General features: G+C 62.6%; 101 protein-coding genes, 2 tRNA genes and 2 pseudogenes. 40 read left to right on the top strand and 65 right to left on the bottom strand.

Annotated elements, in window-relative coordinates; translation table 11 throughout:
- Positions 1–2,214: PQQ-dependent sugar dehydrogenase (locus MAXJ12_RS34545; protein ID WP_008838136.1), on the bottom strand; the 2,214-nt coding region annotated here is incomplete at its 3' end.
- A 556-nt stretch (positions 2,215–2,770) separates the two neighbouring features.
- On the opposite strand from MAXJ12_RS34545, the gene MAXJ12_RS37715 reads away from it, so the two are divergent.
- Both MAXJ12_RS37715 and omp10 read left to right on the top strand, forming a co-directional pair.
- A complete protein-coding gene (locus tag MAXJ12_RS37715; RefSeq protein WP_008838134.1) occupies positions 2,771–2,944 on the top strand; it encodes a hypothetical protein in 174 nt (57 codons plus the stop codon).
- 51 nt (positions 2,945–2,995) lie between these two features.
- Positions 2,996–3,409, top strand: coding sequence for an outer membrane lipoprotein Omp10 (gene omp10 / locus MAXJ12_RS21685; RefSeq protein WP_008838133.1), 414 nt, complete (start codon positions 2,996–2,998; stop codon positions 3,407–3,409).
- Between the two features lie 108 nt (positions 3,410–3,517).
- On the opposite strand, the gene MAXJ12_RS21680 is transcribed toward omp10, so the two are convergent.
- The 3 genes from MAXJ12_RS21680 to MAXJ12_RS39695 all read right to left on the bottom strand — a co-directional run bounded on the left by MAXJ12_RS21680 (position 3,518) and on the right by MAXJ12_RS39695 (position 4,460).
- Positions 3,518–3,781, bottom strand: a complete 264-nt coding sequence (locus MAXJ12_RS21680) for a hypothetical protein (protein WP_008838132.1) — start codon at positions 3,779–3,781, stop codon at positions 3,518–3,520.
- 184 nt (positions 3,782–3,965) lie between these two features.
- Entirely contained in the window at positions 3,966–4,151 is a 186-nt protein-coding gene (locus MAXJ12_RS37710) for a hypothetical protein (RefSeq protein ID WP_008838131.1), read from the bottom strand.
- Between the two features lie 174 nt (positions 4,152–4,325).
- The gene (locus MAXJ12_RS39695; RefSeq protein WP_008838130.1) at positions 4,326–4,460 is read right to left on the bottom strand and encodes a hypothetical protein; all 135 of its coding nucleotides are present in this window, start codon (positions 4,458–4,460) and stop codon (positions 4,326–4,328) included.
- Between the two features lie 222 nt (positions 4,461–4,682).
- Here MAXJ12_RS39695 and MAXJ12_RS21665 point away from each other — a divergent pair, with 222 nt between their 5' ends.
- On the top strand, positions 4,683–4,913 hold the full coding sequence (locus MAXJ12_RS21665) for a hypothetical protein (RefSeq protein ID WP_008838129.1): 231 nt from the start codon (positions 4,683–4,685) through the stop codon (positions 4,911–4,913).
- Positions 4,914–5,242: 329 nt separating this feature from the next.
- On the opposite strand, the gene MAXJ12_RS21660 is transcribed toward MAXJ12_RS21665, so the two are convergent.
- The 3 genes from MAXJ12_RS21660 to phaC form a co-directional block, all read right to left on the bottom strand.
- Positions 5,243–5,317: transfer RNA gene (locus MAXJ12_RS21660), tRNA-Glu, on the bottom strand.
- A gap of 77 nt (positions 5,318–5,394) precedes the next feature.
- The gene (locus MAXJ12_RS21655; protein WP_008838128.1) at positions 5,395–6,843 is read right to left on the bottom strand and encodes a YcbK family protein; all 1,449 of its coding nucleotides are present in this window, start codon (positions 6,841–6,843) and stop codon (positions 5,395–5,397) included.
- A gap of 224 nt (positions 6,844–7,067) precedes the next feature.
- On the bottom strand, positions 7,068–8,900 hold the full coding sequence (phaC, locus tag MAXJ12_RS21650) for a class I poly(R)-hydroxyalkanoic acid synthase (RefSeq protein ID WP_008838127.1): 1,833 nt from the start codon (positions 8,898–8,900) through the stop codon (positions 7,068–7,070).
- 164 nt (positions 8,901–9,064) lie between these two features.
- Here phaC and MAXJ12_RS21645 point away from each other — a divergent pair, with 164 nt between their 5' ends.
- The 6 genes from MAXJ12_RS21645 (at position 9,065) to recJ (ending at position 15,353) form a co-directional block, all read left to right on the top strand.
- Positions 9,065–9,421, top strand: coding sequence for a hypothetical protein (locus MAXJ12_RS21645; RefSeq protein WP_139043974.1), 357 nt, complete (start codon positions 9,065–9,067; stop codon positions 9,419–9,421).
- A gap of 83 nt (positions 9,422–9,504) precedes the next feature.
- Positions 9,505–10,722, top strand: a complete 1,218-nt coding sequence (locus MAXJ12_RS21640) for an LL-diaminopimelate aminotransferase (RefSeq protein ID WP_008838125.1) — start codon at positions 9,505–9,507, stop codon at positions 10,720–10,722.
- 38 nt (positions 10,723–10,760) lie between these two features.
- Positions 10,761–12,074: a homoserine dehydrogenase gene (locus tag MAXJ12_RS21635; RefSeq protein ID WP_008838124.1), complete on the top strand. Its 1,314-nt coding sequence runs from the start codon at positions 10,761–10,763 to the stop codon at positions 12,072–12,074.
- A gap of 140 nt (positions 12,075–12,214) precedes the next feature.
- Positions 12,215–13,195 (top strand): class II fructose-bisphosphatase, encoded by a 981-nt coding sequence (glpX, locus tag MAXJ12_RS21630; protein WP_008838123.1) that lies wholly within the window; start codon positions 12,215–12,217, stop codon positions 13,193–13,195.
- Between the two features lie 55 nt (positions 13,196–13,250).
- Entirely contained in the window at positions 13,251–13,475 is a 225-nt protein-coding gene (locus MAXJ12_RS21625) for a DUF6434 domain-containing protein (RefSeq protein WP_008838122.1), read from the top strand.
- Positions 13,476–13,544: 69 nt separating this feature from the next.
- Positions 13,545–15,353 carry a single-stranded-DNA-specific exonuclease RecJ gene (gene recJ, locus MAXJ12_RS21620; protein WP_040587250.1) on the top strand — a complete coding sequence of 603 codons (1,809 nt, stop codon included), beginning with the start codon at positions 13,545–13,547 and terminating at the stop codon, positions 15,351–15,353.
- A gap of 141 nt (positions 15,354–15,494) precedes the next feature.
- On the opposite strand, the gene MAXJ12_RS21615 is transcribed toward recJ, so the two are convergent.
- From MAXJ12_RS21615 to folE, 3 genes are all read right to left on the bottom strand, one after another.
- Positions 15,495–16,463, bottom strand: a complete 969-nt coding sequence (locus MAXJ12_RS21615; protein WP_008838120.1) for a patatin family protein — start codon at positions 16,461–16,463, stop codon at positions 15,495–15,497.
- A gap of 84 nt (positions 16,464–16,547) precedes the next feature.
- Positions 16,548–17,006: a phosphoribosyl-AMP cyclohydrolase gene (gene hisI, locus MAXJ12_RS21610; RefSeq protein ID WP_008838119.1), complete on the bottom strand. Its 459-nt coding sequence runs from the start codon at positions 17,004–17,006 to the stop codon at positions 16,548–16,550.
- Between the two features lie 20 nt (positions 17,007–17,026).
- A complete protein-coding gene (gene folE, locus MAXJ12_RS21605) occupies positions 17,027–17,665 on the bottom strand; it encodes a GTP cyclohydrolase I FolE (RefSeq protein ID WP_008838118.1) in 639 nt (212 codons plus the stop codon).
- Positions 17,666–17,896: 231 nt separating this feature from the next.
- On the opposite strand from folE, the gene MAXJ12_RS21600 reads away from it, so the two are divergent.
- From MAXJ12_RS21600 to thrS, 5 genes are all read left to right on the top strand, one after another.
- A complete protein-coding gene (locus MAXJ12_RS21600; protein WP_008838117.1) occupies positions 17,897–18,343 on the top strand; it encodes an iron-sulfur cluster assembly scaffold protein in 447 nt (148 codons plus the stop codon).
- Between the two features lie 31 nt (positions 18,344–18,374).
- On the top strand, positions 18,375–18,644 hold the full coding sequence (locus MAXJ12_RS21595; protein WP_341872542.1) for a nucleotidyltransferase family protein: 270 nt from the start codon (positions 18,375–18,377) through the stop codon (positions 18,642–18,644).
- Positions 18,644–19,009: a HepT-like ribonuclease domain-containing protein gene (locus MAXJ12_RS21590; protein WP_008838115.1), complete on the top strand. Its 366-nt coding sequence runs from the start codon at positions 18,644–18,646 to the stop codon at positions 19,007–19,009. Before MAXJ12_RS21595 ends, MAXJ12_RS21590 begins: the two co-directional genes overlap by 1 nt.
- Entirely contained in the window at positions 18,987–19,337 is a 351-nt protein-coding gene (gene yidD / locus MAXJ12_RS21585; RefSeq protein WP_008838114.1) for a membrane protein insertion efficiency factor YidD, read from the top strand. The genes MAXJ12_RS21590 and yidD overlap by 23 nt, the downstream gene beginning before the upstream one ends.
- Before the next feature lie 122 nt (positions 19,338–19,459).
- Positions 19,460–21,418, top strand: coding sequence for a threonine--tRNA ligase (thrS, locus tag MAXJ12_RS21580; protein ID WP_008838113.1), 1,959 nt, complete (start codon positions 19,460–19,462; stop codon positions 21,416–21,418).
- Positions 21,419–21,480: 62 nt separating this feature from the next.
- Here the strand turns inward: thrS and MAXJ12_RS21575 are convergent, their stop codons facing one another.
- The 3 genes from MAXJ12_RS21575 to MAXJ12_RS21565 all read right to left on the bottom strand — a co-directional run bounded on the left by MAXJ12_RS21575 (position 21,481) and on the right by MAXJ12_RS21565 (position 24,133).
- Positions 21,481–22,452 (bottom strand): hypothetical protein, encoded by a 972-nt coding sequence (locus tag MAXJ12_RS21575; RefSeq protein WP_420492384.1) that lies wholly within the window; start codon positions 22,450–22,452, stop codon positions 21,481–21,483.
- A gap of 299 nt (positions 22,453–22,751) precedes the next feature.
- A complete protein-coding gene (locus MAXJ12_RS21570; RefSeq protein ID WP_008838110.1) occupies positions 22,752–23,111 on the bottom strand; it encodes a PRC-barrel domain-containing protein in 360 nt (119 codons plus the stop codon).
- A 653-nt stretch (positions 23,112–23,764) separates the two neighbouring features.
- On the bottom strand, positions 23,765–24,133 hold the full coding sequence (locus tag MAXJ12_RS21565; RefSeq protein WP_008838109.1) for a nuclear transport factor 2 family protein: 369 nt from the start codon (positions 24,131–24,133) through the stop codon (positions 23,765–23,767).
- Positions 24,134–24,247: 114 nt separating this feature from the next.
- Here MAXJ12_RS21565 and MAXJ12_RS21560 point away from each other — a divergent pair, with 114 nt between their 5' ends.
- Positions 24,248–24,706, top strand: a complete 459-nt coding sequence (locus tag MAXJ12_RS21560; protein ID WP_008838108.1) for a MarR family winged helix-turn-helix transcriptional regulator — start codon at positions 24,248–24,250, stop codon at positions 24,704–24,706.
- Between the two features lie 165 nt (positions 24,707–24,871).
- Here MAXJ12_RS21560 and MAXJ12_RS21555 read toward each other — a convergent pair whose 3' ends face one another.
- Positions 24,872–26,401 (bottom strand): winged helix-turn-helix domain-containing tetratricopeptide repeat protein, encoded by a 1,530-nt coding sequence (locus MAXJ12_RS21555; RefSeq protein ID WP_193364366.1) that lies wholly within the window; start codon positions 26,399–26,401, stop codon positions 24,872–24,874.
- Between the two features lie 2 nt (positions 26,402–26,403).
- A pseudogene (locus tag MAXJ12_RS38965) lies at positions 26,404–26,660 on the bottom strand (hypothetical protein); the annotation flags it as partial.
- 899 nt (positions 26,661–27,559) lie between these two features.
- Between MAXJ12_RS38965 and MAXJ12_RS40050 the strand changes: the two are divergent.
- From MAXJ12_RS40050 to mazG, 3 genes and pseudogenes are all read left to right on the top strand, one after another.
- A pseudogene (locus MAXJ12_RS40050) lies at positions 27,560–27,709 on the top strand (DUF1127 domain-containing protein); the annotation flags it as partial.
- Between the two features lie 13 nt (positions 27,710–27,722).
- Positions 27,723–28,883, top strand: a complete 1,161-nt coding sequence (locus MAXJ12_RS21535) for an MFS transporter (protein ID WP_008838104.1) — start codon at positions 27,723–27,725, stop codon at positions 28,881–28,883.
- Between the two features lie 77 nt (positions 28,884–28,960).
- Complete coding sequence (mazG, locus tag MAXJ12_RS21530; RefSeq protein WP_040587245.1) at positions 28,961–29,785, top strand: nucleoside triphosphate pyrophosphohydrolase; 825 nt, start codon at positions 28,961–28,963, stop codon at positions 29,783–29,785.
- Between the two features lie 6 nt (positions 29,786–29,791).
- Here mazG and hflX read toward each other — a convergent pair whose 3' ends face one another.
- The 10 genes from hflX to dusB form a co-directional block, all read right to left on the bottom strand.
- The gene (hflX, locus tag MAXJ12_RS21525; protein WP_008838102.1) at positions 29,792–31,183 is read right to left on the bottom strand and encodes a GTPase HflX; all 1,392 of its coding nucleotides are present in this window, start codon (positions 31,181–31,183) and stop codon (positions 29,792–29,794) included.
- Complete coding sequence (gene hfq / locus MAXJ12_RS21520; protein ID WP_008838101.1) at positions 31,184–31,432, bottom strand: RNA chaperone Hfq; 249 nt, start codon at positions 31,430–31,432, stop codon at positions 31,184–31,186.
- A gap of 136 nt (positions 31,433–31,568) precedes the next feature.
- Complete coding sequence (locus MAXJ12_RS21515) at positions 31,569–32,429, bottom strand: D-amino-acid transaminase (protein ID WP_008838100.1); 861 nt, start codon at positions 32,427–32,429, stop codon at positions 31,569–31,571.
- Between the two features lie 43 nt (positions 32,430–32,472).
- Positions 32,473–33,231 carry an MBL fold metallo-hydrolase gene (locus MAXJ12_RS21510; protein WP_008838099.1) on the bottom strand — a complete coding sequence of 253 codons (759 nt, stop codon included), beginning with the start codon at positions 33,229–33,231 and terminating at the stop codon, positions 32,473–32,475.
- A gap of 26 nt (positions 33,232–33,257) precedes the next feature.
- The gene (gene trkA, locus MAXJ12_RS21505) at positions 33,258–34,634 is read right to left on the bottom strand and encodes a Trk system potassium transporter TrkA (protein ID WP_008838098.1); all 1,377 of its coding nucleotides are present in this window, start codon (positions 34,632–34,634) and stop codon (positions 33,258–33,260) included.
- 34 nt (positions 34,635–34,668) lie between these two features.
- Positions 34,669–36,030, bottom strand: coding sequence for a nitrogen assimilation response regulator NtrX (ntrX, locus tag MAXJ12_RS21500; RefSeq protein WP_008838097.1), 1,362 nt, complete (start codon positions 36,028–36,030; stop codon positions 34,669–34,671).
- A complete protein-coding gene (locus MAXJ12_RS21495) occupies positions 36,020–38,308 on the bottom strand; it encodes a sensor histidine kinase NtrY-like (RefSeq protein ID WP_008838096.1) in 2,289 nt (762 codons plus the stop codon). The genes ntrX and MAXJ12_RS21495 overlap by 11 nt, the downstream gene beginning before the upstream one ends.
- A 212-nt stretch (positions 38,309–38,520) precedes the next feature.
- Positions 38,521–39,978, bottom strand: coding sequence for a nitrogen regulation protein NR(I) (gene ntrC / locus MAXJ12_RS21490; protein ID WP_040587243.1), 1,458 nt, complete (start codon positions 39,976–39,978; stop codon positions 38,521–38,523).
- Complete coding sequence (locus MAXJ12_RS21485) at positions 39,975–41,108, bottom strand: two-component system sensor histidine kinase NtrB (protein ID WP_008838094.1); 1,134 nt, start codon at positions 41,106–41,108, stop codon at positions 39,975–39,977. The genes ntrC and MAXJ12_RS21485 overlap by 4 nt, the downstream gene beginning before the upstream one ends.
- Positions 41,105–42,133 carry a tRNA dihydrouridine synthase DusB gene (dusB, locus tag MAXJ12_RS21480; protein WP_008838093.1) on the bottom strand — a complete coding sequence of 343 codons (1,029 nt, stop codon included), beginning with the start codon at positions 42,131–42,133 and terminating at the stop codon, positions 41,105–41,107. The genes MAXJ12_RS21485 and dusB overlap by 4 nt, the downstream gene beginning before the upstream one ends.
- Positions 42,134–42,273: 140 nt before the next feature.
- On the opposite strand from dusB, the gene MAXJ12_RS21475 reads away from it, so the two are divergent.
- Both MAXJ12_RS21475 and MAXJ12_RS21470 read left to right on the top strand, forming a co-directional pair.
- The gene (locus MAXJ12_RS21475) at positions 42,274–43,503 is read left to right on the top strand and encodes a bifunctional 2-C-methyl-D-erythritol 4-phosphate cytidylyltransferase/2-C-methyl-D-erythritol 2,4-cyclodiphosphate synthase (RefSeq protein WP_040587267.1); all 1,230 of its coding nucleotides are present in this window, start codon (positions 42,274–42,276) and stop codon (positions 43,501–43,503) included.
- Entirely contained in the window at positions 43,500–43,988 is a 489-nt protein-coding gene (locus MAXJ12_RS21470) for a CinA family protein (RefSeq protein ID WP_008838091.1), read from the top strand. The genes MAXJ12_RS21475 and MAXJ12_RS21470 overlap by 4 nt, the downstream gene beginning before the upstream one ends.
- A 5-nt stretch (positions 43,989–43,993) precedes the next feature.
- Here the strand turns inward: MAXJ12_RS21470 and MAXJ12_RS21465 are convergent, their stop codons facing one another.
- From MAXJ12_RS21465 to MAXJ12_RS21420, 10 genes are all read right to left on the bottom strand, one after another.
- Positions 43,994–44,452, bottom strand: coding sequence for a type II toxin-antitoxin system RatA family toxin (locus tag MAXJ12_RS21465; RefSeq protein WP_008838090.1), 459 nt, complete (start codon positions 44,450–44,452; stop codon positions 43,994–43,996).
- An 11-nt stretch (positions 44,453–44,463) separates the two neighbouring features.
- Positions 44,464–45,429 (bottom strand): lipoyl synthase, encoded by a 966-nt coding sequence (gene lipA, locus MAXJ12_RS21460; protein ID WP_008838089.1) that lies wholly within the window; start codon positions 45,427–45,429, stop codon positions 44,464–44,466.
- A 5-nt stretch (positions 45,430–45,434) separates the two neighbouring features.
- Positions 45,435–45,719 carry a GlsB/YeaQ/YmgE family stress response membrane protein gene (locus MAXJ12_RS21455; RefSeq protein ID WP_008838088.1) on the bottom strand — a complete coding sequence of 95 codons (285 nt, stop codon included), beginning with the start codon at positions 45,717–45,719 and terminating at the stop codon, positions 45,435–45,437.
- Positions 45,720–45,800: 81 nt separating this feature from the next.
- Positions 45,801–47,264 (bottom strand): dihydrolipoyl dehydrogenase, encoded by a 1,464-nt coding sequence (lpdA, locus tag MAXJ12_RS21450; RefSeq protein WP_008838087.1) that lies wholly within the window; start codon positions 47,262–47,264, stop codon positions 45,801–45,803.
- 18 nt (positions 47,265–47,282) lie between these two features.
- On the bottom strand, positions 47,283–47,861 hold the full coding sequence (locus tag MAXJ12_RS21445) for a GNAT family N-acetyltransferase (RefSeq protein WP_008838086.1): 579 nt from the start codon (positions 47,859–47,861) through the stop codon (positions 47,283–47,285).
- A complete protein-coding gene (locus tag MAXJ12_RS21440) occupies positions 47,858–48,499 on the bottom strand; it encodes an SGNH/GDSL hydrolase family protein (RefSeq protein ID WP_008838085.1) in 642 nt (213 codons plus the stop codon). The genes MAXJ12_RS21445 and MAXJ12_RS21440 overlap by 4 nt, the downstream gene beginning before the upstream one ends.
- A 10-nt stretch (positions 48,500–48,509) precedes the next feature.
- Positions 48,510–49,889, bottom strand: coding sequence for a pyruvate dehydrogenase complex dihydrolipoamide acetyltransferase (locus tag MAXJ12_RS21435; RefSeq protein ID WP_008838084.1), 1,380 nt, complete (start codon positions 49,887–49,889; stop codon positions 48,510–48,512).
- A 12-nt stretch (positions 49,890–49,901) separates the two neighbouring features.
- Complete coding sequence (locus MAXJ12_RS21430; protein WP_008838082.1) at positions 49,902–51,335, bottom strand: pyruvate dehydrogenase complex E1 component subunit beta; 1,434 nt, start codon at positions 51,333–51,335, stop codon at positions 49,902–49,904.
- A gap of 14 nt (positions 51,336–51,349) precedes the next feature.
- The gene (pdhA, locus tag MAXJ12_RS21425) at positions 51,350–52,393 is read right to left on the bottom strand and encodes a pyruvate dehydrogenase (acetyl-transferring) E1 component subunit alpha (RefSeq protein ID WP_008838081.1); all 1,044 of its coding nucleotides are present in this window, start codon (positions 52,391–52,393) and stop codon (positions 51,350–51,352) included.
- 173 nt (positions 52,394–52,566) lie between these two features.
- Entirely contained in the window at positions 52,567–52,893 is a 327-nt protein-coding gene (locus MAXJ12_RS21420; RefSeq protein WP_008838080.1) for an FtsB family cell division protein, read from the bottom strand.
- Between the two features lie 124 nt (positions 52,894–53,017).
- Between MAXJ12_RS21420 and MAXJ12_RS21415 the strand changes: the two genes are divergently transcribed.
- Positions 53,018–53,275 carry a type II toxin-antitoxin system Phd/YefM family antitoxin gene (locus MAXJ12_RS21415; RefSeq protein ID WP_008838079.1) on the top strand — a complete coding sequence of 86 codons (258 nt, stop codon included), beginning with the start codon at positions 53,018–53,020 and terminating at the stop codon, positions 53,273–53,275.
- A complete protein-coding gene (locus MAXJ12_RS21410) occupies positions 53,272–53,661 on the top strand; it encodes a type II toxin-antitoxin system VapC family toxin (RefSeq protein ID WP_008838078.1) in 390 nt (129 codons plus the stop codon). Before MAXJ12_RS21415 ends, MAXJ12_RS21410 begins: the two co-directional genes overlap by 4 nt.
- Positions 53,662–53,670: 9 nt before the next feature.
- On the opposite strand, the gene eno is transcribed toward MAXJ12_RS21410, so the two are convergent.
- The gene (eno, locus tag MAXJ12_RS21405; RefSeq protein WP_008838077.1) at positions 53,671–54,945 is read right to left on the bottom strand and encodes a phosphopyruvate hydratase; all 1,275 of its coding nucleotides are present in this window, start codon (positions 54,943–54,945) and stop codon (positions 53,671–53,673) included.
- 492 nt (positions 54,946–55,437) lie between these two features.
- On the opposite strand from eno, the gene MAXJ12_RS21400 reads away from it, so the two are divergent.
- Both MAXJ12_RS21400 and MAXJ12_RS21395 read left to right on the top strand, forming a co-directional pair.
- The gene (locus tag MAXJ12_RS21400; RefSeq protein ID WP_008838075.1) at positions 55,438–57,237 is read left to right on the top strand and encodes an ATP-binding protein; all 1,800 of its coding nucleotides are present in this window, start codon (positions 55,438–55,440) and stop codon (positions 57,235–57,237) included.
- A 9-nt stretch (positions 57,238–57,246) separates the two neighbouring features.
- Positions 57,247–58,863: a putative bifunctional diguanylate cyclase/phosphodiesterase gene (locus tag MAXJ12_RS21395; RefSeq protein ID WP_008838074.1), complete on the top strand. Its 1,617-nt coding sequence runs from the start codon at positions 57,247–57,249 to the stop codon at positions 58,861–58,863.
- 184 nt (positions 58,864–59,047) lie between these two features.
- Here MAXJ12_RS21395 and MAXJ12_RS21390 read toward each other — a convergent pair whose 3' ends face one another.
- From MAXJ12_RS21390 to gcl, 11 genes are all read right to left on the bottom strand, one after another.
- The gene (locus MAXJ12_RS21390) at positions 59,048–59,290 is read right to left on the bottom strand and encodes a hypothetical protein (RefSeq protein ID WP_008838073.1); all 243 of its coding nucleotides are present in this window, start codon (positions 59,288–59,290) and stop codon (positions 59,048–59,050) included.
- 90 nt (positions 59,291–59,380) lie between these two features.
- Positions 59,381–59,848: a hypothetical protein gene (locus MAXJ12_RS21385; protein ID WP_139043973.1), complete on the bottom strand. Its 468-nt coding sequence runs from the start codon at positions 59,846–59,848 to the stop codon at positions 59,381–59,383.
- Positions 59,849–60,005: 157 nt separating this feature from the next.
- On the bottom strand, positions 60,006–60,785 hold the full coding sequence (locus tag MAXJ12_RS21380) for a hypothetical protein (protein ID WP_139043972.1): 780 nt from the start codon (positions 60,783–60,785) through the stop codon (positions 60,006–60,008).
- 61 nt (positions 60,786–60,846) lie between these two features.
- A complete protein-coding gene (locus MAXJ12_RS21375) occupies positions 60,847–61,848 on the bottom strand; it encodes an SH3 domain-containing protein (RefSeq protein WP_008838070.1) in 1,002 nt (333 codons plus the stop codon).
- Positions 61,849–62,082: 234 nt separating this feature from the next.
- Positions 62,083–62,511 carry a YybH family protein gene (locus tag MAXJ12_RS21370; RefSeq protein ID WP_008838069.1) on the bottom strand — a complete coding sequence of 143 codons (429 nt, stop codon included), beginning with the start codon at positions 62,509–62,511 and terminating at the stop codon, positions 62,083–62,085.
- Between the two features lie 418 nt (positions 62,512–62,929).
- Complete coding sequence (locus tag MAXJ12_RS21365) at positions 62,930–63,295, bottom strand: PRC-barrel domain-containing protein (protein WP_008838068.1); 366 nt, start codon at positions 63,293–63,295, stop codon at positions 62,930–62,932.
- 89 nt (positions 63,296–63,384) lie between these two features.
- Positions 63,385–64,218 (bottom strand): 3-deoxy-8-phosphooctulonate synthase, encoded by an 834-nt coding sequence (gene kdsA, locus MAXJ12_RS21360; protein ID WP_008838067.1) that lies wholly within the window; start codon positions 64,216–64,218, stop codon positions 63,385–63,387.
- Complete coding sequence (locus MAXJ12_RS21355) at positions 64,215–65,093, bottom strand: VOC family protein (RefSeq protein ID WP_008838066.1); 879 nt, start codon at positions 65,091–65,093, stop codon at positions 64,215–64,217. Before MAXJ12_RS21355 ends, kdsA begins: the two co-directional genes overlap by 4 nt.
- 272 nt (positions 65,094–65,365) lie before the next feature.
- Positions 65,366–66,253, bottom strand: a complete 888-nt coding sequence (locus MAXJ12_RS21350) for a 2-hydroxy-3-oxopropionate reductase (protein ID WP_008838065.1) — start codon at positions 66,251–66,253, stop codon at positions 65,366–65,368.
- Between the two features lie 20 nt (positions 66,254–66,273).
- Positions 66,274–67,074 (bottom strand): hydroxypyruvate isomerase, encoded by an 801-nt coding sequence (gene hyi, locus MAXJ12_RS21345; RefSeq protein WP_040587239.1) that lies wholly within the window; start codon positions 67,072–67,074, stop codon positions 66,274–66,276.
- Positions 67,075–67,099: 25 nt separating this feature from the next.
- Positions 67,100–68,872 (bottom strand): glyoxylate carboligase, encoded by a 1,773-nt coding sequence (gcl, locus tag MAXJ12_RS21340; RefSeq protein WP_008838063.1) that lies wholly within the window; start codon positions 68,870–68,872, stop codon positions 67,100–67,102.
- Between the two features lie 184 nt (positions 68,873–69,056).
- On the opposite strand from gcl, the gene bhcR reads away from it, so the two are divergent.
- A complete protein-coding gene (gene bhcR / locus MAXJ12_RS21335; protein ID WP_040587237.1) occupies positions 69,057–69,893 on the top strand; it encodes an HTH-type transcriptional regulator BhcR in 837 nt (278 codons plus the stop codon).
- Positions 69,894–69,953: 60 nt separating this feature from the next.
- On the opposite strand, the gene MAXJ12_RS21330 is transcribed toward bhcR, so the two are convergent.
- Complete coding sequence (locus MAXJ12_RS21330) at positions 69,954–70,277, bottom strand: BA14K family protein (protein WP_008838061.1); 324 nt, start codon at positions 70,275–70,277, stop codon at positions 69,954–69,956.
- Between the two features lie 127 nt (positions 70,278–70,404).
- Positions 70,405–70,566, bottom strand: coding sequence for a hypothetical protein (locus tag MAXJ12_RS38265; RefSeq protein WP_085984015.1), 162 nt, complete (start codon positions 70,564–70,566; stop codon positions 70,405–70,407).
- A gap of 165 nt (positions 70,567–70,731) precedes the next feature.
- Here MAXJ12_RS38265 and MAXJ12_RS21325 point away from each other — a divergent pair.
- The 3 genes from MAXJ12_RS21325 to MAXJ12_RS39685 all read left to right on the top strand — a co-directional run bounded on the left by MAXJ12_RS21325 (position 70,732) and on the right by MAXJ12_RS39685 (position 71,752).
- Positions 70,732–70,807, top strand: a tRNA-Thr gene (locus MAXJ12_RS21325).
- Positions 70,808–71,028: 221 nt separating this feature from the next.
- The gene (locus tag MAXJ12_RS39690; protein WP_139043971.1) at positions 71,029–71,433 is read left to right on the top strand and encodes a TylF/MycF/NovP-related O-methyltransferase; all 405 of its coding nucleotides are present in this window, start codon (positions 71,029–71,031) and stop codon (positions 71,431–71,433) included.
- On the top strand, positions 71,414–71,752 hold the full coding sequence (locus MAXJ12_RS39685) for a TylF/MycF/NovP-related O-methyltransferase (protein ID WP_008838058.1): 339 nt from the start codon (positions 71,414–71,416) through the stop codon (positions 71,750–71,752). Before MAXJ12_RS39690 ends, MAXJ12_RS39685 begins: the two co-directional genes overlap by 20 nt.
- A 31-nt stretch (positions 71,753–71,783) precedes the next feature.
- On the opposite strand, the gene MAXJ12_RS21315 is transcribed toward MAXJ12_RS39685, so the two are convergent.
- The gene (locus tag MAXJ12_RS21315; protein ID WP_008838057.1) at positions 71,784–72,191 is read right to left on the bottom strand and encodes a GFA family protein; all 408 of its coding nucleotides are present in this window, start codon (positions 72,189–72,191) and stop codon (positions 71,784–71,786) included.
- Here MAXJ12_RS21315 and MAXJ12_RS21310 point away from each other — a divergent pair.
- Both MAXJ12_RS21310 and MAXJ12_RS21305 read left to right on the top strand, forming a co-directional pair.
- Positions 72,190–73,098 carry an NAD kinase gene (locus tag MAXJ12_RS21310; protein ID WP_085984011.1) on the top strand — a complete coding sequence of 303 codons (909 nt, stop codon included), beginning with the start codon at positions 72,190–72,192 and terminating at the stop codon, positions 73,096–73,098. The genes MAXJ12_RS21315 and MAXJ12_RS21310 overlap by 2 nt on opposite strands.
- Before the next feature lie 256 nt (positions 73,099–73,354).
- Positions 73,355–74,932 (top strand): DEAD/DEAH box helicase, encoded by a 1,578-nt coding sequence (locus tag MAXJ12_RS21305; RefSeq protein WP_008838055.1) that lies wholly within the window; start codon positions 73,355–73,357, stop codon positions 74,930–74,932.
- An 82-nt stretch (positions 74,933–75,014) separates the two neighbouring features.
- On the opposite strand, the gene MAXJ12_RS21300 is transcribed toward MAXJ12_RS21305, so the two are convergent.
- The 6 genes from MAXJ12_RS21300 to MAXJ12_RS21275 form a co-directional block, all read right to left on the bottom strand.
- Positions 75,015–75,671, bottom strand: a complete 657-nt coding sequence (locus tag MAXJ12_RS21300; RefSeq protein WP_008838054.1) for a YiaD family glycine zipper/OmpA-like lipoprotein — start codon at positions 75,669–75,671, stop codon at positions 75,015–75,017.
- Between the two features lie 131 nt (positions 75,672–75,802).
- On the bottom strand, positions 75,803–76,171 hold the full coding sequence (locus MAXJ12_RS21295) for a GFA family protein (protein ID WP_008838053.1): 369 nt from the start codon (positions 76,169–76,171) through the stop codon (positions 75,803–75,805).
- 88 nt (positions 76,172–76,259) lie between these two features.
- A complete protein-coding gene (locus tag MAXJ12_RS21290; protein ID WP_008838052.1) occupies positions 76,260–76,613 on the bottom strand; it encodes a hypothetical protein in 354 nt (117 codons plus the stop codon).
- Between the two features lie 253 nt (positions 76,614–76,866).
- Positions 76,867–77,998, bottom strand: a protein-coding gene (prfB, locus tag MAXJ12_RS21285) for a peptide chain release factor 2 (RefSeq protein WP_139043970.1) whose coding sequence is annotated in 2 segments (ribosomal slippage) — positions 76,867–77,931 and positions 77,933–77,998 — 1,131 coding nt in all. Because the reading frame shifts where the segments join, the coding sequence is not laid out codon by codon here.
- 126 nt (positions 77,999–78,124) lie between these two features.
- Complete coding sequence (locus MAXJ12_RS21280; RefSeq protein WP_008838050.1) at positions 78,125–80,566, bottom strand: penicillin-binding protein 1A; 2,442 nt, start codon at positions 80,564–80,566, stop codon at positions 78,125–78,127.
- Positions 80,567–80,783: 217 nt separating this feature from the next.
- Positions 80,784–82,037: an N-acetylmuramoyl-L-alanine amidase gene (locus MAXJ12_RS21275; RefSeq protein WP_008838049.1), complete on the bottom strand. Its 1,254-nt coding sequence runs from the start codon at positions 82,035–82,037 to the stop codon at positions 80,784–80,786.
- A gap of 646 nt (positions 82,038–82,683) precedes the next feature.
- On the opposite strand from MAXJ12_RS21275, the gene MAXJ12_RS21270 reads away from it, so the two are divergent.
- Positions 82,684–85,527: an Rne/Rng family ribonuclease gene (locus MAXJ12_RS21270; RefSeq protein ID WP_008838047.1), complete on the top strand. Its 2,844-nt coding sequence runs from the start codon at positions 82,684–82,686 to the stop codon at positions 85,525–85,527.
- Positions 85,528–85,606: 79 nt separating this feature from the next.
- Here the strand turns inward: MAXJ12_RS21270 and MAXJ12_RS21265 are convergent, their stop codons facing one another.
- Both MAXJ12_RS21265 and MAXJ12_RS21260 read right to left on the bottom strand, forming a co-directional pair.
- Positions 85,607–86,536 (bottom strand): glutaminase, encoded by a 930-nt coding sequence (locus tag MAXJ12_RS21265; protein WP_008838046.1) that lies wholly within the window; start codon positions 86,534–86,536, stop codon positions 85,607–85,609.
- Positions 86,537–86,547: 11 nt separating this feature from the next.
- Entirely contained in the window at positions 86,548–87,696 is a 1,149-nt protein-coding gene (locus MAXJ12_RS21260; RefSeq protein ID WP_008838045.1) for a pyridoxal phosphate-dependent aminotransferase, read from the bottom strand.
- 135 nt (positions 87,697–87,831) lie between these two features.
- Between MAXJ12_RS21260 and MAXJ12_RS21255 the strand changes: the two genes are divergently transcribed.
- From MAXJ12_RS21255 to aat, 6 genes are all read left to right on the top strand, one after another.
- Positions 87,832–89,235 carry a M48 family metalloprotease gene (locus tag MAXJ12_RS21255; protein ID WP_050898867.1) on the top strand — a complete coding sequence of 468 codons (1,404 nt, stop codon included), beginning with the start codon at positions 87,832–87,834 and terminating at the stop codon, positions 89,233–89,235.
- A gap of 50 nt (positions 89,236–89,285) precedes the next feature.
- On the top strand, positions 89,286–90,107 hold the full coding sequence (locus MAXJ12_RS21250; protein ID WP_008838043.1) for a DsbA family protein: 822 nt from the start codon (positions 89,286–89,288) through the stop codon (positions 90,105–90,107).
- A gap of 130 nt (positions 90,108–90,237) precedes the next feature.
- Positions 90,238–90,672 carry a type II 3-dehydroquinate dehydratase gene (gene aroQ / locus MAXJ12_RS21245; protein ID WP_008838042.1) on the top strand — a complete coding sequence of 145 codons (435 nt, stop codon included), beginning with the start codon at positions 90,238–90,240 and terminating at the stop codon, positions 90,670–90,672.
- A 26-nt stretch (positions 90,673–90,698) separates the two neighbouring features.
- Entirely contained in the window at positions 90,699–91,166 is a 468-nt protein-coding gene (accB, locus tag MAXJ12_RS21240) for an acetyl-CoA carboxylase biotin carboxyl carrier protein (protein ID WP_008838041.1), read from the top strand.
- Between the two features lie 19 nt (positions 91,167–91,185).
- Positions 91,186–92,529 carry an acetyl-CoA carboxylase biotin carboxylase subunit gene (gene accC, locus MAXJ12_RS21235; RefSeq protein WP_008838040.1) on the top strand — a complete coding sequence of 448 codons (1,344 nt, stop codon included), beginning with the start codon at positions 91,186–91,188 and terminating at the stop codon, positions 92,527–92,529.
- Between the two features lie 9 nt (positions 92,530–92,538).
- Positions 92,539–93,156, top strand: a complete 618-nt coding sequence (aat, locus tag MAXJ12_RS21230) for a leucyl/phenylalanyl-tRNA--protein transferase (protein ID WP_008838039.1) — start codon at positions 92,539–92,541, stop codon at positions 93,154–93,156.
- A gap of 27 nt (positions 93,157–93,183) precedes the next feature.
- On the opposite strand, the gene MAXJ12_RS21225 is transcribed toward aat, so the two are convergent.
- Positions 93,184–93,540 (bottom strand): hypothetical protein, encoded by a 357-nt coding sequence (locus tag MAXJ12_RS21225; RefSeq protein WP_008838038.1) that lies wholly within the window; start codon positions 93,538–93,540, stop codon positions 93,184–93,186.
- On the opposite strand from MAXJ12_RS21225, the gene MAXJ12_RS39865 reads away from it, so the two are divergent.
- Positions 93,539–94,192, top strand: a complete 654-nt coding sequence (locus tag MAXJ12_RS39865) for an SgcJ/EcaC family oxidoreductase (protein WP_085984009.1) — start codon at positions 93,539–93,541, stop codon at positions 94,190–94,192. The two genes, MAXJ12_RS21225 and MAXJ12_RS39865, sit on opposite strands and share 2 nt — an antisense overlap.
- A 76-nt stretch (positions 94,193–94,268) precedes the next feature.
- Here the strand turns inward: MAXJ12_RS39865 and MAXJ12_RS21215 are convergent, their stop codons facing one another.
- The 4 genes from MAXJ12_RS21215 to gatB form a co-directional block, all read right to left on the bottom strand.
- Entirely contained in the window at positions 94,269–94,667 is a 399-nt protein-coding gene (locus tag MAXJ12_RS21215) for a DUF2155 domain-containing protein (RefSeq protein ID WP_244421541.1), read from the bottom strand.
- Between the two features lie 154 nt (positions 94,668–94,821).
- Entirely contained in the window at positions 94,822–95,220 is a 399-nt protein-coding gene (locus tag MAXJ12_RS21210; protein WP_008838035.1) for an NADH:ubiquinone oxidoreductase subunit NDUFA12, read from the bottom strand.
- Positions 95,221–95,308: 88 nt separating this feature from the next.
- Positions 95,309–95,800, bottom strand: coding sequence for a GNAT family N-acetyltransferase (locus MAXJ12_RS21205; RefSeq protein ID WP_008838034.1), 492 nt, complete (start codon positions 95,798–95,800; stop codon positions 95,309–95,311).
- A 2-nt stretch (positions 95,801–95,802) separates the two neighbouring features.
- The gene (gatB, locus tag MAXJ12_RS21200) at positions 95,803–97,305 is read right to left on the bottom strand and encodes an Asp-tRNA(Asn)/Glu-tRNA(Gln) amidotransferase subunit GatB (protein WP_008838033.1); all 1,503 of its coding nucleotides are present in this window, start codon (positions 97,303–97,305) and stop codon (positions 95,803–95,805) included.
- A gap of 293 nt (positions 97,306–97,598) precedes the next feature.
- On the opposite strand from gatB, the gene MAXJ12_RS21195 reads away from it, so the two are divergent.
- Positions 97,599–97,856 (top strand): YjhX family toxin, encoded by a 258-nt coding sequence (locus MAXJ12_RS21195; protein ID WP_040587254.1) that lies wholly within the window; start codon positions 97,599–97,601, stop codon positions 97,854–97,856.
- 45 nt (positions 97,857–97,901) lie between these two features.
- Here the strand turns inward: MAXJ12_RS21195 and MAXJ12_RS21190 are convergent, their stop codons facing one another.
- Both MAXJ12_RS21190 and MAXJ12_RS21185 read right to left on the bottom strand, forming a co-directional pair.
- A complete protein-coding gene (locus tag MAXJ12_RS21190) occupies positions 97,902–98,333 on the bottom strand; it encodes a CBS domain-containing protein (protein ID WP_008838031.1) in 432 nt (143 codons plus the stop codon).
- Between the two features lie 120 nt (positions 98,334–98,453).
- On the bottom strand, positions 98,454–99,185 hold the full coding sequence (locus tag MAXJ12_RS21185; RefSeq protein WP_008838030.1) for a rhomboid family intramembrane serine protease: 732 nt from the start codon (positions 99,183–99,185) through the stop codon (positions 98,454–98,456).
- A 358-nt stretch (positions 99,186–99,543) separates the two neighbouring features.
- Here MAXJ12_RS21185 and MAXJ12_RS35375 point away from each other — a divergent pair.
- The coding region (locus MAXJ12_RS35375; RefSeq protein ID WP_008838029.1) for a PAS domain-containing protein at positions 99,544–99,624 on the top strand (81 nt) is incomplete at its 3' end.

Genomic DNA, 99,624 nt, shown 5'->3' with positions numbered 1-99,624 from the left:
GTTGCCGCTGTAGTTGGTATAGCGAAGCTGGCCGGCGACGCCGGAAAATGCGGCGCTGCCGATGAAGGAGAACGCCTGGTTGCCGCCGACCAGTGTGTTCGCGTCGATGGTCGCGAGATCGATCAGGTCGAAGCCGTGGCTGAAGCCGCCGACGATCGAGTCGCGAAGCGCCGGTCCGGTCGGACTGTCGGAAACAAGGTCGAAATCGAACCGGTCGTTCCCGGCGCCGCCGTTGAGAATATCGCTGCCCGCGCCGCCGATCAGCGTGTCGTTGCCGACGCCTCCGGTAAGTGTATCGTTGCCGGCTCCACCGACGATCCAGTCATTCCCGTCACCGCCGCTCAGGCTGTTATTCCCGAAATTGCCGACCAGCGTGTTGTTCAAGCTGTTGCCGGCGCCGTTGAGATTGCCTGAACCTCGCAGTTCCAGTCGCTCGATATTGGCGCCGAGCATCCAGTTTATATAGGAGCGCACGGTATCGATGCCGCCATTGGCGGCCTCTATCGTCCAGTCGGCAGCGGCCACGACGAATATGTCGTTGCCCGCGCCGCCGACCATGTAGTCTCTGCCGGCGCCGCCGTTGAGCACGTTATTGCCCGAATTGCCGACCAGCGTATTGTTGAGCGCATTGCCGGCGCCGTTCAGGGCCGAGCCTCGCATCTCCAGTCGTTCGACATTGTCAGCAAGCGTCCAGTTTATATAGGAGCGCACCGTATCGGTGCCGCCACCGGCATTCTCGATGGTGCTATCCACTGCTGCGGCGACCACGAATATATCGTTGCCGCTGCCGCCATGCATTTCATCGGCGCCGGCGCCGCCGTTCAGAAGGTCGCCGCCAAGGCCGCCGAAAATCGTGTCATTCCCTTCGCCGCCGTCGATCACATCCGCGCCATCGCCCGCCGCAGCGCCCGGGTCGAGCCTGTAGATGGCCCCGGACACGCTCACAACATAGAGATTGCCGGCGTTGTCAGTGCCGAAAGACGATATCTGCCGAATGTCGGCGCCAACCAGTTGAGCCGTGCGCTCAATCGCATCTTCCGGCTCGCCATTGACCATGCGCAGCGTCATGAGCCGCCCACTGACGAAATCGGCGAAGAAGTAGGCACCATCGAGGCCGGGCGCCGGTCCGCGGTAGACATAGCCGCCGGTGATGCTTTGGCCGAATTCGCGGGGATACTCGAAAACCGGATCGGTGAAGACAATCGGGGGGTTCGGTGGCGTGCTTGGACCCTGCAGCGTCCCCTCACGGTAATCCCAGCCATAATTGAATCCGCCAGGCCCGCCCGCCGGCTCGAAATTCACCTCTTCCCGCGCCGCTTGGCCAACGTCCGCGATATAGAGATCGCCGGTCTGCGGGTCGAAGCTGATGCGCCAGGGATTGCGCAGACCGTAGTCCCAGATCTCGTCGGCGCCCGACGTAGCGCCTGCAAACGGATTGTCCTGGGGGATCGCATAGTTGCGTGCCGGATCGCTCGGAAAATCATCGCCGTCCACATCGATCCTGAGGATCTTGCCCAGCAGGACGTCGAGATCCTGGGCATTGCCGGCGGGATCGTTGGCGCCGCCGCCGTCACCGGTTGAGATATAGAGGTACCCGTCCGGGCCGAAGGCGAGCGAGCCGCCATTGTGATTGCCGAAGGTCGGGTGCGGGATGGTGATCAGCGTTTTGACGGGCGTAGGGTTGGCCACGGCCGGGTTGGCCGACCGGGCATATTCCCGCACTTCGATATCGCCAGCCGCATTGGTGAGGAAGGCAAAGAAGCGGCCGTTGGCCTCGTAATCGGGATGGAACGCGAGACCGAGGACACCTTGCTCGCCGCCGCTGGTGAATTGCGAAGCGGGAATGTCGAGGAAGACCGACTGCGCCCCGGTCGCCGCGTTGATCCGGACGATGTCGCCGACATCCTTCCTGAGAGCGTAGACAAAGTTGCTATCGCCCGGCGCGCCGGTCGCGAACACCGCGCCCGAACCGATATTGGCGAGCAGCGTTGCGGTGATATCGCCTGAATTCGCGTTCAGGTCGGCGACGCTGTGACCGTAAATGGTGTCATTGCCGCTGCCTCCCCGAAGCGTGTCTGTCCCGTCGCCGCCCGAAATCGTGTCGGCGCCGCCCAGGCCATCTATTCGATCGCTTCCGCCCAATCCCTGGATCGTATCGAGACTGCTGGTTCCGTTGAGGGTTTCGCTGGCATGCGTGCCGGTGATGTCGGACATGATCGAGCCTCCTCAATTCCGAGTGCCCTGACACGCCCATCCGGTGCGATTGTAGCATAAATCAATCGATCGCGCCTGCGCGCGCTCGGTGCCGATCGTAAAGGATCAGTGACGGCCGCGCGAAAAGCCTAACGGCCGGACGAGCAGGAAGAACCTACCATCGCGCAATTTGCCGGCGTGTAAGCCCCGGACGTCGATGTCGATTGACAGCCCATCAGCGCGCATATCGCGGTACCGGCAATAAGCGCCGTCATCCTTCGGTGAATTCGAAGCATTCTGGACCTCCTCGATTTTCCCGCCGCTTGCATCCGACAGCAACTCAATAACGACCCATCGCGCCTTGCAAGGGCGAACGTGATCGAAAGCAACTGGATTTTGAATGTCGAGCAACGCTGGCCGGAGCCCTGACGCTGGTCCCCGGGGAGGGCAGCCATGTGACGGAGGTCACCAAACACATGTGACGGAAGTCACTGACAGCATTTTCCATCGCGTACTAAGAAATCTGACGGACCGATTAAGCGAACAGATTCTCTGTCTGGCACACAGGAGATGGTCAATGCTGGCTACAACGATTCAGACGCGAAACAAAATGCAGATGAATGGAGAAAGCAAAGGCCAAGTCTACCTATCGTCGGAAGTGCAGCAAAACAGCGTCTATGAGGCTCGTTGGATCATTGGCCCTGTTTTTCTGCTCGCTTTCGTCTTGGCTGTTGCCGGGGCTTTGGCGTGAGCCTTTAGGAACTCGTCGGCAAAAAAGGTCCAAGGGGAGGGCTTCTCATTTATGGAAATTGCGCGGGCATTTCTTGCTGTTGCGGCGGTTTTAACGGCTGCCCCCGGACTGATCGGCTGCATGATCATCGATACTCGCCCCCCGATTGCCGTTACACCGCTGGCTCCGCAGGCCGCCGCTGCTGCACCGCAGGGCATAGAGGGCGAGTGGGTCAGTACGGATGGCGTCGCCGTCACGCAGTTCTCGGAAGGCGCCTTCCAGACCGTTGCCCTCGACACGGGCAAAAAGCTGGCCGACGGCAGCTATCGCATGGTCGGCGCCCAGGCAGCAGAAATAAGGATGCGTTCGCTGATCAGGCAAACCAGGAGCAACATCAATTGCGCGCTGGTCTCGGTCGAGCAGCTCAACTGCACGGCTTCCGGTGGTCGGCAATTCGTGCTGATGCGCCGTCCGATGGTCAGTTGATCCCTCGCCAGCAGGCGAGGGGTAATAGTTTGGGCGCCGGGGCAATGCCCGTCACCGGAAACGGTGGCGGGCATTTCTTGCAACGGATTCGTTTCCTGCAAAGGCTGCTTAGCGGTTGTCGATATGCCGCGGGGCCATGTTCAATGTGTCGGCGCCTGCGCGTTCATCGAACACGACCGTACAGCCCAAGGCGATGGCGGCCTCCGATATTGCTTCTGCCATCTCCTCGTCGGGCGTGATGAAATCTCCTGATATTATCCGGAGTTCTTCGATGGCTTTCGAAGTCGAGAGCAGCGATCCCGCGCACCGGCTGTGAGCACAGGCCTTGACGACCGAAATCAGATCGGCTGCAACGAATTTTTTGTTGTCCACGACGGCTCTCCGTCAGTCGAGCCCCTTCGGCCCCCTCAACCCGTGACTGCCGAAAGGGTTGCATTAGAACAAGCTGATGGAATTCTGCGTCCGCGAACGCGGTAGCCTCGTCTTCCGCCCCATCTCCTCTATTTTCCCGAATGAAGGGCTGCTCAGTGATTGGAGCACGAAAATGGAGCGACGATTATTCCTGACCGGACTGCTTGGCCTGGCGGGTGCGGCGGCCGTTGCCGGCGTGGCGCGGCCGGCGCATGCCCTTGTACCCCGAGGCGACGGGATACTCGACGAAATTGATACGCCCGAACCGGCTGTCATCGAGGGCGATGAGCCTCCGGCCGAAGTAGATGACGTAAGGCACCGACGCGGCCATTGGCGTCGCCGCCGCAGGCGCCGCCGTCGCCGTCGGCGGGTTTGGAGACGTTACTGTCGTCGAGTTCGCCGGTATGGCCGCTGGCGCCGCCGCTGCCGTCGTCGGCGTGTCTGGATTACGATCTACCTCTAGACTGAACTCCCCGGCTCAGGCCGGGGATTCGTTCTTGGCCGGTCAGAAGTACCAGGTGGTTGCCAGCCAGGCGACTAGTGCGGCCGCGCCGGCTGCGATCAATCCGCTGCGCAGGCGTCGGAACCGGTTGCGGCGGCGAGTTATATCGCCGTTCCAGTCGTACTTGGAACCGTACATCGTTGTCCTGCGGGAAAAATGGCCGGCGTCTGGGGGGTAAGCTTGGGGTAGACGCCGGCCATGCAGCGCTGATTTGCTGCACTGTCATGAGTAGGGCATTTCGAGATGCGCGTACTGTGCCGAAAGTCATGATCGATGGTGACGGAAGTCACTGGCTGCATTCTCGCCTGCGGCGGTAAGAAAGGCTGACAGGCGGGACCGGACCGAACAGGAGGCCTTGTCATGCAGCAGTTCACCGGCATCACCGACATGGCGCAGCTTGCCATCGCGGCACGGGCGCTTGACGAACACTGCCGGGAGACCGGCGTCCGCAAAGGCAGCCTGAAGCACGAGTTGCTTGCAAAGCGCACCATGGTGCTTTTCACCCGCGGCATCAAAACCGTTGACGAACTGAAGCGAGGCCTGCGGGCTTTGGACAATCCCCGGCAGGATCACCCCGGCCGCGCTCACTAGGCGCCAGCAGCTTCAAACATGTTCACACCGCTCCATTTGCTTATGTGCGTTTTGCGGGCTGGAGTTCTCCTGTCTCCAGCCGCATTCGCGGTGCTGACGCTTTTTTGGCTCCTCCATCGATAAGGCCGACGCTTGTAGGTGGGACGATCCATGATCGACGTCGACCACATCTCCCGTAGATGAAAGGCCCGTCAGCCACATGGTGTTCGACCAGATAGTTGATGTGGCCGCACGGCATTGAGAAGGCTCTCGGTGAATGCGATTCGAGCTCGCTCTGGGCCAGATATTGCACGGAACGGGGAGGGGAGGCGCCAAGTGCTTGAAAGTGTTGGTACGCCCAAGGGGAATCGAACCCCTGTTACCGCCGTGAAAGGGCGGTGTCCTAACCGCTAGACGATGGGCGCGGAAGACAACGAACCGGCTTATAGCCAGCTTGCGTGCGGCGGGCAACCCCCCAGAATGCAAGCTGGAGCAAAGATTTTCAGCCCTTGCGGCGGCGGCAGCGCCAGTTCCAGTCGCGTTCGGGGCCGACGTCGATATGCACGGATTCGGTGTGGCAATAGGTGCCGACACCGCCGCGGCCGGGCATGGAGCGCGCGAATTTGGCGAGTTCCCATTTGCTGACGCCGGGGATCTGCACGTCGACTGCGGCGCAATACATATGCAGTGAATTCTTGGCGCCGCGCGCGCGGCGGTTGTGCGCAGGGCTGCGATAGCCCGAAGTGATGATCATCTTCTTGCCATAGTAGCGCTCGACGGTTTTCAGCACCCGGACCAGCGAGGGTTTCAGGCACGCGACGTCGACGCGGTCGGTCTGCTTCAGGAGCCCGTTGGGGGCAAGTCGCGCCAGGCCGGCGGCGGAGGCCAGAACCGGCCCGCTATCCTCATCCTCATGCAGGTCGACGTCGCTGTCGTCGTCAATGCCGGATTTGCGCTTGATTTCGAACAGGGCGGTCTGACGGACGCCCGGCAGGGCGTTGTCGTTCCCAAGCGAAGCCATCCTGACCGGCTTCTCGGCCGGCTTCGCGGAAGCCAGCGTGATGATCGGCTTCGATTCGGCCTTGGTCTCGATGAGCGGTTTCGCCTCGCTTGCTTCTCGCTGCTTGATGGGCGAGGGCGCGGCCGAAGCCGGGGCGGCTCCGAAGAAGGCCGACAGGAAGCCCTTTTTCTTGGGAGCGATCGGCTGGGCGGCGGGCATTTCGCCCGCGGTCACATAGACGGCGCCTTCCGCAGCGGGCTTTGCAGCCTCAGCGGCAGTGGCCTCCGTAGCCTTGGCTTCCTCAGCGGCTTTGACCGGCTTTGGAGTCGGGATCGCAGAGGCCGGCGTTGCTTCCGCGTCGGCAGCAGCTTCGGCCGGCGCAGGCTTTGCGGCTTCGGCAGAAGCGGCAGGTTTGGCGGGAGCCGGGGCGAAGAGTGCCGACAGGAACCCTTTTTTCTTGGGGGCGATCGGCTGGGCAGTGCGTGTTGCGCCTGCGGTCGCATTCTCTGCGGCAGCTTCGACGCCTGAAGCAGTTGTGTCTTCTGCCGGTTTTGCCTCTGTGGCCGCATCGGCCTCAGCGGTCACCTCGGCTTGTTTTGGCTTCGCGGTTTCCGCCACCGCGGCCGGCACGGCCTCAGTCGCGGCGCCAGCTTCCGCGGTTGCCGTCGCGGCGGTTTCGCCGGCCGACTTCAATGCGGGGACGGACGCCACCTGCGTGGGCAAGGGGGTGTCGGCTTCGGCGTTCATCACCGGCTGCGGCGTGACGTCGACGCCGGCAGACTGCAGATCGCCCGACGAAACGTCGCTTGCGGCCGCGGTCGCGTTATAGCCGGGCATGCCGATTTCGAGATTGGGGTCGGTGGAGGATGTGCAGGACGCCAGCAGAACGGAAACCAGCAAGGCCGTGGCAGCGCAGCCCTTCCGTTTCGCAAAGCGCGAGCCCGCTCTCAAACCGGATCCCCTCCCTAATATTCGCGCCGATACGTTTTGTTGTTCCGGCAATCAAAAATCAAAAGCTGTGCAGCCGTGTGACCGAAGCGGAAACAGGACCCACGAATCTATAAAGCAGTTCGTCAATTGTCCGGCTACGGTCCGAATAAGGCAACATCAAGGTTGTAAGAACACCATTTCGCCTGCTTTTACGCGCGCGTCAACTCACGGCTGGTTTCGGCGATTCACACGCGAACCTTCACGTATGTTCCTGGCGCGTCGCCGAGCACTTCGATTCGCTTGCCGGGACCCCTCGCCGGGACGCGCGTGGCATCCTTTTTCTCGATCCATTTCTGCCAGTGCGGCCACCAGGAACCCGGGTTTTCCTTGGCCTTGGCGATCCAATCCTCGAAATCGCCCACCGGCTTTCCGCCGGTCCAGTATTGATACTTGTTCATCGAAGGCGGGTTGACGACGCCGGCGATATGGCCGGAACCCGCCATCACATATTCCACGTCGCCGCCGAAATACTTGCAGCCCAGAAAGACCGAGCGGGCAGGGGCGATGTGATCCTCGCGCGCGGCGAGGTTGTAGACCGGGATGGTGATATCGGCGAGTGAAAGCTTGCAGCCGGCCAGTTCCATACTGCCCTTCGCCAGATTGTTCTCGAGATAGCAGTTGCGCAGGTAAAAGGAGTGGTTGGCGGCCGCCATGCGAGTCGAATCTGCATTCCAGTAGAGCAGGTCGAACGGCGTCGGATCCTTGCCGCGCATGTAGTTGTTGACCACGTAGGGCCAGATCAGGTCGCCCGAGCGCAGCATGTTGAACGCGGTTGCCATCTTGGTGCCTTCGAGATAGCCCTTTTCGCCCATCGCCCGTTCGACGGCGGCAACCTGGTCCTCGTCGACGAACACCTTCAAATCGCCGGCATAGGTGAAATCGACCTGCGTGGTGAAGAACGTCGCCGATTTGATGCGGTCGTCGCCTTCCTTCGCCAGAAGCGACAGGGCAGCGGCCAGAAGAGTGCCGCCGACGCAGTAGCCGATAACGTTGACGTCCTTTTCACCGGTCGCCCTGTCTACAATGTCGAGCCCATATTGAAGGCCTTCGCGGACATAGGCTTCCCACCCCTTCATGCCGTGGCGCGAATCCGGGTTCACCCACGAAATGACGAACACCGTGTGCCCCTGCTCGACTGCCCAGCGGATGAAGGATTTCTGCGGATTGAGATCGAGAATGTAGAACTTGTTTATCCATGGCGGGCAGATCAGCAGCGGCCGCTTGAGCACCGTCTCGGTTGACGGCTCGTATTGCAGGATTTCAGCGACATCGCTGCGGCCCACGACCTTGCCCGGCGTCACCGCCACGTTCTTGCCAAGCTCGAAGGGGGAGTAGTCGGCCTGCCTGAGCTTCAGGTCGCCCTTGCCGGCGGCTATGTCCTCCGCCAGCATCTTCATGCCGCGCACAAGGTTTTCGCCATTGCTGGCGACCGTCTCGCGAAACAACTCCGGATTGGTCAGGATGAAATTCGAGGGCGAGATCGCATTGGTGACCTGCTTCATATAGAAGCTGGCCTTGTGGCGTGTGTGCTCGTCCAGCCCATCCGCATGCTCGACCAGGTCGCCGGCCCAGCGCGAGGTCACCAGATATGCCTGCTTCAGGAAATCGAAGAAGGCGTTGCGGCCCCATTCCGGATCCTGGAAGCGCTTGTCGCTCCGGTCCGGTTTGGCGGTATCCTCAACGTCTTCGCCTGCCGTGACGCGATGGAGAGATTTCGACCAGACGTCCAGATAGCCCGAAAACAGCCGCGTCTGTGCCTCCAGCGCCCGCGAAGGATCGGAGAGCCAGTATTCGGTGAGCTTGGAGAATGTCTTGACCATGTCGGCCATCGGCTCGGCGACGCCGTCGCGCACCTCGCCCTTTTCGCGCGGCTCCGCCCAGGCTGCGGCAGCCTTGCCGGCCTGCTCGATCGTGCGCGCAACGTTCAACGCGAAGCGTTCCGGGTCCTTGACCAGATATTGCTCGACCGATGAAGCGGCGTCGGCGTCTGTCTTGCCCGAATCGGCTGTCTTCGACATGGTTCGCGCTGTTCTCCCAAGCGTGTTATTGACACAATACCATGACACGGCGAATAGGGTCTAAATAGCAACTGACCGGGATTTATTGGAGCCCGCCGGGGAAAAATATGACACAGCGCCTTGCAAGGAAGAATTTTTGGGATTTGCGGTGGCGTCTCGCGGCCGTGATCGCCGCCGTCTGCCTTGCACCCGGCTGCGCCACCTCGACCGCCGGGGACGCTGCTCCAACTCCCGCGATCGCAGCGACCGAACCAACACCGGCCACAGTCACCGAGGTTCAGCTGTCGTCGGGCGAGCCAAGGAACACCGGCACGTTCCCCAATCTCAACATCCCGCCGCAATCGGCGGCCGCGCAGATCAGCGCGCAGCAAAAGGCGGCGAGGCTCGCGGAACTCAACGCCGCGCGGTCGGGGCAAAAGGCGCCTCCCGGCGCCGCCGGCACGAGCGCGTCGAAGGCCAGATTGAAGAAGCTTGCTTCTACCCACGCCACCGAGGCGCTCAAGGAAATCGAGAACAACTGACGTGCTCGACTGACGCACTCGACCGTCAATCCGATTGGGTATATATCGCGGCGCGACAAAGCCCTCCTGTTCCTGGGACTGACATGGAAGAATTTCACAAGGTTCGCCGGCTTCCGCCTTACGTCTTCGAACAGGTCAACCGGCTGAAGGCCAGCGCCCGCTCGCGCGGCGCCGACATCATCGATCTCGGCATGGGCAATCCCGACCTGCCGACGCCGAAATCCATCGTCGACAAGCTCTGCGAAGTGGTGCGCGATCCGCGCACCCACCGCTATTCGTCGTCGCGCGGCATTCCCGGCCTGCGCCGGGCCCAGGCAAGCTACTACGCCCGCCGTTTCGGCGTGAAACTCGATCCCGAGACGCAAATCGTTGCTACGCTGGGCTCCAAGGAAGGCTTCGCCAATATGGCGCAGGCCATCACCGCGCCGGGCGACGTCATCCTGTGCCCGAACCCGACCTATCCCATCCACGCCTTCGGCTTCATCATGTCGGGCGGCGTCATCCGCTCCCTGCAGGCCGAACCCGACGCCGGCTTCATCCCGGCGCTGGAGCGCGGGGTACGCCATTCGATCCCGAAGCCGCTGGCGCTGATCCTCAACTATCCGTCCAATCCGACGGCTCATGTGGCGACGCTGGACTTCTACAAGGACGTCGTCGCCTACGCGAAGAAGAACGACATCATCATCCTGTCCGATCTCGCCTATTCCGAAATATATTTCGACGGCAATCCACCCCCGTCGGTGCTGCAGGTTCCGGGCGCCATCGACATCACGGTGGAATTCACCTCGATGTCGAAGACCTTTTCGATGCCCGGCTGGCGCATGGGTTTTGCGGTCGGCAACGAGCGCCTGATCGCGGCGCTCACGCGCGTGAAATCCTACCTCGATTACGGCGCGTTCACGCCAATACAGGTGGCGGCGACCGCCGCTCTCAACGGCGACGGCGCCGACATCGCGGAAGTGCGCGACATCTACCACAAGCGGCGCGACGTGATGGTCGATTCCTTCGGGCGCGCCGGCTGGACAATCCCGGCGCCGGCCGCTTCCATGTTCGCCTGGGCGCCGATACCCGAGCCGTTCAAGCATCTTGGCTCGCTCGAATTCTCCAAGCTGCTGATCGAGCATGCCGATGTCGCGGTGGCGCCAGGCGTTGGCTTCGGCGAGCACGGCGACGATTTTGTGCGCATCGCTCTGGTGGAAAACGAGCATCGCATCCGGCAGGCCGCCCGCAACATCAAGCGCTTTTTCACGTCGTCGGCCAAGCAACCCAACAACGTGGTTCCGCTCGCCGCGCACCGCTGAGCGATCATATTTCAGAAGTCTGAGGGACATTGCCGCACATGGCCGAAGCTTTGCGTATTGGAATTGCCGGCCTCGGCACGGTCGGCGCGTCGGTGGCGCGTGTGCTCTCGGAAAAGGCTGCCGAACTGACCCGGCAATGCGGCCGTGAAATCGTGGTGGCAGCCGTCTCGGCGCGTGACAGGAGCCGCAACCGCGGCGTCGATCTCGGCGGCGCCAAGTGGTTCGACGATCCGGCAGAGCTGGCAAGGAATGCCGACATCGACGTATTTGTCGAATTGATCGGCGGCGATGACGGGCCTGCCCACAACTGCGTTAAGGCCGCGCTCGAAGCCGGCCGCCATGTCGTGACCGCCAACAAGGCTCTGCTTGCCAGGCATGGCATCGCGCTGGCCGAGATCGCCGAAAGGAAGGGCGTCCTCCTCAACTACGAGGCTGCGGTCGCCGGCGGCATTCCCGTCATCAAGACCATGCGCGAGGCCATGGCCGGCAACAGCGTTTCGCGCGTGTTCGGCATTCTCAACGGCACCTGCAATTACATCCTGACCCGCATGGAGGCGGAAGGCCTGTCCTTCGACGCCTGTCTGAAGGACGCCCAGCGCCTTGGCTACGCCGAAGCCGATCCGACCTTCGACATCGAGGGCCACGACACAGCGCACAAGCTGGCGATCCTCACAAGCCTCGCTTTCGGCTGCAAAATCTCGGCCGACGACATCTACATGGAAGGCATTTCAAACATCAGCCAGGCCGATGTTCGCGCGGCGGGCGAGCTCGGCTATCGCATAAAACTGCTGGGCGTCGCCCAAGCCACCGAGAGCGGCATCGAGCAGCGCGTCCACCCGACCATGGTTCCGACGGCCAGCGTCATCGCGCAGGTACACGGCGTCACCAATGCCGTCGCCATCGAAACCGATATTCTGGGCGAACTCCTGCTTTCGGGACCGGGGGCAGGGGGCAATGCCACGGCGTCGGCCGTCGTCGGCGACATCGCCGACATCGCCAAGAGCCGCCCCGGCTTCCAGCACGGGCCGGTTTTCGGCCGGCCGGCCAGGGAGCTGAAGCCCTACAAACGCGCGCGCATGCGTTCGCATGAGGGCGGCTATTTCATCCGGCTCACCGTGCATGATCGCGTCGGTGTCTTCGCTGCGGTCGCCAAACGCATGGCGGACAACGAAATATCGCTGGAGTCGATCGTCCAGCACGCCGCCGAGCCCGAGGCAGGCACAGCAAAAACCGTTATTCTGGTGACACACGAAACCACCGAGGCGGCGGTGCGCAAGGCGGTGGACGGCATCACCAAGGACGGCCATCTGACCGACAAGCCGCAGGTGATCCGCATCGAACGCGCCGACTGAGCGACAGCGTCGTTCTTCAATCGATTGATGTCTGTTGGCGGTCAAATACCGCTCAACAGGTCTTGCTGTTGTCACAGCGCTTTGACAGAAGGAGCCCGCCGCCCGGTTCCGGGCCGTTCAATTTCCACAGGGACATTCACATGGCGAAAAATAGCGTCGTCGCCGGCCTTGACCGGATCCTCACCATGGAACTCGTTCGCGTCACCGAGCGGGCGGCAGTCGCCGCCGCCAGGCTGCGCGGCCGCGGCGACGAAAAGGCAGCCGACCAGGTCGCAGTCGACGCAATGCGCGCCGAACTGAACCGGCTCGACATCAAGGGAACCGTCGTGATCGGCGAGGGCGAGCGCGACGAGGCGCCGATGCTCTATATCGGCGAGGAGGTCGGCTCCGGCGACGGTCCGGAAGTCGACATTGCGCTCGACCCGCTGGAAGGCACGACGATCTGCGCCAAGAACCTGCCCAACGCATTGGCGGTCATCGCCATCGCCGAGAAGGGCAGCCTGCTCTTCGCGCCCGACGTCTATATGGACAAGATCGCCATCGGCCCCGGCTATCCCGACGGCGTGATCGACATCGACGCCTCGCCTTATGAAAACATCCGCAACCTCGCGGACGCGAAGCGCGTGCCGATCTCGGAGATCACCGCCTGCATCCTCGACCGGCCGCGCCACGCCAAGCTGATCGAGGCGGTGCGCAACACCGGCGCGGCGATCCGCCTGATCGGCGACGGCGACGTTGCCGGCGTCATCCATACGACCGATCCCGACGAGACCGGCATCGACATCTATCTCGGCACCGGCGGCGCGCCAGAAGGCGTGCTTGCGGCCGCGGCTCTTCGCTGCACCGGCGGCCAGATGCAGGGCAGGCTGCAGCTCGACACTCCCGAAAAGGTGGCGCGCGCCGCGAAGATGGGCATCACCGATCCGAAAAAAATCTATCGCATCGAGGAAATGGCGCGCGGCGACGTGCTGTTTGCCGCAACCGGCGTCACCGACGGCAACATGCTCGCCGGCGTGAAGTTCGGCCGCAACTCCATCACCACCGACACGATCGTGCTGCGCTCCTCGTCGCGGACGGTGCGCGAAATCAAGGCAAGGCACCAGGATCTGGACAAATTCTAGCCGCCGGGTTCGAATGGACGCGAGGCGGCCGGAGGCTCTGGCCAGGAGGGTTCAAATGGCAACGTTCGATTGGCACGCGGATCGAATATCGCGCGCCACGCCGATCACGAAATCCTACCGCAACACCCAGAACGTGCGGCGCTTTTTCCTGGATCAATGCGGCCCGGCGTTCAAGTTCGACCGGCCTTTCATGGCGTGGCTTAAAGATGGGGCGGACAAGAGCATGGGCGAGGCGGCCGATGAATGGGGTCGACGCAACGCGGAAAAGCGACAAACCTGATTTTGTTTCAGCTGACAGCCATCATCTTGCGTGATTGGGCATTGCTTGGCTTTGCCCTATCCTGCGCCCATGGATAACCCGCCGAATCGAGGTCTCGTTGTCGAGAAGCGCCATTTTCTGGGCGTCAGGCGGTCGGTGACCGGGCTTGCCTGGGAACACCGCCTGAACGAGCGCCAGGAGATGGCGGCGCTCGCCATGGCACAGGGGCATGGCGTGCCGGATATCGTCGCGCGGGTGCTTGCCGGGCGCGGCGTAAGCGTCGATGAAGTGACGACCTTCCTCGATCCGACGATCCGGCAATTGCTACCCGATCCGGCCACGCTGACCGATATGGAAGCGGCGGCAGCCCGCATCGCCGACGCGGTTCTCCGGCGCGAGAAGGTAGCGATCTTCGGCGACTACGATGTCGACGGGGCCACGTCTTCCGCGCTGCTGAAGCGGTTTCTGGCGCATTACGGCATCGAAGCCGAAATCTACATTCCCGACAGGATTTTCGAGGGTTACGGCCCCAATCCTGAGGCGATGCGTGAACTTGTCTCGCGCGGCGCCAGGCTGATCGCCACCGTTGATTGCGGCACGAACAGCGCAGCCTCGATCCAGGCGGCGCGGGAGGTCGGGGCCGATGTCGTTGTGCTCGACCACCATCAGGTCGGCGGTCCGCTGCCTGCCGGCGTTCCGGTGGTCAATCCCAATCGCGAGGACGATCTTTCGGGGCAGGGCCATCTTTGCGCCGCCGGCGTGGTCTTCCTGACGCTGGTCCAGACGGCCAGGGTGCTTCGCGCGGCGCTGCCCGACGCGCCGCAACCGGATCTCCTGTTGCTGCTGGATCTCGTCGCGCTCGGGACGGTCTGCGACGTGGTGCCGCTGACGGGCGTCAACAGGGCGTTCGTGGTCAAGGGTCTGCTCGCCATCCGCCAGCAGAAGAACGCGGGCATTTCGGCGCTGGCGCGGGTCTCGCGCATCGGCGAGCCCATCAACACCTTCCATCTCGCCTTCCTGATCGGCCCGCGCATCAATGCCGGCGGGCGCATTGGCGACGCCGCACTCGGCAGCCGGCTGCTCGCCACCGACGATCCGGTAGAGGCCGGCAAGATCGCCGAGACGCTCGACCGCCTCAACCAGGAGCGTCAGGCGATGGAGCAGGACATGCTGGCGGAGGCGCGCGCCGAAGCCGATGCCGAACTCGCGGGCGGGGCAGGGCCGGCCGTCATCGTAACCGCCAACCAGAAATGGCACCCCGGCATTGTCGGCCTGATCGCCTCGCGATTGAAGGAACATGCGCGCCGTCCTGCCTTCGCGATCGCCTTCAACGCGAACGGTGTCGGCACCGGTTCCGGGCGCTCCGTCTCGGGCTTTGACCTGGGCAAACTGGTGCGTGAAGCGGCCGAGCGCGGGCTGATCGTCAAGGGCGGCGGTCACGCAATGGCCGCCGGCATCACCGTTCAGCGCGAAAAGCTCGGGGAATTACGGGCGTTTTTCGAGGAGCGCGCCTCTGCCGACGTGTTCCGCCTGCAGGATGAAGAGAGCCTTGGCATTGACGCGGCGCTTGCCGCAGATGGCGCCACGCCGTCGCTGCTCGAGGCGCTGGAGCGCGCCGGGCCGTTCGGAGCGGGGCATCTGCCGCCTGTCTTCGTGCTGCCCCGCCACCGCGTCGCCGATGTGCGCTTCGTCGGCGCCAACCACATCCGCGCGGATCTGCAGTCGGACGCCGGTGGGCGCGTCCAGTCGATTGCGTTTCGGGCGGTGGATACGCCGCTGGGCGACTTCCTGATCAAGAGCAGGGGGGCGCACATCCATGTAGCCGGCTCGCTGTCGGCGAATTACTGGAACGGCAACAAGACCGTCCAGTTTCGCCTGATCGACGCTGCGATGGCTTAAGGTGTGTTGAGATTCGGGTCAGGCCGAGCCGAAAATGGTGGAATTTCGAGAACCGGAACGGAGCGTACATTCAGGTACGCGAGTACCGGAAGCGCAGAAAACCGCCATTGCAGGCCGGCATCACCCGAATCTCAACACACATTAAGCCAATACCGTCTGCAGCCGGGTCAGGTCGGCCATCTGCGCCATGGTTGCCTCATAGCCGAGGCGGATCGCTTCGTCAGCGCGGTGGAATTCGGTGAGGCCGATATGGCCGAGCTTCGGCTGCAGCGAAAGGTCCGGCGGATCGCCGGCCAGCCGCGCGCGCGAAATGCGGTCCTGGATGATGTTGAAGGCTTCGACCATGACGCCGGTGATGCCGATGCGCGCCTCGCGCGTGTCGGCATTGTACCGTCCGGGGGCCGGAGCATCCTGTTCAACGGTCAGCTCGCCGGCGCTGTGCTTGATCACGGCCGCGCGGCCGAACAGATCGTAGTGCAGGTTCACGGCCACGACCAGCCGCTGCTCATAGGCGCGGCAGACCGAGACCGGCACCGGATTGACCAGTGCGCCGTCGACCAGCACGCGCTTGTTGACCAGGACCGGTTCGAACACGCCGGGCAGGGCGTAGGAAGCGCGCATCGCCGTGATCAGCGAGCCGTCAGACAGCCAGATTTCGTGGCCGGTGCGGATTTCGGCGGCGACACAGACGAATGGCTTCGACAAATCGGCAAAGGACGTGCCGTTCATGTGCTCCTGCATGCGGGCGTTGAGCTTCATGCCGCCGAACAGGCCGCTGCCGCCGATATGCAGGTCCAGCAGCCCGAACAGCCGGCGCTTGGTGAGGCTGCGGGCGAATTCCTCGAGTTCGTCGAGCTTGCCGGCCAGATAACAGCCGCCGACAAGCGCGCCGATGGAGGTTCCGGCGATCATGTCGATCTCGATGCCGGCCTCGTCGAGCGCGCGCAGAACGCCGATATGGGCCCAGCCGCGCGCCGCGCCGCCGCCGAGCGCCAGGGAAATTCCCGATTTTGGAAGCTGCGTTTCGGTTATGCCGCCGGAGGATGAGGGGCCGTTCGCCTCCCGTACATCCGCCCCCGCCTTGTTGCGCAAAGACGCCCATTCGAGCATCAAAATCTCCTTTTGTCCCCGGTCAATTGTATCCAGGGTCAGTATCGAAAGAATGAATCTGTGTGACTTTCAAGACCGAACGGTTCACTCTGCATTACGATATGTTTTCTTCGCATCGAACAATGGCTTGCTGCCGTCGTCGCGAAGCATCGCGATGCCGTCTTCAAGCCCCACCGTTCGATAAAAGCAAGAACGCCGGCCAGTGTGACAGGTTGCGTCTTGGCCCAACACATTTACGCGAAGCCATACCGCATCCTGATCGCAATCGGTGCGCAGTTCTGTGACCTGCTGCACATTCCCTGATGTTTCGCCCTTTTTCCAGATCTTGCCGCGCGAGCGCGACCAGTAATGGGCGATGCCGGTTTCGAGGGTCAGCGCCAGCGCCTCGGCGTTCATGTGCGCGACCATAAGGAGCATGCCGTCGCGCGCATCCGTGACGACGGCGGTCACCAGACCTGCGGCGTCGAAGCGCGGCGCAAAGACGCCGCCTTCCTCGATCGCTTTCTTGTCCGTCGGGGGTTCTGGAAATTCGACTGCCGACACCGGGGCTCCTTGCGGGCGGCTCAAGCCGAGAGGCCGTTCCGCACCATGGTTATGAAGCGGACCTGCTCTTCGGGACTGTCCTTGAAGGCGCCGGTGAAGGTCGAGGTAAGGGTAGTCGAACCCTGCTTGCGAATGCCGCGCATGGCCATGCACATATGCTCGGCGTCGATCATGACGGCCACGCCGCGCGGATTAAGCACCTCCTGAATGACGGCCGCGATCTGCGCCGTCATCGCCTCCTGCGTCTGCAAGCGATGCGCGAATATGTCGACGACGCGGGCGATCTTGGAAAGGCCGACAACCTTGCGGTCGGGCAGGTAGCCGACATGCGCGCGACCGATGATCGGCACCATGTGGTGCTCGCAATGCGAGTGGAAGTGTATGTCCTTGACGATGACCATGTCGTCGTAGCCGGCGACCTCCTCGAAGGTGCGGCCGAGTTCTTCGGCCGGGCACATGTCATAGCCGTTGAACATTTCGAGAAATGCCTTGGCGACGCGCTTGGGCGTGTCCTTCAGGCCCTCGCGGTCCGGATCGTCGCCGGTCCAGCGCAGCAGGGTCAGCACGGCAGCCTCGGCCTCGGCCTGGCTCGGCCGGTGGGTAACCGGCTTTTCCATATATTCCGAGCGGGGCATGATTTTCTTGATAACGGCGTCCATGAAAGGCGTCTCCCGTAGTTCCTCTCTCAGGAGGAACGAGTTGAACGGACCACTTCCTTTCGCGGGCCGCTCAAGGCCCGAAAGCGGGGTGGAATGCGCCGGCTGGCTTAGTCGCCGAAGTGGCTGCCTTGCTGTCGCCGGGGCACGAGCATTATATAAGGCCTTGCGCCGCGATTGAAAGATGCGGACGCGCTACGGGCTGTTCTCGAAACGGCGACGGATTGGAACAAAATGATCGACGACGTCTATAATGCGAAAATTCTGGCTTTCGCCGGAAATATCGCGCGGATCGGCCGCCTGGAAAATCCCGACGCAAGCGCAATGGCGCATTCCAAGCTCTGTGGCTCGACTGTCACCGTCGATCTCAACATGCGGGACGGTGTCGTCACCGATTTCGCACACGACGTGAAGGCCTGCGCGCTCGGCCAGGCTTCATCCTCGATCATGGCGGCGAATATCGTCGGCGCGACCGCAGAAGAGCTGCGCGCGGTGCGCGAAGCCATGCGTAAAATGCTCAAGGAAAACGGCGCGCCGCCGCAAGGCCGCTTCGCCGACCTCAAATATCTCGAGCCGGTGCGCGACTACAAGGCCCGCCACGCCTCGACCATGCTGACATTCGACGCGGTGGCCGACGCGATCGGCCAGGTGGAACGCAAGCTGGCCGAAGCGGCGGCCTGAAACGGAGGAAGATATGCGTCCTTCGGAAGCCTTGGCCAAGCACCGCGATGAGGTCCTGCGGATTATCGCCCGCTACCCGGTGAGCAATCCGCGCATCTTCGGCTCGACGGCCAGGGGCGAAGATACGGAGGGAAGCGACCTGGATATCCTCGTGGATGATTATCACGCATCCACCTTCGATCTTGCCGGGCTCGAGCTGGAACTGGAAGCGCTGTTGCGCTCCCATGTCGATGTCCGCACGCCGGGCGACCTTGCGACAGATGTTGCCGGTCGCGTGTCATGCGATCTGAAGCCGCTGTGATGAATCAGCCACGGTCGCTCGACGAACTCCTCGAAAATATCGTGCAATGGGCAGGCCGGATCGAATCCTATATCACGCGCATGGATTTCGATGCCTTCATGCGCAACCAAATGGCGCAAGACGCCGTCATCCGTTGTCTGGAGGTGATCGGCGAGGCGTCTCAACAAATCCTGAAGCTGGCTCCCGATTTTCAGGCGGAACATCCCGAGCTTGAACTACGGCAGGCTTACCGGGCAAGAAACCGTACGGCTCACGGCTATGGTTCCGTCAACCTGGAGACGGTGTGGCGGTCGGCAACAGAAGCCGCGCCTCGAATGGCTGCGGCTGCACTGAAAATCTGCAATGAGCGACGCGAAGGCTCATAGGCTGGCCGGCTCCCGCAATTGGCCCGGACCCTGGCGCAAGACGCCGGGCCGCGTGCTCGGCACGTCGCTGGTCCGGCTCTACCAGCTGACCCTGTCCGGTTTCGTCGGCAATTCATGCCGCCATCTTCCGACCTGCTCGGAATATGCCCATGAGGCGATTGCGCGCCACGGCCTGTGGGCGGGTGGCTGGATGGGGCTGTTCCGCGTCCTCCGCTGCGGGCCGGGCGGCACGCACGGCATCGACCGCGTGCCGGAAACGCTGTCGGATCGCTATCGTTGGTTCACGCCATGGCGCTATTGGCGCATCGGAAAGCCGCACGGCCATTGAGCTTTCTCGACGCCGCAATCTTTACGCCGAAAAAAACTCACACTAGAAACACCGCTCGCCGGGTTTGATCCGGCAATCACCACCCGCGCTCGTTTGCGGGACTGGATAGATGGAGAACTACCTTGTCGAATTCCGTTTCCCTTACATTTCCCGATGGCTCCGTCCGCGAATACGACGCGGCGATGACCGGCGCCGCTCTAGCCGAATCGATTTCCAGGTCGCTGGCGAAAAAGGCGGTCGCCTATGCCGTCGACGGCGTGATCCGCGATCTTTCCGATCCGCTGGCGCGTTCCGGCAACGTCGAGATCGTCACACGCGATGACCCGCGGGCGCTGGAACTCATTCGCCACGACGCTGCGCATGTACTGGCCGAAGCCGTGCAGGAATTGTGGCCCGGTACTCAGGTGACGATCGGCCCGGTGATCGAGAACGGATTCTACTACGATTTCGCTCGCAACGAGCCGTTCACGCCGGAGGATTTTCCCGCCATCGAAAAGAAGATGCGCGAGATCATCGGCCGCAACAAGCCGTTCACCAAGGAAGTCTGGTCGCGCGAAAAGGCGAAAAAGATCTTTCGCGACAAGGGCGAAGCCTACAAGGTCGAGCTCATCGACGCGATCCCCGAGGATCAGGACCTCAAGATCTATGCGCAGGGCGACTGGTTCGATCTTTGCCGCGGCCCGCACATGGCCTCCACCGGCCAGATCGGCAACGCCTTCAAGCTGATGAAGGTTGCCGGCGCCTATTGGCGCGGCGATTCCAACAACCCGATGCTGACGCGCATCTACGGCACGGCGTGGGCCGACCAGGCGCAGCTCGACGCCTACCTGACCATGCTGGAAGAGGCGGAAAAGCGCGACCACCGCAGGCTCGGCCGCGAGATGGACCTGTTCCATTTCCAGGAGGAGGGCCCGGGCGTCGTCTTCTGGCACGCCAAGGGCTGGAAGATGTTCCAGAACTTGATCACATATATGCGCCGCCGCCTCGGCGACGACTACCAGGAGGTCAATGCCCCGCAGGTGCTTGACCACAGCCTGTGGGAGACCTCCGGCCATTGGGGCTGGTACAAGGAGAATATGTTCGCGGTGCAATCCGCCGGCGACGATGCCGACGACAAACGGATCTTCGCTCTCAAGCCGATGAACTGTCCGGGGCACGTCCAGATCTTCAAGCATGGCCTGAAGTCCTACCGCGAACTGCCTATTCGCCTTGCCGAATTCGGTGCCGTCCACCGCTACGAACCTTCAGGCGCGTTGCATGGCCTGATGCGTGTGCGCGGTTTCACCCAGGACGACGCGCACATCTTCTGCACCGAGGAGCAACTCGAGGCGGAAATCCTCAAGATCAACGATCTCATGATGTCGGTCTACAAGGATTTCGGTTTCGACGAAGTGGTGGTGAAACTCGCCACGCGGCCGGAAAAGCGCGTCGGAACGGACGCGATGTGGGATCACGCCGAGGATATCCTCAAGCGTGCGCTCGCCCGCATGACGCGTGAGGACAACCGCATCAAGACCGGGATCAACGAAGGCGAGGGGACCTTCTACGGACCAAAATTCGAGTACACGCTGAGGGACGCGATCGGCCGCGAATGGCAGTGCGGCACGACGCAAGTCGACTTCAACCTGCCGGAGCGCTTCGGGGCCTTCTATATCGATCGCGATTCGGAAAAAAAGCAGCCGGTCATGATCCACCGCGCCATCGTCGGCTCGCTGGAGCGCTTCCTCGGCATCCTGATCGAGAGCCATGCGGGGCATTTCCCGCTCTGGTTCGCGCCGCAGCAGGTCGTCGTGGCGACGATCACCTCGGATGCAGACGAATACGCAGCTTCAGTCGTCAAGCGCCTGAAGCAGGCCGGGCTTTCGGCCGAGGCCGATCTGCGCAACGAGAAGATCAACTACAAGGTTCGCGAACACTCGCTGGCCAAGGTTCCGGTCATCCTCGTCTGCGGCAAGCGCGAAGCTGAGGAAAACACCGTCAACATCAGACGACTCGGCTCGCGCGACCAGCATTCGCTGTCGCTCGACGAGGCGGTTGCGAGCCTCGCCGAGGAAGCGGTTCCGCCCGATCTCAGGCGCTAGCCGAGTGCTTGATCTGAGACAGTGAAGGCGAGGGCAGGCGGGTCGCCTGTCCTCTCCAGTCTTCAGTCGACGACGTCGTCGACCGTACCGTCGACGGCCGCTTCGGTGGTAACGACCTCGACCTCCTGATTGCGCCCTCCGACGACTGTGAAATCGCGCTGGTAGATGCGGTCGCGGTTCTTTGCGACGATCGAATAGTCGCCCTCGGCGAGAACCATCGAGGCGTAGGCGCCGACGCTTTCACGCACAGGATCGCCTGATTCGGTCAGCACCGACCATGACGTGTCGGCGATCGCTTCGCCGCCCGGTTCGCGCACCAGCTTCATGGTCAGTTCGGCCGCATGGTGTTCGACCGTCGCTTCGGTCAGCTTGCCGGCCTCCACGCGAATGTCGGAGCGGATGACGGCGTTGACCGAGCCGTAGGTCGAGACGACGTGATAGATGCCGGAATTGAGGCGAATCACGGTGTTCGGGCTCACATCGGGAAGGATCAGCGCCCGGTCGCCATCGGCGTCGGCCTCCGCATCGTAGATAGAAAAGCGCAGCTTTTCCGGCGGGATGCGCACGCCGCCAGCAAGCACGGCGTCGAGCTGCAGCCCGCCGGCGTCAAGAACGAAATCCTCGCGCTTTGCCTCGCGTCCGACCGTGATCCGCTTCGTCGCGCCCGCGCGTCCGAAGGCAGCGTGCACGAGATAGCTGCCCGGATCGAGCTGGAATATTCCGGTTCCGCCTCGCGACGAGGCGACCAGCGGCAGCTTGCCGTCCTGTCCTGGGTCGGGCTTGAAAACCCGCCAGACCAGCCCGCGCGTGATTTCGGCTCCGCCTTCGGTCATCTGCGCGGCGAGCGTGACCGCACCGCCGCTGCCTTGCGCCAGCGGCGTTTCACCCTGGGGCGGAGCAAAATTCGTGATGGCGGGAAGCTCGAGCTCCATAAGCTGGCCCCCGAACTCCTGTGCGGAAACCAGAGCCGGCGCGGCCGTCAGCACGGCAACGCTCGCGGCAAGCGCAAGAAACCGGAAAATCCCCTCGATCATGACCGCTTTTAGAGCCCAGCCGCGCGGCAATTTCAAGGCCGGTTCTTGCGCGCGTGACGGCGTTGCGCAGCATAGTGTGCCGCTGCAATCTGAGACTGCTTGGGTGCGCTCCGGTCATTATTCGCTGAACCGCGACAGTCCGGTCTCGTCGAACCGGATCGATTCCGGATCGACAGCCAACCCGCTGGCGGCCGCCAGGTCTGCTACTGATCGCGCGTCTCGATCGGAACCGGCCATGGAACGGCTCTCCGGACTGCGGGGCAACAGTTCCATCGACATGAAGACGATGCTTGCGGGCCCTAATCCTCCCACACCTCCATCGAGGACATCGCTTCCGCATCGGCAGACAGGATGAGACGCTCACCATCGAGCTGGAACATCTCCAGCGGCACGATGACGTTGTCGCGGCCGCCATATCCGGCATCGTCGTCGAAATCGACCGTGAGCGCCGAAGCGGTGTCGGCATCCTGGCCAAGCACTTCCTCTATCTCGCCGATCTTCTTGCCGGAGGCGTCGTACACGTCCATGTCGTCGACCCGGTCGACCGAGCGCGACAGAGGCGCAACGGTCGCCTGGTCGGCGATCTCCACCCAAGTCGTCTGTGCGGCAGCCGTGGCGGGAAGCGCGACGGCAATCGCAAATGCGGCGGGAACTCTCATCTGACCTCCTCGTCGTTTCTGTAGCGGCGGCATATAGGCCGCCGGTCGCAAGCATCAATGAGATCTCATGCGCGAAAATACGCCATTTGGTAGCAACCGCGCCCCATACTATCGGGCAGAGGCGGCGCTCTCGGTATCTGGTGCGATCAAGGTCAGCTGCGAGCCAAATCGGAAAACGCGTCCCCAGCCAATCGTGCATCTCACAGGGGTTGGTGATCCGCAATTCATATGGAAAAGGAAAAGATTCAGATTGAATTGGATGCATTCTGACTCATAAGTCTGCACGCTCCTCCCGATACAAATCAAAGATTTAGCGGCCCGAAGAGATTCATAACTTCAGCCGAACTTTGACCCATAAGTCTGCAAAATGAGGAAAATGGAGGCATAAGTCGGACAGCCGTCCGGCTAGCGTGCTGGCGGGATGCGGCCGAAGCGTTCTACAGACCTCTGGCGTACGTCGTCCAGCCGTTTCCGGGAGTACTGGTAGCTCAGGTTGCGGCGCTGGAATTCCTTCGGTCGACCACGAGGTCCTCCAGCAAAAAGGAGCCGTTCGCCGTAGCCGTTCACGATCTCGCAGGTCATGCTGGCCCCGTCAGTACCGCTCACGATCCAGACGCCGGGGTCGTTAAGTCTCCATATCAAGCGGCTGATTTTCAGTCGCGGATGTCGAAGCGCGCGACCCTGCCGTCCTGTAAGCGGAAGATGTGTGTGACCGTCTTGTCCTTCAGCCCGTGCGTTTGATCTTCGAGGGGCTTGCCTTCGACATCTCGCACGGACTGTTGAACCTCTGCGAGAATCGCGCCGTCCGCTGCCTTGCTAAAAATCACCGGCTCGACATGCGGGCTGACGATCGTCCACTGACGCGTCCAGTACTCCCTGACTGCCTCGCAGCCATGAACATGGCCGCCATCCATGCCGTTTGCCCAAGCCACGTCATCGGCGAGAACGGCCAGAACGCCGTCAATATCCCGCGCGTTAAAGCAGTCATACATGCGCTTCACGAGAGCGATTTCGCTATCCATCACAGTCCGTCCTTTAGCATTTTTAGGAACGCGGCTCGCTGCCGTTGCCAGGCCGCGGTCCCACATTGTATTGTTACCTATGTATCAACATAGGCACCTATGCAAGAGGATGGAATGAAATCGGACGTGTTGGCGACGCCGGGTCACCTGATCAGCTTGGCCGCGCGAGGTTTTGCGCGCCTGAGCGGAGCGAGGCTCAAACCGTTGGGCTTCGGTGTCGGCTATCTGCCGGCTCTGGTGGCGCTGAAGAATGGACGGGCGGAGACGCAACGGGACTTGGCCCGGTTCGTCAGGATCGAGCAGCCCTCCATGGCGCAGATGTTGGTTCGGATGGAGAAAGATGGGCTGATCCGGCGATCCCCCGATCCGGCGGATGGCCGCAGCAGCCGCATAGCCTTGACGGACGTCGCGCTTGCCCGTCTGCCCGATGCCTGCGCCGCCTTGTTCCAAGGCAACCGTGAAGCACTCGACGGCTTCTCGGACGAGGAGGCCGCGCAGTTTGTCGCCTTGCTCGATCGCTTGATTGCAAACCTTGATCGGCTCGGAGGCGTAGGACAACGCGCCAGCCGTTGAGGCTTGTTGCGGGTCCATGGGTGGCATGCGGACTTTGAGTCGAAATACGGGACTTATGAATCAAGATGCAAAACCGGCGCAAACGAGGCGGTCTGCCTATCGGTAAAGTTCCATAATATATCTTATGCGACTTTTGTCTGTAGCGGTCATTTGGTAGCCGGTGCGTCACTCAGGCAGGCCCGCCCTGCGAAAACCATCGACGAAATGATCGAGCGTCGCAGCGTCGCGGAACGGCTCCGTCGCGGCCCAGTGGCCGATGGTGAAATGCGGGTTGCCGACAAGGAACAGTTCGACTTCCGCGCGCGCCTCGTCGAGCCGGCCGAGTTGCGCAAGGCTTGCCGCCAAGAAACGGCGTGAGCTTGTGCGATAGGTCTCGTCCCTGCGCAGTGTCTCGACAGCGGCTTCGTACTCGCCGGCCGCATATTGCGCCTGGCCGAGCGTCAGATAGTACCAACTCGCCGGATAAGGGTTCAGCCGGAACGCCTTGCGAATGTGATCGAGGCCCTCCCCGATCCTCCCGGCCAGGACCGCGATGTCGGATAATGCCGCCCAGGCGTCGGCCTCATTGGGGTCGAGTTCGATCGCCCTGGCGAATTGCGCATCCGCCTCGGCGAAACTGCGGTCATAGGCAAGCAGGTAGGCCAGAACCCAGCGACAGCCGGCGTCGTTGGGATCGATCGCTACGGCTTTGTGCGCTAGTTCCAAAGCAACGCTACGGTCAGCGTCAGTCGGTCCACCCGCATGCACCCATCCCATCCAGTGGTTCATGGCCAGCCAGCGATATGCCTCGGCGTATTCCGGATCGAGCGAAACCGCGCGCGTGAGCATCAGATGCGCTTCCCGCGCCGACTGCGGCTGGTCATCCATCAGCTTGCGAGCCCGCACGCACAGATCGTAGGCCTTGAGATTTTTGGGCCTATTGCGCGGCGGTGGCGCCCGCAGCCGGCCGAGCAACGCCTCGACGATCTTGGCCGTCACCTCGTCCTGAACGGCAAAGATATCCTGCAGGCCGCGATCGAAACGTTCCGCCCATAGATGATCGCCGCTCACCGCATCGACCAGCTTGGCGTTGATCCGCACGCTTCCTGCGGCGCGTCTTGCGCTACCCTCCAGCACGTAGCGCACGCCAAGATCCCGTGCGATCGCGCGCACGTCCATCGCCTTTCCCTTGTAGGCAAAGGCCGAGTTGCGCGCGATGACGAACAGGCCGGAGTTCCTCGACAGGTCGGTGATCAGGTCCTCGGTTAGCCCGTCCGCGAAGGATTCCTGCTCGGGATCGTTGCTGATATTGACAAAAGGCAGCACGGCTATCGATGGTTGGTCGGTCAGCGGCAAAGGTTTTTGCTTCGCGCCGCCGAGATGTTCGACTGCGCCTAAGAAGCGGTAGCCGACGCGCGGAACCGTGGCGATCCATTCACCGCCCCCATCACTGCCATCGCCGGCCGGACCAAGCAGCTTCCTGAGCTGCGCGATCTGGACGGTGAGGTTGCCTTCCTCGACGGCCCTGCCCGGCCATGCCGCATCCATCAACTCGGCCTTGCTCAGGATTTCGCCGGGCCGCGCGACGAGCGCCGCAAGCAGCTTCAGCCCGCGATAGCCAACGGCAACGGGGACATCGTCGCGAAGGAGCGTTCCCGCACTCGGATCAAGCACGAACGGACCAAAGGCAAAGCGCGATCCCTGCATGCGGCGCATCCTTAAAGCCTTTCAAACTTGGATGGAACCGTTCTGCCGGAGGGAAGCCGGGTTTCAAACCTGCCGAGCGATGCGCCGATCACATTGACGAGAAGGCGTGCGGCGGTCAGTGCCCACAGGCCGCCAAGGTCGGCGGGAGGATAAAGCTCGACAAGGTCGAATCCCGTGATCCTGGCCCGCCTGCTGAGGCCTGCGATCAGATCACCTGCGTATAGGTGAGCCGCCGGGCGTACGCGCCCGCCACGCCCGGGATCGTGCCGCCGCCATTGCGCTAAAGCGCCTTGTCCCACATGATTGTTGTGCCAATGGGACCTGTGCTCATCGGGCGGTTAGAGCAGAAATCGTGCCTTATACTATTCGCATGGTTCGTGGCTTTGGCTCGCCTTGTCGAATACTGTACACGGAAATTTATCCTTGACGACAGTCTGCAGCTTCTTCTTGACTGGGCATGGTTCGTGGCTCTGGCTCGCCTTGTCGAATACTGTACACGGAAATTTATCCTTGACGGCTATCGGCTGCTTCTTCTTGACTGGGCATGGTTCGTGGCTTTGGCTCGCTTTGTCGAATACTGTGCACGGAAATTTATCCTTGATGGCGATCTGCGGCTTCTTTTTGACGGGATCTTGGCATGGTATTGTCGTGCAATCGGCGAGCGCCTGAGTTGACACGACGATCGGTAAGAGGAGCCCGACCAGTGTTGCGAACAAGAACGACTTCATAAAAATTACTCTTCAGTTTGCTGTTTGGATTGTTGATCGGCTTAGATAGTGATTCAACTAAAGCCCAGTTTTGGTCTGCCGCCAATCTCTTGCTGTTAGCTTCCACGGCTTTTTGGGATGGTCGTAAGTCCCGGCATGGAAGCGGCTGCCGTATGGTCTGATGATGGTTTAGCCGATGGGGCCGTTTAGCCCGTTTGGAAATTTTTGGAACTATTTGGACGCGCTTAATTACGACGCTGTTCGTATCTTGCAAAATTCAACCTCGTCAGGTCGTGGGCCCTGCCCCTCGAAGCATGGGAGGTTGCCATGAACGATATTCACCCCGTTGGGCGGGTAATCCCATATGGCGGTGGAGGTTGGGCCGAGCGTTGAACAAATCACCACCGCAGTGCGATTGCTCTGCCCCGTTGGGCGTCGGCACTCCAGCTCGCCGACCTAGCGAAGCATCATAGCGGCCTGGGAGGAGCGGAAGCGCTTTCGCTGGGAACTCGAACAGATGTCGAAGGACAATCCCCATTTGATCGACGATATCGGCCTGACGAAACGGCAGGTCGAGGCAGAGATCGCCAAGCGCTTCTGGCAAGTATAAGGCGAATGCTGTGATGACTGCCCAAAGCACGATGCGCGAGGATCGAATTCCGTGGGCTGCGATGGCCGGCATCATCGCGACCGTCACGGTGTTCGCTCTGGCCCAGGGGCTGACCTATCCGCTGCTCAGCTTCATCCTGGAGCGGCAGGGCACGGCGCCCGGCCTGATCGGCTTGTCGGCGGCGATGACGCCGCTGGGTTTCATTATCTCCGCGCCCTTCATTCCCGCGCTGGCGCGGAGCGTGGGCGCGGCGCGGCTTGCGATCCTGTGTTCGATCCTGGCCGCCCTCACCCTGGTTGCGATTGCCTGGACGCAGGAAGTCCGGGCCTGGATGCCGCTGCGCTTCCTGCTCGGCTTTGTCGCCAATCCGCTTTACGTGATCAGCGAAACCTGGCTGATCACGATCACCCCCGCCCCACGCCGGGGCCGCATCATGGGCCTCTATTCATCGGTCGTTTCGGGTGGCTTCGCCATCGGCCCGCTGTCGCTCGGCCTGGTCGGCACTGAGGGTTGGCCGCCCTTCATGATCGGCATTGTGGCCTTCCCTCTCTGCGGCCTGATCGTGCTTGCGGTTGTGCCGCGCCTGCCGAAGATGCCGCACGAGGGCGCGGCGATATCGCTCAGTGGCTTCTTCGCACTCGCGCCGCTCCTGTTGTTCGCGGTTTTCACGGCTGCCGCCTTCGAGCAGGTCGTGATCTCCTTGTTCGCGGTCTATGGCGTCGCGCTCGGCAGCGCCGAGGCGCGCATCGCCTCGCTCATCGCCTGTTTCGCCGCTGGCAATGCCGTGCTGCAGATTTTGCTCGGGCGCATGGCCGAACAGTTCGGCTCGACGCGGACCATGCTGTTCTGTGTCCTGGCTTGCCTGGCCGGTGGCCTGCTGCTGCTGCCGGTCTTCAACTCGTGGCTCATATGGCCCCTCTTTTTCGTCTGGGGCGGGGTCTCGTTCGGGATCTACACCATGGCGCTGATCCAGCTCGGCGAGCGTTTCACCGGTCAAGCCTTGATCGCCGGTAACGCGGCCTTCGCGTTCGTATGGGGCATCGGCGGGATGGTGGGCTCGCCCGCAACGGGCCTCGCGATGCAACTGATCGGACATCAGGGACTGCCATTGTCCCTCGGCCTGCTGTGCTGTGTACTGGCGGTGTTTCTGATGGCCGAGAGACGGCGGGTCTGAGCGCAAGCTGTGTGGAAAACCAAGCGGCCTGGGCAATGCCATTGTGCGCCTGCCCCGCATCGCGCTAGCGTCGCGCCATGCGACCATCCAGAGACATTTCGCGGCTGATCGAAATCATGGCGGCGCTGCGCGCGCCGGTCACCGGCTGTCCGTGGGACGTCGAGCAGTCCTTCGAGACCATCGCGCCATACACGATCGAGGAAGCTTACGAGGTGGCCGACGCCATCCAGCGCGGCGACATGGACGATCTTCGCGACGAACTCGGCGATCTCCTGCTGCAAGTCGTCTATCACGCCCGCATGGCCGAGGAAGCCGGCGCCTTCTCCTTCGGCGACGTGGTGAACGCCGTCACGACCAAGATGATACGGCGCCATCCGCATGTATTCGGCGACGAGGACGCGCGAAGCGCGGGCATGGCCAAGGGCATGTGGGAAAAGATCAAGGCCGAGGAAAAGGCCGGCAAACGTACCGCGCGATTGGCCCGCGGGCTCCACGCCGAAGACCACGGCCAGGGCTTTCTCGACAGCGTTCCGGTGGCGTTCCCGGCGCTGACCCGGGCGCTGAAACTCCAGGAGAAGGCCGCCCGCGTCGGCTTCGACTGGAGCGAGGCCCGGCCGATCCTCGACAAGATCGAAGAGGAAATCGGCGAGTTGCGCGAGGCCATGGAGAATGCCGACGAGGCCGAGATCAAGGATGAGTTCGGCGACGTCCTGTTTGCCCTGGTCAATTTCGGCAGGCACCTCGGGATCGATTCGGAGGCTGCGCTGGCCGGCACCAATGAGAAGTTCAGGGCTCGGTTTCACCATGTCGAGCGCGCCCTGAAAGCCTCGGACCGCACGCTGGAAGAGGCCAGCCTGGACGAGATGGAAACGCTCTGGCAGCAGGCGAAACACGCTAAGTAACGCGCCCTACCCTTTGTTATTGCGTCTCAATCTGTTTTCGATTTCTTCCCGTGCGGCAGCCGTGGCCTTCATCGAGATCGAGACGCTGCCGTCCTCATTGTCGGTCCTGGCGACCACGTCGCCATTGCGGTAGAGCCAGTCGGTCAGGCCAAGCTGGTCCGCCGCAAGCGTCACCGTCACCGGCTCCAATTCGCCCGAGAGCCGCTCTTCGATGATCGCAGCAAGCTTGTCGATCCCCTCGCCCGTGATTGCCGAAATCGCGACCGGCGGCGAGGCCTTTCCGCCGGCGCCCTCTGCAAGCAGCCGCTCGCGATTGCCCTCGTCGAGGCGGTCGATCTTGTTCCAGACCTCGATGATCCGTTTTTCGTCCGAGGCGTCGACGCCGAGATCGACCAGGATGCGCTCGACATCCTCGGCCTGGGCTGCCGTATCCGGGTCGGAAATGTCGCGCAGATGGATGATAAGGTCGGCCTCGACCACTTCCTCCAGCGTTGCGCGGAAAGCCGCGATCAGATGCGTGGGCAGGTCGGAGATGAAGCCGACCGTGTCCGACAGGATCACCGGCGTGCCGTGCGGCAGCCGCACCCGGCGCAGCGTCGGGTCGAGCGTTGCGAACAGCATGTCTTCGGCCAGCACCCCTGCTCCGGTCAGCCGGTTGAACAGCGTCGACTTTCCGGCATTGGTGTAGCCGACGATGGCGACGACCGGGAATGGCACCTTCTTGCGCTTGGCGCGGTGCAGGTCGCGGGTGCGCCGCACCGTCTCCAGTTCGCGCTTCAGCTTGGTGATCTTTTCCTGCAATGCGCGACGGTCGGATTCGATCTGGGTTTCGCCGGGACCGCCGAGGAAGCCGGCGCCGCCGCGCTGGCGTTCAAGGTGGGTCCAGCTCCGCACCAGGCGGCCCTTCTGGTAGTTCAGATGCGCCAGGTCGACCTGCAGCGTGCCTTCCTTGGTGCGGGCGCGCTCGCCGAAAATCTCGAGGATCAGCCCGGTGCGGTCCAGCACCTTGGCCTCTGTCGCCTTTTCGAGGTTGCGCTGCTGCACCGGCGTCAGCGGATGGTCGACGATCAGCAGCTCGGCGTGGCCGTCCTTGATGACCTGCGCGATCTCCTCGACCTTGCCGCTGCCGAACAGTGTCGAGGGACGCGGATCGTTGAGCGTGACGATCGCCTTGTGGACGATATCGAGATCGATCGCCTGGGCCAGACCGACGGCCTCGTCGAGGCGCGCTTCGGGCGAACGGTTGAGCCGCGGCCGTCCTGTATCCTCGTCGGTGCGCGGGCTGCGGCTGAGCAGGGGCACTATGACCACGGCGCGCGTAAGCTCACCGCGGCCGGCATTAGCTTCGCCGCCCCTGCCCTTGCGTGCCCCGTCGCCCGCGCGTCCGTTTTGAGCCAATCAGGCGCCCTGGCCGTTTTCCTCACCATCGAACATCTGAACCGGCTGGCTCGGCATGATGGTGGAAATCGCGTGCTTGTAGACGAGCTGTGAATGTCCGTCCCGGCGCAACAATACGCAGAAATTGTCGAACGAAGTCACGACGCCCGTCAGTTTCACGCCGTTGATAAGAAAGATTGTAAGTGGATTTTTGCTCTTGCGAACTGAATTCAGGAAAAGGTCCTGAAGATTTTGCGTACGTTCCGCCATTGTTTTTATCTTTCGCCGATCCCCTCGATTGCGAACCAATGCGCCAAATTTATCGGCTCATGTCAAGCGCGCAAACCACACCCCCGCCACAAGATGCGACGAGCGAAACGGGATACCTATTTCCACAATGCGGTTATCAGGCCGGCCTTTTTTCCGCAATGTCAAAAAATGCCTGCCGCAAGGAAAGCGCCACCGATCCGGGATGCCCGTTTGCGACCGGATCGCCGTCTATGGCCACGACCGGCATTGCGAGCGTGGTCGCCGAGCTGATGAAGGCTTCGCGCGCCGCCTTGGCCTCGGCCACGGTAAAGCCGCGCTCCTCGACCCGCAGGCCGAGCTTTGCCGCCACGTCGAGCAAGGTCGTCCGGGTGATGCCTCGCAGAATGCCGTGCTCGGCGGGACGGGTGACGAGTGCGCCATCCCCGGTGACGATCCACGCATTGGAAGATCCGCCTTCCTTGACGGTTCCGTCTGCATCGACGAACCAGGCCTCATGCGCGCCCGCCTCGTTGGCCTTCTGTTTCGCCAAAACGTTTGGCAGCAGCCCGACGGACTTGATGTCGACGCGGTCCCAGCGATTCTCGGGCACAGTGATGACCTTGATGCCGTTTTCGGCGCGTTTTGCCAACGCGGCCGGATCGACTTTCTTGGCCGTAATCACCACCGACGGCCTGGTGTCGGCCGGAAAAAGGAAGTCGCGGCTCGCGACGCCGCGCGTCACCTGCAGATAGACCAGCCCGTTCTTCACGCGGTTGCGGCGTATCACCTCCACTATGACGATTTCCATCGCGGCGCGGTTCATCGGCCAGGCGATCGACAGTTCGCGCAGCGAGCGATCGAGCCTGTCGAGATGCCGCTTCATGTCGACGATGTAGCCGCGCGCGACCTCGCACACCTCATAGACGCCATCTGCGAACTGGTATCCCCGATCTTCTATATGCACGCTGGCTTCGGCGTGGGCGACGTAGCGTCCGTTGACATAGGCAATGCGCGGCATCTTTTGATCCTGTCCCCGATAATGTTTCCTGGTGGCGCGCCGCTTAGCGGGCGGCCGGCAATGTCAGAAGCTCGCCGTCTGCTGGCACGAGCAATCGTTCGGGCGACAGCCGACGCGAGGCTGCATGAGCCCGCAGCGCATCACGGCTCACCGTGGCGTGGTCGAGCGCTTCCATATGGGTGGCGATCACCGTGGCCCGCGGCGCGACCTCGGCCGTCTCGACCGTCTGCTCCGCGTCCATGACGATCAGCGTATCGTCCCACATCGCGCCGCAGGAGTGGGTCACGATCACATCCGGTTCGAATGCCTTGATGGTTTCGAGCACCGGCGGGTAGAGCACCGTGTCGCCGGCCCAGTAGACCGACGGTTCTCCCTCCGCCTCCAGCGTGAAGCCCATCACCGGCCCCATCTTGTCGAGTACGGCGCCTGTGCCGTGATTGCCCTCGCGTCGGGTGATCCTGATACCGCGCCAGCTTATTTCCCCAGCGAGCGGCGTAACGTCGGTAAACCCAGCCTGGCGAATGGTGGATTCGTCGCCCTGCTGGCAGATCAGCGGCCAGTGCTTGGGCATTGTTTCCTTCGCGACGCTGTCGAAATGATCCGTGTGAAGATGCGAGACGATAACCAGTTCCACGCCGTCGAGGATGTCCTCGACCGCCACCGGCAACTCCACCATCGGGTTTTGCGAACGGCCCGTAAAGGACGGCAGGCTGTGCTTCGGCGCGAAATACGGATCGACGAGGATGGTCGCCCCGCCATAGGCAAGCTTGAGCGTCGCATTCCGGATGAGCTGGAGTTGCATGGGTGTCCTGATTTTTGAGGGGCCGCTCAAAAGAATTCGAGGCTGACGCGGAACATCTGCTCGACCTGCTTGACGGCATGGGCAAGTGCGAAGATGACCACCCGGTCCTTCGGCTTGATGCGCAGCGAGCCGCTCGGCTTTATTACCTCGCCGTCGCGGTAGACCGCGCCGATGCGCATGCCGTCCGGCAGATCCAGCTCGCGAAGGAACGGACCGACAAGCGGCGAGGTCTCCAGCGCCTCCGCCTCGATGATCTCGGCCGCGCCGCGCTGGATGGAGTGGACGGCGCGTATGCGCCCTCGCCTCACATGCTGCAGGATGCGCGAGACGGTCACTGTGCCGGGATTGACGGTCGCGTCGATGCCGACGGATTTTGTGATGTCGAGATAGGACGAATTGTTGATCAGCGCCAGATTGGACTTGCAGCCGAGCCGCTTGGCCATGACGCTGGACAGGATGTTGACTTGGTCGTTGTTGGTCAGCGCGATCATCAGGTCGGCTTCCTGGATGTCGGCTTCAAGCAGCAGCTTCTGGTCGAGGGCGCTACCGTTGAGCACCACCGTCCGGCGCAGCTCGTCGGCGATCGCCACGGCGCGTTCGCGCCCGTGCTCTATCATCTTGACCTTGGTGCGGTTCTGGCGCTTTTCGATGGTCTTGGCCACGAACAGGCCGATATTGCCGCCGCCGGCAATAACGATGCGCGTGGCTTCCTGCTCCTCATGCCCGAAAAGGCCGAGCGTGCGCCGCACCTGGTCCTTGGTGGTGACGACATAGGCGAGGTCTCCGGCGACCAGCTGGTCGGCCGAACGCGGGATGAACAGCTTGCCGTTGCGGGTGACGCCGACAACCGTCGCCGGCAAATCCGGAAAAAGCTCGCTCAGTTGGGCAAGCGGCGTATTTATGACCGGGCAGTCCTCCAGGCACTCGATCGCCACCATGGCTATCTTGTTCTCGGCAAAGCGCACCACGTCGGTCGCGCCGGGCAGCGCGATGCGGCGCAGCACCATCTCGCCCACTTCCAGCTCCGGCGAGATGATCACGTCGATGGGCAAATGGTCGCGGGAGAACAGGTCCTGATAGTGCGGCTGCAGATAGGATTGCGAGCGGATGCGCGCGACCTTCATCGGCACGTTGAACAGCGCATGCGCCACTTCGCAGGCGACGATGTTGACCTCGTCGTAGAGCGTCACGGCGATGATCATGTCGGCCTGCTGGGCGCCGGCCTTTTCCAGGACGTCCGGATGCGCGCCGTGCCCGACGAAGCCGCGGACGTCGAGCGAATCACGCACGGCCTGGATGAGCTCGGGCGAAGTGTCGATGATCGATATGTCGTTCTTCTCGGCCGCCAGCCTTTCGGCGATGCCGTAGCCAACCTGTCCCGCGCCGCAGATTATGATGCGCATCTAAGGCTCGGCCAAATGCTGGAATGGGACACGGTCAGACTCCGAGGGATTTCAGTTTGCGGTGCAGTGCCGACCGTTCCATACCAATGAACTCGGCCGTGCGCGAGATGTTGCCGCCAAACCTGTTGATCTGTGCGATCAGATATTCCTTCTCGAACATTTCGCGCGCCTCGCGCAGCGGCAGCGCCATGATGTGCTGGTCCGACTGGTTGGGCGCGCGCGGCATGACATCGCCGATTTCGGCGGGCAAAAGGTCGGCGGTTATCGGCGCCTCGACGTCGTTGCCGCGCACGAGAATCATCAGCCGCTCGATATTGTTGCGCAGCTGCCGCACATTGCCCGGCCAGTTATGCGCCTGCAGCACCGCCATGGCGTCCTCGCCTATGCGGCGCGGCTTGATGCCTGCATGCCTGGCCACCTGCTTGATAAAGCCGTCGACGAGATAGGGAATGTCCTCGCGCCGCTCCGCCAGGCCCGGCACCATGACCGGCACCACCGCCAGGCGATGATAGAGGTCCTCGCGGAAGCGGCCTTCGGCGATCATCGCTTCGAGATTCTGGGCTGTCGACGAAATGATGCGCACATCGACCTTGACCCGCTTGGTGCCCCCTACCCGCTCGAATTGCTGGTCGACCAGCACGCGCAGGATCTTGCTCTGGGTCTCGCGCGGCATGTCCGCGACCTCGTCGAGATAGAGGATGCCGCGATGCGCCTCCTCGAGCGCGCCGACCTTGCGCTCGCCGCCGTTCGATTCGGTGCCGAAAAGCTCGATCTCCATGCGCTCAGGCGTGATCGTCGCGGCATTCAGCGAAACGAACGGTCCGGTCTTGCGCGCCGACAGCGCATGAATGGCGCGGGCGACCTGCTCCTTGCCCGAGCCGGACGGGCCAATGATCATGATGCGGCTGTTGGTCGGCGCCACGCGCTCGATCGTCTGGCGCAATTGCGTCATGGCCGACGACATGCCGATCAGGTCGTAGGTCTCGCCGCTGCGCATCTTCAGGTCCGAAACCTCGCGTTTGAGCTTGGAGGTTTCGAGCGCGCGCTCGGCGATCAGGATCAGGCGATCGGCCTTGAACGGCTTCTCGATGAAATCATAGGCGCCGCGCCGGATCGCCGAAACCGCGGTTTCGATGTTGCCGTGGCCCGAGATCATCACCACCGGAAGATGCGGGTGCATGGTCTTGATCTCGTCCAGCAGCGCCAGCCCGTCGAGGCGCGATCCCTGCAGCCATATATCCAGGAACACCAGCCGCGGCACGCGGTCGGCAATCGCCGCCAGTGCGCTGTCGGCGCCATGCGCCGTACGGGTTTCGTGACCTTCGTCGCTCAGGATTCCGGCGACGAGTTCGCGGATGTCTTCCTCGTCGTCGACGATGAGAATATCAGACGCCATTATCGACCTTTTCAGTTTCTCGTTCGGCTGCGCCGCCGTCTGGCGACAGCGCTGCGCTTTCAGGTGCGGCGGGCAGAAGCATGGTGATCATCGCGCCGCGTCCATCATGGAAGTCGGGCGGCGCATCGTGCAGTTCCAGCCGGCCGCCATGGTCCTCCACGATCTTTTTGACGATGGCGAGGCCGAGCCCGGTCCCCTTCTCGCGCGTCGTCATGTAAGGCTCCAGCAGGCGCTGGCGATTTTCGCGCGGCAATCCCTTGCCGTTGTCGATGACATCGACGCGGATCATCCTGCCTTCACGAGCAGCCTTGATCCTTATCGCCCCCACCTTCCCGTTCTCGCGTTCGACTGCCTCGATCGCCTCGGCCGCATTCTTGATGACATTGCCGAAAGCCTGCGACATCAGCCGGCTGTCGAACTTGCCCCTGAGCGGCTCGTTGCCGAAATCGCGCTCGAAGGCGATGTCGGAGCGGCTGACCTCGATGAGGAACGACGCCTCTCGCAAAGGTTCGCGCAGGTCCATGATCGTCATTTCAGGCTTTGGCATGCGGGCAAAGGCCGAGAACTCGTCGACCATGCGGCCGATATCGCCCACCTGGCGAATGATCGTGTCGGTGCACTGATCGAAAACCTCGCGGTCCTCGGTAATGACCTTGCCGTAGCGGCGCTTGATGCGCTCGGCCGAAAGCTGGATCGGGGTCAGCGGGTTCTTGATCTCGTGGGCGATGCGCCGCGCCACATCCGCCCAGGCGGAGGTGCGCTGCGCCTGCACCAGATCAGTGATGTCGTCGATCGTCACCACATAGGATTTTTCGTCGTCGGCGGTCTCGCCGGCCTCGACCGTAACCTGGACGTTGAAAGTCCGCTCGGCGCCGGCGCGATAGAAGGTAACCTGCTCGCGGTGGACGGGCCTGCCCGATTTGCGCCCGATCTCGAAGACGCGCCCGACCTGCGGCAGTAGCGTCGACAGGTTCTGGCCGACCGAGGTTTTCCCCGAAAGCGCCAGCATGGTTTCGGCCGAGCGGTTGACGATGGTGACGATGCCGTAGGGATCGACGCCGATAACGCCGGCGGTGACGCCGGCAAGCACCGCCTCGGAAAAGCGTCGGCGCTCGTCGACTAGGTCCTTGGCGGCGAGGATCTCGTTGCGCTGTGATTTCAGTTGCAGCAGCATCTTGTTGAAGGTGTCACCGAGCGAGGCGACGTCGCCGTCCGAAGGCCGGACCGGCACTGCAACGTCGAGATTGCCGGTCGCGACCTCATCGGCCGCGCCAATGAGTTGGCGGATAGGCCTGACCAGCCGGTCGGCGACCGCAATACCGGTCCATATAGCCGACAGCACGATGACCAGCGTCAGCCCGAGATAAAGCAGCGCGAAGGCCACTTGAGTGGTGGTGCGGTTGGCTTCCAGCCCGCGATAGGCGTCGGTATTGGCCGTGACGATCTGGCGGGCCCGGATCACCTCCGGGTCGACCAGCCGGATCGTGTAGAGGTAGACGTCCGGTATTTCCCGCAGCTTTACGACCGCGCCGACGATGTTGCGGGTGCGCGGCTCGATCAGCACTACCTGCCCGTTCTGGGCATCCTGCACCGCGCCCGCCGGCGTCTCCGGCATGGTGAAGTCGGCCGCTGTCTCCGCGCTCATGATGAACGAGCCATCGTCACGGATGAGCGCCGCATGCGCCAGCGCCCGGCCGACCGCCTGCTGGCTCATGAAATTGCGAAAGCCGGTGCGGTCTAGGTTGTAGAGGGTGCGGGCATTGTCCAGGTCGTAGGCCATGGACAGCGTCGTCCCTTGCAGGTTGCGGGCGTTCTCCTGCACGTAGGCTTCGGCGATCGACAGCGACGAATTTACGATCGTCTTGGTGCGGATCTCGAACCAGCGGTCGAGCCCGATATCGAGCGTGATCGACGCGATCACAGCGACCAGAATGGCCGGCAGCGCCGCCACAAGCGAGAACATTGCGACGATGCGCACATGCAGCCGCGACGCCGCCTTGCCGCGCCGGCGCGCCGCCAGCACGCGGTGCACTTCGCGGCCGATCAGCGCGATCAGAAAAAGAATGAAAGCGGCGTTGATGCCGATGATCAGCGCCAGCGTGGTGGCATCGTCGGGCTCGATCGGCGTCGCGCCGACCAGGATCGCGAACGAGATCGCAGCCGTGGCAAGCGAACCCACGACAGCCACGATGCCCGGCAGCGCCAGCAGACGGCGACCGTCGAGTGAGCCGGCTTGCGAGAAAAGCCGTGTGGTTGCAGGTGATGCCGGAATCGCCATGTCTGCTGTGGAGCCTCGTTTGCGTTGGATGTATGCAACGCATTGTGGCGATTATGCAACAAAATGGCCGTGAACGGAAATGTTTGACGTTATGCCGCGGAGAACATGATTCCGAGCCGAAGGTCCGCGTGGCGTGAGGTTGCGGACCTTTTGAACAAGTTCATTCGGCTAAATAAATTGGAGTCATTGGCATCCACCGGGACGGTCCCGGCTCAGGCCTGTTTCGATGCCCGGTAGACGTTGACGCCGAGTTCGCGGATCTTCTTGCGCAGCGTGTTGCGGTTGAGGCCGAGCAGTTCGGCCGCCTTGATCTGGTTGCCGCGCGTCGCCGTCATCGAGGCGAGCACCAGCGGGAACTCGACCTCGGAGAGGATGCGCTGGTAGAGTCCGGCCGGCGGCAGATCGCCGCCGAAGGCCGAGAAATAGCGCTGCAGATAATGCTCTACCGCCTGCCCGATCGACAGATCGTCGGGGATGAGGCTGCCGCCCGGCACGACCGGCTGCACGCCGGTCTTGAGCTCGATCTCGATGATCTCGGCCGAAATCTCATCCTGGGCGTAGAGCGCGGCGAGCCGCCGGACCAGATTTTCCAGTTCGCGCACATTGCCCGGCCAGGGATAGCGCTTCATCAGCTCGATGCCGCCGCTCGAAATCCGCTTCGTCTGCAGACCCTCGCTCTCGCCCTGCTTGAAGAAATGCCGGACAAGGTCCGGAATATCCTCCGAACGCTCGCGAAGTGCTGGAAGCCGCAGCGGCACCACATTGATTCGATAGAACAAATCCTCGCGGAAAAGCCCTTGGTTGATGAGCGTCCGCAAATCCTTGTTGGTGGCCGCGACGATGCGCACATCGGTCTTGATCGGGGTGCGGCCGCCGACCGTGGTGTATTCGCCCTGCTGCAGAACCCGCAGCAATCTCGTCTGCGCCTCCATCGGCATGTCGCCGATCTCATCCAGGAACAGCGTGCCGCCTTCGGCCTGCTCGAAGCGGCCGGTGGAGCGGTTCTGCGCGCCGGTGAAAGCGCCCTTCTCGTGTCCGAACAACTCCGATTCGATCAGGTCGCGCGGAATTGCCGCCATGTTGATCGCCACGAACGGGCCGTTGCGCCTCCGGCCGTATTCGTGGAGCGCCCGCGCCACGAGTTCCTTGCCGGTGCCGGATTCGCCCGTGATCATCACCGTCAGGTCGGTCTGCATCATGCGGGCGAGCATGCGGTAGATGTCCTGCATGGCCGCCGACCGCCCGACCAGCGGCATCGATTCGGGCTGCTCGTCCGGCTGGGCGTCGCCTTTGGGCCGCCGCGGTTCGGACAGCGCGCGGTTGACGATATTCAGCAGTTCGTTCAGGTCGAACGGCTTCGGCAGATATTCGTAGGCGCCCGTCTCCGAGGCGCGTATCGCCGTCATGAACGTGTTCTGCGCGCTCATCACCACGACCGGCAGTTCGGGCCTGGCCTTCTTGATGCGCGGCAGCATGTCGAACGCGTTCTCGTCGGGCATCACCACATCGGTGATGACCAGGTCGCCCTCGCCTGCCGCCACCCAGCGCCAGAGCGTCGCCGCATTCGAGGTCACGCGCACCTCATGGCCGACCCGCGACAGCGCCTGGTTCAGCACCGTGCGAATGGCGGCGTCGTCGTCGGCGACCAGAATATTGCCTTTGACCATCACTGGGCTCCCTCGCCGTCATGCGAAACGGGCATTTCCTTCCATGCCGGCATCAGGATGCGAAAAGTCGTGCCGCGCGACGTGGAATCGCATTCGATGATGCCGCCATGCTCGCCGACGATCTTTGCCACCAGGGCCAGGCCGAGGCCGGAGCCGTTCGGCTTTGTGGTGATGAACGGATCGAACAGGATCGGCAGTATGTCTTCCGGAACGCCCGGCCCGTTGTCGTGCACGCAAAATTCGAGCGGCAGCGAGACCCGGTCCTGCGAACCCGGAGCCGAGACGCGGATGCCGGGCCGGAACGCCGTCGACAGCGAGATCTCGCTGGTCGGCTGGTTCCCGGCCGCCTCGGCTGCGTTCTTCACCAGGTTCAGGAATATCTGTACGAGTTGATCCCGGTTCGCGAACACCGAAGGCAATGATGGATCATAATCCTCGAAAATCTTGATCCGGCTTGCAAAACCGTTCTTCGCGATCGCCTTCACATGATCCAGCACCACATGGATGTTGACGGGATAGCGATCGATTGGCCGTTCGTCGGAAAACACTTCCATGCGGTCGACCAGCGAGACGATGCGGTCGGTCTCGTCGGTGATCAGCCGCGTCAAGGCGCGATCCTCGTCCGGAACCACCGTCTCCAGAAGCTGGGCCGCGCCGCGAATGCCCGACAGCGGGTTCTTGATCTCGTGCGCCAGCATGGCCGCCAGCCCGGTCACGGAACGCGCCGCGCCGCGATGCGTCATCTGGCGGTCGATCTTGTCGGCCATCGAGCGTTCCTGGAACATCACCACGACCGAGCCGGGCAGTTCGGGAACCGGCGCAACGTAGAGATCGACGATCCTTTCGACGCCGAGACGGGGCGAGGAGATGTCGACGCGGTACTCGTTGACCGGCGCCCCGCGCTCACGGACCTGCTCGACCAGGGCCAGGATCGGGCTGCCGAATGGTACGAAGCGCGCCAGCGTGTTGCGTGCAAGCACGGCCGCACTCGACCGGAAAAAATCCTCGGCGTCGGCATTGGCATAGCTGATCAGGCCGTCGGCATTGATCATGATGACCGGACGGCGGATCGTGTTCAGCACGATCTCGGCCGCCGAAGGCTCGTCCACGACCGAGGCTGCTGGCAGGTTCATGCGGCGCTCCTTGCGGCTTCGGTTTGCCACGGCGTTGTAAGGGCTTGCCGCAGCGCGGCGATTACCTGCGCCGGCTCGAAAGAGGATAGAATGGTCCGGCGGAGCTCCGCCGGCGCGTCGTCGGCATGACGATCGAGATACCAGCCCAAATGCTTTCGCGCCTGGCGCAGCCCGCTCTCGACGCCGTACAGCGCCAGCATGTCCTCATAATGCGCGACGGCATAGCCGGCGACGTCGCCGCCCGTCAGCGGCACGCCCGGCGCATCCGAATCTGCAGCGCGGTGCGCGATCGAGCCCGCCATCCACGGCGCACCATAGCTTGCGCGGCCGACCATCACCGCATCCGCGCCCGAGAGGCTCAGGATTTCCTGTGCGTCGGCCGGCGAACCGACATCGCCATTGGCGACGACGGGTATCGAAACCGCTTCCTTGACGCGCGCTATCGCCCGCCAGTCGGCCTTGCCCTGATAGAACTGGCAGCGCGTGCGGCCATGCACCGTCACCATTTTCACGCCCGCCTGCTCTGCGCGGCGCGCCAAAAGCGGCGCGTTGAGCGCGCTTTCGTCCCAGCCGAGCCGCATCTTGACCGTCACTGGTACTTCGACCGCACCGATCACCGCCTCTATCAGCGCCAGCGCGTGGTCGAGATCGCGCATCAGCGCCGATCCGGCATAGCCGCCCGTCACCTTCTTGGCCGGGCAGCCCATATTGATGTCGATGATGTCGGCGCCCTCGCCTGCCGCGATCCTCGCCCCTTCCGCCATATGCGCGGCTTCGCGCCCGGCAAGCTGGACCATGTGCACGGGCAGGCCGGAGTGGCGTGCCCGCCGCGCGGATGCGGCATGGCCCTTGGCCAGTTCTCCGCTGGCGACCATTTCCGAGACCACCAGCCCGGCGCCATGCGCATAAGCACGCGTGCGGAACGCTTCGTCGGTGATGCCCGACATCGGCGCCAGGAACACCCGGTTGCGGATGGTCGCGCCGCCGATCTCAAGCGGCCTGGCCAGATTGCTCACCTCAGGCATGCACAAAAACGAAGCACCTTTTCACGCTGCTTAATCCCTAGACATTTTGAACGTCGCGCGCAACCGCCCCATGCGCCGAAATCGTCGCAGAACCGGGAAATTGCTGGTCATCGCGACAGCCTGCGACTATGCGTCTCGTCATGGAGAAGAGTTCCGACAGCCCGGCCGAGCACATTGACGGCCCCGTCGCCGTGGTCATCGTGGCGGCGGGCCGGGGCGAGCGTGCCGGCCAGTCCGACGGTCCCAAGCAGTACCGGAGCATCGGCGGGCGCACCGTCATCGCGCGCACGCTCGACGCATTTCTCACGCATCCGGACATCGGCCCGATCGTGGTGGCGGTCCATGCCGACGACGAGGCATTGTTTCGCGCCGCCGCCGGCGAAGCCGGCGAACGGGTCATGGTGGTGCATGGCGGCGCCACGCGGCAGGATTCGACGCGCCTTGGCCTGCTCGCCCTGCAGGAAAAATCGCCCGGCGCGGTGCTGATCCATGACGGCGCGCGGCCCTTCGTCGACACCGAGACCATCGACCGCATCATCCTGGCCATCGACGCCGAGCACGGAGCGGTGCCGGCTTTGCCGGTCTCGGACACGCTGAAGAAGGAAGCGCCCGACGGCACGGTGTCCGAAACCGTGCCGCGCGCCGGCCTCCACGCTGCGCAGACGCCGCAAGGCTTCCCCTTCGGCCCTATCTTCGCGGCGCACCAGAAGGCGTTCGAGGCGGGCGTCGCCGATTTCACCGATGATGCGGCGATCGCAGAATCGGCCGGCATTCCGGTGCGCATCGTTCCCGGCTCCCCCGACAATCTGAAGCTCACCTGGGCCAGGGACATTGCCATGGCCGATCAGCGCCTCACCGAATCCAGAAGCGCCTTTCCCGACGTCCGCACCGGCAATGGCTATGACGTGCATTCCTTCGAGCCTGGAAATAGCGTGATGCTGTGCGGGGTCGCCATTCCGCATCACCAAAAGCTTTCCGGACATTCCGACGCCGATGTCGGCCTGCATGCGCTGACCGACGCGCTTCTGGCCACCTGCGGCGCCGGTGACATCGGCACGCATTTTCCGCCCTCCGATCCGCAATGGAAGGGTGCGGCCTCGCGTATCTTCGTCGAGCACGCGGCAACGATCGTGCGCGCCAAGGGTGGACGCATCGCCAATGCCGACATCACGCTGATCTGCGAGGCGCCGCGCATCGGACCGCATCGCGACGCCATGACCGAGGCGCTGGTAAATATGCTCGGCATCGACCGGTCGCGCATTTCGGTGAAGGCGACCACCAACGAAAAGCTCGGCTTCATCGGCCGCGAGGAAGGCATCGCGGCGATCGCGACGGCAACCGTCGTCTATCCCGGGGAATTGCCGGAATGAGCGACACGGAGCCCCTCGCCCGCGCCGTGCTCGAGGCCTGCACGCAGCGGGGCATCATGCTCGCCACTGCCGAAAGCTGCACCGGCGGCATGATCGTCGCCGCGCTCACCGATATCGCCGGATCCTCGGCCGTGGTCGACCGCGGCTTCGTCACCTATTCCAATGCGGCGAAGATGGAGATGCTCGGCGTCTCGGCCGCCACGCTCGACGCGCATGGCGCGGTGTCTGCCAAGACCGCCCTCGAAATGGCCGCCGGCGCCCTCGCCCGTTCCCATGCGGGCCTGGCGCTTTCGGTCACCGGCATCGCCGGCCCCGACGGCGGTTCGGCGGAAAAGCCCGTCGGCCTGGTCTGGTTCGGCCTTGCCCGGCAGGGTTCTCAGCCGATCGCCGAGCAGCGCACCTTCGAAAATCGCGGCCGCGATTTCATCCGCCGCGAATCCGTACGGACGGCTCTCGAGATGGCGCTGAAGGCTTTGCAAGCTTAGCTGGGCTAAATTACCTGTTCGCCATAGATGGCGTCGGCGCGCTTTTCGAAGGCTTCGGAGAACGCGTGGAACGCGCGGTCGAACATCGCGCCCATCATTGCGCCTAAAATCCGGCTCTTGAACTCGTAGTCTATCGAGAACACGACGTTGGAGTGGCCGCTGCCGGCCGGCTCGAAGCGCCAGATATTGGTGAGGTAGCGGAACGGCCCGTCGACATATTTCACCTCGATGACGTTCTCGTCCGGCTTCAGATGCACCTGGCTGGTGAAAGTCTCGCGGATCGCCTTGTAGCCCACCGTCATGTCGGCGAGCAGCATGGTGCGGCCGTCGCGCTCCCGGCGCGAGCGGACCGTGAGCGCTTCGCAAAGCGGCAGGAACTCCGGATATTTTTCCACGTCGGCAACCAGCGCGAACATCTCGTCCGGAGTATGGTCCACCCGTCTCGTTGTTTCGAATTTCGGCATGAATCTGGGAGTTACGCGGATTTGCTCAGAAACGCTTCGCGCGCGGCGCGAAGCTTTGCGAAATCGTCACCGGCGTGATGTGACGAGCGGGTCAGCGGGCTCGATGCGACCAGCAGGAAGCCCTTCGACTTGCCGATCGTCTCGTAGGATTTGAACTCCTCCGGCGTGACGAACTTCTTCACCGGATGGTGCTTTTTGGTCGGCTGCAGATACTGGCCGATCGTCATGAAGTCGACATCGGCCGAGCGCAGGTCGTCCATCAGTTGCAGGATCTCGTTCCGCTCCTCGCCCAGCCCCACCATGATGCCGGACTTGGTGAAGATCGAGGGATCGAGCTCCTTGACCCGTTGCAGTAGCCTTATCGAATGGAAATAGCGCGCGCCGGGCCGCACCGTCAGGTAGTTCGACGCCACCGTTTCGAGATTGTGGTTGAAGACGTCGGGCTTGGCCGCCACGACGATCTCCAGCGCCCCGTCCTTGCGCAAAAAGTCCGGCGTCAGGATCTCGACCGTCGTCTGCGGCGTCGCCGCGCGGATCGCGTGGATGACATCGGCGAAATGCTGCGCGCCGCCATCGTCGAGGTCGTCGCGGTCGACCGAGGTGATGACGACGTGGCTGAGCCCCATCTGCTTCACCGCCTTGGCGACGCTGTCCGGCTCGTTCGGGTCGAGTGCCGTCGGCCGCCCCGTCGAGACGTTGCAGAACGCGCAGGCGCGGGTGCAGATCTCGCCCATGATCATGAAGGTCGCGTGCTTCTTTTCCCAGCACTCGCCGATGTTGGGGCAGCCGGCCTCCTCGCAGACCGTGACGAGCTTGTGCGACTTCACGATCTCGCGCGTTTCCGCATAACCCTTGGAGGTCGGCGCCTTGACCCGGATCCAGTCGGGCTTGCGCAGCACCTCCTGGTCCGGCCGGTGCGCCTTTTCGGGGTGCCTCAGCCGCGGCGCGTTCGAAATCGTGTCGAGTATCGTGACCATAATGTTCAGTTCACTCCGCTCGCCTTGGCCCGTCCGAAAATCCAGAGCAGCAGAACCGCGCCGGCGACCGCCACGATCAGGTTTCCGAGGAAGCCCTGATACTGGAAGTTGAGCAGCCCGGCGAGCGTGCCGCCGACAAACGAGCCGGCGATGCCGACCAGTATGTTGGTGAACAGCCCGTGATTGCGGTTCATCGCCTTCTCGGCGACGTAACCGGCGAGAAATCCGATCAGGAGCATGCCGAAAAAGCCGACGCCCGGCATGCCCATTATACCGACGCTCTGTTCCATCACCTGCTCCTGTTCCGCTCAGCCAGAACCCGCATATATGTCAGATCACCCTGCCGAAACAGCCCTGCCCGTGGCAGGCTGTCATGCGTTCAGCGCGCGGCCATAGGCGTCGAGCACGCTTTCCTTCATCATTTCCGACAGCGTCGGATGCGGGAAGATAGAGTGCATCAGCTCTTCCTCGGTGGTTTCCAAGTTCATTGCGACGACGAAACCCTGGATGAGTTCGGTGACTTCCGCACCCACCATATGCGCGCCGAGCAGTTGCCCGGTCTTCTTGTCGAATATGGTCTTCACCAGCCCTTGGTCCTCGCCGAGCGCGATCGCCTTGCCGTTGGCCACGAAGGGAAAGCGGCCGACGCGGATGTCGCGGCCCTCGGCCTTGGCCTTGGCTTCGGTCAGGCCGACCGACGCCACCTGCGGGCTGCAGTAGGTGCATCCCGGTATCTTCAGCTTGTCCATCGGATGGACGTTCGGCAGGCCGGCGATCTGTTCGACGCAGATCACCGCCTCGTGCTCTGCCTTGTGGGCAAGCATGGGCGGGCCGGCGACGTCGCCGATCGCGTAGATGCCCGGCACATTGGTCTTGCAGTAGCCGTCGATCACCACCGTGCCGCGGTCGGTTTTGACGCCCAGCGCCTCCAGCCCGAGATTTTCGACATTGCCCTGCACGCCGACCGCCGAGATCAGCCGGTCGGCCGTTATCTTCTCGACCTTGCCGTCCTTCATCTCGACATGGGCGGTGATCGAATTCGCCGCCTTCTCGACCTTGGTCACCTTGGCTTCGAGGATGATCTTCATGCCCTGCTTTTCGAACTGCTTCTTGGCGAAGGCGGAAATTTCCGCGTCCTCGACCGGCATCACCGCCGGCAGCAGTTCCACGACCGTCACGTCCACGCCCATCGTGCGGTAGAACGAGGCGAACTCGATGCCGATCGCGCCCGAACCCATCACCAGCAGCGATTTCGGCATTTCCGGCGGCACCATCGCCTCGAAATAGGTCCAGATCAGCTTGCCGTCCGGCTCGATGCCGGGCAGGGCGCGCGGCCGGGCACCCGTCGCAACAATGATGTGCTTGGCGGTATAGGTACCCTCGCCCTTGGTGTTCTTGGGCAGCGGCGCCTGCGGCTCCATCGGCTTCTTGGACGATTTCGACACGACGATCTCGGCCGGTTTGTCGCCGGAAGCAGCCTTGGTCAGCTTGGCCTCGCCCCAGATCACGTCGACCTTGTTCTTCTTCATCAGGAAGCCGACACCGCCATTCATGCGCTGCGCAATCCCGCGCGAGCGCTCGACGATCGCCTTCAGATCCGGCGTCACCTTGCCCTCGACCTTGAGGCCGTAATTCTTCGCATGCTCGGCATAGTGAAAAATCTCGGCCGAGCGCAGCAGCGCCTTGGTCGGGATGCAGCCCCAGTTGGAGCAGATGCCGGCCAGATGCTCGCGCTCGACGATCGCCGTCTTGAGGCCAAGCTGCGCCGCCCGGATCGCCGCAACATAACCGCCCGGGCCCGAACCGATGATGATGACGTCGTAAGCTTCGGCCATGTGTTTTCTGCCTCGTCTCTATGACACGTTTCGGGTGAGTAGCACCCAATCGTGTCTCTTGCTGTTTTCGGACAACGGCACGGCGTCGACGCGCTCGACTTCCGCGAAGCCGTTCCTGCGGTAAAGGCTGAGCGCCGTCTCATTGTAGCTCTCGGTGATCAGGCTCACCGGCCTGCCGTTTGCCGCGGCGAACTCCCACTCAAGCAAGGCGCGCCCTATGCCTTTGCCGCGATGGTGCTTGTAGACGCCGAGGCTGTCGATGAACCGGTCGCCGACAACTTTGCGCTGCAAGACCAGAAGCGGTTCGATCACCGGATGCTGCGCAACGCTGTCGCGCACGCTCTCATCGAGATCGTAGGCAATCGACATCCCGGCAACCTCGCCGTCCCATTCGGCAAGGATGGCGCTGCGCCATGCGCCCGGTTCATCCCCCCGCATCTTGGCGCGACCGCGTTCAAAAGCTGTATCGACAGTTCCTTTCATGACAGCGCCGTACCACAGCCAGCTTGCGAAGCCGTGTGACGCGACGTCGATCAGCACCGCGAGTTCCGCAGCGTCGCGCCGTTCGGCCGGGCGGATGGAAAGCTGCCCGGTCATCTGAGGCCTAGCATCACGCGCACCACGGGCGCGAGTGCTTCGCCAATCCGGCGCGTGTTCTCGGCGTCGAGATGCACGCCGTCAAGCGGTGTGGTTTCGGCAACCGAACCCGCATCGAAAAAGCCGCAGCCGACTTCGTCCGCCAGTTCGGAATACATGCCCGCCAGTTCGCGGGAGGCAGCGTCGCCGCCTGCGAACATGCCGGCAAACTCGGCATTTTCGGTGCGGCTGACCGGCGGCGGCGAAACAAGCAGTATCTCCGGCGCCTCCGCATCGAGCGGGTAAGCATGACCGCGCACGATCTTCACCAGCCGTGCCATACCCTGCTTGGCCGCCAGCGGGTTGCCATGGATCCACGGCTTCATGTCGTTCGAGCCGAGCATGATGACGATCAGATCCAGCGGCGAATGCGTGCCGAGCAGCGTCGGCAGCGTCCGCGCGCCGTTGCGGTCCTCGCCGGCAAGATCATCGTCGAAGGCGGTCGTCCTGCCGTTCAGCCCCTCGGCAATGACCTGTACGCCCTCCCCGAGCGCCGCCTGCAGCACGCTCGGCCAACGGTCTGCCAACGCATGCCGGCTGGGGCCGACGGCATTGTACCCCCAGGTCAGCGAATCGCCGTAGCAGAGGACGGTTTTCATGACTTCCGTCCTAAACCAGCATCCCCATCGGGTTCTCGACATGGCGCTTGAAGGCGACCAGCAGCTCGGCCCCGAGCGCCCCGTCCACCGCGCGGTGGTCGGTCGACAGCGTCACCGACATCATCGTGGCGATCTTCACTTCGCCATTCTTCACCACCGCCCGCTCCTCGCCCGCGCCGACCGCCAAAATGGTCGCATGCGGCGGGTTGATGACCGCGGAAAAATCCTTGATGCCGAACATGCCGAGGTTCGACACCGCCGTGGTGCCGCCCTGGTATTCCTCCGGCTTCAGCTTTTTGTTGCGCGCCCTTGCCGCCATGTCCTTCATCTCGTTGGAGATCACCGACAGCGTCTTTTCGTCCGCCTTGCGCACGATCGGCGTGATCAGGCCGCCGGGGATCGACACCGCCACCCCGACATCGGCGTGTTTGTGCTGCACCATGGCCGTCTCGGTCCAGGAGACGTTCGCCGTCGGCACGTCGCGCAGCGCCAGCGCCATCGCCTTGATGATCAGGTCGTTGACCGAAAGCTTGTAGGCTGGAACCTCGCCCTTGTCGGTCTTCTTCACCGGAGCGGCGGCATTCAGCTGCGCCCGAAGCGCAAGCAGCGCGTCTAGCTCGCAGTCGAGGGTGAGATAGAAATGCGGGATGGTCGACTTCGCCTCGACCAGCCGCCGGGCGATGGTCTTGCGCATACTGTCGTGCGGGATGAGCTCATAGGAGCCTTCGGCGAACAACTTCAGCACCTGCTCGTCGGACATCGGCTTAACCGCAGCAGCGGGCGCTGCGCCCGGAGCCGCTTTCTCCGCAGGCGCCGCCTTGGCCTCGCCGCCGGCGATCGCGGATTCGACATCCGCCTTCACCACGCGTCCATGCGGGCCGGATCCGGTCACCGCCGCGATATCAATGCCGGCATCTTTTGCGATACGGCGGGCGAGAGGGGAGGCGAACGTGCGCTCGCCGGCCGCATGTCCATTGGCCGCAGGAGTCGCCTGAGGCTTCTCGGCCTTGGCTGGTTCGGGTTTCGCCGCCTCTGCCTTGGCTGGCTCCTGCTTCGGCGTCTCGGTCGGCTCCTGTTTCAGAGTTTCGGCAGCCTTCGGCGCTTCCGCCGCGCCGTTGCCGCCCTTTGCCGCCGCGCCGGCATCCTCGCCTTCGGCCGCGAGCACCGCGATCAGCGCATTGACCTTTACGCCCTCGGTCCCCTCCGGCACCACGATCTTCGCCACCGTGCCCTCGTCGACCGCCTCGACCTCCATCGTCGCCTTGTCGGTCTCTATCTCGGCAATGACATCGCCTGGAGCGACCTTATCGCCCTCCTTGACCAGCCATTTGGCGAGATTGCCCTCCTCCATCGTGGGCGAGAGGGCAGGCATGGTGATGTTGATGGGCATCTCGCACCCTCCCTACGATCTGTACGTGACGGCTTTCACCGCCGCGACCACTTCGCCCACATTCGGCAGCGCCAGCTTTTCGAGATTGGCCGCGTAGGGCATAGGCACATCCTTGCCTGCGATCGTGATCACCGGCGCGTCGAGATGGTCGAAGGCGCGCTGCGACACCTGGTTGGCGATGAAATCGCCGACCGAGGATTGCGGGAATCCCTCCTCCACCACCACCAGCCGGTTGGTCTTCTTCACCGAGGCAATGACGGTGTCGAGGTCCATCGGCCTGATGGTCCTCAGATCGATGATCTCGACGTCGATGTCCATGCCGCGCAGTTCGGCCTCGGCCTTGACGGCATAGGTCATGCCGATGCCCCACGAGACGAGCGTCACGTCCCTGCCCTCTCTGTGGATGCGCGCCTTGCCGATCGGCAGGACAAAATCGTCCAGCTTCGGCACGTCGAAGGACTGGCCGTAGAGGATCTCGTTCTCGAGGAAGATCACTGGATTAGGGTCGCGGATCGCTGCCTTGAGCAGCCCTTTCGCGTCGGCCGCCGTATAGGGCATCACCACTTTCAGGCCCGGCACATGGCTGTACCAGGCGGCATAATCCTGGCTGTGCTGCGCGGCGACCCGCGCCGCAGCCCCGTTCGGACCGCGAAACACGATCGGCGCACCCATCTGGCCGCCCGACATATAGAGCGTCTTGGCCGCCGAATTGATGATCTGGTCCATCGCCTGCATGGCGAAGTTGAAGGTCATGAATTCGACGATCGGCTTCAGCCCGGCCATCGCCGCGCCGACACCGACGCCGGCGAAGCCGTGCTCGGTGATCGGCGTGTCGACCACGCGTCTTTCGCCGAATTCCTGCAGCAGGCCCTGCGTGATCTTGTAGGCGCCCTGGTACTCGGCGACCTCCTCGCCCATGATGAACACGTCGGGGTCGCGCCGCATCTCTTCGGCCATGGCGTCGCGAAGCGCCTCTCGCACGGTGGTCGAAACCATCTCGGTCCCGGCCGGGATGTCCGGATCGGCGGCGATCTCGGCCTTGGGCGCAGCGGGAATTTTGGCTGCGTCCTTGTCCGCGCTCGGCTCCTGCGAAGGCTCGCGCGCCTTGCCGCCCGCGTCGTCTTCGGCCTGCTTCGGCGTGTCCGAATCGGCCGCCTTCGCCTTCGGCGCGCTCGGCGCCTCGCCGGCCTGGCCGACATCCTCGCCATCGGCCGTCAGCACGGCGATCGGCGTGTTGACCTTGACGCCCTCGGTGCCCGCCGCGATCAAGATCTTCGCCAGCGTGCCTTCATCGACAGCCTCGACTTCCATAGTCGCCTTGTCGGTCTCGATCTCGGCGATGACATCGCCGGCGACGACCTTGTCGCCCTCCTGCTTCAGCCATTTCGAGACATTGCCCTCCTCCATCGTCGGCGAGAGCGCGGGCATGAGAATTTCGATCGGCATTCTCGCGCCCTCCCTCAGAGTACGATGTCGGTCCAGAGCTCGGAAACGTCCGGCTCGGGATCGGTCTGCGCGAATTCGGCGGCGTCTGCGACGATGTCGCGAACCTCCTTGTCGATGGCCTTCAATTCGTCCTCGCTCGCCCATTTCTTGTCGATGAGCCGCGCCTTCACCTGCTCGATCGGGTCCTGCTCGGCGCGGATTTTCTGCACCTCCTCCTTGGAGCGGTACTTGGCGGGATCGGACATGGAATGGCCGCGATAGCGGTAGGTCTGCATTTCCAGGATGATCGGCCCGTTGCCGGCGCGGCACCATTCGGTCGCCATTTCGCCGGCCGATTTGACCGCGCGCACATCCATGCCGTTCACCTGGATGCCGGGAATGCGGAACGACAGGCCGCGATGCGAAAAATCGGTCTCGGCGGAAGAGCGGACGACCGACGTGCCCATGGCGTAGCGGTTGTTCTCGATGACATAGATCACCGGCAGCTTCCACAGCGAGGCCATGTTGAAGCTCTCATAGACCTGGCCCTGATTGGCGGCGCCGTCGCCGAAATAGGTCACCGAGACGTTGTTGTTGCCGCGATAGCGGTTGGCGAAAGCGAGCCCGGTCCCGAGCGACACCTGCGCGCCGACGATGCCGTGGCCGCCGTAAAAGTGCTTTTCCTTGGAAAACATATGCATCGACCCGCCCTTGCCCTTGGACAGGCCCCCGCGGCGTCCGGTCAGCTCGGCCATGACGCCGCGCGGCGACAGCTCCATCGCCAACATGTGGCCGTGGTCGCGATAGGCGGTGATCATCTGGTCGCCGTCGATCATCGCCATCTTCAGGCCGGTGACGACCGCTTCCTGGCCGATATAGAGATGACAAAAGCCGCCAATGAAGCCCATGCCGTAGAGCTGGCCTGCCTTCTCCTCGAAGCGCCGGATCAGGAGCATGCCACGATAGGCGGAAAGTTCCTGTTCCTTGCTGAATTCGGCGGGTTTGGGCGCGACTGGCGCGGATGAGGACTTTGCGTCCGCTTTCGATTTAGCAGACGCTTTTCTGGCGGCTACGGCCATGCATCACTCCCTGTTTATGTCTCTTGGCGGACATCAAGGGAGATGCTCACCTCCCTGTGCAGGAGAAAAAGCTAGCATGCGACAATCAATTCGGCCATGCGGAAAAATGCATGGCTGTCATGCGCCTAAAGGCTTCATTTTGTTGAGGATATCGGAGATTAACCGGTGATCGGTTAATTATACTGGCGCGAAGGCCTCATAATGGTGATTTCGTCCTCATGCGACAGGTTGAGCGCCTTGCGCGCCTGTTCGTCGAGCATGTCCTTCTCCAGCGTGCCGTCATGCAGCAGTTGGACCCGCCTTTCCAGTTCGATGCGCTGCGCGCGGATTTCGCCGAGCCTTCCCTCGAGCTCCGCCACACGGGTCTCGAGCTGGTATTTGGAATAGATGCCGTATTCGCCATGATAGGCGTGGAAGCCGAAATAGGACAGAAATACCGCCGAAATCGCGGGCACGATCAGGCGGCCGGTGTTTCTCTGTCGGTGCTGGCGTGTCCACATGGGCGGGTTCCTTTCGTCAGCCACAATGGCGCAGCCATGCTTAATGGCTGGTTACGGCCCGCGCCATTGCGCCAGCAGTTTGGCAAGCCTATACTTGGTCAAGCTTAGCCAAGCGAGGTCAGTCATGAACCGCCATGTGAACATGCTGGAAGCGAAGACCAACCTGTCACGGCTGGTCGAGGCGGTCGAAAGCGGCGCCGAATCCGAGATCATCATCGCCCGCAACGGCAAGCCGGCCGCGCGTCTGGTGCCTGTTGAGGACAAACCTAAAAAGCGGCGCTTGGGATTGTTAGAGGGTCAGTTCCCGATAATGACGCAAGAGGAGTTTGACGCCGACAACGACGTCATCGCCAGAATGTTTTACGGTGAGCAGAGCGAGTGAGGCTCCTTCTCGATACGCACACCGCAATCTGGACGTTGGTCTCGGCGAGTACAATCCCGGCCGAAATCCACGGGATCATCAGCGATCCTGAAAATGACGTTTTTGTTTCGACGGTCAGCCTTTGGGAAATTGCGATCAAGTTTCGATTGCGCGGCCGACGGCGGATGCCGCTATCGGCGATCGAGGCATTGAACCATTTTCGCCGGACCGGATACGGAATCCTTGAAATCAGTGCCGAGCATGCGATCGCAGTGGAATCACTGGATCTCCAGCACACGGATCCCTTCGACATGCTTATTCTGGCTCAGGCGGTGACGGAGCCGCTCCGCCTCGTCACCAAGGACCGCAAGCTCGCCCGCTACAGCGATGCGGTCATAAGCTGGTAGAACCCAGCCTCACCCCTTCAAGATCGACCGTCCGGCATAGCGGGCCTGCTTGCCGAGTTCTTCCTCGATGCGCATCAGCTGGTTGTACTTCGCCGTGCGGTCGGAGCGGGCGAGCGAGCCGGTTTTGATCTGTCCGCAATTGGTCGCCACGGCGAGATCGGCGATGGTCGAATCCTCCGTCTCGCCCGAGCGGTGCGACATGACGGCGGTGTAGCTCGCCTTGTGCGCGGTCTCGACCGCGTCGAGCGTCTCGGTCAGCGAGCCGATCTGGTTGACCTTGACCAGGATCGAATTGGCGACGCCCATGCGGATGCCGTCGCGCAGCCGCGCCGTGTTGGTGACGAAGAGATCGTCGCCAACCAGCTGCACCTTATCGCCGCACAGATCGGTCAAATGCTTCCAGCCTTCCCAATCGTCCTCGGCCATGCCGTCCTCGATCGAGATAATGGGATAGTCGGCGGCGAGCTTCGCTAGATATTTCGCCTGGGCCTTGGGGTCGCGCGTCTTCCTCTCGCCTTCATAGACGTAATTGCCGTCCTTGAAGAATTCGGTCGCGGCGCAATCGAGCCCGATCGCCACCTCGTCGCCGGGCCTGTAGCCGGCCTTCTCGATCGACTGGACGACGAAATCGAGGGCTGCCTGGGCGCTCTTCAGGTTCGGGGCGAAGCCGCCCTCGTCGCCGACATTGGTGTTGTGGCCGGCGTCCTTCAGGCTTTTCTTCAGCGTGTGGAAGATTTCCGACCCCCAGCGCACGGCGTCGCGCAGGCTCGGAGCGCCGACCGGGATGACCATGAATTCCTGGAAGTCGATCGGGTTGTCGGCATGCGCGCCGCCATTGACGATGTTCATCATCGGGACCGGCAGCACGCGGGCATTGGGGCCGCCGAGATAGCGGTAGAGCGGCAGGCCGGAGGCCTCCGCCGCCGCCTTGGCGACGGCCAGCGACACGCCGAGGATTGCATTGGCGCCGAGACGGCTCTTGTTGGCGGTGCCGTCGAGGTCGATCATCGCCTGGTCGATATGCGCCTGGCTCTCGGCCTCCATGCCGCCGATCGCCTCGAATATCTCGCCATTGACCGCTTCCACGGCGCGCTCGACGCCCTTGCCGAGATAGCGCGGGCCGCCATCGCGAAGCTCGACCGCTTCATGCGCGCCGGTCGATGCGCCCGAAGGCACCGCCGCGCGGCCCATGGAGCCGTCCTCCAGCACGACGTCGACCTCGACGGTCGGGTTGCCGCGGCTGTCGAGAATTTCACGGCCGATAATGTCGACGATGGCGGTCATGCGGAAGTCCCCTCGGTATCTCAAAAAAGGTCGCGCCCGTCTTAGCGAAAGACGCCGAAAAGGCAATGCGGATGAATTGCGGGCCGCTGGGTAACGCGCCGATAGATTGCGTTACGAATTGTCATCCGCATCTGAGCGCAGCCGGGCTGCAAATCAGTTAAGGCTGTCTTTGCGCGGGGCGAAACGGAGGAGGTTTCGCCATGTCGGAATTCGGTGGTCTGCTCAGCGTGCTCGTCATTCTGGCGGCGTTGTTTACGTCATGCCAGTACCAGACGCCCCAGGAGAAAACCACATTGCCCATGCTGGTCGTCGCCGATTAGTCGCGGCGATCATGCCGCAGTCTTCTTCACTTCCGCCGCCCGGTCGAAGATCGCATTAGCCGTTCCCTCTTAAACAGTCGTTCACCATGCAAGAACGACGATCAAAAGCTTTAACCGGGGCTCCGTGAGTCAAGGGGTATGTAGGGGCGGATTTTTCTCGGGGGAAAGCAAGATGAACCTCTTGGGCGAGGAAGGAACCACTGCGGACAGGCCGATCGGGCGGGTGCTTTCCTGCCGCGGCTCCGAAGCGAAGGTCGGCCTAACCGATACCGGACCGCTGGGGGAACGGCTCGCGACCGTCGGAAAATTCATCGCCATCCGCTCCGGCGAGAACATGCTGCTCGGCATCATCGTGGAAGTTTCGAAGGCCACTCATGATGATCTGGCCGGGCCGGCCACGCGCGCCCTCGCCCGCGTTGACCTGATGGGCGAGATCACCCGCGAGGCGGGCATCCCCCGCTTCCGTCGCGGCGTTCGCGACTATCCGGCGATTGGCGACGAGGCTTTCGTGGTCAGCCGAGAGTATCTGAAGCTCGTATATTCATCGACGGGCGAGCATTCTATTTCGATCGGCCATCTCCAGCAGGACGCCACGATTCCCGCCTTTGTCGACGTTGACAGCTTGCTGTCCAAACATTTCGCGGTTCTCGGCACCACGGGCGTCGGCAAATCGAGCGGCGTTGCCGTCATCCTCGGCGAGGTGCTGCGCGCGCGCCCTGGCGTGCGGATCCTGCTCCTCGACGTCCACAATGAGTATGGCCATTCCTTTGGCGATAAAGGCCGCGTCGTCGGCTCCGACAATCTGAAGCTTCCCTTCTGGCTCTTCAATTTCGAGGAGATCATCGACGTCATTTATTCCGGCCGGCCGGCCGTGCCTGAAGAAGTGGAGATTCTGGCCGAGCTGATCCCCATCGCCAAGGCGGCCTATATGTCGCTCAAGAATTCAGGCGATCGCTCGCTGATCGCGCGCAAAGGGCCTCGGCACATGGGTTTTACCGCCGACACGCCCTCGCCCTACCTCATCCAGGACCTGCTTACTCTCATCGACGAGCGAATGGGCAAGCTGGAAAACCGCTCGACGCGCATGGTGCATCACCGCCTGATGATGCGCATCGAAGGGCTGAAGAACGACCCGCGCTACGCATTCACGTTCGAAAATGCCAATGTCGGCGGCGACACAATGGCTGCCGTGCTGGAGCAGCTTTTCCAGCTCGAATCGAATACCGCCGGCATCACGGTGCTGAAGCTCGCCAGCCTGCCGGGCGACGTACTCGATGCGGTGGTGTGCGTCGTGTGCCGGCTCGCCTTCGAGTTCGGCATGTGGAGCGACGGGGCCGCACCGGTGCTGATTGCCTGCGAGGAAGCTCATCGCTACGCCGCCGCCGATCACTCGCTGGGGTTTGCACCGGCGCGTCGCGCTTTGTCGCGTATTGCCAAGGAAGGCCGCAAATACGGGGTGTATCTCGGGCTCGTCACGCAGAGGCCGGCCGAGCTCGACCCAACTATAATTTCCCAATGCAGCACCCTGTTCGTTATGCGCTTGGCCAATGAAAAAGATCAGGCGCTGCTGAGGTCGGCCGTATCGGACGCTGTCGTGAACCTGCTTTCCTTCGTGCCCTCGCTGGGCACGGGCGAGGTGGTCGGCCTCGGCGAGGGCATGCCTCTTCCCGCCCGGCTCACCTTCAGCAAACTGCCGGCGAACCTTGTGCCTGCCAGCGAAACGGCTGGGAAGAAGACCGACCACAACATGTCGCGCAGTGAGCTCGTACGGCACGCGATCGAGCGCTGGCGCAAAGCAACGACAAGCCAGACGACCGACGAAGAGGACCCTCCGCGCGACCAGGCGACAAACGTTGCGGTGGCGCAGGATGCGATCGCGCGCGGGCTGCAGGCCATCGCGGGCGATCGTCCAGCCGCGGAACCGCGGCGCGTGCCGCTCGACCCCAGCCGCTACTCGATTCTCAAGCGCTGACCCTGCCTCATGGAAACGCTGCGGAAGATCGTGTCGGAGCCGAACGGCGCGGCGGCGGGCGCCTCGGATCGGGCGCCGAAGCTGGCGAGCATCCTTGCCGCGGCGCCATTTGGCGTCGAGATCGCCGGCCCGGACGGGATAAAGGTTTTTTCTTCAAGCGTTGCGGAAGGGGCCACCGACGCGCGCACCCGCCGCTTCGAAATAGAACTTGACGGCGAAGCCTATTCGCTCGCGCTGACCCTCGATGAGAGCGAGCGGCAGGCACGCGAGCACGGGTTGATTCAACGCGCCTATTTCGATGAGTTGACTGGCTTGCCGAACCGCAGCCTGTTCGAGCGCAGCGTTGTCGCGCTGATCGAAACAGGCGCTATCGACTTCGCCTTGGCGCTGATCGACATAGACGGCTTCAAGCATGTCAACGACTACTACGGCCATGCGACAGGCGACCAGCTGCTTGCCAGGATCGCGGAGAGGCTGAGCGCGGGCCTGCGACCGTCCGACATGCTGGCAAGACTAAGTGGCGACGAGTTCGTGCTTTTGATTTCGCCAATCACCAACCGGGAGGAACTGGAGCGCGACCTCGGCTGGATCGGCGAGAGGCTGAAGGAGCCGTTTTGGGTCGACGGCTACGAAATCTGCACCTCCGCCTCTATCGGCATCAGCCTTTATCCGCGCGATGGCCGGTCATACGAGGAACTGCGCGGCAATGCCGACCGGGCCATGTATGATGGCAAGACGCGAGCCAAGGGCACGCTCCGCTTCTTCGAGGGCGCGATCCGGAACGCGGCAGACGACAAGAGCCGGCTCGAGCAAAGGCTCAGGCTCGCTGTGCGCGACAAGCGTGTTTGCTGCGCCTATCAGCCCAAAGTCGCGCTGCGCTCCGGGGAGGTGGTCGGCATCGAGGTTCTGATGCGCTGGCGCGACGAGGACGGGGTCATCCAGGCGCCCGGTGATTTTATCGGGCTGGCGGTCGAGCTCGGGCTGATCGATGAGCTCACCCACTTCATTCTGGCCGAGACGGTGACCTCGATCGACCGGATCAACGAGACCTTCGGCCCGAAATCGACGATCAGCATCAACGTCGCCGCCCGGCAAGCGGGCGATGACCGCTTCATGCGCTCCTTCGTCGACGCGCTCTCCGCCACGGGTTTTGCAAGCCGCTTCACCGTGGAGATCACCGAGGAAGCGTTCCTGTCGCGAAGCGAATTCCAGGACCGCATCCTGCCGATGCTGCGCGAGGTCGGCGCGAAAGTCTCGATCGATGACTTCGGCATCGGTTTCTCCTCGCTCTCCGCACTGGCCGAGATCACCGCGGACGAACTCAAGATCGACCGCTCCTTCATCACCAATGTCCACCGCCGGCCGCGCAGCCAGAGCGTACTTAGGGCCATCGAAGCGCTCGGGCATTCGCTCGGCATGAGCATCGTGGTCGAGGGTGTGGAGAGTTTCGAGGAGGCGGCCTACCTCCAGGCCGCCACTCGGATCGACATTGCCCAAGGCTACTATTTTGCGAGGCCGATTGTCTTCGATCGACTCGCCGTCGACACCCCTTCCCTTGATTTCCTGCGCCCGGTTCTGCCCATCCGCAGTGGCGAGCCCGCGCGCCGGCTTTCCATTCGCGGGTAAAATCGGGCGCTCCTGATCCTCTGCGCTTGCTTGCGATCGCGCCATACACAAGGACTGCTTCGAGGTGGATGGCAGCCCAAATGTCGCCCCGCAAGCCAGGAAGCGACGCCGCAGCGTTTAGTCAGTTGCCCGAAGAGGCCACGTCCTCGCCTTTTGCAATGAGGATGCCCGAGCCGCTAGAGGATCAGCCACATCGTTGATAGTCGGCCCGACCCGCGTCCGGATCGGGCAGTTTGGTCGCCGCCTCCAGCAACTGACCGTGATCATCCATGCCACGTTGGTATAGCAGCATGATTTTCAAAGCTAGGTTTTCAGCCTCGGGCGTATCTCGGCTGATTTTTGATACGCGACAGGCTTCGTTGAAAACAGATTCCAGGATCTTAAGCCCGTCGGGATGAATGACCCCGACCGCCCTGCTAAATGGCATCTATATCTTGCCCCATTGCCCAAATTGAACCGGACAAATAGCGAACGGGTCGCTGGGGTACAAGTCCTGATAGGAAAATTATCAGTGGGATTAGCAAGGGGCCGTATTGGGAGACTGGGCGGCTTGTGCGCCCTCCAGTGAAGACCGATTGTCATTAGCTTCTGCTTCCTGAGTTGGCCGCCAGTGTTTTTGGCACATGGTCCGGATACCAGCGCGTAGACGATCGTCTTTGAAGACCTCGAATGCTTCAGCATAGCCCTCAACGGCCAAGGCGCTCTCCACCGTCAGGCAATCAATGTGCTGCCCACTTTCGGCAAGCTGCATTGCGCGCATGAGAAGGCTGGCGGTGGCCATAGTTAAATGTCCCTTCACGTGAGCCGTGAACCCACCGCGGAGCATTCCGTTCCTTAATTGGCTAAAGTTTTTGTCGGAATCGTACAAATAGGCGGGAACGCCCGCGGGCCCGCATTGCGCCGGCGCTTCCCGCCGACTGTTGCTGATCGCTTCGCAGAACTCCCGAATGCCGGGAATGGCGCAGGCCACGTCGTTCGTGATCATGTATCTGAGCTCAAACGCGACCTTTTGGTTCATTCCGCCCGTTGGCAGTTACCCCATCCCAAGAAGGCGTGGGCAGTCCTCGGTCGGTAAGGGCGGACATGCGAAAGCGCATCGTCACTAAAGGCTCTCGTCAGACGAACCCTTTGCTGAATCGTCGTCAGAAACGTCCCTCGCTCTCACGCGCCAGCGCGTCGAAGGCATCGGAATCTGGAATGTAACGGTGCTCGCCCGCATCCCAACGATAGGTCACGGTAATCGTGCGCGTCCCAGCTTCAGGAACGGGCGCTTTGCCGCAGTCGTGCCCCGAGGGCGTCGTCAATTCGGTCACGGTCGCCACGATGTCCGAAAAGGGCTCCTGCGCGCTTTGCTGGAGATCAAGCCGCTGCGTCCTCTCGTAGGCACAGGTCCGTTCGTCGAACGCGAAAATCATATCGACCAGTTCGAGCCGGTCGTTGCGCAGGAGCACCAGCGGCACCGTCGTATAGCCCTGACTGGAGTTCGCGTGCTTGCTGCCGATCGCCAGCAGATCGTCGCCGATTCCGACTGTCAGACGGGTGGGGTCGAGGAAATACGTGTGGTCGCCGCTGGCGACATTCGCGGCGTCGAGAAGCCGGGGCTCACCCGCCACGTCGAAAAGCGCGAGAATGGCCAGTCCGACGACATCCCTGCCGCGGCCGAAATCCAGCAGCAAGGCCATCCGGTCCTGTCCGCCCGAGCGAACCGGCACGGCCGTAAGCCGCAGCGTCGCCATTGACGCCGGTTCGAGATCCTCAGCGGTCTCGCTGCCGATCTCCCTGACGTCCATCGTCTCATTGCCCGCGGTCCCCGGCACGACGAGCCGAACAAGATCGGCAAAGGTCACGTCCTCTCTGCCGCCAACCCGATCCGCGAGATCGGGACGCACGACCGGCTCGGCAAAAGCGCGCTCGACGAGCATCGAGACGATGGCCAATCCGACCAGCGCCGCACGCAATAGAGCGGTGGTCATGACGGCTCTTTTATGGGCATGTCGTGACCTGGCTTGCGCAGATGTCCATGATCCATCCGCGCGGCCGTTCATCGTCGCGGCGCCCCTCCACCTCGATCCACGAACCTTCGCAGGCATGCAGGGTGTCGAGCCGGAAATCGTCGGTGGTGCTGCTCGATGTGCTCACGGTGAAGGCAACCGGGGAATCGACGGATGGCCGCGACAAGAGGTAGGGCGATTCCAGCCAGACTTGGAGCATGTTGCCGGGTAGCCATCCTTCACCGGAGAAGGTGATTACCGGGTCCGTGGGCCAGCCGCCATAGAGATCGGTGATGACCTCAGAAATCCGAAACCATCCATCGCGGGAGCCGGTGATCGTTACCTGCGGGAAGTAAATCTCCTCTCCATCGGTATAGGGTCGGGGTATGGTGGCGAGCGCGGGGTAGTCCGGTCCGGGTCCGGCACGCACGGCGAGGTCGGCCGATGCGCCCTTCATGACCCAGGCGGCGAGATCGCATTGCGTGGTCTCAGGCGCAGGCAGGCTGGCCGCTTTGCCGGTGCAGGTTTCGAGCAGCGCCGCCGCGGCTTCCCGCGCGCCGTCGAGCGGATATTCCTCGGCCCCATCCTCGACAAAGACGCTCAACGTGCCGTGCGAAGTAATGAGATCGGCAAGACGGGCATCGAGCACCGTGCGGCCTTCGAGGATGAAGCTGTCGTCCATCTCGATCCGCGCTCCGGTGGTGGCGATTGGCACCGAAATATCGCCAGCCTGAAGAAGAACCTCGACCTTGACGCCATCGACCGTATTGATCGGCGCGAACGCGAAGACGAAAGCGAGCTCGTCGCTGCCCTGCGTGCAGGAGAAGGATAGCGGCGCATGGTCCGTCTGCGGGATGCCGTAGAACAGCGCAGCGCCATCCTCGCCCTTCTGGCCGTGCCATCCAAGGTTCTCTTCGGCCGTGGCCGTTGCCGGGAGGCAGCAAGAGAGAGCGGCAAGCCGCAGCACGACGTTCAATCGGCCCTGAATCCCCATTCTCGCTGCCCCTCCCTGTCAAGCCTGCGCACGGTTTCCACGCGCCACTATAGCGCGGTTCTCCGGCTGGGACTAACTGTGGAGCCGTGACGTCTGCCTCGCTGATGCGGACGGCAGCCAGCGTGCGTCATGCGCCACCAGTGACTGAATTGCGCCCGCAAATTGACCGTTCACCTAAGAACCTTTGCCGCGTGAAAGCCGACATCCTTGTTGAGGACGTCAGGCGTTCCGAAACTATGGCGAGAGATCCGTCACAGCGCGCCCACTTCCGTCCATTGCCATAGGGAAGCTGGCATGTTCGTGGATGATTTTCCAAGAACCGGCGACGCGCCTTAGCACGATGGTTCGTCTGCTCCAGGAGTCGACCTTTGTGCCATCGGTCTTAGTGCCAGTCATGCGCGATAGCCCGAAGGCCACTGCAAGATCGCCGTCAATCATGAGCTGCGGGTCAGCCATGTGAACGGTGACGCCGTTGCGCCAAGTTGCAAACCAAGCATTTATCCCTTCGATGTCGCGTGCCTGTTCGCCTCGATAGGCAAGCGGCGGCGACAGATCGAAAACCACGACATCCGGGTCCATGGCATCGACGTTGGAGCGGGCGTCCCCCTTGGCAGTTGCATCTTCCTGGCCCCGGATGACAGACAAGACTTCCTTTTCAGACATATCCTTGCTCCTTCATTTTCTGGAAGGACGAGGCCGGGGCGATAAATCCGACATCGATACGCCACCCTAGCTGCTGTTGCATCGTCGTATCACCTCATCTGCCGGACATCGCATCATCGGGGCTCTAGTGGCCCACCGCGAGTGCCATCCGCCGTGTGATGTTGGCCGATCCGACGCATATGGCGCTTTCCAGTTCAATTTCCGCTATTCGCTCCATGTGTTCAACAGTCGACAGTCCGTTCCCGGCCCCAGCTCTGCCGTTTTGCGGAACCGAACGGATGGCAAGTTTCGGGCGGCGAAGGCAGCACTCCGAACGGCGACAATTGGGTCGATCTTTCCGGTTCCGATCTGTCGCACTAGGGCCCAATCCCGCCATCGCCTCGCGGGGACCAGGTGTCGGGGTTTCGCCCTGGATGGATCAATACCAGTAGGGATCGACCTTATAGTAGTCGAACGACGCGTCGCGCGCGGCTTTGCCGTCGCTGCCGCTGAGTTCGTCGATGGAATAGGACGGCGCTGCCTCAAGCTGTTCCCTGGTGAAGGGCACGACATAACCGCCGCGGCTTTCCTCATAGTCGAGGACCGACCACGGAATTGCGTGGTATTTCTCGCCGATGCCGAGGAATCCGCCGAACCCTATGACGGCGAACATGATGCCGTTCGACATCTTGTCGAGCATCACATCCTCGATCGTTCCGATATTTTCGCCGGCCGTGTTGTAGACTGCCGTGCCGATGACGCGCGAGGCCGCAATGGCGTCGGTATGGCCGCTGGGGGTCGTCATTTCCTTGGCTCCACGTTTGCTCGAGTTGATGAGCAGACAACGGAGCGCGCTTTGCGAAGGTTCCGCAGTTCCGCAGTGATGCCGCAGGGTTAGGCCTTGGCGATCCTGTCGAATGCCATCAGGCGTTCCACAAGCGCCGGCAGATCCTTGAGCGGCACCATGTTGGGACCGTCCGAGGAGGTCGAGTTGTCCGGGTCCTGATGGGTCTCGATGAACACGCCGGCGACGCCGACCGCGACCGCCGCGCGCGCCAGCGTCTCGACGAAACGCCGCTCTCCACCCGACGAGCCGCCCTGCCCGCCCGGCTGCTGCACCGAATGGGTGGCGTCGAAGATCACCGGCGCACCGATATCGGCCATGATCGGCAAAGCGCGCATATCTGAAACCAGCGTGTTGTAGCCGAAGGAGGCGCCGCGCTCGGTGACCAGCACGTTGGGATTGCCCGAACCGGTGATCTTGCCCACGACATTCTTCATGTCCCAGGGCGCCAGGAACTGGCCCTTTTTCACATTGATCACCTTGCCGGTCTGGGCTGCTGCGACCAGAAGGTCGGTCTGGCGCGAGAGAAAGGCCGGGATCTGCAATATGTCGACATGGGGTGCGACGATGCGGCACTGCTCTTCCGAGTGCACGTCGGTCAGCACCGGCAGCGAGAATTCCTTGCGCAGATCGTCAAAGACCGGCAGCGCCGCATCCAGCCCAGCGCCGCGCGTCGCCGAGAGCGAGGTGCGGTTGGCCTTGTCGTAGCTGGTCTTGTAGACGAGGCCGATGCCGAGCCTTGCCGCCATCTCCTTCAGCGCGCCGGCCATGTCGAAGGCGTGGTCGCGCGATTCCAGTTGACACGGCCCGGCTATCAGCGTCAGCGGCTTGTCGTTGGCGAAGACGGCATTGCCGGCCTTAACTGTCCAATTCGGTACGTTCATGAGTTTTCCTCGAAAGCGAAAGCGGCGCCCTGCCCAGGCGCCGGCGGGACGACCAGGCGGTCGCCGATACGGTGATGAAGGATAGCGGCTTCCCGCAGCATCGCCTCGGCGGCGGCCAGGCTTTCGACGCCGAAGGTAATTGCCGCGAGGCGGAACGGGCCATCTGGCGCCGCCAGATCGAAACGATCGGCGAAAACCGAACCGTCGAGCACTTCGACGGTCGCATTCGCGGTGCGGATGCTATGCTCCGCGACCCTGGCTTCGACGCCGGCTATCGGCGCAATGAGTTCAAGCCATTCGCCGGGCCCGGTTCCCGTCGCGGTTACCGCAACCAGCCGCGTCGCGCCATTCGCGTGCGCCTGGAGCGCGGAGCGATCGAGTTCGGGCACGTTGATGCGCTCGCAGGTGAAGGAGAACGCATCGCCGGTATGTCCGGCCGTGGCGAAGGCCAGCCGGAAGGAGGCGGTGTCGCTCTTGCCGTCGGGGCCGACGAAATCGCGCGAGAAGGACAGCATGTCGCCCGCCGAGACGCCTCGCGCGCGGAAATCCGCGTGATCGGATGCGGCGTCGGCTGTGCCGAACACTAGGGCGGAAAATCCCTCGTCGCCGTGGCTGAGCCGGAACAGGCGATCGCGTGCGATGAAGACGTTGCCGGCCGACACGGCCGCGTCGGCACCCTGCGCATCGCCGACCGCCAACGGTTCGAGAAACGTGCCGTCGGCGAAATAGACGCAAGCGTTTTCGGTACCGAAAGGATGCACGCCGGTCGGCGCCACGGTAAAGCCGAGCGCGCCCAGCCGCGCCCGCGCGACCTCGAGGCTCGCAGCAGGCAAGACCAGATGGTCGATCGGCCGGATTGGGTTGGTGTGGATCATCGGCCCGCCATGTGCCTGAAAACGGCTGTTCGTTCAAGGCAGACGTAGGGCGCTAAAATTTCGGAGGAAGGGCGCTGAGCGCGGACAAATCGGACCCGACGAAGTTCGGAGTGAAAATGGCATTCGACGCGCCGGTTTTCACGCCAATCTGCCTCGGGTCGAAGGGGCTGCAGGCATTGTGAACAAAAACCGCGCCTGGCAGGCTCACGATTCCGCCAAGTGGTTATATTCGATGTGTTATTTGCGTGTCACCTTCCCTCGTCCGTCGAATTTTATCCACAAACGTCATGTCCCGCGAGGCGCTCCAGGGCACGCACCAGCGCCGAATGATCCTCCTTGGCCCCGCCATTCGCCGCGCAGGAATTGAACAATTGCTGGGTGGTCGAGGTGTTCGGCAACGCTACACCTAGTGTTTTCGCGCCTTCCAGCGCCAAGTTCAGATCCTTCTGGTGAAGTTCGATACGGAAGCCGGGCGCGAAGGTGCGCTTGATCATGCGCTCGCCATGCACTTCGAGGATGCGGGATGCGGCCAGGCCGCCCATCAGCGCCTGCCTGACCTTTGCCGGGTCGGCGCCTGCTTTCGAAGCAAAAACAAGGGCTTCCGCCACCGCTTCGATGGTCAGCGCCACCACGATCTGGTTGGCGACCTTGGTTGTCTGCCCGGCGCCGTTCGGCCCCACCAGCGTGGTGTTTTTACCCATCTTTTCAAAGACTTGCTTGGCCCGTTCGAACGCATGCTCCTCGCCGCCGACCATAATGGTCAGCGACGCCGCCTTGGCACCGACCTCCCCACCCGACACCGGCGCATCGAGGTAGTCGCAGCCTAGCGCATTGATTTTGCTAGCGAATTCCTTTGTCTCGATCGGCGAGATCGAGCTCATGTCGATGACCAGCTTGCCCGGCGACAGCCCCTCCGCGACCCCTTTCTCGCCGAACAGAACCTCGGCGACCTGCGGCGTGTCGGGAACCATTGTGATAATGATATCAGCGGCTTGCGCGACCGCATCGTGGCCGGAAACGGTCTTCAGCCCCTTTGCGAGGAGCTCCGCCGGCGGCTTGCGGCGATGATCGCTTGCAACCACGTCATAGCCGGCGTCGAGCAGATGCCCCGCCATCGGCGCACCCATAATGCCGAGCCCGATGAAGCCGATCTTTTCCATTCCTGAATTCCCTAAGTCATTCACGCGGCTGCGTTTTCAGCGGTCCTGGACGCCTCGCGAAACCACCCCAATCCAGCCTCGGTGCCGCCTTTCGGCTTGTATTCCGCGCCCACCCAGCCGGTATAGCCGATGCGGTCGAGATGTTCGTAGAGGAACGGATAGTTGATCTCGCCCGTGCCCGGTTCGTGACGGCCGGGATTGTCGGCAAGCTGGATGTGCGCGATGCGGCCGAGGTTTGCCTCGATGGTGCGGGCGAGATCCCCCTCCATGATTTGCATGTGATAGATATCATACTGCAGGAAAATATTCCCTGAGCCGACGCGATCCATGATTGCCAGCGCCTGGCTCGAATTGTTGAGGAAAAAGCCCGGAATATCGCGTGTGTTGATCGGTTCGACCAGCAATTTTACTCCTGCTTTTTCAAGCTTTTCTGCGGCAAACTTCAAGTTCTCAACGAAGACATTCTCCAGAACGGGGCGGTCGGCGCCCTCTGGCGCGATGCCGGCCAGGCAATTGACCTGCCCGCAGCCGAGCGCCTTCGCGTATGTGATCGCCGTGTCCACGCCCCTGCGGAACTCGTCGATGCGGTCGGGCAGCACGGCAATGCCGCGCTCGCCCTTTCCCCAGTCGCCGGGCGGCAGGTTGAACAGCACCTGCGCGAGCCCGTTCTTCGCCAGCCGCGCGGCGACTGCGTCCGGCTCGTGATCGTATGGCCCGACATATTCGACACCCTTGAAGCCGGCGCGTGCGGCGGCGTCGAAGCGGTCAAGGAAATCATGCTCGCCAAAGAGCATTGAGAGGTTGGCGGAAAATCTAGGCATTTTCGTTCCCCGAAAGTTCGATCAGCTAGGCGATGGCTGTCGGCGCATCTTCATTGCACTCCGCAAGCTCTTCGAATTCAACGATATTGTCGATTTCCATGCCCATGGAAATGTTGGTAATGCGTTCGAGGATGAATTCGACCACGACCGGAACGTGGTGCACCTTCATCAGCCTTTCCGCCTCGGCGAGAGCCGCCGCGCAATCTTCCGGCTTCTTCACGCGGATCGCCTTGCAGCCCATGGCTTCAGCGACGGCGACATGATCGACGCCGTAGCCAGCCTCCGCGTCACCCGCTCGATTGATGTTCTCGAAGGCCAGGCTGACCTCGAAATCCATCGAGAAGTTGCGCTGCGCCTGGCGTATCAGCCCGAGATAGGCGTTGTTCACGACGATATGGATGTAAGGCAGCCTGTGCTGCGCGCCGACCGCCAGTTCCTCGATCATGAACTGGAAATCATAGTCGCCCGACAGCGCAACGATCGTGCGGTCCGGATCGGCGGCGCGCACGCCGAGCGCTGCCGGCAAGGTCCAGCCAAGCGGGCCGGCCTGGCCGCAATTGATCCAGTTGCGCGGCTTGAACACGTGCAGGAACTGCGCACCGGCGATCTGGCTAAGGCCGATCGTGGTGACGTAGCAGGTGTCGCGCCCGAAGGCCTTGTTCATCTCCTCGTAGACACGCTGCGGCTTCATCGGGATCTGGTCGAAATGCGTCTTGCGATTCATGGTTTTCTTGCGCTGCTGGCACTCCCTGGCCCAGCCGCTCCAGTCGCGCAGTTTACCCGCGGTTTTCCATTCGGTGGCGACGTCGAGCAGCATCTTCAGCGCTGCCCCCGCATCGGAGACGACGCCGAGATCCGGCGCGAAGACGCGGCCGATCTGCGTCGGCTCGATATCGACGTGAACGAATTTGCGGCCGGCGGTGTAGGTCTCGACCGAGCCGGTGTGGCGGTTGGCCCAGCGATTGCCGATGCCGAGCACGAAATCGGAGGCCAGCATGGTGGCGTTGCCATAGCGGTGCGAGGTCTGCAGCCCGCACATGCCAGCCATCAAACGGTGATCGTCGGGAATCGAGCCCCAGCCCATGAGTGTCGGGATGACCGGAACACCGGTTATCTCGGCAAACTCGATCAGCAGATCCGATGCGTCGGCATTGATGACGCCGCCGCCGGCGACGATCAGCGGCTTCTCCGCCGCGTTCAGCATCGCAAGCGTCTTTTCCGCCTGCAGCCGCGACATTGCAGGCTTGTGGACGGCCAGCGGTTCATAGGCGTCGATGTCGAATTCGATCTCGGCAAGCTGGACATCGACCGGCAGGTCGATCAGCACCGGCCCCGGCCGTCCGGAACGCATGAGGTAAAACGCCTTTTGTAGCGCCATCGGCACCAGATAAGGCTCCATCACAGTCACCGCCCATTTGGTGACGGGCGCCGCGATCGCAGCGATGTCGACGGCCTGGAAATCTTCCTTGTTCAGCCGAGCACGGGGCGCCTGGCCGGTGATGCAGAATATGGGTATGGAATCGGCGGCGGCCGAATAGAGGCCTGTGATCATGTCGGTGCCCGCCGGCCCGGAGGTGCCGATGCAAAGGCCGATATTGCCGGCCTTGGCTCGGGTGTAGCCTTCGGCCATGTGCGAAGCGCCCTCGACATGGCGCGCCAGGATGTGGCGGACCGTGCCCCGCGCCTTCAGCGCCGAATAGAACGGGTTGATCGCCGCGCCCGGCACGCCGAACGCGCAATCGATGCCTTCCTTTTCGAGAACGAGAACCGCCGCATCGACGGCGCGCATTCTGGCCATTTTCCGGCTCCTCACCTGAAATCCGATTCTGTCCAGAATGCCTGCAACGTGACGAGCATTCAATTTTTTCAGAATATTTTTCCATTTTTGGAACAATGCGCTTTGCTGCTGATTTTTCAGCCTTTTCGGTTTTTCAGACTTTCCCCTGTTCCAAACAGTGAAATATTTTTTTAAGGTCGAAGCCATGGACGCTATCGAAAAACGCCAGCGCGGCCGCCCGCGCGCCTTCAGCCCCTCTCCGGAGACCGGCCCGGTCCAGTCACTCGACCGCGCGCTGCGCATATTGGCCATCGTTGCGGAAGGCAGCGGCCTTTCGCTGAGTGAGATCGCGGCCAGGTCCGGTCTCGCCGCCTCGACCGCCTACCGCATGCTGACCACGCTGGAGGCGCATGGCATGGTCGAGTTCGACCGCACTGACCAGCTCTGGTCGATCGGGGTCGAGACCTACCGCATGGGAGCGGCGTTCCTGCGCCGGCGCAAGCTCGTCGACCGCGCACGCGTGGTCATGCAGGAGCTTATGGAAAAGACAGGGGAAACCGCCAATCTCGGCGTGGCGGAAGACGATTGCGTGGTCTTCGTCAGCCAGGTCGAGACGCACCAGGCTATTCGCGCCTTCTTCCGGCCGGGCACGCGCAGTTCGTTCCATGCCTCGGGCATCGGCAAGGCGGTCCTGGCGCATCTGGCGCCGGAGCGCGTCGCCGCGATTATCCGCAAGACAGGGCTCGAGGGCTTTACCCAAAAGACGCTTTCGAGCCCGGCGGCGCTGGCGCGCGATCTTTCCGAAATCAGGGCGCGCGGCTGGTCGGTCGACGACGAGGAGCGCCATCCCGGCATGCGCTGCATCGCCGCGGCGATCTTCAACGAGTTCGGCGAGCCGATCGGCGGCGTATCGGTATCGGGACCGACGGTGCGCATCACGCCGGAGCGCCTTGGCGCGGTCGGTCCGCTGGTGCGCGACGCGGCGGCCGAAATCACCGGGATGATCGGCGGCTTCGCTCTGAAGAATTCACCCTCCCCCTGAATGCCGAGAAGGGCGGCTGACGCCGCCCTTCGGCTTGTCTGGTTCGATCGTGTCCTCCTCTTACAGTCGACAATAATGGTAGTGACCGTCGAAGCCGCGATAGGTGTCGCTGCGGTGGTCATAGGTCCGATAACGGGCGTAGCAGCGGGCGACATGAGCCTGCCAGGAACTGGCCGCCGGGTGATATCCGCCGTAGTAATGGCCATGATAAGCCGGCCGCGGGTTGGCGATCGTCGCTCCGATGATAAAGCCGCCTATGCCGGCGATCGCTGCGGCTTCGCCGGGCGAAAGGCTTCCGGCCGATGACTGCTGGGTGGCGCCGAGAACGGCACTGATGGCGATGACGGCGGCGACGCCGGAAACGAGAATGCGCTTGAACGACATGATGGTCTCCTTGATCCAATGGCCGAGGCGTCCATCCGCCTCATGCCAGTCAGTCGCGGCGACCGGGAAAAAGGTTCAGCGCTTTTTTCAATTTTCTACAAAAGGGGCAGATTGGCATTCGATTTTGCTAGCCCATGCCGGTGATGTGGCGCAGGTAGAAGGCGAGCGCGATGAAGCCGAGCGCGAAGGCGATACCGTTCCAGTCCAAAGGGCGCTTCCTGTCGAAAAGCCTCAGAAGCAGAACCCAGATCACGACCACGAACAGCGCGATGACGACCAATCTCAGCATGGCTGGCTCCATGGAACCGGTGTTCACTCGCATTTGATATGGTGGATATCGGCCGGATTTGTAGTCGGGCACGCCGCTTTCAACGGCTGACCGGCAGTCTGTGCCGGATGCCGGCCGCGACTTTGGTCTTTACTGGCGCAGCAGATATGATAACCGAAGCCCCGCGCCCTTGTAGCTCAGCTGGTAGAGCAGCGGTTTTGTAAACCGAAGGTCGGCGGTTCGATTCCGTCCGGGGGCACCATCCAAATACCTGATTCGATAGGAGCGCCTCACGGGGGCCTTTTTGGTGCGCAGGTTGCGTTCCGCATCCACCGGCCACCTGGCTGGCATGGATCGCTGTCGCAGCCGCCACATGCGGGATTTTTTCGCCGTATTTGGGTGACTTGCGAGGCGTTTCGTTTGCATTCAACCGCGGCAGCGCATAGCTCCTGCCCAGGACGCCCCCAATCTCAGAGGTTTGTTTTGAAGCTTAAAGACTTGGCTGTACTGGCATTTGGCTCGCCGGAGAAGAAGGGCCGTTTTTGGCACTCGGTCGCAAAGCGCAAGGCCAAGCGGTACGGGGGATTCCACCTTTACACTCAGCACATGGTCTGGAAGAAACAACCTTTCTTCCGCGAGGCGTTCGAAAAGGCTCGAGCCGTCGCCGGCATTCCAGACCCGCGGTGCTTCGTTTTGCAGAGCTGCCTGCGATCAGTCGCACGCGTGGAGGGCGATGTAGCGGAATGCGGCGTTCGCCAGGGGCGCTCGACAATTTTCATGCTGACTGCCGATCTTCGCGATCGCCAATACCATCTCTTCGATTCGTTCGAAGGTCTTTCCGAGCCGTCATCGGAAGATCGGATGCACAATGGGGCGCACGGCAACTGAAGAATCCGTCGCACGCGCCAATCTACAAGACTTCAAAAACGTCAACTTTCATGTCGGATGGATCCCGGAGACGCTGGAGCAAGTGAGCAATCGGAAGTTTGCGTTCGTGCATATCGACGTCGATCTGTACGAACCGACCGCATCTTCACTGGCTTTCTTCCATGAGCGTTTGCTTCCCGGCGGCATGATAGTATGCGACGATTACGGCTCAGCTCGATGCCCCGGAGCTCGCAAAGCTTTTGACGAGTTCTTTGCCGGGCGGCCCGAAGGAATAATAGAATTGCCTACCGGACAGGCTTTGGTGACCAAGTCAGCTTGACGCCCTGGCCCACCAAGCCCATCGGCCTGCGTCAGCCGCCCTTCTCGATAGCCTCGATCTCGTTCAGGTCGGGCAGCCAGTGCAGCGCGGATCTGTGCCAGACCTGGCGCGACGGCACCAGATGGTCGCGTTGCCTCGCCGTGCCGACGCGCACGCCATAAACCTTTGGCCCCTCGCCTACCGACGTCGCATAGATCGGCGAGCCGCATTCGGGACAAAATGCCTGGGCGCGCTTTGCGCCGCTTTCGGCCGTCTTTATATAGCTTTTCGGCTCCGCGGCAGTCAGCCTGAACTGGTCTTCAGGCACGGGGACGGTGACGCGGAATGCCGTTCCGGTGAGCACCTGGCAATCGGTGCAGTGGCAGATGGTGACTTTTTCCGGGTCGACGGTCGCCTCGTAGCGCACGTGACCGCAATGACATGAACCGTCTATCCTCATGCGCGGGATCTCCTCTCGAAGCAACTTCTCGTATGTTAACCGCGAATGCCGCTTCGAAGAAGGGGCTCCCTTTGCAGATGGCGGGCCGCATGCTACCCCGCTTGCGGCGGAGCGAAGGCAAGAGGCCGGATCGATGAACAAGGCCAGGAAGACATTTGCTTTCACCTCCTCGGATGCATCCGACGCCGAGCAGGCCGCCGCGCGGCTGTCCGCACGCTACGGGCACACTCCGGTCGAACAAGCCGACGTGATCGTGGCGCTCGGTGGCGACGGTTTTCTGCTTCAGACGCTGCGCGAGACGATGGGCACGGGCAAGCAGGTCTACGGCATGAACCGTGGAACCATCGGGTTCCTGATGAATGAATATCACGAGGACGAACTGCCCGAGCGCATCGCGGCGGCGGCGGCAGAAACTATCCGGCCGCTGGAGATGGACACGATCGGCGCCGACGGCACGACCGCACAGGCGCTCGCGATCAATGAGGTGTCGCTGTTTCGCCAGTCTTACCAGGCCGCCAAGGTCCGCATCACCATCGACGGCAACATCCGGCTGGAAGAACTTGTCTGCGACGGCGTAATGGTGGCGACGCCGGCGGGCTCGACCGCCTACAATCTCTCCGCCCACGGCCCGATCCTGCCGCTGGATGCGCCGTTGCTCGCCCTCACCCCGGTCAGCCCGTTTCGGCCCCGCCGCTGGCGCGGTGCGCTGGTATCGAAGAACTCCGTCGTTCGTTTCGACCTGCTGGAGCACGGCAAACGTCCGGTAAATGCTGTGGCCGACCACACCGAAGTGAAATCGGTCGTCACCGTCACGGTGCGGGAATCGCGGGATGCCACCGCCACGCTTCTGTTCGACGCCGGCCACTCCTGGAATGAGCGCATCCTGACCGAGCAATTCCGCTACTGAGCGACGATCTCCGTCAATGCCAAAAGCGCGGAAGAAAACGGGTGACGTAGCGGAACCATGCCATCCATGTTGCATTAAGCGCTCGAAGGGATGAACGTGGGCGATTAAGCATAGGAACACGGCCAATGCTCCAGCAAAGCCGAGTTCGGTTGACAAATCGTGGACTTAGGCATATCGCGATGCAATATCGCAGTCGGCCTCCGTCTGCCGCGGGCAATCCCGCCGCGCCCCTAACCAGCCAAAGCAGCCAAGAAACTTGTCCTCAGACAACCAGATCGCTCAAGAAGCGTTGACCTTCGCGGACCTCGGCCTGTCGCCGAAAGTCCTTTCCGCAGTCACCGACGCGGGTTACACCGTGCCGACGCCGATCCAGCTCGGCGCGATCCCGCACGCCTTGCAAGGCAAGGACGTGCTCGGCATCGCCCAGACCGGCACAGGCAAGACCGCCTCCTTCGTGCTGCCGATGCTGACGCGGCTCGAAAAAGGCCGCGCGCGCGCCCGCATGCCGCGCACCCTGATCCTGGAGCCGACGCGCGAACTCGCCGCGCAGGTCGAGGAAAACTTCATAAAGTATGGCAAGAACCACAAGCTCAACATCGCGCTCCTGATCGGCGGCGTCTCCTTCGACGAGCAGGAAAAGAAGCTGGAGCGCGGCGCCGACGTGCTGATCGCGACCCCGGGCCGCCTGCTCGATCACCGCGAGCGCGGCAAGCTGCTCCTGAACGGTGTGGAAATCCTCGTCATCGACGAGGCCGATCGCATGCTCGACATGGGTTTCATCCCCGACATTGAGCGCATCTGCGAGATGATCCCGTTCACGCGCCAGACGCTGTTCTTCTCCGCTACGATGCCGCCGGAAATCACCAAGCTGACAGAGCAGTTCCTGCATGCGCCGGTGCGCGTGGAAGTCTCGAGGGCCGCGTCGAGCAGCACCAACATCACTCAGCGCCTCGTCAAGTCCGGCCCAAAACCGTGGGACAAGCGCGAGACGCTGCGCAACCTCATCAATGCCGAGGCCGACGGCCTGAAGAACGCGATCATCTTCTGCAACCGCAAGGTCGAGGTCGCCGAGTTGTTCCGCTCGCTGGTCAAGTACGATTTCGACGCCGGCGCGCTGCATGGCGATATGGACCAGCGCGCGCGCATGCAGATGCTGTCCAATTTCCGCGACGGCAAGCTGAAGCTGCTCGTCGCCTCGGATGTCGCAGCGCGCGGTCTCGACATTCCGGAAGTCAGCCACGTCTTCAATTACGACGTGCCGATCCATGCGGAGGACTATGTTCACCGCATCGGCCGCACCGGCCGCGCCGGACGGCTGGGGAAGGCTTTTACCATCGTCACCAAATCCGACGTGAAATATGTCGACGCGATCGAAAGGCTCACGGGACTGAAGATCGAGTGGCACGACGGCGACCTCTCGACGGTCGTCGCATCCGAATCCGAGGACGATGCGCCGCGCCGCGGGCGCGGAGCCGGCGCGCCACGTCGCAGCGGCCGCAAGGACGAGGGCGAACGCAAGCCTCGTGGCGAACGCCGCCCGCGCTCCGCCGCTGAGCCGAAGCCCGCCGACGAGAAGGCGCAGCACCAGCCGGAGCTCCGCTCGGAGCCAGTGATAGCCGACAATGACGAACGGCCGGCGCGCCGGGAAGCGATCAAGACGGAAAATGCCGAGCGCAAGACCCGGCCGGAACGCGCCGATCAGCCGCGCGGCGACCGCCAGGAGCGCCCGCGCCGCGAGGACCGCAATGCCCGCCAGCGTCAGGAAGACAATGACGGAACGGTCGGGTTCGGCGACGATATGCCTGCTTTCATGCGGGTCGCCGGCAAGGTCTGATACTCACCCGTTCCCGCGAAATGAGAAAAGGCCCGCATCGCTGCGGGCCTTTTCTGTTCCGGCGCGTTGGCCGCACCTGAAATCAGGTCAGCGGCGAAAGCTGGATTTCCACGCGGCGGTTCTGGGCCCTGCCCTCCGTCGTGGCATTCGAGGCGATCGGCTTCGTCTCACCGAAACCGGTGACCGCGAAGCGTCGCGAATCGACGCCCTGCGCGCTCAGGTAGTTCGCGACAGATAGCGCGCGGCGCTGCGACAGGTCGAAATTGTGGCTGTCGTTGCCGGTGGAGTCGGTGTGGCCGTAGACGTCGACGATCGTCTGCTGGAACCTGTTGAGGACGAGCGCGACCGAGTTCAGAGTCTGGTAGAATCCCGGCTTGATTGCATCCTGGTCGACGCCGAAAGTAATGTCGGACGGCATGTTTAGGATGATCTGGTTGCCGGCGCGCGTGACGCTGACGCCTGTGCCCTGCAGCTGTGCACGCAACTCGGCCTCGTTGCGGTCCATCGTCGCGCCGATGGCGCCGCCGGCCAGCGCGCCGACGCCCGCTCCGATCAGAACCGCGTTGCGCTGTGCATTCTTGCTGCCGCCGACAGCCATGCCGGCCAGCGCGCCAAGGCCGGCGCCGAGTGCAGCGCCGCCCGCCGTGTTGGAAACCTTCTGCTCGCCCGTATAGGGGTCGGTCGTGCACGCGCCGACAAACGCCGCCGCGACCAGCGCGGCAATCCATTTTCTGCTCATTCGGTGATCCCTCTCCTGATTGTCCCCGCAGGCTCGCGAGTCGCGCCGCCCTTCGGAGTGCTTGTAACATGAATTGCGGCGAAAAGCGGTCGAACCTGGCCCGAGATTTCGCCAGGCGTGCAGGTCGTTTCCTACCAGAGATTCTTGCCGTCGATCACCACCACTTCGACCGCGCCGAGATCGAAATCGTCGAACAGGCGCGAGTTGACGCTGATTCTGGGATTGTCGAAATCCGGCTCGCCCGTGCTGAAATCGGGCGTCTCGGTGAAGGTGCCGCAGCCGCAAGTGGCGCAAAAACCATGCTTCACCGTCGGCGATCCCCACTGATAGACCGAGACGTTTTCCGGCGGCGTCAGAAGCTTGAACTGGCTGGGCACATAATAGGCCCAAAGCGAGCCGCGCTTGGAGCAGAACGAGCAGGTGCAGGAGGTGACCGTCTGCGGGGCCTCGCTGACCTCGAACACCGTAGCCTTGCAGTGGCAGCTTCCGACAATCGCCATGTCACGTCCTTCCGGTTGGGTGATCCACGCTAACCCAGCGGACCCTTACCGGTCCATCCTGACAGTGTCGGTCAGGATGGCGACGTGTTCAAAACGAACGTGGCGGAACGAACAGGCAGATGGTCCTGCCGTCGCTGGCGCCGGCCACCGAGCACCAGTGGAACTGGCCGTCCGGCGAATTCTTCAGGCGCGCATCGGAATATGCGACGACCTCGCCCGTGCCTTCTATGACATAGCCTTCCGGGCGCTCACTGATCGCCTTGCCGGGTACTTCGCGGCAATCGTAACCCGAACAGCAGGAGAATGGATATTTCCAGCCGTTCGGCTGCGCGGCGGTCGGTATCGCGTCATGGGCGAATGCGGGAACTGAAAAGGACAGGATGAGAGATGCGGCCGCACCGGCCAGACCGGCGGGCAAGGAGGAGAGTGTCGAGCAAAACATGGTTTTTTTCCACAGTTGCCTCCTCCCAGAAGCTGCACCAAAGTGGCCACCCGAGCTTGCGCCCATGTGGTTACCAGCTTCTAAACGTGATTGCCCGCTTCCGGTTCCCTGGACCTCGGGCGGCGGCGCCGGCATGTTCGTATCCGACATTCCCGGTCAATGCCGGAGCGACCCCGCTCCCGCCCCGTGCAGGAAGCCTGAACGAGGTGCGTCTACGGCTAAATTCGTGGGTGTTTCTGGTTGACGGAAGGGATCAATCTATATCGGCGACGGGCTGCCCGGCCGAACCTTCGATGCGCTGCGACAGCGACGCTTCCATGAAGTCGTCGAGGTCGCCGTCGAGTACGTCGGAGGGGCTGGTGCTTTCCACGCCGGTTCGCAGATCCTTCACCAACTGATAGGGCTGCAGCACATAGGAACGGATCTGGTGGCCCCAGCCGATTTCGGTCTTGGCCGCCTCGGTCGCGCTTGCCGCTGCCTCGCGCTTCTTGAGTTCTTCCTCGTACAGCCTCGAGCGGAGCATCTCCCAGGCCTTTGCCTTGTTCTTGTGCTGCGAGCGCTCGGCCTGGCAGGCGACCGCGATTCCGGTCGCGAGATGGGTGATGCGCACGGCGGAGTCGGTGGTGTTGATATGCTGGCCACCCGAGCCGGACGCGCGGTAGGTGTCGATGCGAACATCCGATTCGCTGACGTCGATGTCGATGGAATCGTCGATAACCGGATAGACCCAGACGCTGGCGAACGAAGTGTGCCGGCGGGCGTTCGAATCGTAGGGCGAGATGCGCACCAGCCGGTGCACGCCGGACTCGGTCTTCAGCCAGCCATAAGCATTGTGACCCTTGATCATCACGGTAGCGGACTTGATGCCGGCCTCCTCGCCGTCGTGGACTTCCAGCACCTCGACCTTGAAGCGACGCCTTTCGGCCCAGCGCGTGTACATGCGCAGCAGCATCGACGCCCAGTCCTGGCTTTCCGTGCCGCCGGCGCCGGCGTGAACTTCGAGATAGGTGTCGTTGGCGTCGGCTTCGCCCGAAAGCAGGGTCTCGATCTGCCGGGCCTTGATCTCTCCGGAAAGCGAACGGATGGCGGTTTCCGCCTCCGCGACGATATCGGCGTCGCCCTCCTCCTCGCCCATTTCAATGAGGTCGGTATTGTCGGCAAGCGCCTGCGACAGCCTTTTGACGGAAGTGATTCCATCATCGAGGCTCTGGCGTTCGCGCATCAGTTTCTGCGCTTCCTGCGGGTCGTTCCAGAGGCTCGAATCCTCCGCGCGCATATTGAGGTATTCGAGACGCTTCAGTGCCTCGTCCCAGTCAAAGATGCCTCCTCAGCAGGCTTATGGCCTGCTTGATTTCATCGACGAGCTTTTCCGTTTCTGCGCGCATGGCAGGTGTTTGTCCTGAATGTGTGGTGCCGGTTCGGGTTGGCGCGGAACATAGGGAGGCGTCCGCGGGCTGTAAAGCAAAATGGGCCGGCGCGGGCCGGCCCATTTATTCGATGCGGATGTGGGATCAGTAAAGGCCGCCGCCGCCCGTCTGGATGGCCTTGCTGGCTTGCGGAGACAGCGCTTCGCCGGTGATCGAGCCGCCATCCTCGCCCATACCGATAACCCAATAGCTGTCGGCCGGGCCCGTGCCGGGCTTGAAGGCTTCCATGATCGTTCCCGGTTCGCCCGCGCCGGCCTGCATGCCGGTCTTGCGGTTGATCGCGATGAGTTTCATGCCCTCTGGCACCTGGAATTCGGTCGGCGGAACATCCTTGAGCACTTCGGCCATGAATTCCTTGAAGATAGGCGCCGCAAGACCGCCGCCGGTCGAGCCTTTGCCCAAGGTCCTCGGCTGATCGAATCCCAAATAGAGGCCGACCACCAGATTGGGCGTGTAGCCCATGAACCAGGTGTCCTTCTCGTCATTGGTCGTGCCGGTCTTGCCGGCGATCGGGCGGCCGAGCTCCGATACCGTAACGGCGGTGCCGCGGGTGACGACGCCTTCCATCATCGAGGTGATCTGGTAGGCTGTCATCGGATCGAGCACCTGCTCGGCATTGTCGATCAGTTCCGGCTCAGGCTGCTCGGCCCACTCCTCCGCCACGCAGCCTTCGCAACCGCGCTCATCGTGCTTGAACACGGTCTTGCCGTAGCGATCCTGGATCCTGTCGATTAGCGACGGCTTGATCTGCCGGCCGCCATTGGCCATCACCGAATAGGCGGAAACCATGCGCATGACGGTGGTTTCGCCTGAGCCAAGCGACATGGCGATGTGAGGCGGCATCTTGTCGTACACGCCGAAGCGCTCGGCGTATTCGGCCACCAGTTTCATGCCCATGTCGTTGGCCAGCCGCACGGTCATGAGATTTCGCGAACGCTCGATGCCGGCGCGCAACGTCGACGGACCGGCCGCCCTGCCGTCATAATTCTTCGGCGACCAGACCTCGTTTCCGATTCTGATGGTAATCGGCCCGTCCATGATGACCGACGCCGGCGTATAGCCATTGTCGAGCGCGGCGGCATAGACGAACGGCTTGAACGAAGAGCCCGGCTGGCGCATCGCCTGCGTTGCCCGGTTGAACTCGGACTGCGCGTAGGAGAAGCCGCCGACCATCGCGAGCACGCGGCCGGTATGCGGATCCATCGCCACCATGCCACCCGACACTTCCGGCGGCTGGCGCAGCATGTAGCCGTCCTCGCCTTCCTTCTTTTCGACGAACACCACGTCGCCGGGCTTCAGCACGTCGGCTGGAGAATCCGCCTTGACACGCTTGCCGTCGACGACATGGCGCATGGCAAAGCTCATGTCTTCCTTTGAGACGGTTGCCTGCTCGCGCTCGTCCGCAAGCGCGCCGGATGCCTTGCGTTTGGGCTGAAGGCCAACCGTCAGGCCCGCTTTGGAGCTTTCGAGCACCACCGCCAGCCGCCATTCCGGCACATCGTCGAGGCGCTTGACCTCACCGAGCGGCACGGCCCAATCGCCGGAGATGTCGATCGTCGTCACCGGGCCGCGATAGCCGCGCAGCATGTCGTATTTCATCAGGCCGCGCTGCATCGCCTTGCGTGCGACACGCTGCATCTCGGGATCGAGCGAGGTGCGAACCGACAGTCCGCCCTCGTAAAGCGCATCCTCGCCATAGCGCGCGATAATCTCGCGGCGCACTTCCTCCGTGAAATACTCACCGGCAAACAAGTATGTTCCACCTCGGCGTGGAGTGACGCCGAGCGGTTCGGCCTTGGACTTTTCGCCTTCCTCGCGCGAGACATAGCCATTGGCGACCATCTGGTCGATCACCCAGTTACGGCGTTCGATCGCACGGTCGGTATATTTGAACGGGTGGTAGTTCGATGGTCCCTTGGGCAGCGCGGCCATATAGGCGGCTTCCGCTACCGTCAATTCGCTTACCGACTTGTCGAAATAGGTGAGTGCCGCCCCGGCAATGCCGTAAGAGCCCAGGCCGAAGAAAATCTCGTTGAGGTAGAGTTCGAGAATCCGGTCCTTGGAATAGGCCTGCTCGATGCGGAAGGACAGGATCGCTTCCTTGACCTTGCGCTCCAGCGACCGCTCATTGGTCAGGAGGAAGTTTTTTGCGACCTGCTGCGTGATCGTCGAGCCGCCCGTCATAGGGCCGCCTCTCAAATAGACAACAGCGGCACGGGCGATGCCTTCCAGATCAATGCCCGGGTGTGAGTAGAAATTCTTGTCTTCCGCTGAAAGGAAGGCAGCCTTTACGCGGTCGGGCACGGCCTGGATCGGCAGATAAAGGCGGCGCTCGCGCGCGAACTCGCCCATCAGCGCGCCATCCGACGCATGGACCCGCGTCGTCACCGGCGGCTCGTAGCTGGCGAGCACCTCATAATCCGGCAACCCCTTGGTCAGGTTGCCCACATAGACGGCGACTCCGGCCGCCACCAGAAGCGCCAGCATCGTGCCGATGCCGAAGAAATAACCAATAAGCCGAATCATGCCCGCTCCAGTCCGAGATCGGGATTTCTCTCCGTAATAGCAGAGACAACCGCAAGTCGCGGAACCATGCCCGATCCGATAGCGGTCAGCCTTGTCGCGCGGATGTGGATAAAATGCGGCAGCATGACGAGGGTCGCGGAAATCTTGGCGATTAAACCACGTGGTGTGGCGTGGACGCAACGCCCGGCGCGACGGGCCGTGACAGGAAGCCCGGGCATCACCCGCCTGCCGATCGCGCCGCGGCAAAATCCGCGATGGCATTGGAGATGCTCGTCGCCGCCTTGCCTCGCCAATCCGGGTCGCGCAATTGCGCCTCGTCCTTGGGATTCGACATGTAGCCAAGCTCGACCAGGACAGAAGGCACGTCCGGCGCCTTGAGCACCTTGAAGCCGGCGAAGCGATGAGGATTGTTGATCAGTCCGACAGTGTTTGACAACTCGCCGATCAGCGAACGGGCGAACCGGATCGAGAAATTGTGCGTCTCGCGGCGGATCAGATCGACCAGAATGTCGGCGACCTCCTGTTTCTCGCCCTCGATCTCCATTCCGGCGAGTTGATCCGACAGGTTTTCGCGTATCGCCAGCGCCTCGGCCTCCTCATCGGATGCCTTGTCTGAAACGGTGTAGACGGTCGCACCGCGAATGCCCTTCAGGCGGATCGTATCGGCATGAATGGATATGAACAGATCCGCTTCATGCTGGCGCGCGATTCGCACGCGTTCGTCGAGGCGCAGGAACTCGTCCTTTTCCCGGGTCACGTGCACCTCGTACTTGCCGGTGGAGGCGAGCTTCGCCTTCAGTTCCAGCGCAAAGGCCAGCGTGATCGTCTTCTCCTCTGTCCCGCTGCCGCCCTTGGCTCCGCCGTCGATGCCGCCATGTCCCGGATCGATGACAATGGTGAAGGGCCGCGCCGCATCATCGGCGGGAGCCTTGCCCAGACGATCGCTCTTCGGGGTGGCGACGGTTGCGCCCGTGGTCTGGGACTGCTCCGCGAGCGCCTCCTCGAATTGCCTGTCGGACGCGGCAACAAGATCCACCACCAGCCGATATCCAGGCCCATCTTCGTTCTTCAGGACGTCGAGCCTCTCGACGGTGAATGGTCCCTTCGATGTCAGAATCAGCCGCGACTTGCCCTCTTGGAGGTGCCCGTAGCGCACATCCTTGACCAGGCCGCCCGCCTTCAAGTCGTCGGGATGCAAAAGGAATTTCGTATCCGGGAGATCCACAACGAGACGATGCGGCGCACGCAACAGAAGCCACTGGGGATTGGGTTCGCCGTCGAAATTCAGGACGACGCGCATGCGCGTTGCGTCGCCGGCCATCTTGAAGTCACGCGCTTCCAGCGGCGCGGCCTCGGCCAGGGACAGCGCTGCCTGGAACACCATGAACATGGCAAGCATCAAGCCACGTGCGGCGCCGCGCAGAGAAATCTTGCGGGCAGCCTGCCTCGTCCTCATGCTTTCGAAATGCATTCCAGCCACCCTGCTCCCGATTTGCCGCCGGTCCAGGACCGGCTCCCGGCCACGCGTCCGTTAGGCTCGATGTCGCTTAACGATTGGTATCCAGATAAGGTTAACCAAGCCTTTTTTGCCCGGCTTTCCGCAGCGGCATAGCTTTTGCCGGCATCCGAAAACGGGGTTGCTATAAATGCCATCAAATCATAAAAGCGACATTGGATCACTGCAATGCCCCGAGGCCCGTCGCCTCCGCTTTCCACAACACAGCCAAGGCGACGAATACGGCTTCAATCGCAACCTGCGACAAGGCCGAAGGTGATCGCGACGGATTTCGTCGCGGTGTTTGCGGCAACGTGAACCCCGACGTCGAGGAAAACGGCCGGAACGACAACTCCGCGCCGGCTCTGTACGAGCAAACAGCTGGTCCGGTTTTTCCGGGCTTTGGTTCAAATGGTTCCGCAAGGTTACGCGATGGCTTCAGGCGCAATCATGGAAAGGTCCGCAGGTTACCGCGCCGGTTCGGCAGCGGGCGGCACCGCCATGGCGTCCAGGCAGCGGCCCGCGGACGTTAATATGTCCGGCATGCAGCGATTGACGGGTTCGGAGAGGCGCATTTCGCCGCTTCCGGGCCCGCTGGCTGCATCCGGCGGGAAAAGAAATAATGCCCAACAAGATGCTAATAGACGCCTCCCACCCGGAGGAAACACGGGTCGTCGTTGTTCACGGTAACCGTATCGAAGAATTCGATTTTGAATCCCAGGATAAGAAGCAGCTCAAAGGAAACATCTATCTCGCCCGCGTCACGCGGGTAGAACCCTCCCTTCAGGCAGCCTTCGTCGAATATGGCGGAAACCGGCACGGTTTCCTCGCCTTCAGCGAAATTCATCCAGACTACTATCAGATCCCGGTCGCGGACCGTCAGGCGCTACTGCGTGCGGAAGCCGAGGCCGCCGAGGAAGAGAATGACGAGGACGGCGAGGGCGAGGACCGCCAAGACCGGAATCGCGGACGCCGCCGCCGGCGCGGCGGCAAGAATCGCGACCGCAGCGGCGAGGTGCGATCGGCCGCCGAGGGCGCCGAGGGCGCCGATGACGACAGCGAAGCTGTGGGCGACGGCGAGAACGATGAAAGCGTTACCTCAGACGATGACGTCGATCCGGTAGCTGGGGATGACGTTAGCGCAGCCGGCGCGGGAGCTGCCGAAATCTCGCCGGACGCCGCCCTTGACGATGCAACCAACATTACGATGGCCGCCACGGCGGATGCCCACGTCGTTTCCGAAGAAATTTCCAAGTCGAGCCTGACGGAAAACGATCGCGGCGGCGTGATCGAGGACGTGACCGCATCCAATGATGACGATCATGAGGTCGAATCGGTCGGCGCCGAGGACGCGATCGAGGAAGCCCGCAACCGCCGCAAGCCTGTACGCCGCCACTACAAGATCCAGGAAGTCATCAAGCGCCGGCAGATCCTGCTGGTGCAGGTGGTCAAGGAAGAGCGCGGCAACAAGGGCGCAGCCCTGACCACGTATCTCTCGCTCGCCGGACGCTACTCGGTTCTGATGCCGAACACCGCTCGCGGCGGCGGCATTTCGCGCAAGATCACCAATGCGCAGGACCGCAAGCGCCTGAAGGAAGTGGTGCAGGATCTCGATGTGCCGCAGGGCATGGGCGTCATCCTGCGCACGGCCGGCGAAAGCCGCACCAAGGCCGAGATCAAGCGCGACTACGAATATCTGATGCGGCTCTGGGAAACGGTCCGGACGCTGACTTTGCAGTCGACCGCCCCTGCCCTCGTTTATGAGGAAGGCAGCCTGATCAAGCGCTCGGTGCGCGATCTCTACAACAAGGACATAGACGAGGTTCTGGTTTCGGGCGAGGACGGCTACCGCGAAGCCAAGGACTTCATGCGCATGCTGATGCCGAGCCACGCCAAGGTGGTTCAGCCCTACCGCGACACCACGCCGATCTTCGTGCGCAACGGCATCGAGGCGCAGCTCGACCGGATGCTGCAGCCGCAGGTCACGCTGAAATCGGGCGGCTACATCATCATCAACCAGACCGAGGCGCTGGTTGCGATCGACGTGAACTCCGGACGCTCCACCAAGGAGCATTCGATCGAGGAAACCGCGCTCCACACCAATCTCGAGGCCGCCGACGAAGTCGCACGGCAGCTCAGGCTGCGCGATCTCGCGGGCCTGATCGTCATCGACTTCATCGACATGGAGGAGAACCGCAACAATCGTGCGGTCGAGAAGCGCCTGAAGGATTGCCTCAAGAACGATCGCGCGCGCATCCAGGTCGGCCGCATCTCGCATTTCGGCCTGATGGAGATGTCCCGCCAGCGCATCCGCGCCAGCGTGCTCGAATCGACGATGAAGCCCTGCCCGCATTGTGGCGGAACCGGGCATGTTCGTTCGGAATCGTCCGTGGCGCTGCTTGTGGTCCGGGCCATCGAGGAATTCCTGATCAAGGATTCGCGCAACCACATTACGGTGCGAACCCCGACCTCGACCGCGCTCTACGTGCTCAACCACAAGCGCAGCACGCTTGCCGAACTTGAGGCGCGCTTCGGCCTGACGATCACGATCGAGATGGACGATTCGGTCGGCGCGCAGCATTACGCGATCTTCCGCGGTGCGGTGGCCGAGAAGCCTGTCGGCGGTCCCGTTCCCCTGCTCGCGCCTGTCTATGACGAGCCGGAGGACGAAATCGTCGAGGAGGAGGAAGAAGTCGTCGAGACCGCGGCCGAGGAACGGCCAGCACAGCCGGTCCAGAGAGCCGAAACCGGCGAGCAGCGCGACCGCAAGCGGCGGAAGCGCCGCAGACGGCGCGGCGGCAAGGATCGCGATCGCGATGCCACGCATGTGGAAGGCGCGGCGACACAGGATGTTGCGGCCGCCGCCGACGAAGATCGCGCCGAGACCGCTGAGGCGGTCGAACCCGTCGCAGCCGAGGCTGCGGACGAAACCGGCGAGGATGTCGACCGCAAGAAGCGCCGGCGCGGCAAGCGCGGCGGCAAGCGCAACCGGCGTGACGAGGACGGAGCGGAGCAGCAGGACGAGACCGTCGCGGCGGAACCTGTAGCCGTCGAGGCTTTGTCGGAGCAGGTGACTGAAGACGCTGCCGTCCTTGCGGCCCCGCCTGAGGAAGCGCCTGCTGTCGACGAACAGCCCAAGAAGCCTCGCCGCGCCGCCAGGCCGAAAAAGGTGAAGGCGGAAGAGGCTGCGGAAGCGGCGGTTTCCGCGGAACCGGCGATGGCCGAGCCGGAAGCGATTGCGGTGACGGCCGAAGAAAAGCCCAAGAAGCCGCGCGCCCCGCGGCGCAAGAAGGCAGAACCGGCCGAGGCGGCTGCCGCTCCTGCCAACGAAGCGCCCGAAACGGCAGAGGAAAAGCCGGCCGAACCTGTCGTCAAGCTCGTGTCTTCGACTGGCGAGGAAGAAGAGGAAGCCACCGACGGAAAGCCGAAGAAGGCCGGATGGTGGCAGAGAAAAAGCTTTTTCTGACCAGCTTTTATGCTGATTACCTAAAGGGGGCCCGCACCGCTGACGGCGATGCGGGTCTTTTCTTTGGCGCGCTGCCGGCTCAAGGCGAAAAGATCGACCAGTTCATAGCCTTGGCGAGCTTTTCCAACGCGATCGATCCCAGCCTGGAATTTCCGGCCGCGTTGAGGCCGGGCGACCAGACCGCCATCGACGCAACGCCCGGAACGACGCCGAGGATACCACCGCCGACGCCGCTCTTGCCCGAAATGCCGACCCTGAATGCGAAGTCGCCTGATCCGTCATAATGGCCGCAAGTCAGCATCAGCGCGTTGATGCGCCGCGCCCGCTCGGCCGAAACAACCGAATGGCCGGTTGCCGGATTGCGCCCGTCGCAGGCCAGAAACCGGCCGGCCAGCGCCAATTGGCGGCACGTCATGGCGATGGCGCAGTGGTGGAAATAGACGCCGAGCGTGAGTTCGGCTGCGTGTTCGAGATTGCCGAAGGAACGCATGTAGTTGGCCAGCGCGAAGTTGCGGAAGCCGGTCGCCCGCTCTGACGCAGCGACTTCGTGGTCAATGAACACGGTTTCGTCGTCGGCCAGGAACTGTACGAAGCGCAGGATTTCGCCGATCGCCTCGCGCGGCTGATGCCCCGCCAGCAGCACGTCCGAAACGACGATCGCGCCGGGGTTGATGAACGGATTGCGCGGTATTCCCCGCTCCTGTTCGAGCTGGACGATCGAGTTGAAGGGGTTTCCCGACGGCTCACGCCCTACCCTTTGCCACAGCGAGTCGCCGATCTTGCCGAGAGCTAAGGTCAGCGTGAAGACCTTGGATATGCTTTGGATCGAAAACGCTTCGTCGGCATCGCCCGCGCAAAACACGCGTCCGTCCACCATGGCGATAGTCAGGCCGAATTTTCTTGGATCAACCTTGCCGAGTTGCGGAATGTAGGTTACGACGTCACCGCGATCGGCGCGGGCGGCCATCTCGGCAGCGATATCCGAGAGCACGGCTTCGATTTCGGGCATTGGCGCCTCCGTCAGCCGAGCCAGCGGCCGATGCGATCCAGCGCTTCGGCCATATCGTCATGGCTGCCGGCATAGGAAAAGCGCATGAAGCGCTGGCCGGCGAGCGGATCGAAATCGTGGCCCGGCGTTGCCGCGACATGTGCTTCCGCCAGCATTGCGCGGGCAAACTCCATGCTGTCGTTGGTCAACCGGGAAACGTCGCAGTAGGCGTAGAATGCCCCGTCCATTGGCGCGGCGAGCGAAAAGCCGAGTTCCGGGAGCCTTTGCATCAAGAGATCGCGGTTCCAGGCATAACGGGCCTTGACCGCCTCCAACTCGTCGGTCGCCCGGAACGCTTGCGTCGCGCCAATCTGCGACAGTTCAGGTGCGGAGATGTAAAGGCTCTGCTGGACGCGCTCGACCGGCCGGACGAGCTTTTCCGGCAGAACCATCCAGCCGATTCGCCAGCCGGTCATGCAGTAATATTTCGAGAAGGAGTTGATGACGGTTACGTCGGGGCTGAAGGCGAGCGCCGTGGTATCGGGCGCCGAATAGGCCAGGCGATGATATATCTCGTCGGAAATCAACGCGATTCCAAGTTCCTCGGCCGTTCGAACGAGTGCTTCGAGGTCGTCCGCAGGAACCACGGCTCCCGTCGGATTGGCCGGGCTGGCGAAAACCGCTCCTTTGAGCGGCTTTTCGGCATGCGCTTCCCGAAGGTGTTCGGAACGGAGGTAGGCAGCGCCTTCCAGTTCGATCTCGACGACATCGAGGCCGAGGGCTTTCATGATGTTGCGATAGGCTGGATAGCCGGGCGCGGCGATGGCGACACGGTCGCCGGTGTCGAACATCGCCAGAAACGCCAAATTGAATGCAGCCGAGGATCCGGTGGTCACCGCGATCCGCGTGGCCGGCACTTCAAGCCCATAATATTCCTGGTAATGCGCTGCTATGGCGTTGCGCAGCTCGGCCGTGCCCAGCGCGTCGGTATAGCCGATGCGGCCTTCGACCAGCGCCTTTGCCGCAGCCTCGCGGACCAGCGTCGGCGCAGGGTCGGAAGGCTGCCCGACCGCCATCGAGATCACCGGCTTGCCGAGCGCTTTCAGCCGATTGGCTTCGGCAAGCACGTCCATCGCGTGGAACGGCTCGACATCGCCGCGCCGGGAGAGTGAAACCGCCATATCCGCACCATTCCTTCATATGCGCTCGGGCAATGCGCCGCACAAATGCCCGAATGATGTGGGGATCACAAGTTCATGAAATGCGGCGCTTCGACTTTTCATCCCACCATGGCTCGTTTACCAGTGGTTCCCGCTATGCACGCACGATTTCCGATACTTGCAAAATTGGCCAAAACGGCGAGAGCGCTGACAGCAGTGTCGCTTGCTCTCGCCGTGAGCGTAACGAGCCCGGGCAGCGCTGTGGCTCAGGGCAATCTGCCGGTCGTGCGCGATGCCGAAATCGAAGCGCTGGTCCGCGACTATGCGAGGCCGATCCTCAAGGTCTCCGGCCTTTCCAAATCCGGCATCGACATCATTCTGGTCAACGACACTCGTTTCAACGCCTTCGTGGCCGGGCGGCGCATGTTCATCAATACCGGCGCGCTGCTGCAGTCGGAAACCCCCAACGAGATCATCGGCGTCATAGCCCATGAAGCCGGCCATATTGCCGGCGGCCACCAGGAGCGCCTGCGCGACCAACTGGCGCGTGCACAGACCATGGCGGTCGTGGCCGGGCTGCTCGGCATCGGTGCGGTGGTTGCCGGCGCGGCGGCAAATTCCAAGGAGATCGCCCAAGCCGGCGGCGGCCTGGCAGCTGGCGGTGGCGAGTTTGCGCGGCGCGGGTTGCTCGGCTACCAGCGCTCGGAGGAAACCACGGCGGACCGCTCGGCGATTACCTATCTCGAGGCGACGGGACAGTCGTCCAAGGGCATGCTGAAGACGTTCCAGCGCTTCCAGAATGCGCTTTCGCTTTCCGGGTCGCGCGTCGATCCTTACCAGGTCAGCCATCCAATGCCGCGCGAGCGCATCGCCAACCTCGAGGAACTGGCGAAGCGCAGCCCCAATTACGATCGCACGGATTCGCCGACGCTGCAGCAGCGCCACGATATGATGCGCGCCAAGATCGCCGTCTATACGCAAGGCCAGTCGGCGGCGGCGCGGCTGTTCCGCAAGAACCCGCAGGGCCTGCCGGCGCAGTACGGCGATGCGATGGCCACCTACATGTACGGCAATCCGCGCTCGGCGCTCGGGAAGGCCGACGCGCTGATCAAGGCGCAGCCCAATAACCCGTATTTCCACGAATTGCGGGGCGACATACTGATGAAGGCCAACCGTCCGGCAGACGCGGTCGGCGCATACACCACCGCAGTGCGGCTGGACCCCGTCAAATCCGGCATCCTGCCGATTTCGCTTGGGCAGGCGCTGATTGCGGTCGGCGATCCGGCGTCGCTGAAGCAGGCGGTGGCGGAGATCAAGAAGGGACTTCAGCGGGACCGCGAAAACAGTTCCGGCTATCGCTACCTCGCGCAGGCCTATGGCCAGCTCGGCGAGATTCCTGAGGCCGAACTCGCCACCGCCGAGGGACACTTCTACCGCGGCGCCTACAAGGATGCGAAGATCTTCGCGGCCCGCGCCCAGCAGAGATTCAAGCGCGGCGCACCGGGCTGGGTCCGCGCCCAGGACATCATCAATTACAAGATGCCAGGCAAGAAGAAATGAACCTTCCGCGCCGGTCGGACGACTGAACGGAAACTCCAGAGGAAACGACCATGAACAAGGCACTTTTGTTGGGAGCAGCCGGCGTCGCCGTGGCTTTTGGATTGCTGGCGGCGGGCTTCGTTGCCGGCAAGCCGCAAATCGCCAAGGCCGAAGACGCACCGCAGGTGCTAACCGTCGCCGCGGCCGAGACGCAGCTCGACCGGAAGCAGGTCGAGACGATCGTGCGCGAATATCTGCTGTCGAATCCCGAACTGATGCTCGAGGTGCAGCAGGCGCTCGAAACCAAACAGCAGGAGGAGCAGCGCGTCGCCCATCTGCAGGTGATCGAGGAAGCCAAGGCCGAGATATTCAACGCCGCCTATGATGGCGTCGTCGGCAATCCCGATGGCAAGGTGACGATCGTCGAGTTCTACGACTACAATTGCGGCTACTGCAAACGCGCCCAGGAAGACATGCTGGCGCTGACCGCGGCTGACCCGGAACTGCGCTTCGTGCTCAAGGAATTCCCGATCCTCGGCCCGGATTCGCAGAAGGCCCATGTCGTCTCCATGGCCTTCCGTGCGCTTGCGCCTGAAAAATATGGCGAGTTCCACAATGCGCTGCTCGGCGGAGCCGGCCGCGCCAGCGAAGACAGCGCCGTCAAGCTCGCAGTTTCGCTGGGTGTCGACGAGGCCAGGCTGCGCGAAGAGATGAAGAATCCGGAAATCACCAAGGCGTTCTCGGAAACCTACGAACTCGCCAACCGCCTGGCGATTACCGGAACGCCGTCCTATGTCGTCGGCAACGAGGTCGTGTTCGGCGCGCTCGGCAAGGAGGTCCTGACCGAGAAGATCGCGGCCGCCAAGACCTGCATCGAGGCCGCCACCTGCTGATCGGGCCTTTCCGACGCCCGCCGCTGTGGACAGAGAAAGAAGCTGCTTGCGCTCTTTTCGCGGCGCTCTATGCCCAGTATAGAAGTCCCGGCGCGCCAGATGCCTTCTGGTGCGGCGAAAGGTGCATATATTGAAAACGATTTTCATCCTGAACGGTCCCAACCTCAACGCGCTCGGCAAGCGGGAACCCGGCATATATGGCGGAACGACGCTGGCCGGCATCGAGGAGGATTGCAGGAAGGCCGGCGCGGCATTGGGGCTGGAGATCGTCTTTCGCCAGTCCAACCATGAAGGCGATCTGGTCGACTGGATCCAGGAGGCCGGCGAGAAGGCGGCCGGCATCGTCATCAACGCCGGCGCCTACACCCACACCTCCATCGCGATACATGATGCGATCCGCTCGGTCTCGCCGTTGCCGGTCGCCGAAGTGCATCTTTCGAACATTCACGCCCGCGAGGCGTTTCGGCACACATCGATGATCGCGCCCGTCTCGACCGGCATGATCTGCGGCTTCGGCCCGCTTGGCTATACTCTGGCACTTCAGGCGCTGGCGGCGCGGCTGTGACAGACAGAACAGGAAAAGGTTCCGACATGTCGACAAAGAAGACCGGTGTTGACCAGCAGCTGATCCGCGATCTCGCCGGTATCCTGAACGACACGAATCTCACCGAGATCGAGGTCGAGCTGGACGATCTGAAGGTGCGCGTGTCGCGCCATGCGCAGGCCGTTCACAGCGTCCATGCGCCCGCGCCGATCGTTCATCACGCGCCGGCCGCTCCATCTTCGGCGCCCGTACAGGCTCCAGCCCCTGCCGCCGACCTGTCGAAGAACGCAGTGCCTTCGCCGATGGTAGGCACTGCCTATCTGGCCCCCTCGCCCGATGCAAAGCCGTTCATCGATGTGGGTCAGCAGGTAAAGGAAGGCCAGACGCTGGTGATCATCGAGGCGATGAAGACGATGAACCAGATTCCCTCGCCGCGTTCGGGAACGGTGACCGCGATCCTCATCGAAGACGGCCAGCCGGTGGAATTCGGCATGCCGCTCGTCGTCATTGAGTAGCCCGGGGAAGCCGTACCTCATGTTCCAGAAAATCCTGATCGCCAATCGCGGCGAGATCGCCCTTCGGGTCCTGCGTGCGGCGAAGGAACTCGGCATCCAGACCGTCGTCGTCCACTCGACCGCCGATGCCGACGCCATGCATGTGCGCCTGGCGGACGAGAGCGTCTGCATCGGCCCGCCGCCCTCGCGCGACAGCTATCTCAACATCCACCAGATCGTCGCCGCCTGTGAGATCACCGGCGCGGACGCGGTGCATCCCGGCTACGGCTTCCTGTCCGAAAACGCCAAGTTCGCCGACATACTGGCCGCGCACAACATCACCTTCATTGGCCCGTCCGGCGACCATATCCGCGTCATGGGCGACAAGATCGAAGCCAAGCGCACCGCCAAGCGCCTCGGCATTCCCGTCGTCCCCGGCTCCGAGGGCGCAGTGTCCGACGAAGGCGAGGCCAAGCGGATCGCAGCCGATATCGGCTATCCCGTGATCATCAAGGCCTCCGCCGGCGGCGGCGGCCGCGGCATGAAGGTCGCACGCACGGAACAGGATCTCATCCAGGCGCTGCAGACGGCCAGCAGCGAGGCCGGCGCGGCCTTCGGCAACAGCGAAGTCTATATCGAGAAATTCCTCGAAAAACCGCGCCACATCGAAATCCAGGTTTTCGGGGACGGCGCAGGCAAGGGCATTCACCTCGGCGAACGCGACTGTTCGCTGCAGCGCCGCCACCAGAAGGTTTGGGAGGAAGCGAATTCGCCGGCCCTCAACGAGGAGCAGCGCACCCGGATCGGTGAAACCTGCGCCAGGGCGATCGCGGATCTCGGCTATTCGGGCGCCGGCACGATCGAATTCCTCTATGAGGATGGCGAGTTCTACTTCATCGAGATGAACACCAGACTGCAGGTCGAACACCCGGTGACGGAGGCGATCACCGGCATTGATCTGGTGCACGAACAAATCCGGGTGGCATCGGGCGGCGGGCTATCGGTGCGCCAGGACGAGGTGCGGTTCCAGGGCCATGCCATCGAGTGCCGCATCAATGCCGAGGACCCGCGCACATTCACGCCCTCACCGGGCACGATCACGCATTTCCATACGCCGGGCGGCCTCGGCATCCGCGTCGATTCGGGCGTCTATTCCGGCTATCGCATTCCGCCCTACTACGACAGCCTGATCGGCAAGCTGATCGTGCACGGCCGCAACCGCGTCGAATGCATGATGCGGCTGCGCCGGGCTCTCGATGAGTTCGTTGTGGACGGCATCAAGACCACGCTGCCGCTGTTTCGCGACCTCGTAGGCAATCCCGACATCGCCAATGGCGACTACGACATCCACTGGCTGGAAAAGCATCTGGCGGAGACTGTATAATAAGGGTCGATGACCCGACCATACGCCCCCGGCTACCGCATTCCGACCGACCTGCTGCTGAAAGCCTATGCGTCGGGCGTGTTTCCGATGGCCGAAAGCGCGAGCGACCCCGAAGTCTTCTGGGTCCGTCCTGAAACGCGCGGCATCATTCCGTTGGACACGTTCCACATTCCTCGGAGCTTGCGCAAGACGATGCGCCAGGGTCGTTTCGAGATTCGCTTCGACAGCGATTTCCCGGGCGTGATCGACGCCTGCGCCGAAGCCAGGGAAGAGCGCAAGTCAACCTGGATCAACCAGCCGATCCGTGAGGCCTACATTGGACTGTTCGAGCGAGGCCACTGCCATTCGGTCGAGGCGTGGCATGGCCGGAAGCTTGTGGGCGGGCTGTACGGCGTGACGCTCGGCCGCGTTTTCTTCGGCGAAAGCATGTTCTCCAGGGAAGCCGACGCTTCCAAAGCCTGCCTCGTGCGGCTGGTCGAGCGCCTGCGCGAACGCGGCTTCGTGCTTCTCGACACGCAGTTCACAACGGAGCATTTGAAGCGCTTCGGCGCGATCGACGTGCCGCGCGGCAAATATGAGAGAATGCTGGAGGACGCGCTGGAGGGCGAAGCGGTCTTTTTCCCCTAGCGCCCGAGACGCCACCGTGCTGGCCGTTCAAGCCAGCGGCGTCTGCTGGTGGAACACCATCTTCCAGCGGCCGTCGCGCTTCGCATAGCCGGTGCTGACCAATGCGGCGTAGCGCCCGCCGCTTTCGCGTGTCGCCCGCGCCTCGTAGCTCAGGATGGTGGTGTCTTCCGAGGGCGTGACCAGCCCCTTCAACTTGATTTCAAGGTCTTTCCAGCGATTGCCGTTCTTGACTGTGGCCGCAATATCCTTGTTGCTCATCACGCCGGCCATGTCGCGGTTGAACACGATCAGGCAGGATTCGTCGACGTTCTCTTGGTAGAATTTAGAACCGCCGGTCCAGAATTGCCTTTCGAGTGCAAGCAGCTCTTGCTCAACCGAGGCCATGGCGCATTGCTCCCGTCGTGTTCGACACGCGGAAAAAACGGCCGCCTCTGGTGAATGTTCCGGGTTCGAGCGGCCTAGTGGTGAAAATCTGACGCTTGATACCCGATGCGCAATACCTGTTCCGACCCTACGACGGACGTTCCGTCTCATGAGCACCCGTGTTATAATTCTTGAGCGCTCAGCGCGCCAATTCCGCATATCAGGGGGATGGGAAATGCAAGCTGTATCCCATGCGGAGATGAGGGCAGCGGCGGAAGAGCTTGCTCGCGTATTCACGCGGACTTGGAACATGCGCGATGGGCCGGGTTATGGCGAGGCTTACTGGCCCGATGCGGAACTTGTAGACCCGACCGGTCAAATCTGGGGTGATCGAGACGCCATCGCACAAATGCACGTCGACCTGTGGAGCGGACCCGGCCGAACCACGGAAGCTACGGCCCGTGTGCGGCGCATCAGGCCGATTGGTCGTGATACGATGATCCTTGACCTAGATGTGGAGGTGAAGGGTTTCTCTCCTGCGCCTCCTGGTGCGCAGGAGCACGGGGATAGGACGATCAAGTCTCACCTCAAGCATATAGTCGAGAAGCGTGGAAGCGATTGGAAGATTGTCGCTTCCCAGAACACGTTTGTCGCCGCCATGGCTTCCAAGTGAGCCAACACGCTTAGGTCCATTTTCCACCACCCTGAGCGGGCCTACGACTTCGGTACCAAGCGTCAGATTTTGACCACTAGTTTGTCGTTGCAGCTTCCGGCGCCGGCACGTCGGACTTTTGCTTGCAGGCCTTCAGCCAGACGTCGTAGACGGCGTGCTCGACCGCGTTCAGGCCCGGGCTTTCGGCGAACATCCAGCCGGTGAAAATCCGCCTGATCTTGCGGTCCAGCGTGATCTCGTCGACCTCGACGAACGAATCGGTCTTGGGCTCTTCGGTATCCGGCCGCGAATAGCAGACGCGCGGCGTCACCTGCAACGCACCGAACTGCACGGTCTCGTCGATATAAACGTCGAACGTGATGATGCGGCCGGTGATCTTGTCGACGCCGGTGAACTCGGCGACAGGATTGTTGATGCGCTCGGCTTTCGCAGGCGACAGCGCGACGATCGCGGCCGCGGCGGTTACGGCGGCCATGGATGCCGCTCGTCTTCCGAGCGAGGTCAGGCTGAATTCGATCATCTTGAAGTACCGGAATTTGCGGCCGTGATTCTGTCGCGCGCCGAGGCCCGTGACGACCAAGCGAGTAGCCGCCAATTGTGGCGAGAAAACACCGCCGCTCCGTCCAACCTCAACCGCCAGGCGTCCAGGCATCGTAGTCGCCGGTAACCTGCGGGCGATGCCGGCCGGACAGAAGCGAGCCCTTCGGCCGGTAGGCGGCGGCGCTGCCGGTCAGGTTGGGCTCATGGGACTTTTCCCATTCGCGGGCCGCATAGCTTTCCTGCGACGGCGCAACGTCGACCCGGTGATGAATCCAGCCGTGCCAACCGGGCGGAATCATGGATGCTTCGGCCTGATCGGCGTAGATCACCCAGCGACGCGTACGGCCCTCCGAATCGGTACCGCCCTGATAATAGATGTTGCCGAACTCGTCGCGTCCGACCTCGGCGCCGTGCCGCCAGGTATGGAAGCGCGTTCCCAGCGTCTGGCCGTTCCACCAGGTGAAAAACTGCAGGAGGAATTTCTTCATCGAACTACCCTGTCGCCGCGCTTCATGCACGCCCGCTTATGGCTTTCGGCGGCGATGATGGCAAGTGTTCCGCCGTCGCACGAAGCGGTCAATCGAGCGCCTTTTCCAGCACCATGGCCGGTATGCCGGATTGCGGGCCTCCACAATTGGCGGTCTCGCCTGCCTGAACGAAACCGTTGGCGCGGTAAAACGCCAGCGCGGCCGTATTTGCCGCCTCCACTTCGAGGCGCAATGTGCGCGCATCGGGAAAACTGTCCGCGATCTCATCCAGGAGCATCTTTCCGATGCCCTTCCCCTGGAAAGACGGGTGCACGTAAAGCTGGTGCAGCATCACCAGCTTGGGATCGCTCGTGGCAGCCGCGTAAGCCATGCCGCCGATCACCTTGCCGTCATCGGCGACGAGGAACTCGGAATTCGGCCGCGCCATTCGCGCCTTCAGAGAGGCTATGGAGTGCCAATCATCGGTGATTTCCGTCACCCGCTCAACGCCGTAGATCGCATCGTAGGTGGCGTGCCAGGTCTCGACCAGCAGCGCCCGCACCGCGGCGAGATCGCGCTCGCTGGCGGTTCGCACAAACATTCTTATTCCTCGATCCCGAGCTTGGCCTTGACCAGGCCGTTCACCGCCTGCGGATTTGCCTTGCCGCCCGTCGCCTTCATCACCTGGCCTACGAACCAGCCGGCCATGCTCGGCTTGGCGCGCGCCTGTTCGACCTTATCGGGATTGGCCGCGATCACTTCGTCCACCGCCTTTTCGATCGCGCCGGTGTCGGTGACCTGCTTCATGCCGCGGCTCTCGACCAGTTCGCGCGGGTCGCCGCCCTCGTTCCAGACGATTTCGAACAGATCCTTGGCGATCTTTCCCGAAATCGTACCTTCCTTGATCAGATCGATGACGGCGCCTAGCTGATCGGGCGAAACCGGCGCATCTTCAATACCTTTGCCGGCCTTGTTCAACTGGCCGAGCAGATCGTTGATGACCCAATTGGCGGCGAGCTTGCCGTCACGCCCAGCCGCGACTTTCTCGAAATAATCGGCAATAGCTTTCTCGGAAATCAAAATGGATGCGTCGTAGACCGAGAGGCCGAGGCTGGAGACCAGCCGCGCCCGCTTGTCGTCCGGCAGTTCCGGCAATTCCGCGGCCAGGGCATCGACATAGGCCTGGTCGAATTCGAGCGGCAGAAGGTCCGGATCGGGGAAATAGCGATAGTCGTGCGCCTCTTCCTTAGAGCGCATCGAGCGGGTTTCGCCCCTGCCCGGGTCGAACAGCCGCGTTTCCTGGATGATCTTGCCGCCATCTTCGAGGATAGCGATCTGGCGGCGCGCTTCGGACTCGATCGCCTGGCCGACGAAGCGGATCGAGTTGACGTTCTTGATCTCGCAGCGCGTGCCGAATTCTCCGCCCGGGCGACGCACGGAGACGTTGACGTCGGCGCGCATCGAGCCCTCGTCCATATTGCCGTCGCAGGTCCCGAGATAGCGAACGATCGTGCGCAACTTGGTAAGGTACGCCTTGGCCTCGTCAGCGGAGCGCATGTCCGGCTTCGACACGATTTCCATCAGGGCGACGCCGGATCGGTTGAGGTCGACATAGGACATGGTCGGATGCTGGTCATGCATTGACTTGCCGGCATCCTGCTCGAGATGCAGCCGCTCGATTCCGACCTCGATATCCTCGAAATTGCCTGCCCGGTCGGGGCCGACGGAAACCGTGACGATGCCCTCCCCGACGATCGGCTGCTTGTACTGCGAAATCTGGTAGCCCTGCGGCAAATCGGGATAGAAATAGTTCTTACGGTCGAAGACCGAGCGGTGGTTGATCTGCGCCTTCAGCCCAAGCCCGGTGCGGATCGCCTGCTTCACGCATTCCTCATTGATGACCGGCAGCATGCCGGGCATCGCCGCGTCCACCAGGCTGACATTGGCGTTAGGCGCGGCGCCGAACGAAGTCGATGCGCCGGAAAACAGCTTGGCCTGCGACGTCACCTGCGCATGCACCTCCAGGCCGATGATGATCTCCCAATCACCGGTGGCGCCGGAAATGAAGCGCTTCGGATCGGGCGTACGTGTGTCGATGATGGTCATGAAGGCCTGCGTCGGTAGGGTCGGGAATATCTGCAAGATGTATATTCAGCGTCGGCATTCGCTAGTGCAAATGGCCGGGAGAGGCAAGCGTCGGGAGAATGGACTGGCGTTTTCAAAAGCCGCTCGTTATATGCGAAACATCCCGATGGAGTGTGGATGTCTACCTTCGCTCAGTCCCGTTGAAGCCCTGAGCTTTTAGAAGCCAGGGCATGAAAACCGAAACCGCCGTGCCGCTCATGCGGCTGCGGCTTTTTGTGTTGGCCTATCGGCCAGGTTTTCCGGACTTCCACATCATGGACATATCGCGCAGCGAACAGCGCATTCTTCACCTGCTTGCGCAGGGCGGACGCATTGAAATCGAAAAGGACGACAGAAAACGCATAGAGGCGATCCAGTGCCTGACCCGCGACGGCTGGCACTATCCTGGATTCGATCTCGACCTGTTCAGGAAGCTGAAGCGGAAGAAGGCAATCGCCTCCTCCGACGGCGGACCGTACCGCATCACGCGGCGCGGCCTGCAGCTCGTCCGCTCCGAACTCGACAACAGGTGATTGGAAGGACGCCGCCGGCTCCTCGCCGGGTCGGCGGCGTCTGGCTCAAGCCGTGGCGATATAGGCGCGTATCTCCGCCGCCTCGCGCTCGACATCCTCGATGCGGCGCTTGACCACGTCGCCGATGGAAATGATGCCGTTCAGCAAGCCATCCTTTTCGACCGGCAGATGGCGGAAGCGGCCTTTGGTCATGATCTCCATGACCTCGTTGACAGTGTGGTGCTCGTTGCAGATCTTGACTTTCGGCGTCATCACCATGCGAACCGCATGATCGAGCGCGGCGGCGCCGTCCTTGGCGATGCAGCGCACGATGTCGCGCTCGGAGAGAATGCCGACGATCTTGCCGTCGCCATTGGTGATCACCAGCGCGCCAATCCGGTGCTCGGCGAGAATTCGGATGGCTTCCGCCAGTTTCTCGTTGGGGCCAAACGTGTATACATCGTGGCCTTTCTGTTCGAGAATAGCCTTCACTGTCACGGCGCGTCCTCCTTGGCGTTGGCGGCGCACGGGCGCTGTGTCGCAGTGCCTTCGCTCCGCCTGTACATCGTGCCCCTCCGCCCTTTCCATTTCAAGTACGAAGCGCTTGCAGACCGGGCGTTACGGGTTACGCGGCGGTTGGCGGTCGAACAGGCGGACGCCGAAGAAACCCGCCAGGAAGCCGCCGACATGCGCTTCCCATGCGATGCGGTCTTCGACGCCCGGCGCGAAGCCGACAAGGCCGGTGACCAGATTGATTGCCATCCAGATGACGAGGAATGTCAGCACGCCGCGCATTCGCAGCACGAGCGATATGGGCAGCAGCGCGCCGGTGAAAGCCGCCTTTCCCGCCTCGCGGTCTATGCGGAAACCGAACCGCGCCGCGGCCGCCATCATGCCCGATATGGCGCCGGACGCTCCCACAAGCGGCGATTGGTCGAGAGGATGAAGCAGATAATGCAGCCCAACCGCTGCAAGCCCGGTGAAGGCCCAGAATGCCGCGAAGCGCGCCGCGCCAAGCCGGTTTGCGAGCGGCGAACCGAACGCCGCGAGCCAGATCATGTTGATGGCGAGATGCGCGAAGTCGCCATGCAGGAAGGCATAGGTGAAAGGGCTGGAGAACGCATAGACGTCAATATCGAACTGGCCGGAGTAGCGGATCGGGATAAAGGCCGTCCGTATCAACAGCTCCAGATCCTGCTCGAAATCCAGCGCGTATACCCGCACCAGATGGACGATGGCGCAGATCGCAATGGCCGCCAGCACTATGCCGGGGAGATTGAACGCCGGCTCCCGGCGCTTGGGCGCGCCGTCTTGTTCGTCTTCGCTAGGCTCGGGCGGCGATTGGTTCATGCTGCGTTTCCGGGGGGAACTGAAACGCTCACTTAGGACAGAGCAGGCCGAATCACAAAAGAAAAGCCGCCCAGGGTTGCCCCTGGACGGCTGGTCGAGCCCCCTGCTCTCCCCAATGCTTTTGACCGAAAGTGCTGCCTGTCGTCGTGAAACGACCGCTTCTGGAGTGATTTCAGCGTGCCACAGCCCGGCCGGAGCAACAATCTAAACCATTGGTTAACCTTAACGGCCCCGACCGGTTAACAACCGATAACCGCGCTGGCACGCAACCTGCTCCACCCCGCATGTAGACCATCGAACAACGCCCTTCTGTTCGCCGATGGGACACCGGACAGCAGATCGCGCGGAGCGGAGAAGCATGAAACAGAACGGATCGATCAACCTGTTCCAATACTGGAACCGATTGCGCAACGGACGCCCCGCGCCGAAGCGGACCGAG

The sequence above is a fragment of the Mesorhizobium alhagi CCNWXJ12-2 genome (genome assembly GCF_000236565.1).
In the GTDB taxonomy this organism is placed as follows: domain Bacteria; phylum Pseudomonadota; class Alphaproteobacteria; order Rhizobiales; family Rhizobiaceae; genus Allomesorhizobium; species Allomesorhizobium alhagi.
This window is presented reverse-complemented; position numbering and strand designations above follow the sequence as displayed.

Coding starts and splice junctions, on each gene's coding strand:
- MAXJ12_RS37715 (WP_008838134.1), top strand. CDS start 2,771: ATGCTGGCTACAACGATTCAGACGCGAAACAAAATGCAGATGAATGGA.
- omp10 (WP_008838133.1), top strand. CDS start 2,996: ATGGAAATTGCGCGGGCATTTCTTGCTGTTGCGGCGGTTTTAACGGCT.
- MAXJ12_RS37710 (WP_008838131.1), bottom strand. CDS start 4,151: ATGGCCGCGTCGGTGCCTTACGTCATCTACTTCGGCCGGAGGCTCATC.
- MAXJ12_RS39695 (WP_008838130.1), bottom strand. CDS start 4,460: ATGTACGGTTCCAAGTACGACTGGAACGGCGATATAACTCGCCGCCGC.
- MAXJ12_RS21665 (WP_008838129.1), top strand. CDS start 4,683: ATGCAGCAGTTCACCGGCATCACCGACATGGCGCAGCTTGCCATCGCG.
- phaC (WP_008838127.1), bottom strand. CDS start 8,900: ATGTCGAAGACAGCCGATTCGGGCAAGACAGACGCCGACGCCGCTTCA.
- MAXJ12_RS21640 (WP_008838125.1), top strand. CDS start 9,505: ATGGAAGAATTTCACAAGGTTCGCCGGCTTCCGCCTTACGTCTTCGAA.
- MAXJ12_RS21635 (WP_008838124.1), top strand. CDS start 10,761: ATGGCCGAAGCTTTGCGTATTGGAATTGCCGGCCTCGGCACGGTCGGC.
- glpX (WP_008838123.1), top strand. CDS start 12,215: ATGGCGAAAAATAGCGTCGTCGCCGGCCTTGACCGGATCCTCACCATG.
- MAXJ12_RS21625 (WP_008838122.1), top strand. CDS start 13,251: ATGGCAACGTTCGATTGGCACGCGGATCGAATATCGCGCGCCACGCCG.
- recJ (WP_040587250.1), top strand. CDS start 13,545: ATGGATAACCCGCCGAATCGAGGTCTCGTTGTCGAGAAGCGCCATTTT.
- MAXJ12_RS21615 (WP_008838120.1), bottom strand. CDS start 16,463: ATGCTCGAATGGGCGTCTTTGCGCAACAAGGCGGGGGCGGATGTACGG.
- folE (WP_008838118.1), bottom strand. CDS start 17,665: ATGGACGCCGTTATCAAGAAAATCATGCCCCGCTCGGAATATATGGAA.
- MAXJ12_RS21600 (WP_008838117.1), top strand. CDS start 17,897: ATGATCGACGACGTCTATAATGCGAAAATTCTGGCTTTCGCCGGAAAT.
- MAXJ12_RS21590 (WP_008838115.1), top strand. CDS start 18,644: ATGAATCAGCCACGGTCGCTCGACGAACTCCTCGAAAATATCGTGCAA.
- yidD (WP_008838114.1), top strand. CDS start 18,987: ATGAGCGACGCGAAGGCTCATAGGCTGGCCGGCTCCCGCAATTGGCCC.
- MAXJ12_RS21575 (WP_420492384.1), bottom strand. CDS start 22,452: ATGATCGAGGGGATTTTCCGGTTTCTTGCGCTTGCCGCGAGCGTTGCC.
- MAXJ12_RS21570 (WP_008838110.1), bottom strand. CDS start 23,111: ATGAGAGTTCCCGCCGCATTTGCGATTGCCGTCGCGCTTCCCGCCACG.
- MAXJ12_RS21565 (WP_008838109.1), bottom strand. CDS start 24,133: ATGGATAGCGAAATCGCTCTCGTGAAGCGCATGTATGACTGCTTTAAC.
- MAXJ12_RS21560 (WP_008838108.1), top strand. CDS start 24,248: ATGAAATCGGACGTGTTGGCGACGCCGGGTCACCTGATCAGCTTGGCC.
- MAXJ12_RS21555 (WP_193364366.1), bottom strand. CDS start 26,401: ATGCGCCGCATGCAGGGATCGCGCTTTGCCTTTGGTCCGTTCGTGCTT.
- MAXJ12_RS21535 (WP_008838104.1), top strand. CDS start 27,723: ATGACTGCCCAAAGCACGATGCGCGAGGATCGAATTCCGTGGGCTGCG.
- mazG (WP_040587245.1), top strand. CDS start 28,961: ATGCGACCATCCAGAGACATTTCGCGGCTGATCGAAATCATGGCGGCG.
- hfq (WP_008838101.1), bottom strand. CDS start 31,432: ATGGCGGAACGTACGCAAAATCTTCAGGACCTTTTCCTGAATTCAGTT.
- MAXJ12_RS21515 (WP_008838100.1), bottom strand. CDS start 32,429: ATGCCGCGCATTGCCTATGTCAACGGACGCTACGTCGCCCACGCCGAA.
- MAXJ12_RS21510 (WP_008838099.1), bottom strand. CDS start 33,231: ATGCAACTCCAGCTCATCCGGAATGCGACGCTCAAGCTTGCCTATGGC.
- trkA (WP_008838098.1), bottom strand. CDS start 34,634: ATGCGCATCATAATCTGCGGCGCGGGACAGGTTGGCTACGGCATCGCC.
- ntrX (WP_008838097.1), bottom strand. CDS start 36,030: ATGGCGTCTGATATTCTCATCGTCGACGACGAGGAAGACATCCGCGAA.
- MAXJ12_RS21495 (WP_008838096.1), bottom strand. CDS start 38,308: ATGGCGATTCCGGCATCACCTGCAACCACACGGCTTTTCTCGCAAGCC.
- MAXJ12_RS21485 (WP_008838094.1), bottom strand. CDS start 41,108: ATGAACCTGCCAGCAGCCTCGGTCGTGGACGAGCCTTCGGCGGCCGAG.
- dusB (WP_008838093.1), bottom strand. CDS start 42,133: ATGCCTGAGGTGAGCAATCTGGCCAGGCCGCTTGAGATCGGCGGCGCG.
- MAXJ12_RS21475 (WP_040587267.1), top strand. CDS start 42,274: ATGGAGAAGAGTTCCGACAGCCCGGCCGAGCACATTGACGGCCCCGTC.
- MAXJ12_RS21470 (WP_008838091.1), top strand. CDS start 43,500: ATGAGCGACACGGAGCCCCTCGCCCGCGCCGTGCTCGAGGCCTGCACG.
- MAXJ12_RS21465 (WP_008838090.1), bottom strand. CDS start 44,452: ATGCCGAAATTCGAAACAACGAGACGGGTGGACCATACTCCGGACGAG.
- lipA (WP_008838089.1), bottom strand. CDS start 45,429: ATGGTCACGATACTCGACACGATTTCGAACGCGCCGCGGCTGAGGCAC.
- MAXJ12_RS21455 (WP_008838088.1), bottom strand. CDS start 45,719: ATGGAACAGAGCGTCGGTATAATGGGCATGCCGGGCGTCGGCTTTTTC.
- lpdA (WP_008838087.1), bottom strand. CDS start 47,264: ATGGCCGAAGCTTACGACGTCATCATCATCGGTTCGGGCCCGGGCGGT.
- MAXJ12_RS21445 (WP_008838086.1), bottom strand. CDS start 47,861: ATGACCGGGCAGCTTTCCATCCGCCCGGCCGAACGGCGCGACGCTGCG.
- MAXJ12_RS21440 (WP_008838085.1), bottom strand. CDS start 48,499: ATGAAAACCGTCCTCTGCTACGGCGATTCGCTGACCTGGGGGTACAAT.
- MAXJ12_RS21435 (WP_008838084.1), bottom strand. CDS start 49,889: ATGCCCATCAACATCACCATGCCTGCCCTCTCGCCCACGATGGAGGAG.
- MAXJ12_RS21430 (WP_008838082.1), bottom strand. CDS start 51,335: ATGCCGATCGAAATTCTCATGCCCGCGCTCTCGCCGACGATGGAGGAG.
- pdhA (WP_008838081.1), bottom strand. CDS start 52,393: ATGGCCGTAGCCGCCAGAAAAGCGTCTGCTAAATCGAAAGCGGACGCA.
- MAXJ12_RS21420 (WP_008838080.1), bottom strand. CDS start 52,893: ATGTGGACACGCCAGCACCGACAGAGAAACACCGGCCGCCTGATCGTG.
- MAXJ12_RS21415 (WP_008838079.1), top strand. CDS start 53,018: ATGAACCGCCATGTGAACATGCTGGAAGCGAAGACCAACCTGTCACGG.
- eno (WP_008838077.1), bottom strand. CDS start 54,945: ATGACCGCCATCGTCGACATTATCGGCCGTGAAATTCTCGACAGCCGC.
- MAXJ12_RS21400 (WP_008838075.1), top strand. CDS start 55,438: ATGAACCTCTTGGGCGAGGAAGGAACCACTGCGGACAGGCCGATCGGG.
- MAXJ12_RS21395 (WP_008838074.1), top strand. CDS start 57,247: ATGGAAACGCTGCGGAAGATCGTGTCGGAGCCGAACGGCGCGGCGGCG.
- MAXJ12_RS21390 (WP_008838073.1), bottom strand. CDS start 59,290: ATGCCATTTAGCAGGGCGGTCGGGGTCATTCATCCCGACGGGCTTAAG.
- MAXJ12_RS21385 (WP_139043973.1), bottom strand. CDS start 59,848: ATGATCACGAACGACGTGGCCTGCGCCATTCCCGGCATTCGGGAGTTC.
- MAXJ12_RS21380 (WP_139043972.1), bottom strand. CDS start 60,785: ATGCTCGTCGAGCGCGCTTTTGCCGAGCCGGTCGTGCGTCCCGATCTC.
- MAXJ12_RS21375 (WP_008838070.1), bottom strand. CDS start 61,848: ATGGGGATTCAGGGCCGATTGAACGTCGTGCTGCGGCTTGCCGCTCTC.
- MAXJ12_RS21370 (WP_008838069.1), bottom strand. CDS start 62,511: ATGTCTGAAAAGGAAGTCTTGTCTGTCATCCGGGGCCAGGAAGATGCA.
- MAXJ12_RS21365 (WP_008838068.1), bottom strand. CDS start 63,295: ATGACGACCCCCAGCGGCCATACCGACGCCATTGCGGCCTCGCGCGTC.
- kdsA (WP_008838067.1), bottom strand. CDS start 64,218: ATGAACGTACCGAATTGGACAGTTAAGGCCGGCAATGCCGTCTTCGCC.
- MAXJ12_RS21355 (WP_008838066.1), bottom strand. CDS start 65,093: ATGATCCACACCAACCCAATCCGGCCGATCGACCATCTGGTCTTGCCT.
- MAXJ12_RS21350 (WP_008838065.1), bottom strand. CDS start 66,253: ATGGAAAAGATCGGCTTCATCGGGCTCGGCATTATGGGTGCGCCGATG.
- hyi (WP_040587239.1), bottom strand. CDS start 67,074: ATGCCTAGATTTTCCGCCAACCTCTCAATGCTCTTTGGCGAGCATGAT.
- gcl (WP_008838063.1), bottom strand. CDS start 68,872: ATGGCCAGAATGCGCGCCGTCGATGCGGCGGTTCTCGTTCTCGAAAAG.
- bhcR (WP_040587237.1), top strand. CDS start 69,057: ATGGACGCTATCGAAAAACGCCAGCGCGGCCGCCCGCGCGCCTTCAGC.
- MAXJ12_RS21330 (WP_008838061.1), bottom strand. CDS start 70,277: ATGTCGTTCAAGCGCATTCTCGTTTCCGGCGTCGCCGCCGTCATCGCC.
- MAXJ12_RS38265 (WP_085984015.1), bottom strand. CDS start 70,566: ATGCTGAGATTGGTCGTCATCGCGCTGTTCGTGGTCGTGATCTGGGTT.
- MAXJ12_RS39685 (WP_008838058.1), top strand. CDS start 71,414: ATGGGGCGCACGGCAACTGAAGAATCCGTCGCACGCGCCAATCTACAA.
- MAXJ12_RS21310 (WP_085984011.1), top strand. CDS start 72,190: ATGCGCGGGATCTCCTCTCGAAGCAACTTCTCGTATGTTAACCGCGAA.
- MAXJ12_RS21315 (WP_008838057.1), bottom strand. CDS start 72,191: ATGAGGATAGACGGTTCATGTCATTGCGGTCACGTGCGCTACGAGGCG.
- MAXJ12_RS21300 (WP_008838054.1), bottom strand. CDS start 75,671: ATGAGCAGAAAATGGATTGCCGCGCTGGTCGCGGCGGCGTTTGTCGGC.
- MAXJ12_RS21295 (WP_008838053.1), bottom strand. CDS start 76,171: ATGGCGATTGTCGGAAGCTGCCACTGCAAGGCTACGGTGTTCGAGGTC.
- MAXJ12_RS21290 (WP_008838052.1), bottom strand. CDS start 76,613: ATGTTTTGCTCGACACTCTCCTCCTTGCCCGCCGGTCTGGCCGGTGCG.
- MAXJ12_RS21280 (WP_008838050.1), bottom strand. CDS start 80,566: ATGATTCGGCTTATTGGTTATTTCTTCGGCATCGGCACGATGCTGGCG.
- MAXJ12_RS21275 (WP_008838049.1), bottom strand. CDS start 82,037: ATGCATTTCGAAAGCATGAGGACGAGGCAGGCTGCCCGCAAGATTTCT.
- MAXJ12_RS21270 (WP_008838047.1), top strand. CDS start 82,684: ATGCCCAACAAGATGCTAATAGACGCCTCCCACCCGGAGGAAACACGG.
- MAXJ12_RS21265 (WP_008838046.1), bottom strand. CDS start 86,536: ATGCCCGAAATCGAAGCCGTGCTCTCGGATATCGCTGCCGAGATGGCC.
- MAXJ12_RS21260 (WP_008838045.1), bottom strand. CDS start 87,696: ATGGCGGTTTCACTCTCCCGGCGCGGCGATGTCGAGCCGTTCCACGCG.
- MAXJ12_RS21255 (WP_050898867.1), top strand. CDS start 87,832: ATGCACGCACGATTTCCGATACTTGCAAAATTGGCCAAAACGGCGAGA.
- MAXJ12_RS21250 (WP_008838043.1), top strand. CDS start 89,286: ATGAACAAGGCACTTTTGTTGGGAGCAGCCGGCGTCGCCGTGGCTTTT.
- accB (WP_008838041.1), top strand. CDS start 90,699: ATGTCGACAAAGAAGACCGGTGTTGACCAGCAGCTGATCCGCGATCTC.
- accC (WP_008838040.1), top strand. CDS start 91,186: ATGTTCCAGAAAATCCTGATCGCCAATCGCGGCGAGATCGCCCTTCGG.
- aat (WP_008838039.1), top strand. CDS start 92,539: ATGACCCGACCATACGCCCCCGGCTACCGCATTCCGACCGACCTGCTG.
- MAXJ12_RS39865 (WP_085984009.1), top strand. CDS start 93,539: ATGGCGCATTGCTCCCGTCGTGTTCGACACGCGGAAAAAACGGCCGCC.
- MAXJ12_RS21225 (WP_008838038.1), bottom strand. CDS start 93,540: ATGGCCTCGGTTGAGCAAGAGCTGCTTGCACTCGAAAGGCAATTCTGG.
- MAXJ12_RS21215 (WP_244421541.1), bottom strand. CDS start 94,667: ATGGCCGCCGTAACCGCCGCGGCCGCGATCGTCGCGCTGTCGCCTGCG.
- MAXJ12_RS21210 (WP_008838035.1), bottom strand. CDS start 95,220: ATGAAGAAATTCCTCCTGCAGTTTTTCACCTGGTGGAACGGCCAGACG.
- MAXJ12_RS21205 (WP_008838034.1), bottom strand. CDS start 95,800: ATGTTTGTGCGAACCGCCAGCGAGCGCGATCTCGCCGCGGTGCGGGCG.
- gatB (WP_008838033.1), bottom strand. CDS start 97,305: ATGACCATCATCGACACACGTACGCCCGATCCGAAGCGCTTCATTTCC.
- MAXJ12_RS21195 (WP_040587254.1), top strand. CDS start 97,599: ATGGACATATCGCGCAGCGAACAGCGCATTCTTCACCTGCTTGCGCAG.
- MAXJ12_RS21185 (WP_008838030.1), bottom strand. CDS start 99,185: ATGAACCAATCGCCGCCCGAGCCTAGCGAAGACGAACAAGACGGCGCG.